General features: G+C 45.4%; 91 protein-coding genes, 1 pseudogene and 1 riboswitch (1 of these 93 running past the window's edge). Of the genes and pseudogenes, 53 read left to right on the top strand and 39 right to left on the bottom strand.

Features of this window, described 5'->3' with window-relative positions:
• Positions 1-339 precede the first annotated feature (339 nt).
• The 7 genes from VHA02S_RS07905 (at position 340) to VHA02S_RS07935 (ending at position 22,554) form a co-directional block, all read left to right on the top strand.
• Positions 340-831 (top strand): DM13 domain-containing protein, encoded by a 492-nt coding sequence (locus VHA02S_RS07905; RefSeq protein WP_005452792.1) that lies wholly within the window; start codon positions 340-342, stop codon positions 829-831.
• A gap of 371 nt (positions 832-1,202) precedes the next feature.
• Positions 1,203-12,284, top strand: a complete 11,082-nt coding sequence (locus VHA02S_RS07910; RefSeq protein WP_038897804.1) for a DUF11 domain-containing protein — start codon at positions 1,203-1,205, stop codon at positions 12,282-12,284.
• A gap of 68 nt (positions 12,285-12,352) precedes the next feature.
• On the top strand, positions 12,353-15,868 hold the full coding sequence (locus tag VHA02S_RS07915) for a hypothetical protein (RefSeq protein WP_038897805.1): 3,516 nt from the start codon (positions 12,353-12,355) through the stop codon (positions 15,866-15,868).
• Positions 15,869-15,877: 9 nt separating this feature from the next.
• Positions 15,878-16,783 (top strand): OmpA family protein, encoded by a 906-nt coding sequence (locus tag VHA02S_RS07920; RefSeq protein ID WP_017818528.1) that lies wholly within the window; start codon positions 15,878-15,880, stop codon positions 16,781-16,783.
• Between the two features lie 102 nt (positions 16,784-16,885).
• Entirely contained in the window at positions 16,886-17,734 is an 849-nt protein-coding gene (locus VHA02S_RS07925) for a mechanosensitive ion channel family protein (RefSeq protein ID WP_005452782.1), read from the top strand.
• 324 nt (positions 17,735-18,058) lie between these two features.
• A complete protein-coding gene (locus tag VHA02S_RS07930) occupies positions 18,059-20,149 on the top strand; it encodes an EAL domain-containing protein (protein ID WP_038897806.1) in 2,091 nt (696 codons plus the stop codon).
• Positions 20,150-20,487: 338 nt separating this feature from the next.
• Positions 20,488-22,554, top strand: coding sequence for an EAL domain-containing protein (locus VHA02S_RS07935; protein WP_038897808.1), 2,067 nt, complete (start codon positions 20,488-20,490; stop codon positions 22,552-22,554).
• Positions 22,555-22,665: 111 nt separating this feature from the next.
• Here VHA02S_RS07935 and azu read toward each other — a convergent pair whose 3' ends face one another.
• Positions 22,666-23,118: an azurin gene (gene azu, locus VHA02S_RS07940; protein ID WP_005452777.1), complete on the bottom strand. Its 453-nt coding sequence runs from the start codon at positions 23,116-23,118 to the stop codon at positions 22,666-22,668.
• A 611-nt stretch (positions 23,119-23,729) separates the two neighbouring features.
• On the opposite strand from azu, the gene VHA02S_RS07945 reads away from it, so the two are divergent.
• The 3 genes from VHA02S_RS07945 to VHA02S_RS07955 all read left to right on the top strand — a co-directional run bounded on the left by VHA02S_RS07945 (position 23,730) and on the right by VHA02S_RS07955 (position 30,223).
• Positions 23,730-27,353 carry an Ig-like domain-containing protein gene (locus tag VHA02S_RS07945; protein WP_038897809.1) on the top strand — a complete coding sequence of 1,208 codons (3,624 nt, stop codon included), beginning with the start codon at positions 23,730-23,732 and terminating at the stop codon, positions 27,351-27,353.
• A 231-nt stretch (positions 27,354-27,584) separates the two neighbouring features.
• A complete protein-coding gene (locus tag VHA02S_RS07950; protein WP_038897810.1) occupies positions 27,585-28,835 on the top strand; it encodes an NAD(P)/FAD-dependent oxidoreductase in 1,251 nt (416 codons plus the stop codon).
• 83 nt (positions 28,836-28,918) lie between these two features.
• Positions 28,919-30,223 carry a dicarboxylate/amino acid:cation symporter gene (locus VHA02S_RS07955; protein WP_038897811.1) on the top strand — a complete coding sequence of 435 codons (1,305 nt, stop codon included), beginning with the start codon at positions 28,919-28,921 and terminating at the stop codon, positions 30,221-30,223.
• Between the two features lie 113 nt (positions 30,224-30,336).
• Here the strand turns inward: VHA02S_RS07955 and VHA02S_RS07960 are convergent, their stop codons facing one another.
• A complete protein-coding gene (locus VHA02S_RS07960) occupies positions 30,337-31,209 on the bottom strand; it encodes a B12-binding domain-containing radical SAM protein (protein ID WP_038897812.1) in 873 nt (290 codons plus the stop codon).
• A 265-nt stretch (positions 31,210-31,474) separates the two neighbouring features.
• Complete coding sequence (locus tag VHA02S_RS07965; RefSeq protein WP_038897813.1) at positions 31,475-32,278, bottom strand: SDR family NAD(P)-dependent oxidoreductase; 804 nt, start codon at positions 32,276-32,278, stop codon at positions 31,475-31,477.
• A 233-nt stretch (positions 32,279-32,511) separates the two neighbouring features.
• On the opposite strand from VHA02S_RS07965, the gene VHA02S_RS07970 reads away from it, so the two are divergent.
• Positions 32,512-32,751, top strand: a complete 240-nt coding sequence (locus VHA02S_RS07970; RefSeq protein WP_005452761.1) for an HP1242/YdcH family protein — start codon at positions 32,512-32,514, stop codon at positions 32,749-32,751.
• 81 nt (positions 32,752-32,832) lie between these two features.
• Here the strand turns inward: VHA02S_RS07970 and VHA02S_RS07975 are convergent, their stop codons facing one another.
• On the bottom strand, positions 32,833-33,486 hold the full coding sequence (locus VHA02S_RS07975) for a cupin domain-containing protein (protein WP_038897814.1): 654 nt from the start codon (positions 33,484-33,486) through the stop codon (positions 32,833-32,835).
• Positions 33,487-33,789: 303 nt separating this feature from the next.
• On the opposite strand from VHA02S_RS07975, the gene VHA02S_RS07980 reads away from it, so the two are divergent.
• The 3 genes from VHA02S_RS07980 to VHA02S_RS07990 are packed head-to-tail and all read left to right on the top strand — an operon-like array spanning position 33,790 to position 36,664.
• Complete coding sequence (locus VHA02S_RS07980) at positions 33,790-34,938, top strand: hypothetical protein (protein WP_017189561.1); 1,149 nt, start codon at positions 33,790-33,792, stop codon at positions 34,936-34,938.
• Positions 34,928-35,854 (top strand): metal ABC transporter solute-binding protein, Zn/Mn family, encoded by a 927-nt coding sequence (locus tag VHA02S_RS07985; RefSeq protein WP_038897815.1) that lies wholly within the window; start codon positions 34,928-34,930, stop codon positions 35,852-35,854. The genes VHA02S_RS07980 and VHA02S_RS07985 overlap by 11 nt, the downstream gene beginning before the upstream one ends.
• A 3-nt stretch (positions 35,855-35,857) precedes the next feature.
• Positions 35,858-36,664 (top strand): metal ABC transporter permease, encoded by an 807-nt coding sequence (locus VHA02S_RS07990; RefSeq protein ID WP_038897816.1) that lies wholly within the window; start codon positions 35,858-35,860, stop codon positions 36,662-36,664.
• 111 nt (positions 36,665-36,775) lie between these two features.
• Here VHA02S_RS07990 and VHA02S_RS07995 read toward each other — a convergent pair whose 3' ends face one another.
• Together VHA02S_RS07995 and VHA02S_RS08000 are read right to left on the bottom strand one after the other, a co-directional pair.
• Positions 36,776-38,122: a DUF1501 domain-containing protein gene (locus VHA02S_RS07995; protein ID WP_038897817.1), complete on the bottom strand. Its 1,347-nt coding sequence runs from the start codon at positions 38,120-38,122 to the stop codon at positions 36,776-36,778.
• Between the two features lie 5 nt (positions 38,123-38,127).
• Entirely contained in the window at positions 38,128-39,612 is a 1,485-nt protein-coding gene (locus VHA02S_RS08000; RefSeq protein ID WP_038897818.1) for a DUF1800 family protein, read from the bottom strand.
• 430 nt (positions 39,613-40,042) lie between these two features.
• On the opposite strand from VHA02S_RS08000, the gene VHA02S_RS08005 reads away from it, so the two are divergent.
• Positions 40,043-40,762 carry a beta-ketoacyl-ACP reductase gene (locus VHA02S_RS08005; protein WP_038897819.1) on the top strand — a complete coding sequence of 240 codons (720 nt, stop codon included), beginning with the start codon at positions 40,043-40,045 and terminating at the stop codon, positions 40,760-40,762.
• A 230-nt stretch (positions 40,763-40,992) separates the two neighbouring features.
• Here VHA02S_RS08005 and VHA02S_RS08010 read toward each other — a convergent pair whose 3' ends face one another.
• Entirely contained in the window at positions 40,993-43,461 is a 2,469-nt protein-coding gene (locus VHA02S_RS08010; RefSeq protein WP_038897820.1) for a P-loop NTPase fold protein, read from the bottom strand.
• Positions 43,462-43,625: 164 nt separating this feature from the next.
• Entirely contained in the window at positions 43,626-44,159 is a 534-nt protein-coding gene (locus tag VHA02S_RS08015) for a dihydrofolate reductase family protein (protein ID WP_038897821.1), read from the bottom strand.
• A 99-nt stretch (positions 44,160-44,258) separates the two neighbouring features.
• On the opposite strand from VHA02S_RS08015, the gene VHA02S_RS08020 reads away from it, so the two are divergent.
• Both VHA02S_RS08020 and yghU read left to right on the top strand, forming a co-directional pair.
• A complete protein-coding gene (locus VHA02S_RS08020; RefSeq protein WP_038897822.1) occupies positions 44,259-44,825 on the top strand; it encodes a TetR/AcrR family transcriptional regulator in 567 nt (188 codons plus the stop codon).
• Between the two features lie 215 nt (positions 44,826-45,040).
• Complete coding sequence (gene yghU, locus VHA02S_RS08025; RefSeq protein WP_038897823.1) at positions 45,041-45,901, top strand: glutathione-dependent disulfide-bond oxidoreductase; 861 nt, start codon at positions 45,041-45,043, stop codon at positions 45,899-45,901.
• Between the two features lie 55 nt (positions 45,902-45,956).
• Here yghU and VHA02S_RS08030 read toward each other — a convergent pair whose 3' ends face one another.
• Positions 45,957-46,856 (bottom strand): LysR family transcriptional regulator, encoded by a 900-nt coding sequence (locus tag VHA02S_RS08030; protein WP_038897824.1) that lies wholly within the window; start codon positions 46,854-46,856, stop codon positions 45,957-45,959.
• A 131-nt stretch (positions 46,857-46,987) separates the two neighbouring features.
• On the opposite strand from VHA02S_RS08030, the gene VHA02S_RS08035 reads away from it, so the two are divergent.
• The gene (locus VHA02S_RS08035) at positions 46,988-47,950 is read left to right on the top strand and encodes an NAD(P)H-dependent oxidoreductase (protein WP_038897825.1); all 963 of its coding nucleotides are present in this window, start codon (positions 46,988-46,990) and stop codon (positions 47,948-47,950) included.
• Between the two features lie 129 nt (positions 47,951-48,079).
• On the opposite strand, the gene VHA02S_RS08040 is transcribed toward VHA02S_RS08035, so the two are convergent.
• A complete protein-coding gene (locus VHA02S_RS08040; RefSeq protein WP_005452704.1) occupies positions 48,080-49,687 on the bottom strand; it encodes a BCCT family transporter in 1,608 nt (535 codons plus the stop codon).
• Positions 49,688-50,144: 457 nt separating this feature from the next.
• Here VHA02S_RS08040 and VHA02S_RS08045 point away from each other — a divergent pair, with 457 nt between their 5' ends.
• The 4 genes from VHA02S_RS08045 (at position 50,145) to VHA02S_RS08060 (ending at position 55,004) form a co-directional block, all read left to right on the top strand.
• Positions 50,145-51,314: a D-alanyl-D-alanine carboxypeptidase family protein gene (locus VHA02S_RS08045; RefSeq protein WP_017818550.1), complete on the top strand. Its 1,170-nt coding sequence runs from the start codon at positions 50,145-50,147 to the stop codon at positions 51,312-51,314.
• Positions 51,315-51,601: 287 nt separating this feature from the next.
• Positions 51,602-53,539, top strand: coding sequence for a tetratricopeptide repeat-containing diguanylate cyclase (locus VHA02S_RS08050; RefSeq protein ID WP_038897827.1), 1,938 nt, complete (start codon positions 51,602-51,604; stop codon positions 53,537-53,539).
• Between the two features lie 154 nt (positions 53,540-53,693).
• A complete protein-coding gene (locus tag VHA02S_RS08055) occupies positions 53,694-54,101 on the top strand; it encodes an SPOR domain-containing protein (RefSeq protein ID WP_005452696.1) in 408 nt (135 codons plus the stop codon).
• A gap of 198 nt (positions 54,102-54,299) precedes the next feature.
• A complete protein-coding gene (locus VHA02S_RS08060) occupies positions 54,300-55,004 on the top strand; it encodes a class I SAM-dependent DNA methyltransferase (RefSeq protein ID WP_005452694.1) in 705 nt (234 codons plus the stop codon).
• 70 nt (positions 55,005-55,074) lie between these two features.
• Here the strand turns inward: VHA02S_RS08060 and VHA02S_RS08065 are convergent, their stop codons facing one another.
• The 3 genes from VHA02S_RS08065 to VHA02S_RS08075 all read right to left on the bottom strand — a co-directional run bounded on the left by VHA02S_RS08065 (position 55,075) and on the right by VHA02S_RS08075 (position 57,172).
• Complete coding sequence (locus VHA02S_RS08065; RefSeq protein ID WP_005452691.1) at positions 55,075-55,548, bottom strand: peroxiredoxin; 474 nt, start codon at positions 55,546-55,548, stop codon at positions 55,075-55,077.
• A gap of 136 nt (positions 55,549-55,684) precedes the next feature.
• Positions 55,685-56,674, bottom strand: a complete 990-nt coding sequence (locus tag VHA02S_RS08070; protein ID WP_038897828.1) for an efflux RND transporter periplasmic adaptor subunit — start codon at positions 56,672-56,674, stop codon at positions 55,685-55,687.
• A 3-nt stretch (positions 56,675-56,677) separates the two neighbouring features.
• Complete coding sequence (locus VHA02S_RS08075) at positions 56,678-57,172, bottom strand: hypothetical protein (protein WP_038897829.1); 495 nt, start codon at positions 57,170-57,172, stop codon at positions 56,678-56,680.
• Positions 57,173-57,340: 168 nt separating this feature from the next.
• On the opposite strand from VHA02S_RS08075, the gene VHA02S_RS08080 reads away from it, so the two are divergent.
• Positions 57,341-58,264, top strand: a complete 924-nt coding sequence (locus VHA02S_RS08080) for a LysR family transcriptional regulator (protein ID WP_038897830.1) — start codon at positions 57,341-57,343, stop codon at positions 58,262-58,264.
• Between the two features lie 154 nt (positions 58,265-58,418).
• Positions 58,419-60,056 (top strand): sensor domain-containing diguanylate cyclase, encoded by a 1,638-nt coding sequence (locus VHA02S_RS08085; RefSeq protein ID WP_038897831.1) that lies wholly within the window; start codon positions 58,419-58,421, stop codon positions 60,054-60,056.
• A gap of 81 nt (positions 60,057-60,137) precedes the next feature.
• Here VHA02S_RS08085 and VHA02S_RS08090 read toward each other — a convergent pair whose 3' ends face one another.
• The 4 genes from VHA02S_RS08090 to cspE all read right to left on the bottom strand — a co-directional run bounded on the left by VHA02S_RS08090 (position 60,138) and on the right by cspE (position 62,676).
• Positions 60,138-61,142: an adenosine deaminase gene (locus tag VHA02S_RS08090; RefSeq protein WP_009697057.1), complete on the bottom strand. Its 1,005-nt coding sequence runs from the start codon at positions 61,140-61,142 to the stop codon at positions 60,138-60,140.
• Between the two features lie 100 nt (positions 61,143-61,242).
• A riboswitch (purine riboswitch) is annotated at positions 61,243-61,342 on the bottom strand.
• 364 nt (positions 61,343-61,706) lie between these two features.
• Positions 61,707-61,847 (bottom strand): hypothetical protein, encoded by a 141-nt coding sequence (locus VHA02S_RS08095; protein WP_005452683.1) that lies wholly within the window; start codon positions 61,845-61,847, stop codon positions 61,707-61,709.
• A gap of 62 nt (positions 61,848-61,909) precedes the next feature.
• Positions 61,910-62,119, bottom strand: a complete 210-nt coding sequence (locus tag VHA02S_RS26320; RefSeq protein WP_005452681.1) for a hypothetical protein — start codon at positions 62,117-62,119, stop codon at positions 61,910-61,912.
• Between the two features lie 344 nt (positions 62,120-62,463).
• Positions 62,464-62,676: a transcription antiterminator/RNA stability regulator CspE gene (gene cspE, locus VHA02S_RS08105; protein WP_005452678.1), complete on the bottom strand. Its 213-nt coding sequence runs from the start codon at positions 62,674-62,676 to the stop codon at positions 62,464-62,466.
• A gap of 323 nt (positions 62,677-62,999) precedes the next feature.
• On the opposite strand from cspE, the gene VHA02S_RS08110 reads away from it, so the two are divergent.
• The gene (locus VHA02S_RS08110; RefSeq protein ID WP_038897832.1) at positions 63,000-63,848 is read left to right on the top strand and encodes a pirin family protein; all 849 of its coding nucleotides are present in this window, start codon (positions 63,000-63,002) and stop codon (positions 63,846-63,848) included.
• A 211-nt stretch (positions 63,849-64,059) separates the two neighbouring features.
• On the opposite strand, the gene VHA02S_RS08115 is transcribed toward VHA02S_RS08110, so the two are convergent.
• Positions 64,060-64,908, bottom strand: a complete 849-nt coding sequence (locus VHA02S_RS08115; RefSeq protein WP_038897833.1) for a patatin-like phospholipase family protein — start codon at positions 64,906-64,908, stop codon at positions 64,060-64,062.
• A gap of 178 nt (positions 64,909-65,086) precedes the next feature.
• Between VHA02S_RS08115 and VHA02S_RS08120 the strand changes: the two genes are divergently transcribed.
• The 7 genes from VHA02S_RS08120 to VHA02S_RS08150 all read left to right on the top strand — a co-directional run bounded on the left by VHA02S_RS08120 (position 65,087) and on the right by VHA02S_RS08150 (position 70,945).
• Complete coding sequence (locus tag VHA02S_RS08120; RefSeq protein WP_005452672.1) at positions 65,087-65,545, top strand: Fur family transcriptional regulator; 459 nt, start codon at positions 65,087-65,089, stop codon at positions 65,543-65,545.
• A 101-nt stretch (positions 65,546-65,646) separates the two neighbouring features.
• The gene (locus VHA02S_RS08125) at positions 65,647-66,981 is read left to right on the top strand and encodes a dihydroorotase (protein ID WP_029788167.1); all 1,335 of its coding nucleotides are present in this window, start codon (positions 65,647-65,649) and stop codon (positions 66,979-66,981) included.
• A 148-nt stretch (positions 66,982-67,129) separates the two neighbouring features.
• Positions 67,130-67,690 carry an LbetaH domain-containing protein gene (locus VHA02S_RS08130; protein WP_005426373.1) on the top strand — a complete coding sequence of 187 codons (561 nt, stop codon included), beginning with the start codon at positions 67,130-67,132 and terminating at the stop codon, positions 67,688-67,690.
• Entirely contained in the window at positions 67,680-68,681 is a 1,002-nt protein-coding gene (locus VHA02S_RS08135; RefSeq protein ID WP_009699525.1) for a CobW family GTP-binding protein, read from the top strand. The genes VHA02S_RS08130 and VHA02S_RS08135 overlap by 11 nt, the downstream gene beginning before the upstream one ends.
• A gap of 146 nt (positions 68,682-68,827) precedes the next feature.
• Complete coding sequence (locus VHA02S_RS08140) at positions 68,828-69,391, top strand: HD domain-containing protein (protein WP_038897835.1); 564 nt, start codon at positions 68,828-68,830, stop codon at positions 69,389-69,391.
• Positions 69,392-69,614: 223 nt separating this feature from the next.
• Entirely contained in the window at positions 69,615-70,529 is a 915-nt protein-coding gene (gene dmeF, locus VHA02S_RS08145; RefSeq protein WP_038897836.1) for a CDF family Co(II)/Ni(II) efflux transporter DmeF, read from the top strand.
• Complete coding sequence (locus VHA02S_RS08150; protein WP_038897837.1) at positions 70,529-70,945, top strand: MarR family winged helix-turn-helix transcriptional regulator; 417 nt, start codon at positions 70,529-70,531, stop codon at positions 70,943-70,945. Before dmeF ends, VHA02S_RS08150 begins: the two co-directional genes overlap by 1 nt.
• A gap of 76 nt (positions 70,946-71,021) precedes the next feature.
• On the opposite strand, the gene VHA02S_RS26325 is transcribed toward VHA02S_RS08150, so the two are convergent.
• From VHA02S_RS26325 to ugpB, 8 genes are all read right to left on the bottom strand, one after another.
• The gene (locus VHA02S_RS26325; RefSeq protein WP_005452653.1) at positions 71,022-71,150 is read right to left on the bottom strand and encodes a hypothetical protein; all 129 of its coding nucleotides are present in this window, start codon (positions 71,148-71,150) and stop codon (positions 71,022-71,024) included.
• On the bottom strand, positions 71,150-71,278 hold the full coding sequence (locus VHA02S_RS26330) for a hypothetical protein (RefSeq protein ID WP_005426337.1): 129 nt from the start codon (positions 71,276-71,278) through the stop codon (positions 71,150-71,152). Before VHA02S_RS26330 ends, VHA02S_RS26325 begins: the two co-directional genes overlap by 1 nt.
• Positions 71,279-71,366: 88 nt before the next feature.
• Positions 71,367-71,702 carry a hypothetical protein gene (locus VHA02S_RS08155; protein WP_005452650.1) on the bottom strand — a complete coding sequence of 112 codons (336 nt, stop codon included), beginning with the start codon at positions 71,700-71,702 and terminating at the stop codon, positions 71,367-71,369.
• 473 nt (positions 71,703-72,175) lie between these two features.
• Positions 72,176-72,985 carry an HAD-IIB family hydrolase gene (locus VHA02S_RS08160; RefSeq protein WP_038897838.1) on the bottom strand — a complete coding sequence of 270 codons (810 nt, stop codon included), beginning with the start codon at positions 72,983-72,985 and terminating at the stop codon, positions 72,176-72,178.
• Positions 72,978-74,135: a sn-glycerol-3-phosphate import ATP-binding protein UgpC gene (locus VHA02S_RS08165; protein ID WP_038897839.1), complete on the bottom strand. Its 1,158-nt coding sequence runs from the start codon at positions 74,133-74,135 to the stop codon at positions 72,978-72,980. Before VHA02S_RS08165 ends, VHA02S_RS08160 begins: the two co-directional genes overlap by 8 nt.
• A complete protein-coding gene (gene ugpE, locus VHA02S_RS08170; protein WP_038897840.1) occupies positions 74,136-74,984 on the bottom strand; it encodes a sn-glycerol-3-phosphate ABC transporter permease UgpE in 849 nt (282 codons plus the stop codon). It abuts the gene before it with no gap.
• A complete protein-coding gene (ugpA, locus tag VHA02S_RS08175; RefSeq protein WP_005452642.1) occupies positions 74,984-75,865 on the bottom strand; it encodes a sn-glycerol-3-phosphate ABC transporter permease UgpA in 882 nt (293 codons plus the stop codon). The genes ugpE and ugpA overlap by 1 nt, the downstream gene beginning before the upstream one ends.
• A gap of 127 nt (positions 75,866-75,992) precedes the next feature.
• Positions 75,993-77,300: a sn-glycerol-3-phosphate ABC transporter substrate-binding protein UgpB gene (ugpB, locus tag VHA02S_RS08180; protein ID WP_038897841.1), complete on the bottom strand. Its 1,308-nt coding sequence runs from the start codon at positions 77,298-77,300 to the stop codon at positions 75,993-75,995.
• A 230-nt stretch (positions 77,301-77,530) separates the two neighbouring features.
• Here ugpB and VHA02S_RS08185 point away from each other — a divergent pair, with 230 nt between their 5' ends.
• The 3 genes from VHA02S_RS08185 to VHA02S_RS08195 all read left to right on the top strand — a co-directional run bounded on the left by VHA02S_RS08185 (position 77,531) and on the right by VHA02S_RS08195 (position 79,366).
• Entirely contained in the window at positions 77,531-78,283 is a 753-nt protein-coding gene (locus tag VHA02S_RS08185; RefSeq protein ID WP_009697071.1) for a glycerophosphoryl diester phosphodiesterase, read from the top strand.
• Positions 78,276-79,028 (top strand): DeoR/GlpR family DNA-binding transcription regulator, encoded by a 753-nt coding sequence (locus tag VHA02S_RS08190; RefSeq protein ID WP_009697072.1) that lies wholly within the window; start codon positions 78,276-78,278, stop codon positions 79,026-79,028. Before VHA02S_RS08185 ends, VHA02S_RS08190 begins: the two co-directional genes overlap by 8 nt.
• Before the next feature lie 119 nt (positions 79,029-79,147).
• On the top strand, positions 79,148-79,366 hold the full coding sequence (locus VHA02S_RS08195) for a hypothetical protein (protein ID WP_038897842.1): 219 nt from the start codon (positions 79,148-79,150) through the stop codon (positions 79,364-79,366).
• A gap of 65 nt (positions 79,367-79,431) precedes the next feature.
• Here VHA02S_RS08195 and VHA02S_RS08200 read toward each other — a convergent pair whose 3' ends face one another.
• Together VHA02S_RS08200 and VHA02S_RS08205 are read right to left on the bottom strand one after the other, a co-directional pair.
• Positions 79,432-79,857: a universal stress protein gene (locus VHA02S_RS08200; protein WP_005439056.1), complete on the bottom strand. Its 426-nt coding sequence runs from the start codon at positions 79,855-79,857 to the stop codon at positions 79,432-79,434.
• A gap of 98 nt (positions 79,858-79,955) precedes the next feature.
• Positions 79,956-80,858, bottom strand: coding sequence for a LysR family transcriptional regulator (locus VHA02S_RS08205; RefSeq protein ID WP_038897844.1), 903 nt, complete (start codon positions 80,856-80,858; stop codon positions 79,956-79,958).
• Between the two features lie 106 nt (positions 80,859-80,964).
• Here VHA02S_RS08205 and VHA02S_RS08210 point away from each other — a divergent pair, with 106 nt between their 5' ends.
• From VHA02S_RS08210 to VHA02S_RS08220, 3 genes are read left to right on the top strand one after another with little or no spacing between them, the layout of a single operon-like run.
• On the top strand, positions 80,965-81,828 hold the full coding sequence (locus VHA02S_RS08210) for an MBL fold metallo-hydrolase (protein ID WP_038897845.1): 864 nt from the start codon (positions 80,965-80,967) through the stop codon (positions 81,826-81,828).
• 13 nt (positions 81,829-81,841) lie between these two features.
• Complete coding sequence (gene grxB / locus VHA02S_RS08215) at positions 81,842-82,549, top strand: glutaredoxin 2 (RefSeq protein WP_050567793.1); 708 nt, start codon at positions 81,842-81,844, stop codon at positions 82,547-82,549.
• 4 nt (positions 82,550-82,553) lie between these two features.
• Positions 82,554-83,750 carry a multidrug effflux MFS transporter gene (locus VHA02S_RS08220; protein ID WP_038897846.1) on the top strand — a complete coding sequence of 399 codons (1,197 nt, stop codon included), beginning with the start codon at positions 82,554-82,556 and terminating at the stop codon, positions 83,748-83,750.
• Between the two features lie 16 nt (positions 83,751-83,766).
• Here VHA02S_RS08220 and VHA02S_RS08225 read toward each other — a convergent pair whose 3' ends face one another.
• Together VHA02S_RS08225 and VHA02S_RS08230 are read right to left on the bottom strand one after the other, a co-directional pair.
• Complete coding sequence (locus VHA02S_RS08225; protein WP_005452623.1) at positions 83,767-84,018, bottom strand: DUF6482 family protein; 252 nt, start codon at positions 84,016-84,018, stop codon at positions 83,767-83,769.
• Between the two features lie 59 nt (positions 84,019-84,077).
• Positions 84,078-84,671, bottom strand: a complete 594-nt coding sequence (locus VHA02S_RS08230; protein WP_038897847.1) for a TetR/AcrR family transcriptional regulator — start codon at positions 84,669-84,671, stop codon at positions 84,078-84,080.
• A 114-nt stretch (positions 84,672-84,785) separates the two neighbouring features.
• On the opposite strand from VHA02S_RS08230, the gene VHA02S_RS08235 reads away from it, so the two are divergent.
• From VHA02S_RS08235 to VHA02S_RS08255, 5 genes are all read left to right on the top strand, one after another.
• Positions 84,786-85,676, top strand: coding sequence for a DMT family transporter (locus tag VHA02S_RS08235; RefSeq protein ID WP_038897861.1), 891 nt, complete (start codon positions 84,786-84,788; stop codon positions 85,674-85,676).
• Positions 85,677-85,684: 8 nt separating this feature from the next.
• Entirely contained in the window at positions 85,685-86,080 is a 396-nt protein-coding gene (gene tsaA / locus VHA02S_RS08240; protein ID WP_038897848.1) for a tRNA (N6-threonylcarbamoyladenosine(37)-N6)-methyltransferase TrmO, read from the top strand.
• 342 nt (positions 86,081-86,422) lie between these two features.
• Entirely contained in the window at positions 86,423-87,994 is a 1,572-nt protein-coding gene (locus VHA02S_RS08245) for an ABC-F family ATP-binding cassette domain-containing protein (protein ID WP_038897849.1), read from the top strand.
• Between the two features lie 175 nt (positions 87,995-88,169).
• Positions 88,170-90,326, top strand: a complete 2,157-nt coding sequence (locus tag VHA02S_RS08250; protein ID WP_038897851.1) for a prolyl oligopeptidase family serine peptidase — start codon at positions 88,170-88,172, stop codon at positions 90,324-90,326.
• A gap of 327 nt (positions 90,327-90,653) precedes the next feature.
• Positions 90,654-91,772, top strand: coding sequence for an OmpP1/FadL family transporter (locus VHA02S_RS08255; RefSeq protein ID WP_038897852.1), 1,119 nt, complete (start codon positions 90,654-90,656; stop codon positions 91,770-91,772).
• A 50-nt stretch (positions 91,773-91,822) separates the two neighbouring features.
• On the opposite strand, the gene speG is transcribed toward VHA02S_RS08255, so the two are convergent.
• On the bottom strand, positions 91,823-92,353 hold the full coding sequence (gene speG / locus VHA02S_RS08260) for a spermidine N1-acetyltransferase (RefSeq protein ID WP_005452602.1): 531 nt from the start codon (positions 92,351-92,353) through the stop codon (positions 91,823-91,825).
• Between the two features lie 271 nt (positions 92,354-92,624).
• Between speG and VHA02S_RS26130 the strand changes: the two genes are divergently transcribed.
• The 4 genes from VHA02S_RS26130 to VHA02S_RS08275 all read left to right on the top strand — a co-directional run bounded on the left by VHA02S_RS26130 (position 92,625) and on the right by VHA02S_RS08275 (position 95,661).
• Positions 92,625-92,777 (top strand): hypothetical protein, encoded by a 153-nt coding sequence (locus VHA02S_RS26130; RefSeq protein ID WP_005452601.1) that lies wholly within the window; start codon positions 92,625-92,627, stop codon positions 92,775-92,777.
• A 345-nt stretch (positions 92,778-93,122) separates the two neighbouring features.
• Complete coding sequence (locus tag VHA02S_RS08265) at positions 93,123-94,529, top strand: cytochrome-c peroxidase (protein ID WP_038897853.1); 1,407 nt, start codon at positions 93,123-93,125, stop codon at positions 94,527-94,529.
• Positions 94,530-94,718: 189 nt separating this feature from the next.
• Positions 94,719-95,234, top strand: coding sequence for a GNAT family N-acetyltransferase (locus tag VHA02S_RS08270; protein WP_038897855.1), 516 nt, complete (start codon positions 94,719-94,721; stop codon positions 95,232-95,234).
• A 28-nt stretch (positions 95,235-95,262) separates the two neighbouring features.
• Complete coding sequence (locus VHA02S_RS08275; protein WP_026000263.1) at positions 95,263-95,661, top strand: NUDIX hydrolase; 399 nt, start codon at positions 95,263-95,265, stop codon at positions 95,659-95,661.
• Positions 95,662-96,133: 472 nt separating this feature from the next.
• Here VHA02S_RS08275 and VHA02S_RS08280 read toward each other — a convergent pair whose 3' ends face one another.
• Positions 96,134-96,787 (bottom strand): DsbA family oxidoreductase, encoded by a 654-nt coding sequence (locus VHA02S_RS08280; RefSeq protein ID WP_038897856.1) that lies wholly within the window; start codon positions 96,785-96,787, stop codon positions 96,134-96,136.
• A gap of 194 nt (positions 96,788-96,981) precedes the next feature.
• Between VHA02S_RS08280 and VHA02S_RS08285 the strand changes: the two genes are divergently transcribed.
• The gene (locus tag VHA02S_RS08285; protein WP_038897857.1) at positions 96,982-98,145 is read left to right on the top strand and encodes a MerR family transcriptional regulator; all 1,164 of its coding nucleotides are present in this window, start codon (positions 96,982-96,984) and stop codon (positions 98,143-98,145) included.
• Positions 98,146-98,152: 7 nt separating this feature from the next.
• Positions 98,153-98,725 (top strand): GNAT family N-acetyltransferase, encoded by a 573-nt coding sequence (locus tag VHA02S_RS08290; RefSeq protein ID WP_050567794.1) that lies wholly within the window; start codon positions 98,153-98,155, stop codon positions 98,723-98,725.
• 58 nt (positions 98,726-98,783) lie between these two features.
• Here VHA02S_RS08290 and blaCARB read toward each other — a convergent pair whose 3' ends face one another.
• Complete coding sequence (gene blaCARB / locus VHA02S_RS08295; RefSeq protein ID WP_005452579.1) at positions 98,784-99,635, bottom strand: CARB/PSE/RTG family carbenicillin-hydrolyzing class A beta-lactamase; 852 nt, start codon at positions 99,633-99,635, stop codon at positions 98,784-98,786.
• 212 nt (positions 99,636-99,847) lie between these two features.
• Between blaCARB and VHA02S_RS08300 the strand changes: the two genes are divergently transcribed.
• Entirely contained in the window at positions 99,848-101,179 is a 1,332-nt protein-coding gene (locus VHA02S_RS08300; protein ID WP_038898775.1) for a ferredoxin reductase family protein, read from the top strand.
• Positions 101,180-101,241: 62 nt separating this feature from the next.
• Here VHA02S_RS08300 and copI read toward each other — a convergent pair whose 3' ends face one another.
• The 5 genes from copI to VHA02S_RS08325 all read right to left on the bottom strand — a co-directional run bounded on the left by copI (position 101,242) and on the right by VHA02S_RS08325 (position 108,850).
• Positions 101,242-101,778, bottom strand: coding sequence for a copper-resistant cuproprotein CopI (gene copI / locus VHA02S_RS08305; protein ID WP_038898774.1), 537 nt, complete (start codon positions 101,776-101,778; stop codon positions 101,242-101,244).
• Positions 101,779-101,854: 76 nt separating this feature from the next.
• Entirely contained in the window at positions 101,855-105,064 is a 3,210-nt protein-coding gene (locus VHA02S_RS08310) for an efflux RND transporter permease subunit (protein ID WP_038898773.1), read from the bottom strand.
• Positions 105,061-106,785, bottom strand: coding sequence for an efflux RND transporter periplasmic adaptor subunit (locus VHA02S_RS08315; RefSeq protein WP_038898772.1), 1,725 nt, complete (start codon positions 106,783-106,785; stop codon positions 105,061-105,063). The genes VHA02S_RS08310 and VHA02S_RS08315 overlap by 4 nt, the downstream gene beginning before the upstream one ends.
• 101 nt (positions 106,786-106,886) lie before the next feature.
• On the bottom strand, positions 106,887-108,299 hold the full coding sequence (locus VHA02S_RS08320; RefSeq protein ID WP_038898771.1) for a TolC family protein: 1,413 nt from the start codon (positions 108,297-108,299) through the stop codon (positions 106,887-106,889).
• Between the two features lie 137 nt (positions 108,300-108,436).
• A complete protein-coding gene (locus VHA02S_RS08325; protein WP_009697106.1) occupies positions 108,437-108,850 on the bottom strand; it encodes a hypothetical protein in 414 nt (137 codons plus the stop codon).
• Between the two features lie 314 nt (positions 108,851-109,164).
• On the opposite strand from VHA02S_RS08325, the gene fdhF reads away from it, so the two are divergent.
• The 3 genes and pseudogenes from fdhF (at position 109,165) to VHA02S_RS08340 (ending at position 115,044) form a co-directional block, all read left to right on the top strand.
• Complete coding sequence (fdhF, locus tag VHA02S_RS08330; RefSeq protein ID WP_038898769.1) at positions 109,165-113,403, top strand: formate dehydrogenase subunit alpha; 4,239 nt, start codon at positions 109,165-109,167, stop codon at positions 113,401-113,403.
• A 92-nt stretch (positions 113,404-113,495) separates the two neighbouring features.
• A pseudogene (locus VHA02S_RS08335) lies at positions 113,496-114,422 on the top strand (endonuclease/exonuclease/phosphatase family protein).
• Between the two features lie 250 nt (positions 114,423-114,672).
• Positions 114,673-115,044, top strand: a complete 372-nt coding sequence (locus VHA02S_RS08340) for a hypothetical protein (protein WP_005452561.1) — start codon at positions 114,673-114,675, stop codon at positions 115,042-115,044.
• Between the two features lie 155 nt (positions 115,045-115,199).
• Here VHA02S_RS08340 and VHA02S_RS08345 read toward each other — a convergent pair whose 3' ends face one another.
• Positions 115,200-115,343, bottom strand: partial view of a MurR/RpiR family transcriptional regulator gene (locus tag VHA02S_RS08345; RefSeq protein ID WP_005425077.1) — the final stretch only. Its footprint extends 720 nt past the window's final position; 144 of the gene's 864 nt are visible here — the last part of the coding sequence; its start codon lies off the right edge, out of view — the gene reads right to left on this strand; the stop codon is at positions 115,200-115,202.

A 115,343-nucleotide genomic window follows, 5' to 3' on the forward strand; every position in this document is an offset into this window, starting at 1 on the left:
CCCCCCTGTTTTTGAGTACATTCATTTTCACCGTTTGAAATAGGCATTTAAAAAACTCTTTGCGCAAAAGATGCCGAATGATAATTCCTCTGCTTCGATACACTCTAAAACCAGTGGCGACGATATCTATTTTTCATGCTTCGGGTTAGGACTCATATATTAAAAAACAGTGACATACTTTTTAAAAAGGCGATGGGTTGGGGAAATTATCACCGAAATTGTGATATTGCCCTTAAAACTATATAGGAAATTTCTGAGTTTGTAGTAATGCTCTGTTTTAAATGGATTTATGAACTAACTTTGATATTGACGTCTTGTTAGTTAAAGCTAGGTATAACGATGAAATGGATTTTATTGCTTGTGAGCCACATCTTGTTTGCAGTGGCGGGTTTTGCTGCGGGTATTTATGCACTGCCTATTCTTATCCAACCTGATTCACCAGATGTTTCGGTTGTGTCTAACTCTTCGGAAGGTGTTCTCTACCGTGGCATGTTCGAGCGAAATCGAACAGATAGTGACTTTCTTCATTGGGGAGAAGGGGATCTATGGGTCACTGAAGATACGATTGCTTTTCAAGGAGAATTGGCTCCCGGACCGGATTATAAGCTGTATCTCTCACCAACGTTTGTTGAAACCGAGGCGGATTTTAATCGCTTGAAGTCACAAATGGTGAAGGTGGGAGAGGTGAAAACATTTGACCGTTTTATGGTCACTCTTCCTCAAGATCTGCCCTTAGATAACTACACGTCAGTCATTGTTTGGTGTGAAACCTTTGGTGAATTTATTACGTCTGCACAGCTCAAATCTGTCGCAAAAATGAATCAGAGCTAATACCCAAACAATTTTAACTCATGTCGAATAATAACTGACAGAAACGTGACAAAAGGAGCGTTTCTGTCGCCAGTATCTCGACGCCTGTATTTTGACGGGGCGCTGTCCTGTCATAAATCAATAAATGATTAATATTTTGTATGAGTCGGAAAAGTATTGTGTCAGTGATTCAACGTTATCTCGCTTTATTCTTTTTGATGTTTTTAGTTTCCGCCCAAGCGATGGCCGCGGGGGAAATTGAAATATCGTTTAGTCCCACATCAGGAACTGCTTATGAAAATGGGGAAGTAATCAGTTATTCCATTGATGTGAAAAATACAACAGCGAATACTATTAGTAATGTTGCTGTAACGAATAAGATATGGGAAGTCATGTCTGGTTCGAATAAAGCATTTAGCCGCTTAACAATCTCTGATTCTCATACATTAGGTTCGAGCCCAGGCACTTACACCGCAAGTAACAGTAACCTCGATGTGAATGGGGCTAGCCTACTCCCTTTTGGACGGGTTACTTACCAAATTGAAGCGACCGTTGCGGATGACGCCGCTGAGGATATTGTCTTAGGCAACACCGAGGTAAAAGGTACCGTTTCCGGCACAGAAACGACGTTTACCAATACATCAACGATTACGTTTACTCCTGCGGATTACGACTACACGTTAGAAGCTTCCGTTCAGCCGGCTCAATACCAAGTGGGGAGTAAGCTAACTTATAAGCTGATTGCGACCAACAGAGGCTCTGTTACCGTTAAAGGCCTAGATATCGAGCAAGCGTTCGAGACGCTGACGGCTCAAAAACAAGATGGCTCAACAGGTGCAGCTTTCAGTGATGTTCATATCAGTGCTAAAGCCTCGTCCGGCAGCAAAACGGGTACTTTTGCTACTTCTGGTGATTTGTCGGTTAAAGACGCTGAGCTCTCTGTTGGTGGTCACGTCACCTACACCATCAAAGCGACCGTTGTTGATGACCTTGTTGGCGACATTGTCACCAAAGCGACATCAACGACTCGTGCTGGCACTGTTAACAGTAGTGAACTTACAACGCCTCCGGCAGATCCAGATATCGCTCTGGCGCATACTTTACAGTCGACATCTCCTTACCTAATTAACGGTGAAGTTGATTTTCAAATCAAGGTCACCAACAACGGCGGAGCGATTGCTCACAATTATCATGTAAAACAGAATATTAAAGATTTGGTTAGCCCAAATGGTCTAGCTAATGATCGTACTTCTTCCTACAACAATACGGATGTGGACGGAAATCCTTTTGATGCTTGGGACATCACGGTATCAAACATTGGTGGAAAGTCAGATTCATCTTATGCGGGCAGTACGCAAACGAACGTTGACTTCAATGATATCGTTTCGATTTATCCAGGAGAGTCGATTACCTACCAAGTTAAAGCAACGTTAACCCCTGTTACCATTGGCGCTCTGCAAGGTTTCACTGCGTCAGTGACGGATCAAGCTGACACCCTAGTTAAGAGTTCAAGTATTTCAGACACGGTAAATGCAGAGAAAGTACTGAGTGTTGCGGATTCCGACATTTCAATTACCAAAACGACCTTGGCGTCAGAGTATGTGCCAGGTGGTGAGATTGAATACGAAATCACGGTTACCAATGGCTCTTCCAAGTATTTTGCCAATAACCTTTTGGTGCAAGATAACCTGACTTGTGTGGTGACTGAACAAGCAGGCGGCGCGGGCGATGGTCAAGCTTTTGAAAAGTGGAAAGTGGATGTTATTTCAGGTGAGGATTCCATTGGTTCGGACCCTGGTTCGTTTAGTTATGGTACTTGGACGTCAAGCCCGCTTTCACTGACACCGGATATCGCGCCGGGCAAAACGATCAAATACAAGCTAACGGCAAAAACGAGTGATACGAGTACCGGTCTTATTTTGGATGACAGTGCAAGCTGTGCCAATGATAACGTGACGGAAGAAGGATCTGGTGTACAAACGCCGGACGATAATTTACGTGCGAGCAAAGATGTCGACAGTCGTTTCTACTCTTCCGGTCAGGCTCTGACTTACACCATCACAGTAACCAATGATGGTGATGGTTTCGCTAACCAAGTTCAGGTTTTGGATGACCTTAAGTCAGTCAAAACTCAAGATATTCATGGTGGTGAGATCGCCGCGTATACGGGCTGGACCATTACCGCACAGGCTTTCAAAGACGACGGAAGTACTGCAACCGCAAGTGACACCGGCATTGCTGGTGAGGTGAAGTTCCCGGATAACCTAAATGTGATTGCGACGCTTCAGCCTCACTCTTACATCGAATACACCATTGTTGCTGAAACCAATCCGCTCGCAAATGGACATATCTCTAACCAAGTGACTGTGGATGGCTCGGTTTATGCCGACCGTGGCTCTGACCCGCGTGACTTTGTGATTCAGTTAAACAAGCGAGTAAAAACAAACACAGATTCAAGCTTCCATGGTGAGCAGACGGCTTACTCAAAATTAGACAACGAAGTGACGTACCAAATCAGTCTAAAGAACGCGAAAGAGAATGGCTACGCGACTGACGTTGAAGTAAAAGATCTATTGTCGACGATTAAAGCTGGCGTGCTTGAACCAGATGGCATGACGAAACCAGTGTTTAAGTCTTGGCAAATTAGTGCAGAGATTATTTCGGATGACCCTCGCTTAGATGGAAACGCTACATATACCGATGTTGGTACGTTCGCTGACAACACGGACTTAAATACCAAAGTGCAGATTCCACCGAACGTGGAAGTGCTATACACCATTGTGGCTCAAATCGATCGTGATACGCCTGATGAAATCCTCTTTACTCGCTTTAACAACACTGCGGATGTCAAAACGCCAGATTCAGGCATTCAATCTTCTGTGGCTGATACGGTTACCGTGTATCCACATGATCCAAAAATCATTGTTGTGAAGACAACTCCAGATGATGATTTTATTCCAGGAAAAGAGGTATCTTTCAAAATAACGGTAAGAAACAGAGGGCTTGGTTATGCAGACGAAGTTCGTGTATTTGATGATATCAAAGCTCTTAATGCCTTCTCTACCTGGAGTTACACCTCTGAAACTGACTCAAACAATTCGCCATATAAAACAGGCAGCTATGCAGGGGATCCAAGTGGTTACCAAACGGATGAAAATCTTGATGCCCGAGTCGATATTGACCCCAATGTAAGTGGAGTTGATGGCTCTGTAACATTCGTTGTAACTGGTGTCGTTAAGAACGACTACAAGGAGAGTGAAATCTCTAACACGGCTGAAACCTACGATCCTTCGACCAATTTGAATCAGTCTTCTTCTGCTGAAATCGGTCATGTATCTGGGGATTCATTAAACGTTTCGATTCTTAAAACAGCCGATAAAGTTCGCTTTATTCCTGGTGAAGACGTGACTTATGAAATCCGTGTCAAAAACAATGGTTCAACTACAGAACATGGACTCAAAGTCTATGACTATCTGAATGATATCAAATCAGTTCTAGCGAACGACAAAGACAATCAGTTCCAAGATTTTCCTGACCAAAACCCGTTTGAATACTGGCAGTTTAAGACTGGTTCAGATTTCGAGCCTGCCACTAACGATGATTTTATCTACCCACCGGGTGGTAAAGGCGCGACAATGAGCCTAGACCCTGGAGAGATTCGAACTTTTCAGATCAAAGCACGCGTCAAAGATAACGTTGTTGGCTCACTGGATGGAACCACTCTCAACAACAAGATTGAAAATGATGCCTACGTGTATCGTTATGTCGGCAACGACGAAGATTCACACGTTTCTCACCACGAAATGGAGCGCGCTTACAATGGCGGTGACGTGGTCAGAAAGCTGCTGGTTAACGGTAAAGAATCAAACTTCTACTCGCCGGGTGATACTTTAACCTATCAAGTGACCGTTTCTTCTCAAACGGGCTATGTGAATGATCATCCAGTTCAAGAAGATATTGATAGTGTTAAGACTCAGCTACTTGATGGTAGCAAAGATACGCCATATGCGTCTGGCTATACCGTTGATGTAAGTAAGCAAGATAGCAAAGGTGGTAAAGGAACCACCGATGGTACTTTGGATGGCACCGTTGCAGATAACCAGAACATCGATACAACGATTGATGTGGCTGGTGGTGATTCGGTGACTTTTGAAGTGGAAGGTGTTGTTCGTGAGGACGCCGTAGGCACGATTACTATCGGTGGTATCACAGTTGTTCCAAATGGCTACCATCTTTCATTTAGTAAAACGGTCGATCAATCCAGTTATGAGCCAGGGAAGCCATTGGTTTACCGATTAACCATTGAAAACGATGGTAAAGGTAACGCCTATAACATCCCAGTGATTGATGAATTGTCGGGTATCACGGTTGATCTCGTCGATGGTAAAAATGAAAAAGCCTTTGATTCTGGTTGGACGGTAGCGCCACGTATTGTGAGTGGCAGTGATAAAGCGATCCTCGATTTAGATAGCAGTATCGCGAATAACAAAGACATCAATACCCATGCCTCCATCCCGACGGGTACAAAGATTGAGTATGTAGTTACTGCAACCGTCAATAAAAATGCGGTGGGTAAGATCCTAAACCTATTGACCGTCGACGGCGATACCGTGAGTGCAGAGACTAAGGCATCTGCCGAGAAATACGATTTCTCTAAACACGTCGTAAAACTCTATGACCAAGATGGCACCACCGAATTGACAGGTGGATACACGCCTGGTGGTTACATCGAATACGAAATCTTATTGAAGAACTTAAACAACGTTCACATCAATCAGATGCCAATCAAAGATGAAATCAGCAAAATTCAAACGGATTACTTTGGCGGTGTGAAAGGCCGTGCGTTTGACTCATGGACGATTACTCCGAGTGTGGACGCGAGTACGATCAGTGATGCGGGTAAAGTCAGTAACAACACGGACATCAATACTAACTTCAACCTCGCGGCAAATGAGTTTGTAACCGGCGGTACGTTTGTTAAGTACACCATTAAGGCGAAGATTAGTGAGCAAGCCGTAGGGCAAATTCTCAACGTAGCCGTCGTTGATAACAGCCATAACTTGCCATCAGAGCCAGTGAACATGCTGCCAGCAAATATCTCTAAAACGCATAAAGCGTATACGGATACAACGTTTGCTACGCATAAAACCACTTACAATCACACAACGAGTAGCGAGAAGATCGTTTACCACTTGCGTATCGAGAACAAGGGTAAAGGTCTGGAGTACAACAAATCTCTCGAAGAGTTTTTCTCGAAAGTCAAAGTTCGTACTGCACAGAATGCGGATGGTGAAGCAGACTCACAGACGCTACCGGCATTCGATCAATATGGTTGGACTGTGAAGGCAACGACTTCTGGAGAAGCAACGACGCTGATCGATGGGTATGTAGGCGGTGCTGATGTCGATATTGATATCGCCAAGCTGTCTATTGCTCCAGGTGGTTGGATTGACTTTGTTATGGAGTCGCAAATTCGTCAAGACGCACTTGATCAAATCGTAGTGAAGCCGAAATACAATGGCTCTAACTTTAGTGCAGCGACGGTTACTCCGGAAGGCAGCAACCTTGCCGTGAGCAAAGAAATTGTGTCTATTGCAGGTAAATCTTACACATCGGGCGATACTTACAAGCCTAACGATGAGGTGATTTACAAGTTTACTGTTACTAATACAGAGCCTGTTTGGCGTGACCAGACGGTAATCCAAGACATCGTGTCTGGCGTTCGTGTTGAAGTCGTAGGTGGAACCACGAAGTCGGCATTCTCAGAGACATCAATCTCTCATATCTTTACCTCTACAGGTACCTCGGGAACGCAGGATACCTACATTGAAACTTATGATGCATCCGATAACTTGGACCTGTTAATTGATATCGCTCCCGAAGAAGTCATAGAGTTTACGGTGAAAGGAAAAGTTCGTCCTGACGCGTTAGGAGACATTGATGGCAACATCGGGCGAGCAGGCAATCAAAGCGATACCACAGATGTGATTCCACCAGTGGCTCCTGTATTGAGCTTTGAAAAGTCGGTACTGAGTACGACGGCTGACAGCAGCACTTGTACCTTCCCATCGACCTCGGGCTCTGGGTGTCATTACAACCCGAATGGTCAAGTGCAATACCAAGTCAGTGTTACTAATACCGGTGAGAGTATTGCTAACGATGCCACAATCGTGGATGAACTGAACACAATTAACACATCCGATGGCAAGCCAGCATTCCAAGATTACAGTGTTGCCATTATCAGTGCTCCAGATGCGGATAGATTCTCTATCACTGGTGATTATCAAGGTACAGTGCCACTTAATGCGGCATTTGATTTGATGCCGGGAGATACCGTGGTATTCGAGGTTGATGGTACGGTAGCTGCAGACGCAACAGGTACTATAACTAACATCGCCAAGGTGAATGGTGATGATAGTAATCCCGTTGTTCTTGACCCAGGTACGTCGAGCCTAATCGCGCAAAAATCTACAGATACACCGACCTACACGCCTGGTTCAGAAGTTCGTTATCAAATGCGTATTCGAAACCAAACATCGAATAACGAGAAGATTGATATTCGAGATGCTATTAGCAGTTATAAGGTAGAAGTGGCTGACGGTTCAGAGCAAGTAGCATTAAAAGATTGGACAGTCAGCGCTCGTGTGATTTCTGATGGCAACCCGTCATATACGGATATTACTAACCTCAATAGCATTGCCGCGAATAGCGACATTGATGTCACAGTACAAATGGGCGGTAAAGCGGCTGACGATACTTACACTGAGATTTTAATTGAGGTTGTAGGGCATGTTCGTGATGACGCAGTTGGTGAGTTTACCAACCAACTACAAGGTAAGTTGAACTCGGGGTCGACCTTTTTCACTTATAACCTAAAAGAGAAGGTGATTGTCCCAGAACCGGGCAGCTTGACAGTAACGAAAGTCACGTCGACTAAGCCAGCTATCTACCACCCTGGTGACACCATTGGTTATGACATCGAAGTCAAAAATACCGGTGATGGTTACGCAACGGATGTCCTGATCGCTGATCTTTGGAAAAATATTCGTGCCGATAAAGCTGGCTCTACATTACCAGTGCGCGCGTTTGATGCTTGGTCTGCTACCTCAATCAATGTTGTGGGCACTAACCCAAATCTGACGCAACAGATTGCTGGCTCGGAGATTACAGGCGATAAAGGCGAAGGCTATCAAGTTCGTTACAACATTCACCCTGACCATACGGTTCAATTGCATGTTGAAGGTGTCGTAAAAGCGGACCTTGTTGGTGACATCACTAACCTGGTGGAAGTGAGTGATTCAAGCGGCTCTCAAACAGCCGAAGCAACTTATGTTGCTGCGACGGCAGATCTTTCTGTCGATAAAACGGTTGATAAGAACCAGTATGAATCTGGCGATACACTGACTTATACAATCAAAATTGAAAACACGACCGCGAACTGGGCGAATGACGTTCAAGTTAAAGACCTTGTAAACGACATCACCTCTACCAACATTACTGGTGCAACGGTGAAAGCGTTTGAGTCTGGCACTATCTTCTTTAATGCAGCTTCGCAAACTGGTGATACAAAGTTCCCATCAGCGACAGGGGAGTTCTTGGACGGTAGTTTGGATATTGGTCCAAATGACGTTGTGACTCTGACCTTAGAAGGGGAGCTAGATCCGGAAGTTGTCGGGGATGTCACTAACAAGGTCGAAGTGACTTATAACGGCACGACCAAGACTGCTGACGCGACCAGTACAGCAAAAATCCCAGATTTAACCTTCACAAAAGAACCGATGGTTGAGTTCTATAGTCCGAACCAAGCAGCTGGCTACATCTTGAAGATCGTTAACCAAGATAATAGCTACGCCAATGACATCAACCTGAAAGATGAGATTGGCGCATTGACAGTAACGACGGTAGATGGCTCGACCAATCAAGCCTTCTTGCAATGGGCAGTGCAATACGTCTCGGGCAGTTCATTAACAACGGTGGATGCAAACTCTCTAGTCGTGGACAAGGACATTGACTACAACATCGACCTTGCGCCAAATGACACCATCACACTGTACGTGATTGGTCTCGTCAATGCTGAGGCTACAGGAGATATCGTTAACCAAGCGACCTTGAACCATAACAGCAAAGACTTTACTGCGACTGCGACGCTGAAACCTCGCCCGGGTGACATCGTTCTGGAGAAAACCACTGATGAGCGTTACTACCAGCCGGGTGAGTTCTCTACTTTCCGCGTCAAAGTGACCAACAACGGTTCAGGCTTTGCGTCAGATGTCAAAGTGGAAGACTTCATTTCTGCTCTGGAAGTGGAGACATCGGGCGGCGCTATGGCACCAGCATTCAAAGACTGGACAATCGTGACTACGAAGGGCGACCCTCGCACCAATATCGAGAAGGTCCCAGGACCAAATGATGATATCTCTACCAATATTGATATTGCGCCAGGTGATACGGTGGAGTTTGCCATTACGGGTACGGTCAATGTCAGTGCGGTCGCAAACGTTGTAAACACTGCCACAGCAGAGTTTGGCGGTGCAACGATTGATGCTACGGCAACTTTGGAAACCTTACCTGAGGAAGTATGGATAGAGAAAACGGTGGAATCACCTATCTACATTCCGGGTGAGGACGCGGTATTCCACGTTCGCGTATACAACGGTACCGATGGCTTTGATAACGACATCAAACTCGATGACATTCTGTCGGGTATCAGAACGACTAACGTGAATGGTGTCAGTGATCGCGCGTTTATCAGTTGGACAATTAAAACCACTAGCAAAGACACTCGTACGACGATTACGCCAATGCCGGTAGATGATCGAGACATTCGTTCGGTTATTGATATCGCGCCACATGACATCGTTGAATTCACGATTACCGCGAAAACGAATCCGTTGGCAGCAAGTGACATTACCAACATTGCCACTGCGGATTTGAATGGCACCACGCAGCAATCGAGCGCGACGATTCAACCGCAGTCTCAGGGTATTTCTATCGAGAAGACCACCGACAGTGAGTACTACATTCCGGGTAAAGAAGCGACTTTCCGTGTCAAAGTGAAGAACGAAGGTACAGTGCCAGCAACAGACGTTGAGGTGAAAGATGCCATCAGCGATCTTGACGTAGTGCGCCTTGATGGCACCACCGTTAAAGCCTTCGACTCTTGGCGTATTGATGTGAATAAGAGCAATCCAGAAACAGACATCACTAACATTCCGGGAGTGAACGCAGACATTGACTCAATGCTAACGATTGCTGCGAATGATGAAGTTGAGTTTGTGGTCACAGGGCTTGTTAATCAATATGCGACGGGTGAGATTGAAAACACCGCAAGTGCCACATTCCGCGGTGATACTCAAGAAGCGAGTGCAACGCTGCTATCGATGCCAGAATCCGTCAAGCTTGAGAAAACCGTTGACGAGGAATATTACCGTCCGGGCGAAAATGCAACTTATCATGTCGTGCTGAGTAACGAATCTGGCTCATTCACCGAAGAGATTGTACTTAAAGACCTGCTCTCTGAATTGAAGGTGAATACGATTCATGACACCGAAGCCGTTGCATTCACCAGTTGGAGAATGACAAGTTCATACAGTGATGATCGAACCATCGTGTTGCCAAAAATCCAAGGTGATAACGTGGATATCAATAGTCGTGTAGTGCTTGCTCCAAACGACAAACTGGAAATCGAAATCACAGGTGTTGTGAACGTGGATGCCATGGGGGAAATTACCAACCATGCGTATGCGTACGATAAAACAGAGAGTGATGTGCTTGCTGACGATTTCGTTACGATTAAGCCGCAGCCGATCATCCTAGCCGTCACCAAGGTTGCGGATAAAACCGAATACACCAATGATGACGATGAAATCACCTTTACCATGACGGCAACCAACCGTGGTTCTGCTGATGCTGACAACGTTAACTTGTTGGATGAAATCGATAAGTTGATTGGCAGCAATGGAAATGCGTTATTTACCTCGTGGACGGCGACCATCACCGAGCTTATATCTGGTGCTGTGGTATCGGTTGACTCAGATAATAACGTTGACTCAAACCACACCATGAAAGCCTACCAAGGTAACGAGTATCAAATTGTGGTGGCAGGCGAGATCAATCAGGGTATTGATGACAACTTCACCAACGTTTTCACTGCGACCGCGCCGACGGGCGAAGTTGCGACCGCCAATGTCACTATCAAAGTGAAGAAACAAGCTTACAACGAAGGCATGCTGACCGTAACTAAGGTTGCGAGTAAGTCAGAAGCGAGTGTAGGTGAAGTGGTGGAGTACGAAGTAACCATCACTAACGAAGATAAAGAAAACCCATTCACGGGTGTGCGTTTGGTGGACCGTTACCCAGGTGGCTTTGCTTATATCCCAGATTCTACTGAGATGGTGAATAGCGGTCCTGATGGTGTATTTGACACTTCAGATGATATTCAAATTTCAGTGGACCCGACCAAAACCAATCAGCTGATCTTTGACGTTGGTGACATGAATATTTACGGCAAAGGCGATTCTAAAACGGCTGATTCTGTTCGTATTCGTTACCTAATGCGGGTCAGTGTCGGTGCCACCTTTGGTGTCTATACCAACACTGCATGGGCAGAAGCGCCACCAGCAGAGAGCTTCTCTGCTCAGAGTGCGACCACAAGCTATGTGGTGAAATCTAATCTAGCTAGTGCAACGGTGGAAGTGATGCCAGATAAGGTATTCGACACCGCTTCGATCATCGGCAAGGTGTTTGAGGATCACAATGGTGACGGCTTCCAAGCAGATGCGACAGCGGATGATATTTATATCGATGTCGATTTAACCGCAGGTGACTACATTCCCGGTTCAACCTTCATTACGCAAGATGGTGTTGAAACGCAGCTTAAAGACGTTCAAGTCACGCAACAAGGTCAAGGTGTGCTGATGTCGAGCATCGACAAAGGCTACGAAGTGGATGAGTTATACGGCTTGTCACGCAATCGAACGCTTGAGCACAGCAACAAAGTGGCATTCCAATTCAAGACTCGAACTCGCCAAGGCTTCCCATTCAAGGTGACCACGGATAACGGCACGTATATCGAGTTCGACAAGCAAGGTAATGCGATTACCAAGCACAAAGGAGACAAGAAAAAAGGTCTGTCAGCAGAGAACATTGATGTAGTGAGAAACCTCTACCGAGATGGTGATGCGTATTTATGGGAAATCATCGTAGAGAACAAAGGGCTATACGAAGATGGCATTCCAGGCGTTCGATTACTGACCGTCGAAGGCATCATTATCGAGACAGACCAATATGGTCGATACCACGTTCCAGATCAGTGGGTGTTGAATAAGAAAGGTAAGCAGTTCTTGGTCAAAGTTGACACAGACTCGCTACCAACAGGCATGAAGGTGATCAGTGAGAACCCGAAAGTACGCCGAATTACACCAAACAAGCTGACGAAATTTAACTTCAGTATTCAAAGCAGTGGGGATGATTAACCGTTCGAAGAACAGACGCTGGCTGGGTGCGTCCCAGCCGACAATTCAAACGGTTAAGCAGGATTATTATGATTAGATTGAGACCATCAAAACTGACAATGTGCATCGCGGCTGGTTTGCCGATACTTTCCTACGCGAAAGACACCAGCCAATTGGAAAAACTTGACAGTGACTCTCTGGGTATTGAAGTTAAAGCTCACGAACAAACAGATAACTCGCGCATCTACTTAGATCAAGGTGCGATTTGGGTAAGCCGCGACATTATGCGTTTTGACCCAGTGCTCGACCTGAGCATCAGCAGTGATGTGGAAGTGAAAGATGGCAAGCCATTACAAGAGATGAGCTTCGTTATTACGACCAACTTTAGCTACTACGTCGATCATTACCAACTTGAGGTGTTTCGGGGTGGAGACCGCGGTTTAGTGAACCCATTAGCCGTGGTAGAAGGACAGCAATTTGCTAATGACTTCAACATTGTTTGGGACGGCGCTACCACGCAAGACTACCAATTTGAATCGAACACACAGCTGTTGTTCCGCCTAAAAGCCTTCGATAAAGACGGCAATATGGACGTGACTACAGTTGGTGTGATTGACCTTGTTGAGCCTGATTCTGAAGTTGATATTGACAAGAATGATGGCGAAGAGGATCAAAGCCGCAAACTTGGTAAAGCCCAATTAATGCGTCACAACATTCCAACTTCTGCGGGTCTGGCAAGATTCATGGGTACAGGGTTAAAAGGTGTCGACAAAGTTGTGATTGGCGAAGACGAGTTCGATGTGGAAGAAGGTGAGCTATACGCAGAGCAATACCTACCAGCAGACGCTTATTTATTCCCAACTCGCGTGGTGTTCGACAATGGCGAAGAGCGCCGTTATCAGCTTTATGTGCGTATTCCAGATGAGTATTGGGTACAAGCGGGTCTTGCTGACTTCTACATTGGTAAAAACAAGGTCACCGGTAACTCAGCGGCATTGGCCGTCGACGACCAATACCAAGATGACATCTACAACCAAGGACGCTTAGCGTACTTTGGACAGGGTAAGTTTGGTGACAAACTCAGAATTACTACTCACTTTGATACCAAAGAGAGTGACGTTCGAGACATGTTTAAGCACCCGTTTGCCTCTGATTCATCCAGTGTATTCGACATTCTAGAAGACGACGATGAGATGTATTACGGCAACTACGGTGACAGTTCGAACATCTACAAAGTGGTCAACACCAAAGGTAAGGTTTATCTCAACGTCGAATACGATAAATCCAATGTGTTGTGGGGTAACTACAACACAGGAATTACGGGTACAGACAACAACGATTACAACCGTAGCTTATATGGTTTCAAAGGTGATTACCGTACTCGCTCAACCACCAAGTTTGGTGAAGATCGCCTGAACATCGTTGGTTTTGCGGCTGAATCGGACTCACTCTTTGCTCACGATGAATTCTTAGGCACTGGTGGTTCGTTGTACTTCTTGCGTCATGGTGAAGTGGTTCCGGGCAGCGACAAGGTGATGGTTAAAGTTGTTGACCCTGACAGCAGCATTACGGTTCAGGAAATGCCACTGCAATCGGGACGAGACTATGAAATCGACCCGTATCAAGGTCGCATCATTCTAACCAGACCACTAAACAACATCATTTCTGACAACTTTGGTTCGGTTATCAACGACCAGCCTTCTTCTGGCTACGACAACTATCTTGCGGTGGATTATGAGTACGTGCCTCAAGGCACTGATGCGATAGATTCTATGACTGCTGGTGGTCGCGTGAAAGGTTGGGTGAACGATTACATCGGCATCGGGGCAAACTACCAAACCGAAGAAAAAGACAATCAAGACTACGAAGCATACGGCACAGACTTAACCTTGCGTGCTTCAGAAGGCACCTATTTAAAAGCCGAATTCGGGCACAGTAAAGGTCGACAAACTGATTCTAACTACGTCTCTTTAGACGGAGGTTTAACTTTCACCCCAATTGGCAATAACGCAGAAGATCGCGAAGGTGATATCTACCAAGTGAAAGGGGTGATGAACCTATACGATCTCGCTCCGAACGTCTTTTCTGCAGTGGGTAACGACGTCAAAGCTTGGTATAAATCCAAAGATGCAGGCTACAGTTTTGCCAGTCAAGATGACGACTTAGAGCAAGAGTCATACGGTACCGAAATTCGTTTCCAAGCCACTGACCGAGTTGTAGTAAAGACGCGCTTTACCTCGGTTGAAGAACGTGAATCAGACGGTGATTTACGCACCGATACCCAACAAGCGGAATTGGAAACTCAAGTTAAGGTCACCAAACACATCAAGATCTCGGCGGCGGGTAAACAAGTTGAAGAGCTAAACAACCAAGATGAAAAAGGCAAAGGCACCTTAGCGGGTCTGCGTGCTGACTACATCTGGGATAGCGATAACAACGTTTATATCAAAGGTCAGAAAACCGTAGGTCAAACGGATGAATACGACGAGAACGACAGCGTCACTCTGGGTGGTGAAACCCGGATTCTAGAAGACTTTGTGGTAGGTGCTGAATACACCACTGGCGATCGTGGCGATGCCGCAGAAGCGAGTGTGACGTATGACGTAACCGAAGATTACAGTACGTATTTAACCTATGTAGATGACACATACGAAGGCAAAAACAATGTGATTGTTGGTCAGCGTGCAGACCTAACTTCTACGGTTGATTTCTACCAAGAAAACCAATTTGTTGATGAAAACAACGGCAAAGGTCGTATTGACTCGTTTGGCTTTGGTTACGACATGAACGATGACATCGACATGGGCATCGGCTACCAAAAAGGCGAAATCGAAGACGAACAGAAGATCACTACTGAACGCCAAGCGGTGAGTGTTAGCACTTCGATTGATGTCGATGACGTGCTGTTCAAGAACAAAGTGGAGTACCGTGTCGACAAGACCGATGATTCTGCAGACCCAGATAAGAAACGTATCGACCAATGGGTGACGACTAACCGTTACACGCATCACCTGACGGAAGAGTACACCTTATTTGGCAAGTTCAACTACTCGCTCTCTGAGAGTAAGTCGAGCGATAAAGTATTGGCTCGCTTTATTGAGTCGACGGCAGGACTGGCGTATCGCCCAATCTACAACGACCGTTTGAACTTGTTATCTCGCTACACCTATTTGGTGGATTTCGACCAGCTCAACCGCGATGTAGATTACAAAGATGAAGAGAGCCATATCATCGAAATTGAAGGTATCTATTCGTTGGATGCAAACTGGGATTTAGGCGCGAAATACGCATTCAAGGACAAACATGAAATCTTCACTCGTCAGTCAGGCGAAGACATTCCTGTCGATAGCAAAATTTCATTGTACGGCTTGAGTGCATCTTATCGTGTCATGAAAGATTGGGATGTTACCGGCGAGTACCATTGGAAGACGGACAGCACCTACGATGAGCTAGAGCAGGGCGCATTGGTTTCCGTTAACAAACATTTGAGTGATAACTTCAAAGTCGGCGTGGGTTACAACTTCTCGGGCTTTGATGGCAACCTAGCGAATGATGACGATTACGACGCATCAGGCGTGTTCATTAACCTAGTTGGTAAGTTATAAGAGGGCGATATGAAAACGACGATTCGTTTGTTAAGTGGCATGATCGCAGGGGCAATATTGGCAGGTTGTTCGGCGGATGCGTATGTAAGCCAAGAGAACCGAGAAAAGTTTGCGGACGTGAATGTCTCCAAATTTCTGATCAGTGAATGTTTGGCGCCGCAGCGCGAAATTCATATCGCGGTTGCCGAACATTTCGATTTCGATAAGTCCACCATTCGTGAAGCCGATGCGGCAAGTCTAGATGCGTTCATCCATGATATTCAAGGCTTGAGTGGGCGCATCACGATTGTTGGTCATACCGACTTTAAAGGCTCTGATGAGTACAATGAGAAGCTGTCTATGCGCCGTGCTGAATCGGTAGAAGCGTATCTTCAGCAACAACTCAACCCAGAGCAATACGATTGGGAAGTGAAGCACTTTGGTGAGTCGCAGCCGCTAGCGTTGGGTAAATCGGATCAAGCTCGCGCCGAAAACCGTCGTGCTTACGTTATGTTTGAAGAGGCGAAGAAATACGAAGAGATGCCTTTCTGTGAGCCGCCAAAACCAGAACGCAAGATCTACATGGCGATGACACCACACTTTGATTTCGATAAGTCGGAATTAAAACCGGAAGACCTTTCACAATTAGATGACTTCATCGCCAAACTGCAAGGTTTAGAAGGTAGCATTATGGTGGCTGGTCATACCGACCAAGTGGGCTCGCTCTCTTATAATGAACAACTGGCGGAGCGAAGAGCGCAAACCGTAGTGGCGTATCTCAAGACGAAACTCGATCCATCGCAGTTTGTGTGGGAGGTAAAAGCCTTTGGTGAGCTTCAACCTGTGATCAACGAAGAATCTCCAGAAGCCAATGCTTTAAACCGCCGTGCGTTTATCGTATTTAAAGAGAGCGAACTGGGGCAACCGACGGAATAATTTGGTAAGGTTGTCCTCTCGCAAGCTAGCTACCTACCTGTTTTCATAGCGGTAGTTAGCATACAAAGGTCAACCTATCCAAACCAAACAGGGAGTCGGGTAATGGAGAAAGTGCAGTTAGTCGTCGATTTTCTTCTCACTCACAAAATTTTATTTTCCGCATTAATCCTGCTGTTCATCATTGTTCTGCGTCGTTTGATTCTGTCTCGAATTCGTGGCGACGATGCTTTCATTACGGAAGAACAACGCAGTTGGATGTCGAGAACCAAAAACGGTACGTTCGCTCTTACGCTGATCCTGTTGTTCATCTTATGGCAATCAGAAATCAGCGAGTTCGCCCTAAGCGTTACCGCGATTGCAGTAGCGATTGTTGTCGCATCTAAAGAGATTATTCTTTGTTTTACTGGTTCGATTCAACGAGCCAGTTCTCGTTCATTTCGCATTGGTGACTGGATTGAAGTCGGTAAGCTATGTGGCGAAGTGATTGAGCACAACATGATGGCGACAGTGATTCAAGAAATCGACCTGCATCATGGGCAATACCACTTCACAGGAAAAACCGCGACGTTGCCTAACAGCATGTTTTTCACCTACCCAGTGAAGAACCTCAACTTTATGAAGCGTTACGTTTACCATGACTTTTCTGTTGTGGTGAAAGACTTCGTCAACCTATACCCAATTTTGCCATTACTGACCGATAAGATTGACGAACATTGCAGTTACTTTGCTGATGTCGCGCATCGCTACAACGCGATGATTGAAAAACACGCCGGTGTCGATCTTCCGGGTGCAGAGCCGCATATCCATATCTCAAGCAACATCAATGGTGAGCAAATCGTGCATATCATGATTTTCTGTCCAACGGACAAAGCCAACCACTTAGAACACCTGATTCGCAAAGACTTTATGGAGCTGTATGAGCAACGATTCCCGATGAATCCGGAACACTGAGTTCTCGCTCAATAATCATCACCTCAATGTTAACCCTCACCAATCAAAGGTGAGGGTTATTTTTATTGCTCATTTGTCGTTACGACAAAATATCTTAATGGATCGAGGCGCATATAATCGTTAAATTACGCCCGCAATCTGTCCTCAGACAACTTCCGCTTGTTGCTAAAAATACACAATAAAAACATCAATTAAGACTACTCAGATAGTCCGTACCGTAATGGTTGGCTCCCCACGGGCTCTACGACTTAACGGTAAAGGTTGCACGCATGGCTGTTTATTAAACCGCTGAATCTCTTCATAACATTACTATTAAGATGCTTCATGCAAACTGGCTTTAAAATCAAATTTTCGCCTTCTCAACGTCTATTCGCATTGATGGGGCAGTGGCAGTCAGCGTCGAAATCCTATTTAACGGATTTGGCGTCAATCGCATTGCTGCTGTTACCTTTGATTCTGTCTAATGCGTTGGCAGTTTTTTTTGGACACGTATTCCGTTTTACTGGCTTAGCGGATTTTTCCCAACTGCTGTTTCATGTATCAGATATCCTGATCAACTTATATCCAAGTGCATTCTGCGTGGTGGCGGGTTACTACCTTTCCCATAAAACCAACGTTTCGAGCGCCGTGTTCATCATCTATTCGTTGATCATGTTCTACTTGATCTCAATAGAGAATGGCAGTCTTTCACAGACTTACATGTTACCGAACAACCCATTGTTGGCGTTATTGAGCGCGACAATGACGTACGTTTACTGCAGCATTTTCAAGATACGTCTGTTAGAACCCCAAGCCCTCGACTTTTCATCACGGCTGCTTAAACACGTGGTGCACTTTTTCTTATTTGTGCTCATCGCGTTGGTGATGTCCCATTTCACGGCGATCTTTATGGCGTTGTCAGGTGGCATGGTTCGTGAGCTCGGCGTAGACCCGCTGACATTCAAAGGTGGTTTGATCTATCAAACTGTGCTGGGTTTACTTGGCTCGATTGGCATCAATGGACACAACCTGTTGTTTGCGATTAAGCAGCAGATCTTTGCCGCAACCGAAGCCAATGTAATGGCGTGGCAGGCCGGAGAGGCGTCACTGAATGTGATTAGCCAAGGCTTTTACGACGCATTTATGTCGATGGGCGGATCTGGCAACTCGATCAGTTTGCTTTTCTGTGTGCTGATGTTTGCTAAAGAGCGCAATCATTTGATGCTTGCTCTGGCAGCGATGCCTCTGGTGATCTTTAACATCAACGAGGTTTTGTTGTTTGGTTTGCCAATCATCTTCAACCCGATTTTGATCATTCCTTTTGTGCTCGTGCCGTTAGTGAGCTTTGTCATCACCTTTTTGTGCATTTCATCGGGGTTGGTACCGCCGGTAGAGAATATTGTGAACTGGATGACACCACCCTTGTTCAGTGGCTATATGGCGATGGGGAATCAAATAGAAGGTTCGATTCTTCAAGCCTTCATCATTGTATTGGGCATCTTCATCTATCGACCGTTCTATTTGGCGTACGCAGGAAAATACTCAGCACAGTTTCGTGCGAATACGGCTTATACCGGTATCGAAAGCTCGATATTTAAATCACTGCTAAGTAACGTAAAGGCGTCGAACAACTCCAGTATCAGTAAATCGACGGCGCAGAAACGCTTAACCACGATTTTGCGTGAAGGTGAGTTAGTGATGTTCTATCAAAAGCTCCAATCGACCAAAAACGTCAGTGAGTTTTCTTATGAAGCGCTACTTCGTTACATCGATAAAGATGGCATGTTATGCCCGCCGACGTTTGTGAGTGATTTTCAGATGCTCAACTCGATGCCATTGCTGGATAAGTTGGTGATAGAGAAAGTCTTGGCAGACATGCAGAAAATGCACTTATCGAAAGATCGTCGTATTGCCATCAACATCGCGGTGGCGACGATAGAACAAGAAGAGTTTGTGCCGCATTTGCTTTCGCGTTTAGCCCATTACGGTATTTCTCCTGAGTGGTTGGAAATTGAAATCACAGAAGAAGCGATTCTCAGCAATAAGGTTTTTTTGATCAAAACAATGGAAGCGCTTCAGGCACAGGGTATTCGTATTGCAATGGATGATTTTGGTACAGGCTATGCGTCGTTTCCACACCTGCTGAAATACCCATTCGACAAGATCAAACTAGACCGTTCACTTTTGTTGGATGCAAACAATCAAAAGGGCAAAGATCTCTACAAGTTGGTTGCGAAACTGGGTCATATCACCCATTGTGAAGTCGTGGCAGAAGGGGTGGAGACGCAAGCAGAATATGACTTTGTTAAACGCTGCGGCGTGGACAAAGTGCAAGGTTATTTCTTTGCTCGTCCATCGCCTTTATTAGACATTCTTGGTGAACAGCAAGAAAAACCATTTCTATCGTCACAATTACAAAGTCGAGTGGAAATATAGACTTGCTGGCGCTAATGTGCGCCTCCTTGCTTAAATAGCAGGCGAATTAACGAACGACGTTGACCTTAGAAGCAACGCGTTTCTATCAAACGAGAGAGTACCGAGGGGCTTAAAAGGTGCTCTTTCTGTTTGGTCGATTACAACAAGTTGGCTGTGGCTACCCTTGTTGAGTGACTATTCGCAACGTTGAACGATCAACGCTTTGTTACTCGAATGATACCGTCCTCGACGTGTTTGTCGAAACTCTCCCTCATTGCGAAACAAATTAAATGGATTTAATTGCGGCGAATTTCTTGAGCGGCTCTTTGAGTCGTACTTTGATGGATTAACTGAGCCAAATGAACAATCGATACATTAATCGGCTTTTTACTGTAATTTCTTCCAACTTATACATTAATGGTTTGTGTAACGTCTTAGTGATGTTGCTGCCTGTTTCATTGATTTCTGCATTCAGTACATTGTTAAGCAATCTACTGATGATCGCAGGCTATGAACAACTTGGTATGACTGTTGGGGCAGCAAGCGCCATTATTTGGAAGCTATTTCCCATTTTGCTTCTAGTGTACTTCTCGCAGTTCCTTTCCTCTTTGCTAAAAGTCTCGCGAGTAAACGTGATAACGCCTTCGTTGATGATTTACTTTATCGTCTGTAACGAATGGGGCTTATTGCAAGATGGTACTGTTGTTCCGAGTAACTACCCATTAGCGATTCTGGTTCCGACAATCGTCGCTTGGTCTGTACGCTTCATGCAAAACCGCAGATGGTTTATGCGTTCTGATTTACCAAATGTGGTGGATCAATCATACAACCTCATCATGGCGACCGTAGTCTTGGTGGTTGGTTACACTGTGTTGGGCTATGCACTTGGACAGGCATTCTGTGCCGCTGATATTGCAGATCTGTTATTGCCGAAACTAGACCCAAACTCGTTGCTTGATGGGATCATTTATGAGTTTGTGCGTAACCTATTTTGGTCGATTGGCATCAATGGTCACATCATTTTTGCCCCTTACAAGTCAGAGCTTTATGAGGTAACTCGTGTCGCGATAGAAAACCACGAAGCGCTGGGCACACCACTGCCAATTTTAACCACAAACTTCTTTGATTTTTATGCAGGAATGGGTGGTGCAGGGAACACCATTTCGTTGGTGCTGTGTATGCTGTTTCTGACTAAAAATCGCAGTTATAAAGCCTTGGCGGCAACAGCACTGGTGTTGAGCTTGTTTAATATTAACGAGCCCATTATTTATGGCTTACCCATCATGTTCAATCCAGTCATGATTGTGCCATTTTTAATCGCACCTGTTGTGGGGTTAGTCATCGCGTATATTGCAACAGCAATGGGGTTGGTGGCACCGATTACCGAGATCGTTAGCTGGATGACTCCGCCGCTAGCCAGTGGTTACATCGGGACTGGTTACACATGGACTGGCGTGGTATTACAACTGATCATCATCTTAGTCGGTGTGTTGATTTACTATCCGTTCTTCAAGCAAATGGACAAGATTGGGAATGCGAATACGTTGTTTGCAAAGTCAGTCTCTGATGATTTCTTCAATTACGAGGGATTAGACAATGGCAAAGTCGCTGGGGCATTTTTCCCTGAAATTACCAATAAGTTCGCGGCACAAAAACGTATCAGTGATCTGAAAAAGCATGGCGAGTTCGTGTTGTTCTACCAACCGCAGGTTAATGCTCGCACAGGGGAGATTCGGTCGCTTGAAGTACTGATTCGTCACCGCTCAGAAACGGGCGAGATCACGCCTCCAACGTTTCTTGAGGACTTTGCCAAAGTCGGCTTAATGAGTGAGTTGGATTTATGGGTGGTTGAGACCACACTGCGTGAAGTGGCGCCTTTGGCGAATCGACCAAATTTTAAGGTCTCGATTAACTTATCTCCAGAAACTTGCTTGGTACCAGACTTCACCGAAAAAGTATTGACGATGATTAACGAAAGCGCGTTGTCTTGCTCGCAAGTTGAGTTTGAAATTACTGAAGATATGTTGATTCAAGATGAGCATCGTACACACCGTGTGTTGAGCACACTGCGAGAAGCGGGGGTGAGGATTGCCTTGGACGATTTTGGTTCAGGTTATTCGTCAATTGGTTACTTGTCGAAATACGATTTTGATAAAGTGAAAATAGATCGTTCGTTGGTGCTTAATCTCAACAACAAAAATGGTCGTGAGCTGTTTAGGTTAACGGCGAAACTCGTAAAAATTACTGGTGCTGTTACGGTGGCAGAAGGCATAGAGACAGAAAGCGAACTGGAGTTTATGGCAGAGCTCGGTATCGATCTGATCCAAGGCTTCTATTTCTATCAACCAATGCCCTTCGACGATGTTGTAAAGCTTGAATACAGTCAGCGAGAAGAGAGTCTGGATTACGATCACTTTGCATTTTAAGGCCGAGGTGAGCAGATACAAAAAAGGGAAGCGCTCAGCTTCCCTTTTCTTTTAGGTTCAATTTATGTCGCTCTAAGAATCTCAAACTAGAATACTTAGATGAAGGCGTGATTATTTGAACTCGAATTTACCCTGCATGATTGCCCAGTGACCTGGGAAAGAACAGAAGAACGAGTAATCGCCTCCCGGAGTCATCTTCTCAGTGCTGAACGTGATAGAAGTGCTTTCACCACCGCCAACCACTTTAGTGAAGGCATAAACACGGTCATCGTTTGGTTTCACGTAGTTGTTTTCTAGACCAGCAGACATGCCTTCTGTACCCACTGCTTGAAGGTTTGCCGTATCAGTAATCACCACGTTATGACCCATTGATTGCGCAGGCATTTTACCAGTGTGGTTCAGCGTCAGTTTCACTTCTTTACACGTCGCTGGCACGCTCAGTGTTTTGGTCGAAAACTGCATCATATCGTTAGCATCGATAGACACTTCACACTCTGCGCTTGCTTGCGCGCCAAAGCTTAATCCAACTAGTGCAAAGGTTGCTGCTACTAAACGTAAAGACATATAACACTCTCCATATTTTATTTTTGGGCTGACTTGGATTCAAACCGATCCAATGCATCTCATTATCATCGAATATTCCAATTGAAACCGTGCTTCAATCCGGATATTGACGTTTTGTTGCAAAGTTATACTTATCGTTTTCACTGGATGATCATTCATACGCCTTATTTTGAACGCTTCATTTAAGAAGTGTGAAGACGATCTTTATAACCACCTCAGATGCCTATTTGTGTCTTCAGAATGCCCTGATTTTGGCGTTTTTTTCGCTAACATGTAACTAAGTGTTTCAAGTGTTTTTATTCTGTAACTTATTGATTTTAAGATGCATAAAAGCAAAGTGAAGACAAATTCTTATCTCGATTGTCACCAGAAAATAGATTTGTTTTATCCAGTGCACACTTTCTGAATTTTGAACTAGAGTCCCAGTTTTTTGTTTGCTTACCGATTGCGTACGAAATGTCGTCAAATTGACGCGAAAAGACGCTTTGTTTTTGGCACTTTTACACCTGTAAGTTGGGTTACATTTAGTTACATCTGTCCGCTGCGACGCGAAAAAAGTCCCCCTCTATAATGCCTTTCCTTTTTATTGTTGTTTGTATAAGTCCTTAATTATGAGAAAGAATACGCTAGCGATCATGCCAAGTGTTTTAGCACTGGCGATCGGTATGGGGTTGCCTGCTGCACACGCAGGAGTGATCACAGACGCAACTATCGTCGGCTCAGAAAGCCAGTGGTGGAACACTTACAAAGTGATCCTAACGAACGACGGTTCAAAGCCAGTTGAACTTCGTGATGCGAAAGTGACGTTTGATTCAAACCTATCAATGTCGACTCCCTCTTGGTCTGCGACTGGCATCAGCTACCCGGGCATGAAGTTCACCAGCGACGCACAAGGCAACGTCTTCAAGAACACGCTCGCGTTGGCTTTTGATAGTGGTAGCTGGGTGAAATCACAACTTCCGGCAGGTGAGCGTATTGAGCTAACTCTGGGTGTGAGTGGTGTATTGGATCTGACTCTTCTTCAAAATACCATTCGTCTGATCGCTGATGACGAAGGTGAAGTAGGTGAACCAGAAATTTCTCTTCAATTAGCTTCGCCAGTGAACGGTGCTGAGTTTGAAGAAGGTCAAGCGGTTGCCATGCTAGCGAACGTTACGGCAACCAACACCAGCGTTAAAGCTGTGACTTTCTTTGTCGACAACAAACAAGTTGCTCGTGTAACGCAAGCCCCATTCCAAGCAACTTGGACTTCTGTTGGCGCAGGCACTCACACGATCAAAGCTGTAGTAGAAGACACCTCTGGTTTAACCCAACAACAAGCGGTAAGCATTTCGGTAAAAGAGAAGCCAGTTGAGCCACCAGTGGTACCTGAAGTGCATGAGCTAACATTCGTCGCGCCTACACAGGGTCAAGCATTGATGGTGGGTCAGGCAACGACGATTAAAGCCCGTGTTGATGGTGAATTGATCTCTAAACTGGAGTTTTGGGCGAATGACCGCAAGTTAGGTCAACGTAACATCACAGCAGGTCAAACGACGTATTCTCAATCTTGGACGCCAAATGAAGTGGGTAATGCGACACTTAAAGTGGTGGTTCTCGATCAGAACAACCAAATGGTCGAGCAACGCAGCATCGCAGTTGCAGTTGAAGCAGCCCCAAGCTTTGTTAAGCCAGAAGTGAGCTTCTCTTCGCCTTCGAACGGTTCTAAGTTTGAAAAAGGTGAAGCGGTATCCATTTCTGTTCGTGCAACGGATGCTGATGACGATTTGTCTCGCGTTATCGTGAAAGCAAACAACAAGCAAATCTGTGATTTCAACGCATCAACTACAAACCAGTTCTCTTGTAACTGGACGGCGTTAGAAGTCGGTGCAGTTAAGCTAGAAGCGATCGCAACAGATGCTGAGAATCTAACGGCGACAGCACGTGTAAACATCACAGTTGAAAAAGTAGAAACACCGACGCCTCCGCCAACAGGTGGACTGTGTGCTGATTTTAATGTGTACCCAGACTGGACTCGTGGTGATCACGCAACAGGCGGCGACATTATGGTTCATAAGAACATTGCTTACTCAGCGGTGTACTGGACTCAATCTGTTCCTGGCAGCGATAGCTCATGGTCATTACATCTAAACTGTGATGGTACTGAGCCGGGTACAGCGCCAGCGCTATCATTACGTAACCCAATGGACCCAGTGCGTCTAGAAGTGGCAGGTTGGCCAAACACATTCGTAGTGGCGAGCCCATCCACTCAAGCACCAAGCACACTGACTATTGCAGCAAGCAGCAGTGATGCGCTCACAAACCTAGAGCAACTGACACGTTCGTTTGTGTCGGCTATCGAACAAGCAGAGAACGCGGGTACTGCATCTGTCGTGATTCGATCGGATGTTCTGGATCTCGCTACGCAAGACAAAGGTGCATCTTTTGGTCCCGTTGCGGTTAAACAAGCACTGACGAATGCCATTGATATTACGGGTAGCCGTATTGATATCGATGCGATCAACGCACTGAGCGATGACGTGAAAGGCTGGGCGCATGCTTACAACTTGATCTTCACCACTCTTGCGCCACAAGCGACATTTGGTTGGTCACTAAGCATTGGTGAGTTTGCTTACGATACCCACTCTGGTCGTCAGTCTGTATGGGATGAAGCGTCCGTTTTCACTGCCGATCTACTTGATAGTTTCGAGCTTTACAAAGCAGATGCTGCGAACAAAGCTGACTTTGTGGTGTTTACTAAATCGAATGCAACCACGGCACTAACCAGCGAGCAGTGGCATCACGCACTTGAATACGTAAAACAGGTAACAGATTACGTTGATGCGCCTGCAATGTTAGCGAACATGCCAACAGAGCAAACCGCAAATTACTTCATGGGCAATACTCAAACCGATCAGCAAATCCGTAAAGCCGCGTACAGCAACGTATTTGCATTGATGTTTGATCAAGACTCTCAAGCCCTAACCAGCAAAATTGAGCTTTACCAAACGGCGAAAGTGCCACTGTATTACGTAGGTGAAGAGTTAGAGAAAGGTTCATTGACTCGCATTGAAGCGCTAAACCAAGAGTTAGCAAATGCTGAAAGCGTGATGGATAACGAAGCCTTCCTATACGAAACGCCACAGTCTCAGTGGGTTCCGTCAACGGTTTACAAGTGGAACGACTTCCTAGATGGCTTGAACGCAATGCACAACATTGGTGTGGCGGGCAACAAGTTCTGGTTGATGAACGATGAAGTTGATGATGCAACCAACATCAAATACGCGAAAGTCGCGATTGCTGCGTTCCTTGCACAAAGTATGCAAGAGACCATTCGCTACAACGCGTGTGATGAAAACAACTGGTCTGAAGTGAAATACGGCGCGCCTGCGGATTACCCAATGACAGCAAGTTGTGGTCAACTGGGTCAGAAATACGCAGATTACGGTGTAAATCCAGTTTCAGGTTTAGATCATGCGTACTCTTGTCCTCGTGATGACAAGATGGAAGTCAGTGCGTTGACTCATGCGAAATGGTATGGTGCTCCAGCTCCAGTCTTTGCAGCACCTGATGCAGTACTTGAAGAGCGCGGTCTATTGGTGAACGGTGCAGCAGGTCGTTGGACAAACAACGGTCACTGTAACGATGTTCCAGAAAGCGTAGATACGTCTAAGCAAGTGTGGGAACGCGACGAGTGTAAGACGTACGTTGGTCAGAAAGCAGGTAAGTTCATTTGGGACGGCAGCAGCCAAGAAAGCGTTGAAGGCTGTGGCTGGTGGGGTCGTGGTGTAATCCAAACCACAGGTCGTCAGAACTTTGGTACGCTTAACCACTACCTAGGTCGTTCGCACGTTGATCCATCAACCATTGGTAAGACAATTGATGGCGTAACGGTAGAAGCGCCACCGGCGAACCCACTTTATGCTGAGCTAGACTTCTGTTCTAACCCAGGTTTGATTTGTAGCTCGGAAGAGAACAAAGAGATCAAGTGGATCGCAGGTCTGTTCTACTGGGTAACGTCAGTTCAGGCATACAACGATGAAGGCGGTCAGTACGCGGGTTGGAACTATCACAACGAACTGAAGAAGTATGTAGATAGTGGTTTGCAAGGCTCTCAATTTATCGATGACGTTTCAGGCATCGTTAACCGTGGTTGTCCGGACCTGACGTGTTCGACAGGTGATGTTCACAATGTGAAAGAGCGCCGCGAGAACTTCAAACTGGTACTACAAAAGCTAGGTCTTGATCCTCGCTAATTAAGACAAAGCAACATCAATGAAGAAAAGCCATCACCGAAAAGTGGTGGCTTTTTTGTTTTTAGCATTTGGCTCAGATGCTTAATTTTTATTATTACTAATTCGTAATAGTCATTTTCTTTTTCCGCTTATTATCATTTATTTTCAACCCAATATAATGCCCGCCATTCCAAACGTATTTGCTGCGTTTTTGATTTTTATCTTTCGATGGATGGTTTCCGGGAGGGGAGTATGTCGAATTTTGTTGTTGTCGGTGGTGGTGCTGCGGGTCTAGAAATGGTCACGCGTTTAGCGAGCAGTTTTGCAGGCAAATCTGACCATACCGTTACTTTGGTTGAGCCATCTTCTCATCACTTATGGAAACCAAGACTGCATGAGATTGCGGCGGGCACGTTTGATAACGAGCTCGATTCGGTTGCGTTTCGTCTTCATGCTGCTTGCCACGGTTACCAATATGTTCAAGCGCGCATGTCAGGCTTAGACCGTGCGAACAAAACCATCACTGTGAGTACTGAGTTTTCACCAGAGCAAACCGGGCTATCGCAGCAGTTAACACTGGATTACGATTACCTCGTGATTGCCGTTGGTGCGATCAGTAACGATTTCAAAATTCCGGGCGTGAGCGATCATTGCTTATTCTTGGATTCCGCTTCTCAAGCAGAAAAAGCGTGGGAACAGATGAAGCAAATGCTAGCAAATGGTGGTTCACATCGTGTTTCTATCGTGGGTGCCGGCGCAACTGGTGTTGAGTTAGCGGCTGAATGGGCGAAAGTCAGCAAGCAATTAAACCGCTACCAAAATGATACTCAACTTTCCATTACGCTCATCGAAGCGGCGGATCGTGTGCTACCTGCAAGTGCTGAGTGCATGTCTGCCAAGGTACTGAAGAAACTACAAAAGCAAGGCGTTAATGTTCGCTTAAACACCAAAGTTCAACGTGCAGAAGTAGACCGTATCGTGACGGAAAATGAAGTCATTCTTGCCGATCTGCAAATTTGGGCGGCAGGGATTCGATGTCCGGATTGGATAGCGAATCTCGATGGTCTAGAAAGTAACCGCATTAACCAACTTAAAGTGCAGCCAACACTGCAAACTACTCTCGATGATAGCGTGTTTGTTATTGGTGATAGTGCTGAATGCCCACAAGAAGATGGAAGCATTGTGCCGCCACGAGCGCAAGCTGCCAATCAAGCTGCCACACATTTGGCGAAGCAATTTAAACGCTTAGTAAAAGGCAAAGAGTTAAAGCCGTTTGTGTTCAAAGACGGTGGGATGGTCGTCGCGCTTGGGCATGACTACGCGGTTGGCGCATTGATGAATGACAAAGTCGTATTGCGTGGACGCTACGTTCGCCGCTTGTACGACACGATCTTTAGGCTGCATCAGCGCGTTATTTTCGGTTGGTTCCGCGTGTCGGCTTTGGTAGTGCTTAAACGCGTAAAAGGTTTATTGAACCCATATTACAAAGGCTCTTGGTCTTAATCCAAGCCGTGACTCTTCGATTCCATTTTTTCATTTTTATCGAGCGCCCAAATCATCAGGATTTGTGGCGCTAGGTGTTTTTTATGCGTCATTTGCAACTCTCTTTGCCCGTTCAACTTCTTGTTTCTGCCCTACTTGCGTGGAGTGGGGCTCAAGCCATCCTTCTTCTTATGGACCATGGGCTGGTCGAAAAATCGCTTTTACTGTCGGGTGATTACTACCAAATTTTAATGTTGGGCAAAGCGGTCTATCTCGGCTTACTGAAAATGGTAGTGGGTTTGATGGTGCTGTTTTCTCTTGTCGAAGGCATCACCAATATTGGTTCAACCGTTCGTCTTAAAGCTCTGGGTGGGCGAACACTGCTTTTCTACAGTTTCACCACCTTAATTGCCATTAGTTTAGGGCTTGGTGCGTCGTTAGTATTGCCTGCATGGGAACCACTTAATCAAAGCGTTTCTGTGGGTAGTAATGTTCATTTGATTGACGAGCAAGGTGCTGGTGGTGCCGCCATACTCACCAACCTTGTCAAGATGGCGATGGTGAATCCATTTGCTGCACTGGCGAATGGTAACTTGCTGGCGATTGTGGTTTTCTCCTTTATGGCAGGCGTTGCGATTTTGCTTTCTGTTCCATCGGGTCATCCGTTGCTAGCGGTGATTTCGGGGCTGAACAAAAGTGTCAACACCATGATTCGAGGCATCGTTAAGCTGTCTCCGATTGCTATTTTTGCGATCGTGTTTGATATTACGCTGACCTCAAGTGGGAATCTGATTCAGCAACTCGCGTTGTTTGCGTTACTGGTGTTTGTGCTCACGATGGTGCACGGGCTAGTGGTATTACCGACGATTGCTAAGGTAATGACCGGGATTTCTCCAGTTGCACTGTTTAAAGCGATTTCAGCCCCATTAGCCATGGCGTTCGCAACGTCATCAAGTGCGGCGGCGCTGCCTTTGGCAAAACAAAGTGCGGAAGATAATTTAGATGTCGCACCCGAAGTCAGCAGTATGGTGCTGCCGCTCGGCTCTGTAATGAATATGGACGGCACCGCGTTATTTGAGGGTGTCGCTGCAATTTTCCTAGCACAGTTGTTCGGGGTGGATTTGAGTACCACAGGGTTGGTGATGATCTTTATCATGGCCATGGTCTCTTCCGTTGGTGCGCCAGGCATGCCTTCGGGCTCCATGTCGGGTATGCAGTTAGTACTACTAGCTGCGGGCATTCCATTGGAAGCGATAGCCATTTTATTAGTGATAGAAAGACCGTTGGATACGTTCCGCACCGCCGTCAATGTGGAAGGGGATTTGATTGCGACGCTTGTCATCGACCGTTGGCAAAAGAAACAAGCTGGTGATGTTTTTGACCAACATACAGCGGCGTCGGTGAGTTAACCCTGACGCCAAGTCGGTTCTTCTTTAATATCGAGCTTGAAAAAAGGAGTGACATTGTGCGTCACTCCTTAGTTCCTATTAGGGATTTGGTGTTTTATCTGAACCCGTCATCATTACCACGAAAAGGTTTGGATGACGTTGTCTTTTGCCATTGGGTTAGACGCAATCGCGTGATTGATGTTTCTTAGAAAATCGTCGCGAGAATCCAAGAGCCAGCCTTTTTGAGGAACGATGTTGTTGCCATGGTCGCCCCAGTAAAAAGTATCAATGTTCAGGTTTTCAAGTAGGTATTTTTCCTCTTCCAACACCTGCAGTTGTGTCGGCATAATGAACTCACCATTCTTCACTTCCTGCTCCATCACCGTTCCCGGTTGAATCGCAAGTGCCATTGGGGCAATTTGCTCAGGATTCATTTGGTTCAAAATATCGGTTGTGGCGATGATGTGCTCTTTTGAACGCTCACGCCCACCAAGTCCAAAGATGAAAGAGAGCAATACTTCGATGCCAGCTTCTTTCGCCATTGCCATGCCTTCAATGGCTTGTTTTGGTGACATGCGCTTTTTGATGCGCTCTAGAACAATTCGATCACCCGATTCAAGACCGGAATACGCCATATCAAGTCCAGCATCTTTGAGCTCTTTTAGCTCTGCAATGGTTTTACGGCGGAAATCGTTCATGCCACTGTAAAGTGAAGTCTTTTTGCACTCAGGGAACGTGGAGCGCAGTTTGTCGAAGATCTTGAGCAAGTAATCCGTGCGTGCTGCCATAACGTTACCGTCGATTAGAAAGATCGACTCTACGTGTGGGTAGATAAGGCGCGCTTCCTCAATATCTTTAAACACATCCTCAATGGGACGCACTTTAAAGCGCTTATCATCAAACATGCTACAGAACGTGCACGTATTGATGCTACAGCCCAGCGTAGTTTGGATAAGAATGCTGCGGTATTCCGGCCATGGTCGGTAAACTTTGCCCTCATAGTTCATAAATGGATCTCCAGTTAAAGGCGGGATGATTCAGTGCCATCGCTCGCTAAAGACAGAGGGGATAAGCGCAATATAACGTCGCCTTATTCCCGATTACCGAAGATTAACAATATTAGTAATTGTTGATAATTGGTGTTTTCATCGAATAAGTTTTTAGATTTTGTTGATAATTAAGGGCGGGGGATTTTGTTGGAATGCAGATAAAAAAACACCCAGCCGAAGCTAGGTGCTTGAACAAAAATAGCAATATTTATTTTGGCTTGAGTTAGACAAGCTTCGCAATCACAGTTTCAATGGCATCAACCACTTGCTGTGACTTTGGTTCGTTTAAGGCGTCACGATGAGGTGCCGCAAAAGCTTCAATGTCGTTATCGAAGTAAGCGCCATGTGCTTGTGCAAACTCATCCGATAGTGCGGCACGAATTAAAATGTCAGCACCCAAGCGAATATCGCCGCCAGCAATGCCGTAAGCGTCTTTTACCATCTTGCTACCAAGTAGAGACTTTGGGTTGACTGATACAACCATAGGACCGACGTTTTTCAACTGTAATCCCATCACGCGTGACCACATGGTAAGTGCCAGTTTGCTTTGTGCATAAGCTTCACCGTCTGACAACGGTTTGTCACCCATTAATGCATCAATGCTAACAGGAGCTTGCGCAGCAGAAGACAAGTTCACCACACGCCCTGTATTGCCAAGCAACGGAAGTAACTCTTTTGTCAGTAGGTAAGGCGCAATGGTGTTGACTGCAAAACGCACATCTAGGTTATCTTGAGTTCTTGCGTTTGGTGTTGCGTATACGCCAGCGTTATTGATGATGACGTCCAGCTTGCCAAAGCGCTCTGCTATTTCTGCAACCATCTGTTTCACGGCGCGTGGAGAAGACAAATCCGCAACAATACTTTCGACTTTACCTGCGTTTATCTCAATCAAGCTCTGTTCTACGTTTTGGACTTTTTCTTGGTTACGACCGTGCACGATCACATGATGCCCGTCAGCCACTAACATTTTCGCTGTTTCTAAACCAATGCCGTCTGTAGAGCCTGTGATCAGGATGATTTTTTGCATAGCTGAGATTCCTTATGAATTCGATATGAAACAATCATAGTGGCATCTTCCGCATTAGACTATTGAGGGCGTTGGGGAAACACTTTATAGGAAAAATTGAAAATCAATCTATTGGTGTTTTTGTGGGCGAATCGACGAATTCACCCTCTTTGAAATGCTATGGTTATTTTAAGCGTTGCTTAAGATTTGAGCAGCTTGTTTAACTTAAAATATACTCAGCCAAAGAGGTCTCTATGTTAGGTGAAAATCACTCATTAACTCATGAATTCCCAGAACATTTGGATACCATCACTCAACTGACAGCTAACGACTCCGCGTTTGCTGAAAACGCTAAAAACTACAACACGCTCGACAAAGAAATCCGTGAACTCGAATTGCGAGGAAACCCAATCGACGACCATGAAATGAACACTTTAAAACACAACCGTGCAGAACTAAAAGACTGGCTTTACTCAAAAATAATGAGCGCATAATCCTTCAAGTGCTTCATCAATGGCGGCTCGAATCTTCGAGCCGTTTTCGTATCTGCAAGATGGGTTGTTAGCTTAAGCACGCTATTTAACGGGTAGATGCCCAGTCTTCACCCAGATCACCGTTTCTTGTTCCACAAAAGGAAAGTGCTCACTCATGTGCGGACTGCGCAACCATGTGTGAGTTGGATACTCACCAAATTCGTCTCTAAACTCGCCCGACAATACAAAGATCTCTTCGCCACCAAAGTGACGGTGTAGCTGGAATCTTTCGCCTTTTGGCCACTTTACCAGCGCCACATGTTCGTGTTTGAAATCGTGCAATGGCATCACCTGCAATCCGCCAATACCCGGTAGCCAATCTGCTTGATGAGTATGAATTCGTACCGTTTCAAGATCGCTTGGATCAAACTGGTTGAGTTTTACCAAGATTACGCAGCCTTCACGACTAAAAGGCGCGTGCTGGCTGCCCGGAGGGTTGCGTATATAAGTTCCGGCAGGGTAGTCGCCATGTTCATCGGAAAACACCCCCTCAAGCACTAGGATTTCTTCCCCATACGGATGAGGGTGGGTAGCAAACGCTGAGTTTGGCTCGTACTTCACTATGCTGGTGGTATGTCCTGACTCTTTAGCTTCACGCTCTAACGGTTTACGCCACACGCCAACAGCAGGGCTAGCGATCCATTCCTGTTCTGCGGTTTTAATCACCAAGCGTTGTGAAAAATCCATGTTTAACATAGTTGCTTCCAGTATTTGTTTATATCCAGTACGTATATCCAAGCATCTTGGCGTCATCTGGGTAATAAAGCGATTCTAGTCGCTTTCGCGTGTTTGCCAACCAGGAGTTTTCACAAGGTTAGGTATGGATTTTTCGAGTGATACGGAGGCCTTGCCGGTTAACCTTATGATTATTATTGATAATTTACACATAAGTTAATTTTACAAATTGTTACATGCTTCGTTTTTTTTACTCTTTGTTATGTTATAACATCCGCGAAATGTTAAATGGTGTTATAACATAACAAAATAAGGAAAAACGTAGTGAATAAGAAATTGGTCTCTTTAGCGGTTGGTAGCTTGTTTGTTTCCCCAGTTTTTGCCGATGCGCTTTCGAACCCTCAGATTGGCGTAGTGCTAGACGGTTACTATCAAGATGGCCAACGTCATAACTCAGAGCGTGAAGAAGGTTTTGGTCTTGGTCACACTGAGTTGAACATGTCTGCAAACATTGATGACAAATTCCACGGTGCGCTAACAGCAGTATTAGAAAGCCATGGCAATGAAACAGAATTGATGCTTGAAGAAGCTTTTGTCGAGACACTGGCACTTCCATACGGTCTCAATGTTCGTGCTGGTCGATTCCTGTCTGATTTTGGTTACCTGAACAATCAACACATGCACACCGACAGTTTTGTGGAGCGTCCGATTGCTTACCGCACATTCCTAGGTTCGCACTACTACGATGATGGTGTACGCGCAAACATTGTGTTGCCAACGGATCTGTACGTGAAATTTGGCGTTGAAGCATTAAGTGGTAGCAAGATGTCTTCTGTTGAAGAAGGCTCCAAAGTAGGCGTTTACACCTCTACGCTGAAACTAGGTAATGATTTCTCTGAGTCGTCTAGCTGGCAGTTTGGTTTAAGCTACCTGCGTAACGAAAACGGGAAAGTGAAAGAGTTCGAAGATCACGACCACGGTCATGGTCACGAAGAGGAGCATGGTCACGACCATAATCATAGTGCAGCAGTTACTGGTGCAAACCTTTACGGTGCAGATTTCGTATGGAAATGGGCTCCAGATGGTAATTACAAATACAGCAACTTGACACTATCAGCGGAATACATGTTGTTGGACGGCGTGGTAGACAGCAAGTTTAAAGATGATGCGGAGTCGCCAGATAACCTAAGCGCATACTACGTATCAGGTGTTTACCGATTTAACCCAAGCTGGTCAGCAGGTCTACGTTACGGTGAAGCAGAAAGCTACGATGGTCATGCTCACGGCGACCATATGCACTTCACTGCACTGAATGATAAAGAGATGGATGCGATGATCGCGTGGGATTCTTCTCACTTTGGTACTATCCGTGCGCAATACACTCGTATCGATAACCAAGACAGCGAAACAGATAACGTATTTACTCTGCAATACGTTATGACATTTGGAGCGCACGGTGCACATGCGTTCTAAGCTGACACTGACTCAATGCAGTTTAGCGATGATGGCGGCGGGGGCTGCCATCATCTCTTCGCCTGCTTTGGCTCTCAACATCTTCGTTTGTGAGCCAGAATGGAAAGCCTTGCTCGAAAGCCACGCACCAGAAGCTACCATCTATTCTGCGACCACAGCAAAGCAAGATCCGCATTACGTCCAAGCTCGCCCTTCTCTAATTGCTAAGATGCGCCAAGCTGATATGGCAATGTGTTCCGGCGCCGAGTTGGAAGTAGGGTGGCTACCCATGTTGCAAGTACGCAGTAGCAATGCTGCGGTACAAAACGGCGCACCGAGTATGATTTACGCAACGGATTTCGTTCGAATGTTAGATACTCATGACCACGTCGACCGTAGCATGGGGGACATTCACGCCCATGGCAATCCGCACGTGCAGTTTGCAGCCAACGATATGATTCCACTCTCGCATGCGATCACCGAGCGTTTGAAAACCATCGATCCAGATAATGCGCAAACGTACCAGTTTAATGGCATGAAGTTTCGTGCGCATTGGCGTAAAAAACTCAATGAATGGAATGAAAAAGCCACGCCATTAAAAGGGAAGCAAGTGGTGGGATATCATGCGACTTATCGTTATTTGTACGATTGGCTTGGCATGGAGCAAATTGCTGACTTAGAACCAAAACCGGGTATCTCGCCAACCACATCTCACCTGCAATCACTCACCAAGTTAGATGCCAATAGTTTTGATGCGATTGTTTACTCATCTCACCAAGACCAGCGTCCAGCAAATTGGCTACAGCAGCATACAAACAAACCTGTGATTCAACTGCCACTGACGGTTTCTAAAGGTGAAAGCTTGGATGAAATGTACGATCAAGTTATCGACGATTTATTGGACGTGCTCGTGCAACCCATTCCGGTGAAGATCTAAACCATGGCTGAGTATGCATGGTTATTGCCAGCGGTGTTGTGCGGCTTAATTGCTCTGGTTGGCAATGTGGTTCTTGGTCAACAAGTTCTCAATCGACAGATCATCTTTATTGATTTGGCGGTGGCACAAGTTGCCGCTTTGGGAGCTGCGCTCAGCCATTATTGGTTGAACCAATGCGCACTGTTTTCAGGCTCCTTCTTTGGTGAGATGGTCGGTCCTTGGGTGATGTCGTTATTGCTTTGTGGTCTGATCGCTGTAATGGAGAAGCGATACCAACAGCATTTAGAGCCGATGATCGGCAGCCTGTTTGTAGTATCCGCATCGCTGGCGATTTTGCTCGTGAGCAAAGACCCACATGGCGGTGACTTCATTCAAGGCATCCTTAATGGTCAGTTGTTGTGGGCAACGTGGGCGGACGTTTGGCCTTTGGCTTTGATAACCGCGGCGATGCTGCTGTTGGTATGGTTCAAGCCTGAGTTTATGCAGGGCAGTGGCTTCTATCTTATCTTTGCTATCTTGATGCCGATTACGGTCAAGCTCACGGGGATTTACTTAGAATTTGCGTTGTTGGTGATTCCGGCTTTGTGCGCCGCAGCATTGAAAGGGATTCGGTTCTTTATTGCGAGTATCAGCATTGGTATTGTCGGAATACTATCGGGCATTGCTGTTTCGGCTCGTTACGATTTACCAAGCGGGGCGAGTATTGTCATCACCTTGTTTATCGCAGGTATGTTGTTCAATCTTTTGCTGCAACCTTGGTTGCTCAAATCGCAATCTGCTTGCAAAGGTCAAGAGCATATCGCGCAATGATAAAAAGGCTCCGCATTCACGGAGCCTTTTGTTTAGCACTGCTTTTTCTTATTAGTAACGCCTGATCAGTCTTCGTTTATAGACCAATTAGCCACTCTATCTGTTTCTATTTTAGCAAGATTTGAAAATAGGGAGAATTTGAGGCTGAATCGAATCTGTCAAAGTGTTATCCAACGCAGGGAATAATTGATTGATTCCGGTTTCCGATAAGCCCAACCACGCCATCAAACTTGCATGCAATTGATCTGAAGAAATGGTGGGAATAACACGCCCACGAGAAAGCAAATACGGACTATGTTCAGATAAATCCGGGTACTCACCCACAATTGCTTTTCCTGCTACACCACCGCCCATGACTAAGGCGTGACTTGCCCAGCCGTGATCCGTGCCATCGGTGCCGTTTGGAATCAGAGTTCGACCAAACTCAGAGTGAGTAAATGTCGTCACTTGCTCAAACAACCCATTGTTTTGTAATGCTAATTGGAACGCTGCCATTGCTTCTGCCAACTCTTGCAACAAACCAGTTTGACGATTGATTTGTGCTGAGTGAGTATCAAATCCTCCCAACTTACAACTGAAGTACTGAGCAGGATGTTGGAATTGATCTTTATGCAGAATCAGCTTGAACACCGCTTTCAATTGCTTACCGATTCGTGTTTCAGGGAAAACATCGGTGATCTCAGAATTCAGAATCGAACTAAACTGCTCATACATTCTGGTGGAATCTACCGCGACTCCTGCGTAATGCGATTGAAAAATATTGCTGTAACTGCCGGTACTCTGCAGTTGATCGAACAAGTCGCGTGAACGTTGATCATTAAAAATATCGCTTGGAGGTTGAGATCCCACCGAGTTGGATTGTGCTTCAATACAATTTGTCCACACCTGCGTACCGCCAATATCAAACATTGGCGATAGTTCGTTTAGATTGCGCAGCATGGTACCTAGCTCGGTGGATGTCTTTGCACCAAAGCCTTCTTTCGATAGAGACTTGGTCGCATGAGACTGAACCATGGTGGATTGATGCGAGTGGCTGAACAGATGCGCTGGTCGCGTGCTTTCGCCATATATCACGTTGTTTACGCGTTGAGTCAGTGGTCCTAGGTTAATCACAGGTACAAGGTTCGCGCTGTCCCAGTAAGGTTTGAGCGCCGCCATGGCAGGGTTGAGCGCCAGCTTTGCGGTGTCGTTCACGGCATCTAGGTAAATACACGTAGTTTCATCCAAAGCCAAATTGCCACGTAGGGCGCGATATTGAGCGTTGGCATTGGCTGCCGTTGGAATAAGCATGTTGTAGCCATCATTACCGCCTGCAAGGTCAATGCCGACAACGGCGCGATATCCGTTTTGGCATTGATTAAACGAGTCAGCAAAGGCAGGAAATGCCGCTAGGTTCAGCGCAGAAATACCCACACCAGCGGAACTTGCTTGTAAAAATCGACGTCGAGTTAAGTTCATGATGTTTACCCCTGTGTGATGAATTCTGGTGAAAGCAGTGCGTTCATGACGAGATTCTTAATCTCTTTGCGCCATTCCGGTTTGCGTCCCGGACACTGAGCGAGGTAATCGAGATAGCATTGGCGCGCTTGCTCACTCATTTGAAAAGCGAACAAATGCTCGTTGAGGTAATCAACAACCCCTTCATCATCAAACGCAAGGTAACGGGTGAACAAGGTTTCATCCATGTACCAATCTTTGTTTTCCTGTTCGAAGCGAGCAATCAACTCACGGAACTGAATCCCGTATTGGTAAATGTCATGCCATTGATACACATTAAACTCGGGTGCCACCAAACCATTAAAATCAGGATGATTTGGCGCGTCATCAGGTTGATAGTAATAAAACACAGATGGGGCAGATAAAGGCAGCGTTCGACTATACCAATTGAATTGTTTTGGCCACATCATCACACCGTCACGACGCTTCACTTGCAGAGCGCGCATCGCATGAGTAAAGACAGATAGCGGGTCACGCAATTTGCCCACTGAGTTACCAGAACGCAGGGCGTCTTTGTCAGTTAAAATCGCAACTACTAGAGTTTGCATGTCGCCATCAGAGCGTTTAAATGCCCGGCGGACACGGCGAATGTAGCCCGCTCTCGGGTTACTGGTCACAAGCTTATTGATGAAGAACTTGGTTACAAAAGTGTAGAGTGTGTTCTGCTTCATCAAATGCTCAATCACTGCTTCCAGCTCATCCTCTGCACCCACACCGGCGGGGAAGGTTTTACCAAGAATACGTTTTTCGCCCATGTCATGCTCGCCGCGTGGCAACATCGGTTGGCTGTATTTGTCATTACCGCGGATATCAATGAACTTCCAGCCGGTAAACACGCGGGCCAGTTGTTCAATATCTTCTTGGGTGTAAGATGCCATTTCGTTACCTTCGGCATCCAAACGGACTTCACCGTTATTGCGCAGCTTGACAGGACCAAGAGTGAATAACTGCAACAGCTCTCGCGCGTAGTTTTCATCTGGTGCAGTGAGCTCATTAGAAACGTTGTTTACGAAAGTTAGGTATTCGCCCATGATTGGCGATTTCGATACAAAGCGAATGACATCACGGAAGTTCGAAAAAGCGTTATCGAGCAGCCCATCGAAGTAATTACACATGTAGCGACGCTTAGACGCGGCACTAAATGCTGGATCTTTTACGCTCACGACAAACAGTTGAGAAAGGGTATAACCGATGCGTTGACGCAGAATATCGTTGCCTTCCACCGTCATGCGCGTCCAACTGCTGGCGTAATACAAGCCCTGTCCTAAGTCGGGAACATTCAACTCATCTTGTTCAAAGTGAGTAAGCCAAGATGAAGAAGGGATAAGTGTTTGTTGAGCGACCCAGTTTTCAATGCTTCCTGATTGAACGAGGTCATTAATGTCACGTTGGGATGGCCCAAATGTGCACTGTTGCAGCGTTCTTGCTGCATCTATGTAAGCCTGATTCATTTTATCTCCCGTAGGTATTGTTATCTTTGTCAGGTGAGGCGTCTTTCTCGCATCCATGTTTAAAAGCACGCTGTATCTTTAAAATCGTAATCCAGATTTTTGATAACAAGAATGTAATACCCACAGGTTTATTGTGACTTTGCTGCATAATCTAAGAATTAAATGGGTGAGCTTTAAGTGAAAGGCTGCTTATTCAACAAAAAGCGCATTTGTTACGCAGCAACATCGATAGAACAGTGACGGAAACGCATTATTTGGCAAACTATAATCAAGATGTCTTGATTAGTTCACATCCGACTCCCAGACTGTTTCTATAGTTTATGAAAGACCCTGCGTACGAGAAGCGCAGCTGTAACGCGACTAAGCATAAAAACAACAAACGCTAGGGATAACAGCGAATTTGTAATCTCAACATTTAAGGAAGACCAAGATGAAACCGGAAAAAGTAGCAGTAGTCACTGGTGCGGCTCGTGGTATTGGCCAAGCTATTTGTGAGCAATTACTGGAGGATGGATTCCACGTAGTCGGGCTGGATATATCGCCTGTGGAATGGAGCCAGTCAGCGCAGTTAAGCAGTTATCAAGTCAATTTGTGCGATGCCGCAACCGTTAGCGAAGTGGTAGATAGTATCGTAAAACAGCATGGCAGAATTGATGCGCTGGTTAATAACGCCGGCATTACTCGTGATGCATTGCTGCCAGACATGCTAGAGCAAGATTGGGACAGCGTTATCGACGTGAACTTAAAAGCCGTATTCTTACTAACTCAACGTGTTGCCCCTGTTATGCTAGAGCAGGGGGAGGGCTGTATTGTAAGCATTTCTTCTATCGTGGGAACGGATGGCAATATCGGTCAGAGCAACTATGGCGCAAGTAAAGGCGGCGTTATTTCAATGAGCAAAGGCTGGGCGAAAGAGCTATCGAGAAAGGGGGCACAGATCCGCGTCAATTGTGTCGCGCCAGGTTTTATCGCCACCGACATGACCAAAAACCTACCAGAAAAAGTCATTGAAATGATGGAAGGCAAAACCCCATTAGGTCGAATGGGGTCAGTACAAGACATCGCTAATGGTGTGTCCTTCCTCACCTCCGACAAGAGCGCTTACATTACAGGACAAGTGCTCAAGATTGACGGTGGTTTAGTGCTTTAACCAACGAACTAAACCTCAAATAACAAACGCCCTTCATCTGAGTGAAGGGCGTTTTTGCTTGGAGAAGGTACTTGAGTTGTTGGTTCTTTTTTGCCCTTTGTGTATTAGACCTTGTATTCATTCACGCTCTGTTCAGGCGTGGTGCTCTATGAGGAGTTATTCATTTTCTAATACTGTTAGCTGATGACACCGTAATGAATTTGGTGTCACAGTATTATATAGAAATGAAATTATGTACGGACATGAACACTGTCTTTTTCGATTTGCTGACATGCAAATTCAACAAATGAGAAAGTGTGTTCTCCTTGTGCCAAAAAATGCTCGAAGTTGTAGTAGTCAGTCGTAAGGTTTGATAAACGCCAACAATCCAATAAATATTGTTTGATAGCTTTTACTCGATTATTTCTATCTACGATATGGATAGATTCAACATCAGGTAAAATACTATCATATACTTTGTTTTCAAATATTGGCGTGTCGTGTGAGATGGCATCTAGATACACAAATGTAGGTGCCCATTTATAGACATGATATATTCCGGCGGATGTACATCTTAATAATGTTGGTTCATAGTCTTGAATTGATGTGTCTTCTTCTTGGTATGTAAATCTTTTGTTTGTTTCAATAAGTTTTTTGTTAATCATTTTTTCAATGGCTAAATTAATCTGTGATTGATTGAAACCTTGATTCTGAAGCTCTAGAAATACCGATTTAAACGTTGCAAAACCATCTTTGTCTTTTCTCGCTCCTTCGTGTAGATATGCGACAATTAAAGAGCAAATAAAGTGCTCTCGCATATCATTACTCTTAACATCATATATGTTCATTGAAATCGAGCTTTCATCTGAGTAATGATATAATTCACCCAAGAGGATCGATTTCGAAAATTCGTGAAGCTTAATATAATAAGGGTCTTCCTTAGTTTCGGTCTCGGCAATGATCTTCTCGACCTCGACATTTGGACTACCGATGAAGCCTTTAACAATGTCAATAGCTAAGCGTACATTGCCTCCAGTGATGTTTGTTATTAGCTCTGACAGTTCTTTATTTGTGTCTAAAGAGTGCACAAGTGACGTCAAGAATGTTACAAGATTTTCACTTCGAATTAAGAAATTCATGTATTGCTCATTGGAAATCTTACCTTCGGCTACTTGAGTTGCGTACACTAGACGCTTACGTATCACTTGTTCAATTCGAGGAGGTCTAATTGTGAAGATTTTATTTGGATAAGCACTTAATGCTCCGGACTTTTTTGATTCAAAAAAAGTTTTTGGACGCACAGATACAAAAACGATAGCATTCCATTTTTTCGCTAATTCTTGAGATATTAAGAAAGCATCTTGCTGCGTTTTGAAGTCACGTTGGTCTGCGTTGTCAATAACTATAATTATTTGTCGCCTTAATTTTTTGGATGCATAATCTATTGTTTTTCTCAAGTGTTCACTTTCATTTTCAATTTTCTTTAGAAGCATTTCTAGCTTTTTTTCTTCATATTTACTAGGGTTGCTTTCCTTTAAAGAGCCATAAATAGAAGATGAGAATTTTTGTATTTCTTTTGAGTAAACACCATTGATGTAGTCACTAGAATTAATGTCAATTTCGTAATTGTCGTATAGCTGCTCTTTTACTTCTTCTATAACAAAGTCATGAAGGTTGCTTGTTAGCGTTGCAGAAGAACCCAAGTCAATATTTATAAAGATTGAACGACTGAACTCATCATATGCAGTGTTATATCTTAAGTTTTTTATAAACGATGTTTTACCTACACCTACATCCCCAAGCAAAACAATTGGTCTCTTATTTAAAGATTCCGCTATAACATCATGATCGAATGTATTCTTTCCTTTACTTCTAACATCAGATGTTATGATTTGTGATTCATCGCTATCAAAGATGGATGCGTACCTAGCATTCATAATGTTCTTACTAAGCAATGAATCTTTTGATAAAGCACCGCTTTCACAATAACAGTTACTAATGAATTCTTGTTCTAGTTCGTCATTTTCAAATATGTCCTGGATTAATAACTCAGACAATGTTCTTAGAGAGTTATGAAGATCACTTTGTTTTCTGTGCCTTGGGAAAACCGATAAGCTCTGAGATAGCTTCCTAGGTATCTTAACATCACCATTCTTTAGGACACGTTGTAAGTAATAGTCACGGATCCCATCGGGAGACAAAGACTGCCAAGCAAGTTCAAAGTTTTTTCTCAGATGATTAAGTGATGAAAATACGAGACATTTACCATCAAACGGCGAAATACCATCATCTCGAGTAGCTACAAATGCAATGTATTGATTACCATTAGAGACAACAGCAGGCTTAACACCTCTATCTGCACAGTATTTTTGAACTTGTTCTACAGCAGACTTAGCTGATGGGGATGTTTTTAACAGAGATGCTAAGCATTGGATGACTTTTTGATCTGGATTGACGGGAAGTTCAAAAAATACGTCGGTCTTCTTCGCTTCAAGAATTAGCGCTCTTGGATTGCCAAGTTCATAATCTGTATAGTCACCTTTCTCATATCTTTCTAACCCAAACTGCTTATCATCCCAACCTAAACATCTAAGAATATTGTCGATAATATGGAACCGGGTACTTGCCTCATTCATGGATGAACCTGTACCTGATTCTTCAATGAATTCATCCAAAAGTTTAAGCCCTTCAGCTAAAGTTTCTGCTGTCTCTTTGCTCATATAAAACTCTGAATTTATAAATTATATTAAAAACAAAAGAGCAATTTAGTGCATATCTGCTTGCTGAGTATAGGGTTTAAGTTCGAATTTGTGAAAAACTACAAAAAACGTCCTTCATATCTCCATGAAGGGCGTTTTTCTTTTGTTTAAATTACCTAGGTAGATTACCTTTCACGCACGTAAGTGGTTTGTACTAAGGTATCCAAAACAACTTCGCTCTTGGTCACTTTAAAATTGAGAGGCTGTTGCAAATCACCAAACAAAGGTGCACCGCCGCCAAGTAGAATAGGGAAGCGCGTGATCACCATTTCATCGATAAGATCTTCTTTTAAAAAGCTCTGAATCGTCACACCGCCGTCGATGTATAGCTCGTTAAAGCCTTTTGCATTCAGGTCAGTAAGCACATCTTTTAGCTCGCCTTTTACTAAAAAGACTTTGTCTTCGTAGCCCTGTGGGACTTCTGTCATGGTATTGCTGAGTACGAACACGGGTTTACTGTACGGCCAATCACAATCAAAACTCAGCACAACATCTAAGGTATTACGCCCCATGACTAAGCCGTCAATACGTTCCATTAATGGGAAGAAGCCAGTATCAATATTGTCGGGATTTGGTACGGATTGTAGCCAGTCGAGTTTGCCTTGTTTATCTGCGATGTAACCGTCCAGACTGGTTGCAATAAATACGATATTTGCCATGAGTACCTCATCAAAGTAGTGATGCTTGAGCCAAGCTAAAGTATGGGTTAAAATTAATTCTACAATGTAGAATAATGCTGAGTTTATCGAGAAGATCAAATGTCTGTCAACGAAAAGAAACGTGGAAGACCGACCGCAAAGCAGTCACAACTGAGTGCAGAAAGCATTTTGGAGTCGGCTAAGTTATTGATGAAAAAGGAAGGAAAGGTACCAAGTATTCGCCTGCTAGCGACCCAATTGAATGTGGATCCTATGGCGATCTATTACTACTTCAAAAACAAAAATGCTTTGCTTGAAGCGTTAACAACATCGTTGGTGGAAGACATTTATCAACCGCAAGCAAATGAAGATTGGCAAAGCGAACTCAAACACCTGTGCGTTAGTTATATTGATCTGTTGCGTGAGTATAACGGGCTGTTGCAAACCATGTTGAGCATGACATCCCACGGACCGGCTCAAGTGTTTACTGAGCGCTATCAATTGATTGTTCAACCATTGGGTTTATCCCAGCAAGTAGAGAAAGACAGTTTGGATCTGCTGGCGGATTACTTACACGGTTTTGCGCTGTCGATTAGCTGTTGCCATGATGCGAGCTTGATTAAGACTGATATGTTGGATGGACCGTTAAGTCTGATCTGCTCATCATTGTTGGTATCTCGAACCTAGCTCACATTAACGCGCTGTTTGGGTATATACCCTGAAAGAAATTCCCATAACCAAAGGTTCTAACTAAAAGAGATTACAGGACTTTTATTTGGTTAATTAGACCTAATATCTTGGTTATGCCCGAAGCGAAAGGCGAAGGGATACTTTCAATAATGCTTGCTGGCGTGCTAGAGCCGTCAGTTTGAAGATGCATTCAAACACAATAAGGGATAACAATGGCTAACGAATACATTCCACCAAAAGTTTGGACAAACGATAATGAAAATGGCGGTCAGTGGGCGAGCATTAACCGTCCGGATTCTGGCGCGCGTCATGAGCAAGAGCTTCCAGTTGGTGAGCACCCATTTCAGCTTTACTCAATGGGTACGCCAAATGGTCAGAAAGTGACGATCATGTTTGAGGAGCTTTTGGCAGCAGGTGTAACAGCAGCTGAATACGACGCATACCTGATCAAGATCGGCGACGGTGACCAATTTGGTTCAGGCTTTGTGTCAGTAAACCCGAACTCGAAGATTCCGGCTTTGGTTGACCGTTCAGGTGCTGAACCGGTGAATGTTTTTGAGTCTGGCAACATCTTGTTTTACCTAGCAGAGAAGTTTGGTCACTTCCTACCAACAGAAGGCGCGAAGCGCGCTGAGGTAATGAACTGGTTGTTCTGGTTGCAAGGTTCTGCGCCATACCTAGGCGGGGGTTTTGGTCATTTCTACGCGTATGCACCAGAGAAGTTCGAGTACCCAATTAACCGCTTCACTATGGAAGCTAAGCGTCAGCTAGACGTGCTGGATAAGCGCCTTGCGAACAACGAATTCCTAGGTGGTGACGAGTACAGTATTGCCGATATCGCAACATGGCCATGGTACGGCAACCTTGTTCTGGGTCGTGCGTATGATGCGGCAGAGTTCCTAGATGTGGAGAGCTACAAGAATGTTGTGCGTTGGGCGAAAGCGATTGATGAACGCGAAGCAGTACAACGTGGTCGTATTGTTAACCGTTCATGGGGTGAAGAGTGGGAACAGGTACCTGAGCGTCACAGCGCTGCAGACATTGATTCCGCACTAGCGAAAAAGTCTGCGTAATCGCTTCATCGTACTAAACGAAAAAGGAATGCTTGTGCATTCCTTTTTTTGATCCCTAGTGGTGTGTTTTCTCGATTAAGAAGTCGATAAGCACACGAACCCGCTTAGCTTTTTGGGTGTTCTTGTGAAAGTAAACATATAAGCCAGAATAGGGCTGCCAATATTCTTCAAGCACAGGCACCAACTCTCCAGTGCGAAAGCCCTCTTGTACGATAGGCGTCACAATACGACCAATGCCTAACCCGTTGATGGCAGCGTCAACCATGAGATCGGTGTCGTTGACGATCAGCGCGCTTGGCATGTCGATGGTGATGGCTTCCCCTTTGTTGTTCAACTTCAGCGGTGCGATTTGATTAGAAGAGATAAAGCGGTATTGAATCAACTTATGCTTTTTTAAGTCTTCTGGCGTATTGGGTAAGCCGAACTGCGCGACATAGCTTGGTGATGCAAATAACGCTTCTTTCACTGGGTGAGTGAGCTGACGTGCAATCATTCCTTCTTCCACTTTATCGCCAAAGCGGATACCCATATCGAACCCTTCACGAATGATATCGACAGTTTTATCGGAAACAGAAATTTCCAACTGGATATCGGGATAACGTTGGCAAAACTCAATGTAGATAGGTTTGAGCAAAGATTGATAAACAAAGCGTGGCACCGTGATACGAACTTTGCCCGATGGCACTCGGCTCAAATCACTTACACTCTCGACTGCGAGGTTAAGATCAGACATGGTAGTCAGTGTTCGATCGTATAAGCGTTGCCCTGCTTCTGTCAGCTCAATGCGACGAGTGGTGCGGGTAAATAATGGCAAGCCGAGTTGTTCTTCCAGCATTTTTAATGCCTGACTCACCGATGGTGGTGCGATTTCTAACTTACGTGCTGCGGCGGTGATGCTGCCTTCTTGTGCAATAGTATGGAACATCATTAATTGATTGTAGGTGGTGCCGTTCATGTTTCATCCTAGTGTTGCGTTTATTGTTAGTTTCTACCTAATAATAATTTAAGTAAAGAGCATCTAAAACTAAAGGTTACTCCAGCGTATTCTCTCTCCATCGGTTAACGCTTCGAAACAGAGGAATCACGATGAGCAAAGTACTGGTAATTTCAGGTCACCCAAACCTAGATGAGTCATACACCAACACAGTTATCCTAGACGAGCTAAAAGCAGGGCTTAGTGATATTGAAGTTCGTCGTTTAGACACTCTGTATCCGAACTACCAAATTGATGTTGAGGCAGAGCAAACTGCGCTTATGAGTGCTGATGTGGTTGTGTTGCAATTCCCATTTTACTGGTACTCAGCACCGGCGTTGTTGAAAAAGTGGGTAGATGATGTATTCAGTTTTAACTTCGCTTACGGTCCTGAAGGCGACAAGCTAAAAGGCAAAGACTTCATTCTGTCATTTACGATTGGTGGACCTGCAGAGTCTTACGATCCACTTGGTTACAACCACTTTACTATCGAGCAGTTTGTTTACCCATTCCAACAAACGGCTTATTTGGCGGGTATGAACTATCGTAAGCCAGTTTATACCCATCGTATGGTGTACATTCCAAATGTGTATAACAAGTTGGAAGAAGTGCAAGCACGTGCAAAAGATCATGCGAGCCGCTTAGCTGCACAGATTGAAGAAATCACCGCTTCACCAGAGAGCCGTATGCAGACATTTGTTGCTGAGTGGTTCACCAAATTTGATGTTTTAGAAGAAGGGACGGAGTTCTTCACAGACAAGCTAGCGCAAGACGTGAAATGGTCGATGCCAGAAGGTGAATTTTTAGGTCATGATGGCTTTCGTGATTGGTATGCGATTGCCCGTTCGACTTTTAAACCAAACTGTGACCACGACGTTCAGCAGATCGAAGTGAAACCTAATGGTGATCGTTTTCAAGTGGAACTGCGTATTCGATTAACAGCAGACAGTTATGATGATTCGATGATGAAAGGTGAAGCAGTCAACTTAAACGTTAATGAGACATGGCAAGTGTCGATTGATGAGAGTGGACGAGTCATCATTCATGAATACAGCGTTGTTCCAGTGGTGAGTTAACGGCCCTTAGCTAGCAATTCATTGCTTTCGCCCTAAGCCCAGATGCTTAGGGCTTTTTTTATTTGTTTAATATCTAAAAAACGAGCGCCATATTGACGCTCGTTTTCTCTAGATTATGTGCAGCTTAAATTAAGCAACAGATTGTTCCCGCGCGGTGTTCTGATAGGCAGGTAATTCCGATCTCAAGCCTTTGATCAAGCTGACACACATCAGCAATAGAACAAAAGTGAAAGGTAAACCTGTTGCCACCACCCCGGATTGAAGCGCTTGCAAGGCCTCTTTACCACCAATCCACAGCATTACCGCAGCGATAGAGCCTTCGATACATGCCCAGAAAATGCGTTGTGGTACCGGCGCATCAATTTTACCACCAGCAGTGATGCTATCGATAACCAGTGAACCAGAATCTGAAGAAGTGATAAAGAACACTAAAATCAGAACAATAGATAATACCGAGATGACCGAGCTAAACGGCATTGCATCGTAAACGTGGAAAAGGGTTAGTGAGATATCTGTAAGACCATTCGCACCCAGCTCGCCGACTTTGTTGACCACTTGATCAAGTGCGATACCGCCGAATACTGCCATCCAAATCAGTGTTACTGTGGTTGGAATAACGATAACAGCGAATAGGAATTCACGAACCGTACGACCTTTCGAAACTCGAGCGATAAACATACCGACGAATGGTGACCAAGATACCCACCACGCCCAGTAGAAGACCGTCCAACCATGCATCCATTCGGTATCATCTCGACCGTGAGGGTTACTCAGTGCGAAGATGTCTTTTGCGTATGCGACTGTGGTATCCCAGATCGACGTTGTTGCTACATCAAAGCTGATGAATAGCACAAAAGCCAGTAGAGCGAATGCCACCGCCATGTTGATGTTACTCAGTAGCTTAACGCCACCGTCGATGCCTCGAACAACAGAAAGTACGGCAATAAAGGTTACGAATGCGATAACGATCATTTGCATGCCAATGCCGCCATCCAGACCAAATACATGGTTGATGCCGCTCGTTGCTTGCTGTGCACCCAGACCAAGCGAAGTCGCAAGACCAAACAGGGTTGAAAGTACCGCAAGAATATCAATGACGTGACCTAACCAGCCCCAAGCTCTATCACCAAATAGCGGGTAGAACGCAGAGCGTAATGAAAGTGGTAAGCCTTTGTTGAAGGCGAAGAAAGCTAGCGAAAGTGCCACGATGGCGTAAATTGCCCAACCGTGAATACCCCAGTGGAACATGGTTGCACCCATAGCCAGGGATTTCGCTTCCTCTGTGTAAGGCTCAACATTCAGGGGCGTGCCATACCAGTCAGTGAAATAAGCCGTTGGCTCAGAGACACTCCAAAACAAAAGACCGATACCCATACCTGCGGCAAAGAGCATTGATAACCAAGAAACGGTTGAGTGTTCTGCTTGTGCATCTTTACCACCAATGCGGATTTTACCTAGTGGTGACAGTAAGACTGCGATAGCAAATACGATGAAGAAGTTTGTTGACCACATGAAGAACACATCGAAGTCAGAAATGATGCTGTTCTTTACGCCATTTAAGGCATCACGGGCTGTTGAAGGATCAACGATTAATAGAGAAGCAAGACAGAGAAGAACAAGACCAGCACTAATCCCAAATACTGGATTGTGGATATCAAATCCCCATTTTTGAACGTTATCTTGACCAACCTGATAGTCGGTAGTGTCGATACTATATTTTTTTAGTGCATTATCCATAAATACAACATGTACGCTTTATTAAATGTGCCCTTCTTGAGCAAGAAAAACACTAAAACCGCCCTCCAATTGTTTTGAGTTCAAATTAAAAAGTGCGACGCAATCATAATGTTTTGTGTAAAACAATGCAAATTGATGGTTTATTTAAAGGCGTTAACTACGTTTTAATGTGATTTTTGGTTGAAAATGCAATGAGGTGTAATGTTTTGATGTGTAAATATTTGCTTTTTGTTGTAGAGGAAGGTTTGTTCAAAAGGGAGGGGCAAAGCACGTGAGTGGTAACAAATTCGCGTGATTCTCGATAGACACGTTTGGCTAACTTATAAGCACAAACTCCAACCGACTTCGCATTCTTTTCGACAAATATCGAGTAAACGTAACCAATCGTAACAGAGCTGCTGTAACTGAACAGCGTTTCCATATACTCGACTTAATTTGTAAGCCACAGAATGCTGCTATGAGAAAAAACACTTTAATCAATGCTACGTTAGCGACCACCTTGACCGCTGTTTCTGCGTTTAGTTTTGCTGCTCCTACCGTTGTTCCTAATGCCCCAGAGTTAAGCTCTCGAGGCTATGTTTTAATGGATTACCACACTGGCACTGTGCTGGTGGAACGTGATGCCGACAAACGCCTAAACCCGGCGAGTTTGACTAAGCTGATGACCGCTTATGTCGCGGGGCAAGAGGTGAAGTCAGGCAACATTAGCCTAGACGATGAAGTGGTGATCAGCCGCAATGCGTGGGCGAAGAACTTCCCTGATTCTTCAAAAATGTTTATCGAAGTTGGTACCTCGGTTTCGCTTTCCGATCTTTACCGCGGTTTGATTGTGCAATCAGGTAACGACGCCAGTGTCGCGATTGCTGAGCACGTCGCCGGAAGTGAAGCAGGCTTTGTTGGTTTGATGAATAGCTGGGCGAACCAGCTTGGTTTATCGAACTCTGCCTTTACCAACCCACATGGTCTAGACAGTGACGGTTTGTACTCGACCCCGCGTGACATCGCAACGCTAGGTCGTGCCATCATCCGTGATCTTCCTGATATCTACCCGCTGTACAGTGAAACGTCGTTTACCTACAACGGCATTACTCAATACAACCGTAATGGTTTGCTGCGTGACCGTAGTATGAGCGTTGACGGTATGAAGACGGGTTACACCAGCGGTGCCGGTTACAGCCTTGCAACGTCTGCTACCAATGGCGACATGCGCTTAGTCGCGGTTGTTATGGGAGCAAAAAGCCCAAGTGTACGTGAATCAGAGAGCAAACAGCTTCTGAGTTACGGTTTCCGTTTCTTCGATACTGTTGTGCCAACGCAAGCTGGTAAAGAAGTCGCAACAGCACGTGTTTGGATGGGTAACCAAGACGAACTTAAAGTTGGCGTTGAACGCGATATTTACCTAACGCTACCGAAAGGTGACGTGAACAAGTTGGAAGCAGAAGTGGAATACAACGGCGACCTAATGGCTCCGATTCAACAAGATCAAATTGTTGGCAAAGTCCTATATAAAGTGGATGGTGATGTAGTGAAAGAAGCGGATCTCGTCGCACTTGAGCCAGTAGAAGAAGGCGGTATCTTTAAGCGCCTAGTGGATTGGTTCAAGCGTTTGGTTGCAAGCTGGTTCTAACCTTCTTTTTTCTCTGATTTTATTTGAAGCCGCATCTTAGTTTTAAGTTGCGGCTTTTTGTTTATTTAAAGCTCAGTTTTTTCTCCCAATGGTTTCCCACAACGCCAATACAAGGATGACAGGAAATCTTGCCATTAGAGCAACATTTATATGACCGTGACATTTATATAAAAATCGATTCTTATGCGCACTTGGGAATGTATCGGATTGATGTTATTGTTCGCTTATAAATCAGATGCTTCTAAAAAGAAAATTCTTAATACAATCGAGATGGAACGTAATACTTCGTGAGAAAAAGCTATGTTGTCACTTTGCTAGCGGCACTGCTTTGGGTAGTGGTCGCTTTTGCTTTACACGATTACTGGCGTAAGGATTCGCCAAGTGAAAATATTCAACAAATCATCAGCCAAGATCCTCAGGTTTTGCTTGCTAAATCAGCTCAAGGTGAGGCATTGCTGGATGTCAGTGCATTGGCGTACAGTGATCCGGAACGCGCACAACAAGCACTGGCTGCAATCGGCAACACCTTTTCGACTGAGCTTGAAAAATCCTACGCCTTGTATCAGCAATATCGTGTTGCTCGTGCGAACGATGAGCCACAACTGGCGGCAGAGTATCGTGGGCAGCTCCAGACCATCGCTCGTGAAACTGAACAACCTTGGCTTGATGCAGTACTTTTGGCAGACAGTGCCATGCAGCACACCTTGCACGGGCGTAATGATGTTGGTTTGACTGAAATAAAACTTGCCATTGATATCGCCAAAAAAGAACAAATTAACTCTCTATTGCCACGGTTCTACAATATCGCGGGGGCGCTAAATAATGCGACCAATCAATTAGTCGATGCCCAGCGCTATTTCCTTGATGCAATAGATATCGCCAATAAAGTGGGGCAAGAGGCCTACAAAGGGACAATCTATAACAACCTAGGGCTGCTTTATCTGCATATTGAAAGCTGGGATAGGGCGTTAGAGTTCATCCAAAAAGCGCAGCAGATTTATCTAAAGCGTCACGCTCAAGGGCATAAAGCGCGAGGGCTACAGATTCTGTATCTCAACGAAGCGCATGTTTATAACCGACAGGGTAACGTTGAGCTCGCTCGTGCTGCTTATGAGAAATCTCAAGAGTTCTACAAGGCAACCTCAACGAACCTTCGCCATCATCTAATTCAGCTGAAAGGCAAAGCTGACATGCTGTTGCTGGAAAAGCAGTTTACTAAGGCGCTTGAAACTACACAGCAGTGCGTTATGTTGCCTTCTGCTGCTGACTTTCCAATTGAATATGGACAGTGTTATTTGATTATGTCGAAGTCTCAATTGGCGCTCGGAGACTTAGATAAGGCGATGCAAAGTGCGGCATTGAGTGCGGCTGCGTTTCGTTCGATAGAGCATCAACGTTGGCTGATTCGAGTTGAAGAACAGAAGGCAAAGATATTCGAACAACTTGGCGAGTATGAGAACGCTTTGAATTCCTTTAAGCATTTTTCTGCTAACAGTAAGAAGCAGTTACTCGGCAAAGTGTATGATTTAGAACAGGCGTTTGCGACAGAGCACATCCAGCGTGAAAGAGACGTATTGGAAGTAGAAAAACGTTTGGCGGAATCGGAGCTGGATCAAGAGAAGCTGCGCTTTCAGATTGCGATTATCTGGATAGCGGTTTGTGCTGTCGTACTGGCGCTTACGGTGTCTAAAGTCTTAGCGACGCAGCGAAAAAACCAAGAGCTTCATCAGCTTTCTTTGCTTGACCCACTGACTCAATTGCATAACCGACGCTTTTACTATGATCAGATTGATCACCCTGCACAGTTAGATGCAAAAACAGAGTATCGCGTTGTGTTGTTTGATATTGATAACTTCAAAGACGTTAACGATATTCACGGACATGAGGCAGGCGACCGCGTTTTGGAAGGTTTTGCAGAACGATTGAGGCTTCATGTTCATGCCCAAGAGTTGTTGATTCGTTGGGGCGGTGAAGAGTTCTTGATGCTATTAAGAGCAACCGATGACCTAGCGAAACGTCTTGAAGAAATTCGTCAGCACATTGATGACGCGTTGTTCGAAACCGAAGAGGGAAGTTTGCACATCACTACCTCAGTTGGGGTAAGTCATGGTGGGCAGATTGATACCTTCACGTACAACGACGAATATTTCCGCCGCGCAGATAAAAGCCTCTATGAAGCGAAGCAAAACGGTAAGAATCAGGTGGTATTTCCTGACGGACGATAAAGAAGATTGGCAACATTGCTTGTAAACGAATCGGCAGATTGAAGCGTTCAATCTGCCGTTTTTGTTTTGTGCTTCATTTTTCTGTCGTTGCGGTCGCCTACTCAGCGTAGAGCACTCTTAAAGAGAACCATTCAGAACAAAAACGGAGTTACGCGTGCGCAAGATTCTATCTTTGACCTTGGCTATGTCACTTACTGGCTGTGTTATGCCTCAGCATCAACCTGTAGAAACGGGGCAATGTGTGGGGGTAATGTCATCACAAGATGCTTACGGCTACCTCAACCCAAACCATTACACCATGCAAGTGTTGGCATTGAAGAAAGAAAAAGATGTCAAAGAGTACATTCGTTACATTGACCCGAAACATCCGGTATGGGTGAACTGGAAAAACAGCCGCGGCACTCGTTGGTACACAGTGACGGTGGGTGACTTCAAGACCAAGCAAGATGCCTACAGTGCACTCTCTTCTTTACCAAGTCGAGTTAAGCAATCTTCTCCTTTCGTCATGACGTTTGCTGAAATGCAACGCAAGCAAGAAACCAGTGTAGTACGTATGCGCTAGTGCTGTTCTTGTCATTCCAATAAACACTTTGTTGTTACACATCGAGCCTTTGCAATCGGTTGGAAAGGCTCAATTGAACCATCAGTCACCGATCTTCTCCAATGTACACGCAAGATCACGCTTCTAACGCGCTTTTGACTTTACTTGTTATCGGGTATTTTTTAGTCTTCGCATCCCACTTTTTCTGTTGGAGTCACCATGAAGCAAGAAATGTACACCACCTACGCAAAGCAATACGATGTGGCAGCACAAGATAACCTGTACAACGCGCACTTTGAGCGTCCAAATACCTTTGAACTTATCGGTGATGTTACAGGTAAAAGGGTGCTGGATTTAGGCTGCGGTTCGGGTATTTACGCACAGCTTCTATTGGCGCGAGGCGCAAGCTCTGTGACTTGTATTGATGCTGCGCAAGAGATGATTGATATCGTTAAGGGTAAGTTGGGTGATTCAGTTACAGCTTATGCGCAAAACTTGGCGTTAGGCTTACCAGAAGAGCGAGATGCGCAATATGATCTTGTTATTTGTCCGCTCATGGTTCATTACATCGAAGATCTTCGCCCTTTGTTTAATGATATCCAACGTGTGTTAACAGCAGGTGGTCAGTTCGTATTTTCGACTCATCATCCATTTGCGGATTTTGAGTGTTCTGCTTCAGGCAATTATTACGACAAAGAGCTTGTAGAAGATATGTGGAACACCGTTGGTGAGCCAGTTCCTGTGGCATTCTATCGTCGCTCTTTGCAAGACATTACCGATGCGATCAGTGGGGCTGGCATGGCGATGTTGGCGATCTCAGAAGGTAAGGTGAATGAGAAGATTCGTGAAATCTCAGAAGAACATTACCAACGCTTGGCGACATTCCCGAACTTCATCTTCATTAAATGTGTGGCGCTGAGCTAGTAAAATCAGTGAGTTCAGATAGAAAAAACGGAAGCGCAGAGGCTTCCGTTTTGTGATCTTAGCGCTGAGCTTAAAGTGCTGCGAGAATAGTTTCCGCTTTGCTTGCTTCAAATGTTTTTGGCTCTTCAACGTTTAATGCGGTGACCACACCATTGTCGATGATCATCGCGTAACGCTGTGAACGAACGCCACCAAAACCGCCGGTGTCCATTTCTAGGCCCAGTGTTTTGGTAAAGCTTGCGTCGCCATCGCCTAGCATTAATAACTCAGACGCGTTTTGCGCTTCACCCCAAGCTTGCATCACGAATGCATCGTTAACAGAAACACAAGCAATCAGGTCCACACCTTTCGCTTTAAGTTGGTCAGCCAATACGACATAACCTGGCAAGTGCGCTTCTGAACACGTTGGCGTAAATGCTCCAGGAACCGCAAACAGAACCACTTTCTTATCCGCAAACAGTTCTGTCACTTGGTGGTTAACCATACCATCGGCAGTCAGTTCGCTTAGCGTTGCCGCTGGCAGTGCTTGACCTTGTTGAATCATGATTTTCTTCCTTTTGGGTAGCTTTATTTAGCCCACTCAGTCTAGCGCTAAAACCACGGGCTAACCACGGAAGAAATGTAAGGTCTTAATTGGCATCATAAAAACAAACCGCCTCAGTGGACGGTTTGTTTATTTTTTACATTGCGTTTAGATAAGACTTGTAAGAATGAAGTCGGACGGTTGCTGCGCCGATAACGTCAATGAAACCGAACAAACTGTGTGGCTTATTCGCTGCAATCCATGCTGAACCAGTGGCTCCGATCGGGATGGTTTTGCCTTCCGGTTCGAAGATCTCCAGAATCACAGTACGACCATGGCTACTGGTATTTGCGCCGACATGCTGACGGACGCTTTGTGGTCCTTGCAATGGTGAGACAGAGGATTCCCCAGTGCCTGCCGTAATGCTGTGTACGCGAGCGCGGAATACTTCGCCTGGGTAAGCATCGACGTAAAATTCGGCAAACTGTCCTTTTTCAACATAGCGGTAGGTTTGGTCTGGAATACGCATTTCTAAGAACTTACGTGACGTATCGTAGATGTGCATATTGCCGACACGGCTCCCATCCGCGACATTCACTACCGCAACTTGCCCATCATAAGGCGCTCGAACTGTCTTACGCTCTTGCTCAAATTGGGTCTTTTGTAGGTCGGCATGCAGGGATTTTAACGAGGCTTCTGCAACGCGCAGTTGAGACTCGTAGTATTCGATGTCTCGACCTTTAAAGATCTCTGGTGATGTTTTGCCGCGAATGATGTCGCGCTTCAACTGCGCCACATTTTCTTCTTGCTGAACAATCCCTGCTTTAATTTTTTCTACGTCTGCCAAAGAGGTGGTATCGACAAGGGTATAAATCACATCGCCTTTCTTCACTTCTTGGTTGTGGTCGACATAGATGTGGTCAATCTGTTCTCTAAATAGGGGAGAAAGAACCGAATGAGGTGCTTTTACGGTGGATGAGTAGGTCAAATCAACCGGAGCCCAAAGGCGTGAGAGTATCCCTAATACTACCAGAATAAATGCACCACCAGAGACAATCCAAAATGCGCTTTTGAACGTCCATTTTATCGCGCCTGTCGAAACCAAAATCCACATGATCAGAATGTACGGAATCATTACCTCTTTCATGGATTATTCCCCTGCTGTTTTGGTCGTTGTTTGTGGCTGTGAAGCCAATCGACTATTGCGAATGATGTTGCTCAGTGAGCTGCCGATGTGTTCCCAGTTGGCGAACGCAATGATTAACGCCAGCACCCACCACGCTTTATGGATGAACAAACCGCATAGAGAAAGCGCAAATACCAATTGGATATGAGAACTTTTCTTCTTTTGAGCTCGATGTACCGCAACTTCGTGGATCTGCCATAGCAAATAGATGACAAAAAGAGCAAGCGCTATGGTGACGGAAAATAGATAACCGCTGAAGTACTCGGAGTTGAAGATCACCATCATGGTGTCGTTAGGGGTATTGGTAAACAAGCTCATATCAATATCTTTCGAATTGATCGTACCCATAGGCGCAAGCAAGTAAGCTCCACCGAGCATTAGAGCCATGAAAAGTGAGAACTTTAATAGCACCATAAAAATCGCAAAAATGACACGACCTATGGCTTTTATGACGTTCATAGTTATACCTTTTGTCAATGTGTGAGGGTAAAACGTTGAGCGCGTGATTATTGTTTTGTCTTTTGTAATCACATGCGCGGAATTGTATGAAAAAACGCCATAAGTTGAGTGATATATGATATAAGTTAAGCTTATGTCAGCATGAAAATATTAGAGAACACATAATCTATGAAGCACTCAGATTACAGTCTTATCCCGACCTTTGTGGCTATTGTGGAAGAGAAGAGTTACACCAAAGCGGCGCAACGTCTGGGTGTGAGTCAATCTGCGGTCAGCCAAGCGGTAGTCAGGCTTCGTGAGGTGTTTAAGGATGCGTTATTCATTCGTGAAAGCCACGGCGTTGCACCAACGGCGTTTGCAGTTGATATCTACCCGACATTAGCGAGTGCAGTAGAGAGCATCGCATATATGCTGCCAGAACATACTCGGTTTGATCCTGCTGAGTGCGATAAGCGTTTTGTGATCTCTTCCCTTAGTGTGTTCGGTTTTACTCTTCTTCCTGAACTTTCCGCTTTGATCAGTGAGAGAGCGCCAAAAGCCAGCACACGCATTGAACCGTTATACACCATGGATTTGACGAACCTACTGAGAACCCAGCAGTGTGACTTGGTGATAGAGGCTCACACTAATCTGCATCCACATTTACGTTCTAAAGTATTGATGTCTGATAAGTTGACCGTGGTGTGTCGCAAAGATCATCCTCGCTTAACGGGCAACAGGATCGGTGTCAAAGAGTACCTCAATGAAAAGCACGTCACTTTGTCTCAGTTCAATCAACAAAATGGTTACCTAATTGGTCGAGGAATCAAGGATGAAAAACTCTTAGGCCAACGTGATGTGGCATGGCAGGCGAGTAGCATTATTGAAGTATTGCCGGTTGTGCAGCGTTGTGATTATCTCGCTCTGATGCCACAAACCTTGCTGAAGCAGTATTGCGACCTCTATCAGCTCAAAGAGCTAAAAGCAGACTTCATGAAAGATCCAATTGATGTCGCCATGTACTGGCATTCTTCTCGCACAAATGATCCTAGTCATCAGTGGTTGAGAGAGCAGTGTTTATTAGCCGCTGAGAAATTTACCGAAAATCATTAGATTAAAGTGAATATTTTCACTATACCGTATGGATGGTTCTTTAATGAGACACTAGACTGTAAATATATTCCTCAATATCACTGGGGCTTTTGTGCAGGGAAGTCGGTTTTTTTTCACGAGCATTCGAACTAAGTTCATTGTCATCTATACCTTGATGACGATTTGCTTTGTTTTGATTTTGTTTGGTGCCCTTTATTTTAAAGAGCAGCAACGTGTGTTTAGTGTTGCCTTAAAAAACTCGATTCAAGTTTCAAACCTCCATTCTGATGTGATTAGCCAAGAGCTACAAAGAAACATCGCCTCACTTCAAACCATCAGTGGGCATCAAAGGGTTCAGCATGGTGATGTTCCATTCATTATTGAAGAACTGAAATGGCTGCAAAGCATGTCGAAACATGCGGTGGTCAATACTTTGTTCGTCGACAATGAATGGAACTTGGTCGATTACCAAGGTCGTAGAACCAAAGTGACGCTGGCAGACATAACTGAGGATGTTAACTGGCAACAGGCAAAATACCATGTCACTAAGCCGCACATTGGTTTGGTGACAGGAGAGCCGTTGATTGCATTGGGTGTCCCTGTTTTTAATTCACAAAATGAGTGGAGTGGTATTGTTGGAGTATCCATCTCTATTGACTATTTGAGTAAGAGACTGTCCAAAGTCAAACTTGGAAACAGTAGTTATGCATGGATTGCCGACAATTACGGAAATGTGGTCTCCCACCCAAATAACACGCTTATTTTAGCGGCAAATATCTTTGATTCTGACAGTATCGGTTTTGAAGGCTTTGGGAATATTGCCTTGCAAACACGACAGCACGATATCGGCTACGGACATTATTATGATGAGAATGTGGGTGAATCCAAGATCGTTACCTTTTCTGCCATTGATAGTCTGCCGGGTTGGACGTTGTTTGTCACAACGGAAGAGTCAGACATATTCCTTGATATCAAAGCACTAGTAGAAGACGTCACCATTACCTTATCGGTGGTGATCATCGTTTTTCTACCGATTATCATCTATCTGACCAACTCTGTGACGTTACCGATTGTGGAGTTAACGCAGGACGTTAAAAATTCGGTCAGCAGTCACTACACCGAATTTGCTGGGCAAAACTCTTTGGATGAAATTGGGCAATTGTCTAACGCATTTAAAAACACCATAGAAGAGATTCAACAGCATAATCGAAACTTGGAAGATGTGGTGGCGAGCAGAACTAACGAGCTGAACGATGCCAATCACGACCTCGCGATGTCTGTGAAATTACTCAACGAAAATAATCAGAAGTTAACTTGGTTAGCCATGTATGACCCATTGACGAACTTATTCAATCGACGAGCTTTAATTAACCAAGTACATCAAGAATTGACCAATAAGACGATACCTTTTCACTCTACTTCTCTGATTCTTATTGATCTTGACTATTTTAAAGTGGTGAATGACACCTTTGGGCACGATGTGGGTGACCAAGTGCTAATGCATATAGCCGATTTCCTGAGTAACAATTTGAGAAAACAAGATCTTATTGCAAGATGGGGCGGGGAAGAGTTTGTCATTCTACTGAGAGATACATCGATTGAGCAAGGCGAGCAAATCGCTCTCAACTTACAAGAGAAAATGAAACAGGAGAACTTTTCGCCCGTGACGTGCATGACATTTAGCGCGGGTGTTGCAACGTTAGAAGTTGGGCAAAACTTCGATGAACTGGTTGCCTGCGCTGATAAGGCGCTTTATCTCGCCAAGAATTCAGGAAGAAATTGTGTCAAAACCAGTTTAAGCGTAGCGTCGTGACAAAGAGCTAGGGTTTGTTGTTCTTTCTCGGCGAAAATCTGTTAGAAAAGTCAGCAAACCCTAGTCACCTAGCACTAATATTTAGTGGCTTGCCAAGTAGTTCGCGACTTGAGTACGGTATTTCGCTTTAAGCGCTTCATCAATGAAACTGGCGTTGATTGCATTAACCGTAAACTGAGCCAGTTCTGATTTCGTCATTGGATGAGCATCGCTGACCGCTTTAAAGTTATCCGTCATGTAGCCGCCAAAGTACGCCGGGTCATCCGAGTTAATCGTCACCGCGACCCCCTTACGCAGCAAATCGACTATGTTGTGCTGCTCCATTTGGTCAAACACACACAGCTTAATATTCGACAATGGACAAACCGTTAGTGGCATTTTACTTTCGATAAGCGCATCTACCAATGAAGCATCTTCAACACAGCGAACGCCATGGTCCACACGACTAACGCTAAGCATCTCAACAGAGTCAATGATGTTTTGCGCCGGACCCTCTTCACCCGCGTGCGCTACCGTCAATAGGCCTGCTGCTTTTGCTTGTTGGAAAGCGCGTTTGAATTTCTCTGGCGGGTGACCGAGTTCTGAAGAGTCCAAACCTACACCGATGATTTTGTCTTGATGTTTGATGATTGATTGCAGCGTTTCAATGGCGCTTTCTTCCGATAGGTGACGCAAGAAGCATGCGATAATTTGAGACGTAATACCTAGCTGCTCGTTACCATCTTGCATTGCTCGGTGAATACCGTTGATGACCGTTTCAAACTCAATGCCACGGTCGGTGTGGGTTTGCGGGTCAAAGAAGATCTCAGTATGGATGACGTTGTCGGCTTTGCAGCGCTCTAAGTATGCCCAAGTCAAATCATAGAAATCTTGTTCTGTACGCAGCGCGTTAGCACCTTGATAGTAGATATCTAGGAAAGACTGTAAATCTTCGAATTCGTACGCTTTGCGCAGTGCCTGTGGCGATTCGTATGGAATGTCTATGTTGTTACGTTGTGCCAGTTCAAACAACAGTTCTGGCTCTAGCGAACCTTCGATATGTAAGTGTAACTCTACCTTTGGAAGACCTTGAATAAATGCGTTCATAATAAACTCCCACTTTTTCTTATGGTTGTTGTGGATGCAATTACTCTAAGGATAGGTATAGATTGAGAAAAATCGAACGCCATTACAAAGAGTAAGATCCACAGTGATCTCGACTCTTCGTAATCAGCACTTTGCGGGAGCTGGTAGAGACCCCCAAACCATATCATTGGGGTTATACGAAGCAAACGGTTGCGATTATACGCAAAAATTGAAGCTTGGCTAGAGTCGTTGATGAAATTGTTATTTGTGGAGAACGGAGAACGGAGAACGGAGAACGGAGAACGGAGAACGGAGAACGGAAAGGCAAAAAAGTGTTGGTTTAGTTGAGCGATGGAGATCTGTATCGAGGCTGTGATTCATCGCATGATGGCTTCGTTGTCAGCACACACCTTGCTGAGCGTCGAATATTCAGTGGCTAATACTGAACCACACCATGCGAGAAACATTGGGAGTCATATCGAATTTAATGTGCGTTGCTCATTGTGAATTGAGAAGAGGGGTGGCGATACCTTGCACGTCGATATTTTAGATTGAGAAGAGTAGAGAAAAGGAAATGGAATGTATTTATAGTTCGAACATTTTATCAAATTCTCTTTGCTCCATGATGTCCTCAATTCGGCGGCGCGTTTGTTGTTTAATCGCTGCGGCGTTTTGTTCGGACTCTTTCTTTTCTTGCTCAATTTGCTTCTTGCTTTTCTTTGCCATGATTTTTCCTTTGGAAATTCTTCCTAAATATCCGCATTATTCATTAATGCACGAAAATTGATTTATTTAATAATAAAACTTCCTAGCTTTGAACCTGAGTCACACAGAATGTCTCCGGAGTAGGTTTTCTCACAGTATTTAAAATCAATGAGATAACAAGCAGATTGGAGTTTTGGTAATATATGGCGCCTTAAAATATCACTATTGAGTTGATGAATTTTGGCGTTCCAAGAGATGTCGGGTTGTTTTAAACGGAATTCAATCTCTATCATTTATTCTCCTGTTTTTTGGTGATCTTTTCTTTATTCAATAATTGGTACCAGTGTCTTTGACGACCTGTTCTTCTAGACATAATTTTTCCTAATTTTAAGTAAGTGAAATACCAACGATGGCTATCGGGTTCGATAGATCTAGTGTTCCAACGATGGATATCGTATCCGCCGCGTCTACAAACCAAGTCATTCTCGCTGAACTTAGCATCTCGAGGTTACTTGGGTATATTTTAGGCAGCAGAAAACCAAGCAAAATTTAATTGCTAAATATTAAGTTTGAGGAATTTTTTGAAGGGGGAGAGAGTTTGGTGCAGCGAGGAAATGCTGCACCAAGAAAAGCTATCTTATAGAGGAGTAACTTCAGTCGCTTGAGGACCTTTTTTACCTTCTTCTACATTGAAGCTTACTTTCTGACCTTCAGTCAAAGTTTTGAAACCGTCAGCAACGATTGCGTTGAAGTGTACGAATACATCTTGACCGCCGTTGTCTTGAGTTAGGAAACCAAAGCCTTTAGTTTCGTTAAACCATTTTACTGAACCAGTTACTTTACCAGACATAAAAACCTCTGAAATTAAACAATAATATACGAATTGTGATGGATCTTTTTTAAGCTATTGAATGTGCAATCAAGAGGAAGTTTTACGCAGGAGTCTGAATCAAGGATTCAGGGTGTTACTGAGAGGGAACTTAAACTAAATGTAGCATTAACAGCTCTTTTCTAGAGCCAGACGCCACTATACAGGGTGTTTAAAAAATAGCTACATTTATTTTTCAAATTCTTTTCGTTCGAAAAAACTGATGGAGTAGAACAATTTCATCCCCTCATGATTTGGCATCCCCCTTCCTACAATGAGTCCATACCAATAAGGGAGGCAATATTATGAGCACAGTGAGAGAGATTCGTCAGATCATTCCATCGCATGCAACCGCAGATGGTGATGGGGTTAAAATTCGTCGCGTAGCCGGATTCAATAACACGAGCTTTTCACCATTCTTGATGGTCGATGAGCTTAAATCAGACCAACGTGCAGATTATGTGGGTGGTTTCCCTCCACATCCACATCGGGGCATTGAAACACTAACTTATATGCTCACCGGTCATTTCCAACATCGTGACCATATGGAAAACATTGGTGAGCTTCGTTCTGGCGGTGCGCAATGGATGGCTGCTGGTCGTGGTGTGATTCACAGTGAAATGCCAATCATGAAAGACGGCGAGCTGCACGGTTTCCAAATTTGGATTAACCAACCTGCACGAGACAAGATGTCTCCGGCGCAATATCACGACTTCCAACCGGAAACTATTACCGAGCATCGCGCAGAGTCCCATGGTTTGGTTCGTGTTATTTCTGGCGAGTTAAGCATCGGCGATGAGGTTGTCAAAGGACCGCTAAGTAAAACGGGTGTACCGGTGACGGTTGCTGATTGGCGATCGCATCCAGGTGCGACAATGACATTAATGACACCGAAACATCACAATATGATGACCTATGCTTATAAAGGAAGTATTAAAGTGGGCGAGCGCGTGGTCATGCAAGGTGAGATGGCACTGCTTTCGCAAGGTGAGTGGGTAGAGCTGCAAGCCAATGACGCTAGCGGAGTACTGCTCTTTATTGGCGAGCCAATTAATGAACCTGTTGTGCATTATGGTCCATTTGTGATGAACAGCATCGACGAGATTGAACAAGCGATTCAAGACTACAATTCTGGTGTATTTGAAACTTATTAAGGCACCCAATACCGTTGCTCGGCACCAAGTCTTGACGCCAACTCTTGGAATTACAGTTCGAGAGAAAAACACTAAGTGATTTGGAGTCCGTTTATTGGGCTCATACGCAAGCAAAGACGATATCCACTGCCATCGAATTTGCATCAGCCACACCAATTGGGTGTGGCTTTTTTTGTCTTTCACGAGGGCAGTGAGCTTTTTTGTGCTCTGTTTAGCTTTGCTCCCAGCGTTCAATGGCTTGTGGACCACATTCCACACCCAGCTCATAAGCTTGACGTAAAGGTTCTGGCGAGCGGCTTAAACGCTTTAACTTAAAGCCTTCTGGTGGACAGATTTGGATGATCTCAACGCCAACTGGCGGGTTCTCTATCAGTTCCAGACTCCGGTTGTAACGAATATGGCGCGTGAGCATTGGCTCGATTAACGCTGGATGATCTTTCAGTAAACGTGAAGTTAGCTTTTCAAACTTAGGCTTGGATTTGCGATAGCTGGCAGGGCGGCTTCGTAGCACCATGATTTTGGTTGCACCGCGTTTGATGGCTTCGGCAATAGGGATTGCATCCGCTACACCACCATCCACATACCTTACGCCATCTAATGGCACACCATTGCGGTACATGATTGGTAAGGCGCTGCTGGCTTTCATGGTTTCCGCCAACATTTCTACGGAAGGTGTTAGGTATTCTGGTTGTCCGTTGTCTTGTCGTGTGACACCTAAAAAGAATGGTCGAGGATCGGCAGAGAGTACGGCTCGATCAATGCCCAACTCTTTAAGCGTGACGTCCCACATCCAATCTAAATCCATCATATCGCCACCGCGTACGAGTTGAGTGGGGGAGATAAATTCTTTTCGTAGACTGTAGTCGAGATAGATTTTGAGGTTTCTGCCCGGCATTTTAGCAAGGTAAGCCGCTAAGTTACTTGCGCCCGCCGAGACACCCCAAAAGCTGTCAAAAGGGGAGAAATCTTGTGCCATAAAGTGATCGAGTATGCCGCAGGAGAATACCCCACGCATCGCGCCGCCTTCTACAATCAACGCTCGAGAACCAACATGTTCCATCCTAGCCATCCGTTTCGATTATTCTGATTTGGATACGAACTAATTAGAGTAACGGATCTAATGCGTATACCCAAGTCGCGTTCACTTTGACCTTACCTTGATGAATCTGCTTTTTATGTTATAACATAACAATAATCAAAATTATTATAAGGTAGCGTGTGTCTTGTGTGAGGTGAAAATGAGCGATATTGACGCCATTATTAAGCATGTAGAGGTGAGCTTTAAAGCTCAAGGAAAGCAATTAACTTCCAAGAGAAAACTGGTGTTGAAAGCGTTGGTCCATGCCGATAGAGCCTTGTCAGCTTATGAGTTGGTGGATTATTGCAAAGCCCATTTTGAACAAAATATTCAGGCAATGTCGGTGTATCGAATCTTGGATTTTCTTGAAGGTGAGCACTTGGCTCACAAGCTTAAAGTTTCTAATAAATACATCGTCTGCTCCCATATCCTCTGCGAGCACGAACATGGCGTTCCTCAATTTCTCATCTGCTCCAAATGCAACAAAATTAGCGAGCAAGCCATCGACCCAAGCTTGATTCACGGTCTGCAATCCCATGCAAAAGAAGAAGGCTTCACCGTTGTCAGCCCTCAACTAGAGATCAATTGTGTTTGTGATGACTGTGCGAAATCCCAGTAAGTGTCTTTGAGTGTCCACTTATTGTCGTCTTCATCACTGCCACTTTACGACGTTTATCCTTTCCCATTATTAGCATCATCAGCAAGGAGTTCTGAACCGCTATGCCTGCAACACTGATTAAAAACGCCCTTGTCGTCAACGAAGGAACCATTACCGAGACCGATTTACGAATTGTCGATCAGCGAATTGAAGCTATCTCGACCGATATCGCCTCAAAACCGGAAGACACGGTGATTGATGCTAAAGGGTGTTATCTAATCCCCGGTATGATAGACGACCAAGTACACTTTCGTGAGCCGGGTTTAACGCACAAAGGTTCGATTGCAACAGAATCCCGTGCAGCGGTTGCAGGTGGTATCACAAGCTATATGGAAATGCCGAACGTAAACCCTGCCACGACGACCATCGAAGCGTTAGAAAGCAAATTCTCCATTGCCGAGCAGAGCTCCCTCGCGAACTACTCTTTCTATCTTGGTGCGACCGAAGACAACCTTGAGCAAATCAAACAGCTTGATCCAAAGAGACATTGTGGCGTGAAGGTTTTTATGGGGGCTTCGACGGGGGATTTGTTGGTGGAAGCACCTCAAGCCTTGGAGGAAATTTTCCGTGATTCACCGGTGCTCATCGTAACGCACTGTGAAAGTGGACCTGTGATTGCGCAAAACAAACAGCGACTACTCAAAGAGAAGTCGGAATTCACCATTGAAGATCATCCGATACTGCGTGATGACGAAGCGTGCTATGCGTCCTCTTCTTATGCGGTAGAACTGGCTAAGAAGTACAACAGTCAGTTGCATGTTCTGCACATTACAACGGCAAAAGAGTTAGCACTGTTTGATGCAGGTCCAATCGAGAACAAAAACATTACCGCTGAAGCTTGCGTTCATCACTTGTGGTTTAGCAATGAAGATTACGCAGAGCGTGGTAACCAAATCAAATGTAACCCAGCGGTGAAATACCCAAGTGACCGTGAGGCTATTCTAAAAGCACTTAATACAGGTCAAATTGACATTATCGCGACAGACCACGCCCCCCACACGAGGGAAGAAAAACAGGTGCCTTACGAACAAGCGCCAGCGGGGTTACCTTTGGTACAGCACGCACTATTGTCTTTATTTGATCAAGTCGCTCGCGGACATATGACGATGGAGCAAGTGGTTCAAAAGACGGCACATAACCCAGCCATCCGCTACGGTATTGAGCAACGTGGCTTTATCCGTGAAGGGTATTTCGCTGATTTGGTGCTGGTGGATACAAAAATGCCGACCTTAGTCACCAATGACAATAGCTTGTACCACTGTGGTTGGTCGCCTTTTGCTGGCCATCAGTTCTCCTCACAAATCAAGAAAACTTGGGTCAACGGTGGGTTGGTGTATGTCGACCAACAAGTCAATGAGCAGGCAGCACATGCTATGCGATTGGTATTTGATCGCTAAGACTCACGTTTTTCAAAAACTTAGATTATTTGAAAGCTCAGTTTATTTTCGAAAGCTTACATTTATCCGCTTTCATCGGGCTTTATTTGTAGAAGTATAGTTGTCGTAACTTGAGTGTCTTTTCGGCATCAAATAAAGAGAATTCAATATGTTAAGAAGAAATCCCACAGGTCACATGCCCGAAGTGTCGGAAACAGCCTTCATCGATCCGACTGCAATCATCTGTGGCAAAGTGATCATTGAAGATAACGTTTTTATTGGTCCTTACGCGGTGATTCGTGCTGATGAGGTGAACGAGCAAGGCGATATGGAAGCCATTGTCATCAAGCGCGATACCAACATTCAAGATGGCGTGGTCATTCACTCAAAGGCAGGCGCTGCCGTGACCATTGGTGAGCGCTCTTCCATTGCACACCGATCAATTATTCATGGTCCGTGTGAAGTTAGCGATGATGTGTTCATTGGTTTTAACTCGGTGGTGTTTAATGCTGTGATTGGGAAGGGTTGTGTTATTCGCCATAACTGTGTGGTAGATGGTCTAGACTTGCCAGAGAATTTCCATGTTCCGCCAATGACGAATATTGGTGCTGACTTTGATTTGAATAGCATCTCGAAAGTGCCACCTGAGTACTCGGCGTTTTCAGAGTCTGTGGTTTCAGCAAACCACGAACTGGTGCAAGGTTACAGGAGAATTGCCAATGAGCTCTGAGAGCCAACCCATACTTGGTGTTCCTACCAACATCATTACGGGGTTTCTTGGTGTAGGAAAGACCTCCGCGATTTTGAATTTAATGGCGAATAAGCCAGAGAACGAGCGCTGGGCGGTATTAGTGAATGAGTTTGGTGAAATCGGCGTTGATGGTAGCTTGGTTCAGGGGCAACAAAGCGAAGAGCAACAAGTGTTTATTCGCGAAGTACCCGGCGGCTGCATGTGCTGCGCGGCGGGGTTGCCAATGCAAATCGCCTTAAACCAACTGCTTAATGAAGCAAAGCCAGACCGTCTGCTGATTGAGCCTACTGGGCTTGGCCACCCGAAAGAAGTGCTGCAAGTGTTGTCGACAGATCATTATCGCCAAGTGCTTTCGCTACAAAAGAACATCACTTTGGTCGACGCGCGTAAGCTTGCGGATGAGCGCTATACACAGCATGACACGTTCAACCAACAAATTGCGATTGCCGATACAGTGGTGGGTAACAAGCTCGATTTGTATCAAGAGGGAGATACCCAGAAGCTAGAAGCTTACGTGGCGCAAGTTGGGCGCCCAAATACCAAAGTGGTTTTTGCTCAGCATGGTGTGATTCCGTTTGCCGAATTTGAAGGTGAGACCACCATTCATGAACATCCACCGCATCACCACCATCATGCGAGTGACAAGCCTTTGGCTTCAGACATGCCAATGCCTGAGAGTGGTATGCTCAAAGCGACCAATTCAGGCGAAGGTTTCCAGAGTGTCGGTTGGCGCTTTTCACCTGAGAAAGTGTTCGATCGCCGCAAGCTGATTCCTCTGTTGGTTGAGCTGGAAGTGGAGCGCATGAAAGCGGTGTTTATTACTGGTGATGGTATTTATGGCTACAACCTAACGCCAGATGGGCTACAGGAAGTGGAGTTGGATGACTGTGCTGAAAGCCGAATTGAACTGATTGCAGACAGCATTGATGAGCACTTTGAAGCCAAACTGCTTTCTTGCGAATTGGCGTGATCTATAGGCTCAGGCATTCTCAATATGAGTGTCTGAGTCTTCTTCTATGTTTCTAATCACTTCCTGTTTTCTCCCTGTCGTTTGTGCTTTTCCGATTCAGCCCGATCCGTTACTCTTCTTGAAAACATTGAGACATGAGCACTGATATGATCGACAAGCTACCTGGCATTCTTACTTTTTTGCGCGAGGCTGAGCAGCTCAAAAGCACCTTACGCACCGCATGGACGTCTTCTGGTCGCCATGAAAGTACTGCTGAGCACACGTGGCGATTATGCTTACTTGCCATGCTGGTAGCAGAACATTATCCACATTTGGATAGCTTGAAAGTGCTAAAACTCTGTGTTGTTCATGACTTGGCAGAAGCGGTCAGCGGTGACATTTCGGCGTTGGAGCAACACTATGGGCTGGATAAAAGCGCACTAGAACTGGCGGATTTGAAGCAACTCATCGCTCCGTTAGACGCTTCTCTGCAAAAGGATCTGCTGGAGCTATGGTTGGAATACGACAGTGCTACTACCGCAGAAGCTCGACTCACCAAAGCGTTGGATAAATTGGAAACCATTCTGCAGCACACTCAAGGCGATAACCCTACCGATTTCAATTACGCCTTTAATCTGGAATACGGCAAAAAGCACACGGACTTTGATGATCTGACCAAAGCGCTTCGAGCGATCATCGATGAAGATACCCGTCGATTAGCTGAGCGCTAGTTCTCTCGCTCAACTTAAAAACATCACTTTCTGCAAAATCACTTAGGCTTCTCTGGTGAACCTAAGTGCTTTAGCTCGTTTGTGTTTTTTATACTGAGTAAGACTCTTTTTAAAACTTCCCTTTGATCAAATTCCCTTCCTAGGTTGACATTGTTTGATGGTCAAACTAAATTAAAATCAAATAATTTGATAATCAAACTAAAATTGGAAGGTAAGTGTCGCAATGGCTGTATCGCAACATTCACATGATTTCGTTTCTCACAACCAAAAGGGTGAAAAACGCACGCTCTACGTATTGATCCTAACCGTGACCACCATGGTGGTGGAGATTGCTGCCGGGACCATGTTTGGTTCAATGGCATTGCTCGCAGATGGTTGGCATATGGGTACACACGCAGCGGCATTTTGTATCACCTTGTTTGCTTACCGCTACGCGAAACAAAATGCCCATAATGACCGCTTCTCATTTGGTACGGGTAAGGTGAGTGTGCTCGGCGGTTTTACCAGTGCCATTGCGTTGGGGATTGTGGCATTGATGATGATGGTCGAGTCGATTCATCGTCTCTTCAACCCAGAAAGCATTCAGTTTAACGAAGCTATTATGGTGGCGGTGATTGGTTTAGTGGTGAACCTTGCGAGCATGCTGCTTCTGCAAGATCACCATCATCATGGGCATGACCATCATGATCACCATTCTCACGATCATGAGCACGAACATCATCACGACCACAACCTAACTGCTGCGTACTTCCACGTGTTAGCGGATACGCTGACCTCTCTACTTGCGATTGTCGCGTTGATTGTCGGTAAGTTTTACGGCTGGGTTTGGTTAGATGCCATGATGGGGATTGTTGGTGCCGTTGTGATTGGTAAGTGGACCTTGGGTTTAATGAAACAAACCGCACCAGTCTTGTTGGATGAGAGCATCAACAAGTCATACCGAGATGAGATTACTGAAACACTTACTCCTTATGCCGAGATTGTTGATTTACACATCTGGAAGGTGAGTGGTCATCATTATTCTGCAGCTATCGCGCTTAAAAATCATAGCAACAAAACGCTGGATGAATTTAAGCAATTATTGAGTAAATTTGATAAGATTCACCACCTAACTTTGGAAGTTCAAATGACTGAGTGATGCGCGAATTAGAAAAGCTGAATCAAACGCTTACCGAGTTCTATGACAAAATGTCTTCTTGGGAGCAATCTGTAGTAAAAGGCACGGGTTACTCACTGGCTCAAATCCACACGATTGAAGTACTGGGTGGGCATAGTGCGTTGCGTATGAAAGAACTGGCGGAAAAGCTTGGGATTACGACAGGCACGTTAACGGTTCAAATTGAGAAACTGGTGAAAGCGGAGCTTATTGAGCGCTGTCCGCATCCAGAAGATCGTCGCGCTATCGTAGTAAAGCTTACGCCAGCGGGTGAAGAGATTCACCGTCATCACAATCAGCTGCATTTAGATTTGGTTCAAGACTTAACGCGCAATATCGAGCCTGAGCATCAAGCGATCTTGTTTGCTTGCTTACAGAAGATGAATAAAGAGTTCTGATTGCGCTTTTCGTTTCTCAACTCAAATGTTGAGTCTCAAACAGCAAAAAAGTAGAGCACCGAAATGCTCTACTTTTTTATAAGCTTGATAGAATTTGTTCGATTGGCAGTTGTGTGAACGCATACGTAATGCCAACACAGAATGCAGCACCGGTAACGCCAATACCGACAGTCGTTGCGAGTAGCAGAAGGGTAATCTTAGGCATCAGAGATTAAACTCCTTCTTAAAGGTTGGGTAAATGACACCATTCGCTTCTTGATAGGATTTAAAGCCATAACCAAACGCAAATGCTGCCACCACAATGGCAAATGCCGCAATGTTTCTTCCTTTCATCCTTAAACTCTCAACTGTTTGTATTGAACAAAGGTAATAAACACCCTGCCAATAGTTTATCTATTGCTTATTTAATTCGGTTATTCAATTACTGGGTAAAACACACGAACAGTACCCATGCTGTTGTTAGCACAAGTAACGGTGTGAACACTTTCTGAATTGAAGCGCCATCGGTTAGGTCATAAATCACGATCGATTCTTTATAGAATGCGCGTTTGAATGAACCAAAGCTGATTTCATTTTTAACGTCAGATTGCTCATAGTGATGACGAGCAGAGTCTGCCATTTGAGACTCTAGATCTTGCATCTCGTATTCTTTGTTAAAAAATGCATCCCACGCCGAAATACGTGCAATAGTTTTTGGCGAACGATTGCCCTTCAGTTTTTCTAGACGCTTAGCGTATGCAGCTTGATATTTATCCACGATGATTTCCTACATGAATAGACTGTAATGCAGAACACAGCTTTAAATGCTGCGCAGTGGTTGTAAAAATTTGAAAATGGGAATCAAAAGGGAATTTTTACATCAGTAGGAAAGTTGTCAGATGAAGAAGTACGGCATTTGATTGTTAAAGAGCGTAAGGAATGTCATCCCTTGTGCTGCGGATAATATGGGCTGCTTTTGAATGCGACAAACAAAAATAATTAGTTAGGACAACAATCAATTTTTGTTGCGGATTGCTTCGTTCTGAGCATGGTAAGTAGTACGAAATGAAAAAACGCCATATATAGCAAGGGATTGAGAGCAAATTAGTAACGAGAGTTTTTTGAGCGTTTTTGGTAGATAACAAAACGATAATTGCGAATGATAAATAGAGATTTTATGTATCAGAGACAAAAATAATGTCCATTCACCGACTTAAGAAAAGCGGAAGGGCGAATGGACATGCTGTTGAATTACAGGCTTTTTGCTTGAACGATCAAGCTTGCCAATTGAGCAAACCCGTAGCCGCCGTTCTCTTGTGTGACATAGTTAGGTTGATGGTTCAGCTTCGCCAATAAAGGGCGAATGTTGTTCACGCCAAAGGTCATTGGCAACCACTCAAACATGCCTTCATCATTGAGTGAATCTCCCACATACGTGATGCGCTCTAAGCTCGGTAATTCGCCGTTATTGAACTGCCTAATGTACGCTTCACCACTTGTACGCTTGCTGTGACTACCGACCCAAGCATTGATGTGAATCGAACTCAATGTTGCATTGACGGGATTAGACCCCACATTCAAATTCATAATGTGGTTAAGAATTTCCATTGTCGTGGAAGGGGAAACAGGTGTTCTATCTTGCGCTATGTTCACCGCAACGTCACAGTAGCGAAAACTCTGATCTTGGCTGAACTCGACATTGGGATAGCCTGCCAAAATGCCGGAAATACTTTCTTGTAATGCGCGTTGTTCTTTGCGCATTGCTTCGGCTCGGCGAGCAAAGGTGGTGTGGAATCCTGCCGCGTCTTTTCTCATCCAAAACGCGCCATTTTCACCAATCACACCATGCAGTGACCACATCTTTGCCATTTGGTCACACCAACCGGCACATGCGCCTGTTACTGCCACCACTTTTACGCCCACACGCTCTAGCTCGGCTAACGCAATGAGTGTTTCAGGTGGCAGCTTGCCTTGCCAAGTCAACGTGTCATCCACGTCGGTTAGCAGCCATTCGATCTGTTTCAGGCTCTTTAACTTGAGCTCTGATAACGGGTTAGGCATTCACCACTCCTTGCTTGTTTACTCTAGGGTTGATTGCTTGTGTTTCGTCACTGATGCCTTGTAGTGATACCGCGGAAGCCAGTGTACTCTCGATACGCTTTTCTGTGTTGGCATCAAATAGATGAACATGTTTTGGCTTTATGTCTAGACCAAGCTTGTCGCCAATTTGAATTGGCGTATGTCCCTCTACACGAACAACAAGCTTTTGTGAGTCACCACCTTCTGTGTGGCAGTAAAGCAACAGATCGGCACCGAGCGATTCAATCAATTCGACTTCTACTTGCAACCATGGGTTATCTTGGCTGATTTGTAAATGCTCTGGACGAAGTCCTAGCTTTATTTCGCCAAGAGCCAAGTTTGTTGTGGAGACAGGGAGCAGCGCGTCACCGATAGTGATGCCGTCAACGCTAACATTGCCATCTAAGATGTTCATGGATGGTGAACCAATAAAGGTCGCGACGAACAAAGATGCAGGGTTGTCGTATATCTCTAGCGGTGTGCCAACTTGTTCGACATTACCTTTGTTCAAAACAACAAGTTTGTCCGCCAGCGTCATTGCTTCAACTTGGTCGTGGGTAACGTAAACCGATGTCGTCCCGAGGCGACGCTGAAGCTTCTTGATTTCTAAACGCATTTGAACGCGCAGTTTGGCGTCTAGATTGGACAGTGGCTCGTCGAACAGAAACACCTTTGGTTCACGTACAATTGCGCGCCCCATCGCCACACGTTGACGTTGTCCTCCAGAAAGCTGCCCTGGTTTGCGGTCGAGTAGGTGATCCAACTCCAGCATCTTTGCCGCTTCGTGAACCAATCGTTCGATTTCCGCTTTCGGTGTTCTGCGGTTGCGCAGACCGTAAGCCATGTTGTTGTACACCGTCATGTGTGGGTACAAGGCGTAGTTCTGGAATACCATGGCAATGTCTCGCTCGCCAGGTTCGAGATCGTTGACGGTTGTGGTGTCGATCTTAAGCTCTCCTGAGCTGATTTCCTCTAGCCCTGCAACCATACGAAGTAAGGTGGATTTACCGCAGCCACTTGGGCCAACCAACACGACCATTTCGCCGTCGCAGATATTGAGATTAAGTTTTTGGATCGCCTGATAGCCGTTCGGATAACATTTAGCGATATTAGAAAGAGTTAATGTGGACATTTATTTCTCCGAATCTACCAGACCTTTAACAAAGGCTTTTTGCATTGCAATTACCACAATCACGGGTGGCAACATGGCGATAATGGTGGTGGCCATAATTTTGTTCCATTCGATCACGCCATCAACCACTCCAAGCATCTGCTTAATGCCCATCACGATGGTGTAGTACTGCACGTCTGTGGTGATCAAAAGCGGCCACAAATATTGGTTCCAGCCGTAAATGAAGGTGATGACGAACAGTGCGGCGATGTTGGTGCGAGATAGAGGCAACAAGATATCGAAGAAGAACTTGATTGGTCCTGCGCCATCAATTCGCGCTGCTTCCACCAACTCATTTGGTACCGTTAAGAAGAACTGACGGAACAAGAAAGTAGCCGTTGCACTGGCGATCAATGGAATGGTTAAGCCGTAAAATGAGTTCAGCATGTTGAGGTTCGTAATCACCTCAAATGTCGGCATGATGCGCACTTCTACTGGTAACATAAGTGTGAAGAAGATCATCCAGAACGCCAGCATTCGTCCCGGAAAACGGAAGAACACCACTGCATACGCTGACAGGATGGAAATGCTTAACTTTCCGATGGTAATGCACATCGCCATGATGAATGAGTTCAGCAACATGCTACCAATCGGCAATGTATTGTTGTTGTATTGGGTGTCGTTACTCAACAAGTCAGTGAAAACGCTAAAGCCCAAATCGCCAAACCACAACGGTGTACCAGTAGCGAACGCGCTGTTCTCATGTGTAGTTGCTACGATCGCAATCCAAACGGGAAGCGCAATCGAAATAATGCCAAGAATTAAAATGACATGACAAAACAGATTAAAAAACGGTCTTCTTTCTACCATTAGTACGCCACCTTCTTCTCAACATACTTAAATTGAATCACGGTTAGGGAAGCCACCAAGATCATCAGGATGACGGATTGCGCTGCTGATGAGCCTAAGTCCAGACCAATAAAACCATCGTTATAGACTTTATAAACCAAGGTGGAAGTGCTGTTACTCGGACCGCCTTGTGTCATCGCATGGATGATGGCGAAGGTATCGAAGAACGCGTAAACGAAGTTCACGACCAACAAAAAGAAACTGGTTGGTGAAATCAGCGGGAAGCTAATGGTGATAAAGCGTTTGATTGGACCACTGCCGTCAATGGCCGCGGCTTCGTGCAGAGACTTGGGTACTGATTGAAGCGCCGCAAGGAAGAACAGAAAGTTGTAGCTGATTTGCTTCCATGTCGAGGTGATGATCACCATCCACATAGCATGGGTGCCATTGAGCGTTGGATTCCAGTCTACGCCAAACAGATTCAACAGTTCGGTCATCACACCGATGGTTGGATCGAATAGAAATAGCCATAGTGAACCTGCGACAACCGGAGCCACCGCATAAGGCCAAATCAAGAAAGTGCGATACATGGTCGCGCCACGGATGATTTGCTCGGCAAAAGCGGAAAGGATCAGCGCACTGACCAGAGCAAGCACCGCAACGCTGATGCTAAATTGCAGCGTGGTCATTAACGAATCTAGGTAAAGTGGATCATGGAAGAGCGTTTCAAAGTTCTCTAAACCCACAAACTCACGGCTCATACCGAAAGCATCTTCAAGTTGTGAAGATTGGAAAATGGCTTGTCCTGCCGGCCAGATGAAGAACACCAAGGTGATCACCAACTGAGGCGCAATCAGCGCAACCGGAAGCCATTTGTGTTTAAAAACAACAGGTGAGGACATACAAATACCAAAATAAAACAGGCAAGGTGTGTAAACGAATTCCCCACCCATGATGGGCGGGGAGAGTGCATCTCTGAGTACCTACTGGAATAAGACTCGGTGCATCATTGTTCGTTATTAAGGTTCGTTATTTCTGTGTGCGCTCAAAGCGACGTAGCTGCTCGTCAACACGACGAACCGCATTATTTAGCGCAGCTTGTGCTGTTGCTTTTCCTGCCCAAACCGCTTCCAGCTCTTCGTTGATGATGTCGCGAGTTTGCAGGAAGTTACCAAAGCGAATGCCTTTCGAGTTTTCCGTTGGCTTTGTCGATGTCATTTGCAGAACGGCTGTGTCGGTGCCTGGGTTCTTAGTGTAGAAGCCTTGCTCTTTCGTTAGCTCATAAGCCGCTTTAGTGATTGGTAAGTAACCAGTGAATTGGTGCCAATCTGCTTGAACTTCAGGGCTTGAAAGGTAAGAGAAAAACTTCGCCACGCCTTTGTATTCTTCGCTTGAGTGACCACGAAGCACCCAAAGAGAGGCCCCTCCGATAATGGTGTTTTGTGGCTTAGATACTAGCTCTGAATCGTATGGCAATTGTGCTACGCCGATATCAATGCCTTTCATGTTCTCTTTGATGCCTGCCAGACCTGCGGAAGAGCCCATGGTCATTGCACACTCTTGGGTGTAAAACAGTGGCATGCCATCAGACTGACGACCACCGTACTTAAAGATGCCTTCTTTCGACCATTTACCCATCTGTTCGATATGATGTACGAACGCTGAGTCATTGAACTTGAATTTTGTGTCTAAGCCAGCAAAGCCGTTGTTGTTATTGGCAACAGGAACGTTGTTACGCGCACCAAAGTTTTCGATTTGAGTCCATGATTGCCAGGTTGTGCTGAAACCACATTTCGCACCAGACGCCAGTAGTTTACGAGACACTTCTTCCATCTCTTTCCACGTCTTAGGTGGATTTGCTACGCCTGCCTTCTTAAACATGTCTTTGTTGTAATAAAGCACAGGAGTGGAGCTGTTGAATGGCAGTGAAAGCATGTTGCCTTCATTGGTGGTGTAGTAACCCGTTACTGCCGCAAGATAATCATCTGGATTAAACGACTCTTTGGTGTCTTTCATCAATTGATAAACGGGATAAATCGCTTTATCTGCACCCATCATTGTCGCCGTGCCCACTTCGAACACTTGCACGATAGCTGGTTGCTCTTTCGCTCTGAATGCGGCGATTGCACTGGTCATGGTTTCTGCGTAGCTGCCTTTGTAAACTGGCTTGATCTCGTATTCTGATTGGCTTGCGTTAAAGTCTGCGGCAATTTCGTTGACCTTTTTACCTAGTGCGCCACCCATTGCGTGCCACCACTCAACCTCTGTCTTTGCTTGTGCTTGCGTGCTGATGAATGCCGCTGCAATTGCAAGTCCGGCGAGGTGTTTAATAGCCATAATGATTCCTTTTCATAGATGATTTGAACAGGTTGTTCCCTTGCAGGTTTTCATTTTGATAATGAATCCGCTTCAAAAAATTCAAATGAACATTAAATGAGCCAAATGACGTTCTAGTTACAGAAAAATGAACTTATTTGAGCATTATTTTCGTCACGATTTTGTAATTAAACCGTCATTGAGGGCTGAGATAGTTCATTTGAAAACAAATGAAAAAGACGGAATAAAAAATGACAATAACGGCACACCGTGGCTTATCCAGTTTGGCTCCAGAAAACACCTTATCGGCAATGCAACGCGCTATTGAGTTTGGCTGTGAATGGATTGAAATTGACGTTCAACTCTGCGCAGACAACATCCCTGTGGTTATCCATGACAAAACCGTAAACCGCTGCACAAATGGTCGCGGTAAAGTGAAAGAGCTGACTTGGCACGAGCTAAGGTTACTTGATGCTGGCTTATGGTTCGGTGATGACTTCGCTGGCGAGCATATCCCGAGCTTAGAAGAGACGCTTGAACTCACCGCAAAGGCTGGCGTGAAGCTCAATATTGAATTGAAGATCTACTCAGGCGATGAAATTGATTTGTTGTGTGAAAAGGTGGCACAGGTAATTGAGCGCTTGGATGTGGATACGGACATGATTCTGTTTTCTAGCTTTAATACGGAAGCTTTGGTGACGATGAGAAACTATCTGCCAGAAGTGAGAAGAGGACAGTTGTGGCAAGAGATTCCTGATGATTTTGCTATCGTGTTACAACACATTGATGCTTACAGCGTGCATTGTGATTACCGTTTCCTGACCGAATCGCAGGCTAAGCAAATCAAGCAGTTTGGCTACCAACTATTTTGTTATACACCGAACTTCCCTCAATTAGTTGAAGCGCATTGGCTGTGGGGTGTGGACATGATGATCACAGACACACCACAGAGTTATAAAGTTGAAGCGACTGCAGTCAGACGAGAAGCAGCATTGAATGAATAACCTCAACGTCCGTCAGCAAAGCATCATTGAACTGGTTCATCAGCAAGAATATTGTGCGATAGAAGAACTTGCTCAGCGCTTCGAAGTCACGACGCAAACCATTCGACGTGACATTAATCAGCTTTGCCAATTAGGGCTGACCCGACGCCATCATGGTGGTGTCGGATTGCCTGCTACCTTGAGTAATCGCAGCTATGCTTCTCGCCAAGTTACCAATCAACAAGAAAAGCAGATCATTGCAGATGAAGTGGTCAAAGCCATCCCGAACGGCGCGACTTTGTTTTTGGGTATCGGTACTACCATCGCATTGATTGCAGAGCGTTTGGTCCATCACAGTGAGCTTCGTGTGGTGACGAATAACTTCGAAGCGGCGCACATTCTTTCTCATTTTGAGAACATTGAAACTTGGATTCCGGGTGGGCGTATTCGTACCAATGACCGCGATGTAGTAGATGGTGCGGCGGAGCACTTTTTCGCTCAGTTTTCCGCAGATATTGGCATTATCGGTTGCGCAGGTGTAACCGAAATCGCCGAACTTCATTCCGCGCAGATCAATCTTGGTAGCACTAAAGGTGATACTCATGCTTTTGCGATGGAACATGAGTTGCGAGAAGCCAAAGTGAGCCAAGCGATTTTAGCCAATTCAGAACAAAAGTGGCTGGTGGCAAACAGCAGTAAGTGGCAACGAAGGGCCAATACCAAGGTGGCACCACTCAGTTATTTTGATCGCGTTTTCAGTAACTAAGCTTTTACTTTCCTTGTTTGTCTAGCCCTTAGGAAAATCCGTTACCTATTCAAGTTGGCATGGTGCTTTCTCATCGCGATTCGCTATGCTTAGATAATTGAAATTAAAGAGGTCATGTCATGTTTGAATCGGATAAAACCAAAGTGAAAAACTTGCTTATTGCAACGCGTTTTGGTGTCTCGGCCTCTGAAATGCCGACCATTATTGGTGTGAAGAAAGATAAAGCGCTTAAACTGATTAACGAGCTCAAACAAGAAGGGAAAGACATTCACTCGTTAGGGGAAGGGAATAACCCACAAGAGTTGGTGCTGTATTCGATTGGTGAAATAGAGCCTTAATTGAGCCAACAAGAAAGACAAAAAAGCCGCCCATCGTTGGCGGCTTTTGGGATGGTTCATTCACGCTATTCGTGAATTGGTACAACTAGAATATCAACCGGAGACTTGTTGATCAGATGTCTTGAGTAAGAAATGATCTTGCTCCAGAAGTCTTGATGGTGACCACAAATCAGCAGATCAACTTCTTGTTCTTTGATAGTCACTTCCAGTTTGTCCGCTAAATCACCAGTGCCTACGAAGAAGTGCTTCAATGGTTGCTCCATGTAATCGCTAAAGGACTTCAAGCACTCCATCGAATGTTCATTCAACGGTCTTTGGTCTGGGTTTGCTTTAATATCGACAAGCTCACGATAAATTTCGCCATGAGTACCATCGATATGAATAAAAGAAATCTCGGCACCGAGATAACTCGCCATAGATACCGCTCGGTCAATCAACACAGTACTCTCATCAGACAGTTCCAGTGCGACTAGGATATGTTTGTATTTCATAACCACGCCCTCTTGTGGAATACACTACCAATAGCATAGTACGCCTTTAACAAAAAATGTGTTGATAAGATCCCGAAATCGCTCAAAGTTTTGGCAAATTATGCTTGTTGCAAATGTTTTGGAAACCATGCTTTTAAGTGATTTAAGAACAAAGATAAACGGTAGGGCACATGTTTACGTGTAGGATACATTCCGTAAATATTGACCAGCGGGAATTCAGCAACGCCTTTGATTTCAACAAGAGTATTTTGTTTTAGTTCTTTGTGCACAAACAAACTCGGCATCATAGAGATTCCCATGCCATCTACCATGGCGGCGATTAGAGTATGTGTATCGGAGATGACAGCCGTCCATGGTTGGCGATAGGTGATGCTCTTACCTTCTACCTGCAGCACCCAGTTATCACCATAACGCGAGCGTCCCATATGTAAGCAATCATGCTGCTCTAACTCTTTGTAGTGATTTGGCTGCCCGTGTTCAAGGATATAGCTTGGTGCTGCGTACAGTCCAAAACTGGAACTGCCTAGTTTTGTTGCAATATAGGAAGAGTCCTGTAAGTCATATGAGAGACGGATAGTTAGGTCAATCTCTTCTTCAATCAGGTTTACGTGGCTATTGGACAACACCAAATCAAAGCGGATGTGCTGATAGGTTTGGCGAAACGCCTTAATCGCTTTCATCAGAAAAGGTCCCATTGCATCTGGGGCTGAAAGTCTGATTAATCCGGTTGGATTCAGTTGGTGGGCGCTAGTTAAAGAGTCTTCTAACTGCTCTATGTTTTCAAGAATCGCACGTGACCCCTCGTAATAGGCTCTGCCTCCTGGGGTCAGTTGCATGCTCCGAGTTGTGCGATTAAGAAGTACAAACCCTAACTCGCTTTCCATGGCTGCAATATGTCGCCCGACAATCGCGGGTGTAACACCTAATGCTTTTGCTGCTTTTGCGAAACTGCCTTTCTCTACCACGGTGCAGAGCAGTTGCATGTTTTTGTATTTGTCCATTCGATACTTTTTGTATGTTATGAAGTTACTTTTTACTCAATTGTTTCATTAAAGTATACAAATTATCTTTAGCAACACCAAAGACAAGTAAGACAAAAGGTGTCCTATGAAGATGATTTACCAAGCTATGATTAGCGGGCTTTTGATGAGCTCAACGGTAGCGGCTGAAGCGGTGCAATTTGACCCAACCAAACCAGTGATGATTGAGTTGAAAGATGGTGTTTATCAATACTCGCAGTATTTCTATAACAGCTTAGTCGTTATAACGCCTGAAGGGGTGATTGTGACGGACCCGTCCGGTGAAGCGCGATCCAAGCAAATGATGCAAGAAATTAGCAAGCTAACCAAGCAGCCAGTCAAAAAAGTGATTTATTCTCACGACCATTTTGACCACTCTCGCGGGGGGCAGATCTTTAAAGAACAGGGAGCAGAGTTCATCTCTCAAGAAAAGTGTGTTGAGCTTTTAAGTCGAGACTTAGAGAACCGCGTTGTTCAACCAGATCAAACATATGATGACACCATGAGCGTGAGTTTAGGTGGCAAACAAGTCGATTTGCATTACTACGGTCCTAATGATGGGGATTGCATGAGCATCATTCATATGCCGAAAGACAAAGTCCTACTCGCCGTTGATTGGCATTTGCCGGGTATGGTTAATGAACCACACCGTTTGAATACGCATAACTACGTCAGCATTTTGAATACCTTTGAACGTGCGCGGAATGAATTAGCATTTGACACTGTCATTAGTGGTCACATGCCTGTCTCATCAGCCGAAGCATTTGAAGAAGATTATCAATTTAACAAAGCGTTGTTTGATGCCGTTTGGAGTGGTTTGCAAGCTGGTAAGACTCCAGAAGAACTCAAGCATTCAGTGAAGCTACCAGAGTTCGAACATTGGGTAGGCTATGAACAAAACCTTCCTGCTCATGTAGAGCGTATGGCTTATTCCATCTGGCATGGTAACTAGGAGGGACAGGAAAATGATGACATTACATACGTTTGATAGCTGTCCTTACTGTACGCGAGTTAAAGCATTAATTGGGTTGAAGAATCTGGATGTTAAGGTCAAAACATTCCCATTGGGAGAGCTCGAACCATCGGTCGCTGCGAAACTAGAAAAGTTTACCGTTCCTATTTTGCAGCTCACTTCTGCTGCGGAAAAGCAAACAGAGCTTATGACGGAGAGTCTCGATATTTTTGCTTTTTTGGACCAACTTCCTAGTTCCCTTAACGTCGAGCCTTATTTTAGTCGCTATACACTATCGACCATCGTTCAGGATATGTTGGATGATTTGAAGCCATATACTGCCAAGCTGTGTTATCCGCGCATGCCATTGCTTGGGCTCCCTGAACTCAGCACGGAGTCGGCAATGGCATTATTTGTTCACTCTAGAGAAGAGTATTTAGGTGCTTCTTTAGCTGAGTTGCTGAGCAAGACCGAAGATTACTTACCTCAACTGGAGGGCGCACTGCTCAAGATGGTGCCTGAGGTTGATATGATGTCTGTTGTAAACACAACACGAGATCTGACGATTGATGACATCGCGCTGTTTTCGGAGCTGAGAAACCTAACCATGATCGGTGAGCTTTCGATACCTCAGATAATGCGCGATTATTTAGAGATCATTTCACAGCGAACTCAAGTGGCACTCTTTGCTCCAGTTTATGCTGATCGCACGGTGAGGTAGGGGCATGGAGAAGGCAGGTAATAGGCTTTTGCCACTGATTGTTGTTTTCGCTTTAGTACCACTTGGACCTCTTGCTATTGACGTGTATTTGCCGTCTATTCCTCAGATGATGGATGTGTTTGGTGCTAGCGATGGTGATATGCGCCAAACCATCTCTATCTATATTCTTGCTCTGGGGGTGAGCCAGTTATTAGCTGGGCCAATCTCAGACCGATTTGGTCGTCGGTTTTCGGCTGTGCTTGGTACGTTGGTTTACGCGATGGGCAGTATTCTTGCGTCATTGTCACCGAATATGGAAGTACTATATATCGCGAGAGGAATGCAGGGCATTGGGGCTTCCTTTACCATGATCACCGCTATGGCGTGGGTACGAGACAATTACCAAGGAAATGATGCAGGAAGGCTGTTGAGTTACATCGGCGGTGTTACTAGTGCGATTCCAACCATCGCGCCATTGATTGGTAGTGGTTTAGCCATGGCTTGGGGATGGGCTGGTGGCTTCTATATGATGGCAGGGTTAGCACTGTTACTTATGGTGTTAGCGACCGTCGGATTTGACAGCCCAAAGCCAGTTAAGGTGTCGGTTGATATCGAGAACACGGTGGCATTGCGTTGCAATATCAAAGACATTCTAACTAATAAGAACTTCCAGGTGTTTGCATTGGCTAACCTGTTGAGTTTTGGCGGGCTTTTAACTTATGTCTCTGTCGCTCCAGTAGTGGCAATGCAGCAAGGAGGTTTAAGCCAAGTCGAGTTCTCTATGATGTTTGGCTTGATTGGCGGTTCTCAAATTCTATTTAGTGTGATTGCACCTAAAGTGATGAACAAATTGGGACGTATTGATACGGTATTAACCGGCACGATCATGGTTGCAATGGCAGGAATAGGCTTGGTATTAATGCCCGAAGGTGAAGTTGGTGGATTTTTCCTGATGGCAGGAATGGCGAGCGGCGGATTTAGCTTGTTGGCTGGCGCAGCGACTTCGATGGCGTTGGAACCATTTCAGTATTGTGCTGGTTTAGCTTCTTCCATTGATGGCTTTTTGAGAATGATGGGAGGTGCAGTCCTCGTCGCTATAGCGAGCGCGTTGAATGTGGATGGCACAACTGCGCTGGCAATAGTGTATATGATGTCACTGTTGGCAACCATGGTCTTGATGGTGAGGAAGCGCCAAATCGCTGTAGGTAAAGCTCAGGTCTGATAGCTAAGAGCTGGTGTTAATACCAGCTCAATTCAATCTCTAATGGCATGTCACAGCGTATTCTTTCTCCACACATCTCATCGGATGCGTTGAGGTGGACCAGTTTTGCTGAGGAGTATCCTTCTCCTCGAAAGTGGTCTCTTGCCTCACAGAGGCTGGCGAACGTGAGTGGGCTCTTGTGCTCGTTCAAGATCAACGATCTTGTTTGGTTTTCTACGTTGTAAGCGAGGTAGATACCACCCTCAACCGATTCAATCAAAAGATTCATAGCCGTTTCCCATTGGTGTTTTCACTCTTTGGCTATTACGGTGAGTAATGGATTTTAGTTCACTTCTGATGCTCGATCGCTGCCAACAAAAACTCAGTCACTTCTTGCACGTGCTCCTTAATCTCAGCTTGCGTTGGCTTTTCCATTCCCATTAGAACGCTAGAGCGGATCGACAGTAGCATACCTGTCCAGAGGCGAATTTGTGTTCCTGGTTCCTTAATATCGAAACGATCTTGGAAGAACTGAGTGAGCTTGGCATCGGTATCGTCCGGACCGACTTCGCGGAAGATCGTCGTGATCTCAGGCGCTTTGGCGCTTTCTGCAATCAACAAGCGGAAGGTCGCCAAGTGCTCATCAGAAAGGTGGAAAGAAACAAAGTGTTCACCAAATGAGTTCAGCGCTCCTCGCAGATCATCCTTTTGTAGGTGAGTAACGAAACCGCCATCCATGTTTTCACCTATCTGGCGCAATGTTGCTTCAAATAGCGCTGCTTTAGATGGGAAGTAACGATACACGGTTTGCTTTGTCATACCTGCATGGGCAGAGATTTTATCCATGTTCGCTAATACATATCCCTCGGACAAAAAGTTCTCTTTCGCGGCTTCCAAAATAGCTCGGCGTTTCTTCTCTCGGTTTTGCTCGATCTTGCTCATGCTCAGATTCTCTTGATTTGATAATCATACTATACGGTATGATTTTTGTTGACACAACTCCGAAATTAGAAAATCATACTTATGAGTATGATTTATTTTTTGAGGACAAAGATGATGACGACGGTATTAATGAATAACCTAACCGCCAAAGGCGCACGCTTTGCCGGGGTGATGATCACCTTGGTTGGTGCACTGTTGATGAGCCTAGACCCAATTTTTATTCGCTTTTCAGGCGTGAGTGGTGTGGATACCGCATTTCTATTTGGCTTGTTTACCGCCATTTCGATGCCAATATTTATCCAGCTTCGCGATGAGCGCGGTCTGGTTCGAGCGGTGAAAGAGAGCGGCTGGCATGTCTTGTTGTCCGGCTTATTGATGCTCGGCAGTGCCGCTGGGTTGGTGATGAGCATTAAGCTCACTGCGGTTGCGAATACCTTTGTGATTCTGAGTGCAGCACCGGCTCTGGCTGCATTGTTCAGCTGGTGGTTTTTGAGTGAAGTGACCCAGCGTTCGACGTGGATTGCGATTGTTGCTGTGATGATGGGTATTGCGATTGTGGTCTCTGGTTCTTTTAAATCGGGTAACTGGATTGGCGATGGCTTAGCCGTGTTTGCCGTGGTGTGTTTGTCGCTCAACCAGGTGCAACTTCGTAAGCATCAGCACGTGAGCCGCATGGCGAGTGTTGGTTTTGGTGGGCTGTTCTTAGCGATGGCAATGCTGTTTTGGGCAACACCTTCAACATACAGCGCGAACACTTGGCTGATTATGGGCTTGATGGGGCTGTTTACTGCGCCGTTTGGGCGTGTGCTTTCACAAGTCGCTACCCGTTACATCACGGCACCTGAAGTTGGCATGATTCTGATGATTGAAACTGTGCTCGCGCCACTTTGGGCATTACTCTTCTTTGATGAAATTCCTGCAAAGGCAAGCATTCTTGGTGGTTCAATCATCTTGGTCACTATTTCCATTTACGCTTTTTCAGCAATGAAGTCAGAACAAAAATAGAGGTTGATATGAACACAATTCAAACCCCACAGCTTGAGTTTATTGGGCAAATTCGTACGCCATATATTGAGGTTTCTCAGTGCCCAAATAACATTCAGCCACAAGATGGACCTGTGTGTGAAATTCAACTTAAACCTCAGTATTACCAAGGGCTTGTAGGACTTGAGGTTGGGCAGAAAATACTGGTTCTGTATTGGCTTTCTAGTGCGAACCGCCAACCTGAAATGATGCAAGGAAAGAAGGGCACCTTTGCGTTACGTTCTCCGCACAGACCAAACCCTCTTGGTGCGGCGGTATTACCGATTGAGTCTATCGACGAGGGAGTAATCAAAGTGCGTGGGTTGGACTGCTTAGATGGCACGCCTTTGGTTGATATCAAACCGGCGATTTATTTTGAAGCATAGTCCTAGGTATGTGGCTCTGTAAGTCAGGGCATCAAAACGAACTCTCGGTCTGAAAGCGGCTTGTGACAGAAGTCGCTTGCTTTTTATACAAGAAAACCTTTAGACTTTGCCCATCACTTCTTTAGGAGATTACGCCAACATGAACAACTAAACCTGTCATCCAACTCTCATTTTATTTTTTGGATTTACAGGGTTAGTAGGCGTAGCTCACTTTCCGATATTTCTTTGCAGTTACCATTTTTCTGTTTGAAGCGCTTCTATGGGCGCGTGTATTTGCATCGATCTCATCTTTAGGTTTATCTCAAGCTACGGCTGTTGTCCCTGTCATACAGGAGGTAAATTATGCCAGTCTTACAGGCTTACAATATCAGTCATCAATTTGGTAATGGCGAAACGCTGTTTCAGCAAATCTCATGTTCTATGACCAAACGTCGTGTTGGGTTAGTCGGACGCAACGGTGTCGGAAAATCGGTGTTTGCATCGATACTCAGCGGTGAGCAAACCTCAACCAGCGGTACAGTAACCTTACCAAGGTCCTTTGCGGTGTATCGCCAGCAACCATCTCACTTGTTGGGGGGAGAGCTGTCGATTGCCCAGTTTTTAGCAAAGGACAAAGTGCTAAGCGCGCTCAAGCAGATCGAAATGGGCGATTGCTCTGAGGATCTGTTTGAGGTGGTGGGTGAACAATGGGGTTTGCCTATCCAACTTACTAAGCAGTTAGAAACCATGGGCTTGCCGCCACAGCCAGACTTCCCTTGCTCGCAATTAAGTGGCGGACAGTTAGCGCGTTTGCAGCTGTGGCAGTTGTTCGACAGCGAAGTGGAATTGCTGATCCTTGATGAACCGTCGAACCATCTTGATACACATGCCAAGCAGTGGTTGATTCATTCGATGCGCAATTTCTCAGGAGCGATTTTGCTCATCAGTCATGACAGAGAGTTACTGCGCGAAATGGAGGAAATCTGGGAGCTATCCGGTTTAGGCTTGCAAGTGTTTGGCGGTAATTACGACGTGTATGCCGAGCAAAAGCGCACTGAACTACAAGCGGTGGAACGCCAATTAGCTGCTGTCGATAAACAAAAAAAGCAATTAGAAGAACAAGCTCAGCGCAATCGGGAGAAAGCAGAGCAACGAGCGGCTCAAGGTAATAAGCTAAGAAAGGATGGCAGCCAGCCGAAGATCTTACTGGATGGTATGAAAGACAAAGCCACAGCCCGAGCAGCTAGTCGTAATAAAAACGAGCAACTTCGTCAAGCGCATCTGCAAGAGAAAGAGCAAAGTTTGCGAGTGCGTAAAGAGCAAATCAAAGGGCAAAAACTGTATTTGGCAGACAGTCAAAACCGTTCACGAAAAGTTGTGTCGCTTTTAGAAGGCATGTTGCCATTTGGTTCGGCTCAACCCATCACTGCGCAAGTTCATGCGGATGATAAATTGCATTTGTTGGGCAAAAACGGATGCGGTAAATCGACCTTATTGAAAACCCTCTTGGGGGAGTTCTCACTGCAAAGTGGTGAGCTAAAAATCAATACGCCGCTTTATTATCTCGATCAGCACTTTGGTGCGATACAGCCTGAACTCTCCATGTTGGAAAACCTAATGCAACATTGTGAGGGGATGAAAGAAAGCGATGCCAGAACATTACTAGCAGGCATTGGCTTTCGCCGAGACAGTGTGTTTCGTTTGGGCAGCGTATTGAGTGGCGGCGAGAAAATGAAGCTCGCGATGTTGATTGTCAGTCATCAACCAACGCAGCCTTTGTTGCTCTTGGATGAGCCAGATAATCACCTCGATTTGGATTCGAAAATCATGCTCGCTCAGGCATTAAGCGTTTACCGAGGTGGCTTTATTCTTATCAGTCACGACCAAGATTTCGTCGCGGAGTCGGGTGTGTCTCGAAGCATTGAACTGAGCTAACAAGCTCTTGTCTATAACTCCACATTGAGGGGAATCACCGAAGCTAAGCGGCTAGTTTGGCTTTGGTGACTTTAAAACCTTTACCAGCAATTTTCTCAAAGCCATTAGAATCCTTACTTCGATATGGGTAAGATGCTTGATGCATTACACAAAACAAAAACAGAAAAGGAAGTCTATGAAAAAGAAAACTTTAGCACTGGTGACCGCGTTCGCGATGACTAGCATATTGCCGAGTGCTTATGCCGAAGACTCAACAAAGGAGTTGGTTGAACACGTACACAAAATGGCGGTGAAGTACCCAACGACAAAGAAAGTCGATGTGGTGGATGAGTATTTTGGTACCAAAGTCAGTGACCCATACCGCTGGTTAGAAGACGACCGCAGTAAAGAAACCGCAGATTGGGTGAAAGCGCAGAACCAAGTCACGTTCGATTACTTGGCGCAAATTCCTTATCGTCACCAGATCGAAGAACGCTTAACTCAGTTGATGGATTACGAGAAGTTAGGGCGACCATTCAAAGAAGGTAAATACATCTATTTCTACAAGAACGACGGTTTGCAAAATCAAGATGTGCTTTATCGCCAACTTGACGGTGGCAAGCCTGAAGTCTTCCTCGACCCGAATACCTTTAGCGAAGATGGCACGACCTCGCTGGCGAATGTGAGCTTCACCAAAGATGGTTCTTTAGTCGCTTACAGCATTTCAGAAGGCGGTAGCGACTGGCGCAAAGTGATTGTGCTTGATGCCGAAACCAAAAAGCCTGTCGGTGAGACGCTAGTGGATATTAAGTTCAGCGGCGTAAACTGGCTGGGGAACAAAGGTTTCTACTACTCAAGTTACGACAAGCCAGAAGGCAGCGAGCTTTCGGCAAAAACCGACCAACACAAGCTTTACTATCACGAGCTAGGCACTAAGCAGAGTGAGGATAAGCTTATCTTCGGCGGTACAGAGGAAGAGAAGCACCGATACGTTCGTGGTTACACTTCGGACGACCAACGTTACCTGTTTATTTCGGCAAGTACTTCAACGTCTGGCAATAAGCTGTTCTTCAAAGATTTGACCAAGCCAGACAGTCCGCTGCAAACCATTTTGGATGACACCAATTCTGATACTTGGGTGATTGATAGCAAAGGCACCAAGCTGTATTTGGTCACCAACTTAGATGCACCAAACAAACGCGTGGTGACGGTGGATGCGGGCAACCCTGAGCCGAAGAATTGGAAAGATTTAATCCCTGAAACTGACAACGTGCTTAGCCCATCAACCGCGGGCGGTTATCTATTCGCAAGCTACATTGTTGATGCGCTTTCGATGGTCAAACAATACGACATGGACGGCAAGTTCATTCGTGAAATCAAGCTACCAGACATCGGCAGTGCTTACGGCTTTTGGGGTAAGAAAGAAGACGCTGAAGTCTACTACTCTTTCACCAATTACAAGACACCAAGCACGACCTATCGTTTAGACATCAAAGACGGTGACAGCGAGGTTTACCACAAATCGAACGCGCCATTCGATCCGGCACAATTTGAATCTCGTCAGGTGTTCTACAAATCGAAAGACGGTACTAAGATTCCAATGATCATCACCTACAAGAAAGGCACTCCGATGGACGGCAGTGCGCCAACGATCTTGTATGGTTATGGTGGTTTCAATATCAGCCTAACACCTTACTTCAGCCCAAGCCGAGCTGCATGGTTGGAAATGGGCGGTATCTACGCTGTCGCGAACATTCGTGGCGGTGGCGAGTACGGCAAAGAGTGGCACAATGCCGGCACCAAGTTAGAGAAGCAAAACTCGTTTGATGACTTTATTGCCGGAGCGGAGTTCCTTATTGACCAAGACTACACCTCGTCAGAAAAGCTCGCGATTAACGGTGGCTCGAACGGCGGCTTGCTTGTTGGTGCGGTGATGACGCAGCGCCCAGAGCTGTTCAAAGTGGCACTGCCAGCAGTGGGTGTATTGGATATGCTTCGCTACCACACCTTTACAGCAGGAGCTGGCTGGGCTTATGACTACGGTACAGCAGAACAAAGTAAAGAGATGTTCAATTACCTCAAAGGGTACTCGCCAGTACACAACGTCAAAGCCGGCGTTAAGTACCCTGCAACCATGGTAACAACGGGTGACCACGATGACCGTGTGGTCCCTGCGCACTCGTACAAATTTGCGGCTGAGCTACAGTCGAAACAAGCGGGTACAAACCCAACTTTGATTCGAATCGAAACCAATGCAGGTCACGGTGCAGGCACACCGACTAGTAAGGTTATCGAGAAAACCGCCGATGTTTACAGCTTTACTTTGTTCAATATGGGCGTTGAAAAGCTATAAGCGAGAGGGCGAAATAAACAAAGGGCTTAAGCTCATTCACATTGGAATTAAAACGCAGTCTTCGGGCTGCGTTTTTTTGTTTCTCTCAGCCAAAATAAAAATAAGGTTATAACGCATATAACCATAGGTGATAGAACTTCCTATTATGCTTCCACTTAGTTTTATACAACGTTGAATAGTCCGTCCTTACTTATCCAAAGTTTGTTTACTTACCTGTTCTTTGAAGGGGATTGGATGACGTATGTACACCCAAGTAACCTCATCCTTCGGGAGCGCACTACCTTGAAGTCACTTGGGTATCGTTAGCTTAAGTGGAATAAATATAATATGAAAAATCTTACCAAATTCGTTGCTGTGGGGTCCCTCCTTTCATGTGCAGCAGCTCAGGCTGGAGGCTTGTACTTGTACGAGACTTCTACCACAGATATTGGTTTAGCCTCTGCTGGTATGGCAGCGCGAGCGCATGATGCCTCAGTAATGGCGGCTAACCCCGCAGGTTTATCCAATGTAGCGGGTCAATCTTTCTCTGGTCATCTGATTAGCTTGTATGGCGATGCAACGCTAGATACCATCGATGGTGGAGATGCCGGTAATATCATAGGTTACGTGCCTCTTGGCTCAGCCTTCTATAGCCAACAGGTAAACGACAAGTGGACTTTAGGCATTGGTATGTATGGGAATTATGGTCTGGGATTGGAATATGACCAGCTTTTTAACCGTATCGATATTCCTAATGCCATCACTCAAGCCGTAACGGTTCAGCCTTCTGCTTCTTACCGTATCAACGAACAGTGGTCTGTGGGTGCTGCGCTTGGCATTCACTACGGGATTCTTGATATGGATGTAAAAGTGGACGGAACTTCGCTAGCCGGTGGTATTGAAGATACCGATGTCCAAGTGAATGGTCGTATTGGCGCGCTTTATGAGCTGAACTCGGGCACACGTTTAGGTTTATCTTATTCTAGTGAAGCAGAATTCGACTTCGCAGATAAAGACCTGACAACCAGCGCAGTGTTACCTCAACAGGTAGTATTTAGTGCTTATCATGAGCTAAACGACAAACTTGCCCTTATGGGTAACTTGAACTGGCAAGATTGGAGCGCGTACGACACCTTGATGGGAGTGGAAACACAAGATACTTATCAAGTCGCGATTGGATCCCAATACAAGATCAACAGTAAGGTGACATGGAATGCGGGTTTTGCGTTTGATACGAGTATGTACGCAGATCAGTCAAACGGTGACCTTACGATTCCTGCTGGTAAATCTTATCGTTTAGGTACTGGTTTTGATTACAAGATTGATGAAGCAAGCTCGGTATCTGTAGCATTTGAAGCAATGCTAATTGATTCATCTGAAATCAAATTGGCGGGCATTCCCGTTGCGAACTTTGATGACCCAGCGTTGTATTTCCTAAGTGTCGGTTACAACTGGAAAAACCAATAAATCAGTTTAAAACAACGGTAAGCAGGTGTTCGCTTACCGTTGTTTTATTGTTATTGATTGTTCTCGAGTTTTTCGCGGTATTGTTCTTGTAGAATGTACATGCGTTTTACGTCACGGTAGCTGCCGTTGATAAAGAACTCTTGCACCAAATGCCCCTCTTCAATAAAGCCGCACTTTTGATATAGGTGAACGGCTTTTTCGTTGTCTAAAGCAACCAAAAGATAGATTTTGTGCAGGTTAAGAATCGAGAACGAATAATCCAAAGCTCGATTGATGACCTCTTCCGCGTAGCCACGTCCTTGATGGTCTGGTGCGATGATGATTTGAAATTCTGCACTACGGTGAATGTAATTAATCTCTATTAACTCTACCAGACCAATTAATACACCATGTTCATCTTCTACGACAAAGCGGCGCTCAGCATCATCGTGAATGTGCTTGCGGTAAAGTTCCTCTAATTCATCATGGGATTCGTACGGCTCTTCAAACCAATACGTCATAATATTGCGGTTGTTGTTGAGGTCGTGAATAAAGCGCAGGTCTGAACGTTCTAAAGCACGAATAGTGAGACCATTTTTCATCGTTTATCTCCAGAGAGCAAAAGCATAATCAAAGGTAATTATGATTCCTCCATCTTAGCTCATTAGGGGGAAATCTCCCCTTTACTTCTCTGAGTTTAAGACGGTAAAAGCGATCTTCGTCATACCCTTACAATCCCTTTAAATATAAGGGCTTTGGTAATAATAAAAGTTAATCATAACGACAAAAAACCTGATTAGTTTAAGGGTGCGATTTCAGATTAAATACCGCCAACGACTTAAGGTCATAATCTACATACACAAGGTATTAAATATGTTTTCAATCGGTGACGTAGTAGTAGCTACTAAAGGTATCGAGCTAGGCGAAATGGTTGTTACAGGTCTAAGCAGCGGCGGTTTTTACGCGCACGTTAAAGCTGGCGAAAAAACGCTAACTTACCCAGCTAAAGATCTTAAGAAAGCATAATTTAATTTGCTGACTTGCGAAAAAGGTAGCTCAAGAGCTGCCTTTTTTTGTGCCTACAATTCCTTCCTAAATTCCTACTTTATTTCCCTCTAATTTATTTTTATTCAATTTTGATTCATTGTGGTTATATACCATTTTTGACTCATATCAATAAAAGCTTTGGTTTTAAGTTGTTGTTTTTATGTTGTATTTTTTACTTATCTCCACAAGTGTCTGTTTTTATAAACTTTAGATGTTAAATTAGTTTCTCATCTAAATATTCGATTAATATCAATTCCTTTTTCCCATTTTTAAATATTTGGGCATTTCAATAACTTTCGCCTTAACTGATTTAGGGGAACAGTTATGAATAAAAAGAAAATAGCACTAGGGATCGTGGGAGTTGGTTTGGTGGCTTACTTCGGTACCGTTTACATGGTGAACCAAGACGATAAAAAGGTAGCTCAACAGAATCTGACGCAATTTAGCTCGTTAGATCAATCTACGTTGGATTACCAAGCAATGAAAGTACTGGCAGACAAAGGCTGCGGTTACTGCCATACACCAAATAGCGAAATGCCTTTCTACTCAGAAATGCCAGTCGCGAAACAGATAATGGAAGCGGACGTCAAAGTCGCGATGCGCCACTTTGATATGACCAATTTGTTTGATGACGTGAAGCAAAGTAACCCGGTGTCTGAGGTTGCGCTTGCTCGACTTGAGAAAGTGCTTTACGACGATTCCATGCCGCCAGCGATTTACCTGACCATGCACTGGTCAGCAAGCATGTCAAAAGATGAAAAGCACACGCTGTTAAAGTGGATTCGCGAAAAACGATCAGAGCGTCATGCGCAATCGCCTGTATCTGAAGAGCGTAAAGGCAAAGTCCTACAGCCAATTTACACCACGTTTGAAACTGATGCAGATAAAGCTGAGTTGGGTAAGGTGCTTTATCATGACACGCGATTGTCAGGAGACAATAGTGTCTCATGTGCATCATGCCATAGCCTTGATACAGGCGGCGTGGACCGACTAGTAACCTCTGTTGGCATTCATGGTCAAGTCGGTGGTATTAACGCGCCAACTGTTTTCAATGCCGTGTACAACAAACTGCAATTCTGGGATGGTCGTGCTGCAGATCTGCAAGATCAGGCTGGTGGTCCTCCATTTAACCCAATTGAAATGGGCTCTGTGGATTGGGATGAAATTGTCGACAAGTTAAGCCAAGACCCAGAAATGGTCGCGATGTTCAAAAAGGTTTATTCAGGTGACATCAATGGCAACAACATTACGGACGCGATCGCCGAGTTTGAGAAAACGCTTACCACACCAAACAGCCGTTTCGACCAGTATTTGATGGGTAATACGGATGCACTGGACTCACATGAGAAATATGGTTTGATGTTGTTCAAGAAATACGACTGCCAAACCTGTCACGCAGGTGAAGCCATGGGTGGTGAAACGTTTGAAACCATGGGTATGAAAGCCGATTACTTCGCAGACCGTGGCACAGCAATGACCGATGCAGATCTTGGTCGCTACAACTTCACTGGCAATAAAGAAGATAAGCATAAGTTCAAAGTGCCAACGTTACGCAACATTGAACTGACGCCGCCATACTTCCATGATGGTCATGCGGATACGTTAAACAAAGCCATCTACGACATGGGTAAGTATCAAGTCGGTGTGGAGATGTCAGAACAAGAAGTTGACGCTATCAAAGCCTTCCTCAAAACCTTGACGGGTGACTATGAAGGTCGCCCATTGAGTTAAGCTTAAGTAATATGCCAAAGCGAATCTTTGATAAAAGATAGCTCCCACACTTAAGACCACCTTGAACTGAGGTGGTCTTTTTTTATGTTCTGAACTCAACCAAATCAGCACTTTAGTGATTGGTTTGTTGACCCTTCTAGATGATAATGACGCCTTAATTTCATCCATATAAAAAGAACGAAAAATATTATGAAAGTGATAGTTAAGAACGCACAAAAACAACACGCTCAAGGCATTACCGAAGTGTTGAACCCAATTATCGAAGAGGGCTTATATACGATTCTTGATACCACCTTTACGACAGAAGAGGAAGAAAGCTTTATTGAGAGCTTTCCTGAAATGGGCGTATTTAATGTGGCATTGAACCCAATCGATGAGAGTGAAGAAGAGGGCACTGTGCTGGGTTTCCAAAACGTAGAGCCTTTCGCGAGTTATACCAAGGCGTTTGCGCACGTTGGTATTATCGGTACCTTCGTTGATGCAAAGTATCGTCGCCAGGGTGTGGCTTCGACTCTGTTTACCGCTACCTTTGCTGATGCGAAATCGAAAGGTTATGAAAAGCTGTTTGCGTATGTGAGAGAAGACAACCCTAACGCACTTGCCACGTATCTAAAACATGGTTTTGAAGTAGTTGGTACGGCAAAGAAGCACGCCAAGATTAACGGTCAGTATATCAATGAAGTTCTGATTGAGAAGTTTCTCTAACGCTTAGAAGGAAAGCAAGATGCACAATATGCATAAGTCAGCAGGTATCATCATTAAAAACGGCGCACTTCTGGTGTTACGTTCAAAAGGCAAAGACACCTTCTACGCGCCAGGTGGCAAACTTGATAGTGGCGAAACTTCAGAGCAAGCATTATGTCGCGAGCTACATGAAGAAGTGGGGATTAAGGTAACGGAAGAGAACTTGGTATTGTTTGGGCGATTTGAAGCACCAGCGCACGATAAAGACGGCATTACTTTGGTCATGGATGTGTTCTTCGTTAGCGATTACTCGGGCGAGGTGGTTGCCAGTAACGAAATCGAAGAGTGCCAATGGGTAGATTCTTCGAGCGTCGATGACGTCGCGATAAGTACGATTTTTCGCAATAACGTATTCCCTCAGTTGGTGGAACAAGGACTGGTTAAATAGCGCATCCTTGAGTCACTGATAGAAAGTAACACGCCCGTAATGTGAGAGCATTACGGGCGTTGTCTTTCGAGCTTTGTTCTAATCGTTATTCAGATAATCGATTTGAATCAGCCATTGTTTGGCAGAGCTGTCAAACTTGCCTCCAAGTAAAGATTCCAATAATGATTTTGCTTGTCGGTACTGATGCAATTCAAAATGAGCAATTGCTTTAAGCAGTTGCCACCTCTGGTTCTTTGGTTGCTGCTTAATTTGTTGCTTTATGGGCTACAGTGCCAGTCGAGCAACTTAATGATTTTTACCAAGCAAATTCGCTGAAGGTTGAGTTGAAAGGCGATGCACCAAAAGTTGAAAAGGTAGACGTGTCTTTGCGAGGTTTTAAAACCATGTATCAGACCTTGATACCAAGCTGTAAGTAAATACATAGATAGGCGTATCGAAGTGAACGATATGCCTATCTCGCGAGTCTTCAACCTTACTGTCCTAACTTCTCCGCATACTCTGTTAGGATTTGTTTATACACTTCCACTGGTTGTGCGCCTGTCACAGCACTTTCCATATTGAACACCACTGTTGGTACTGAACTCACGCCAAGTTGATGCCATTGGCTTTCTTGATACTCGATAGAGTCAGCATTACTTGCATCGTCTAGGGTGGCGATGCCCATATTTGCATCTAAGCCAATGTCAGTCAGAATCGCTGCCAGTGTGCTTCGGTCAGAGACATCTTTGCGTTGACCAAAGAACGCAGTAAACAGGGCTAACTTCAATTCAGTTTGCTTACCAAATTGCTCCGCCCATTGCAGCAGTACGTGTGCATCTCGCGTATTGACCATCTTCATGTCATCAAAGTAGTCAAAGTCGAATCCCACTTCTTTACCCAGATTAGTCAGGTTATCGCGTGCACGAACGCTGTCTTCCGGCGTTGTTCCGTATTTATTCGCTAGGTGTTGGCGTAGGTTTTCTCCTTCTGCTGGCATGTTTGGGGTCAATTCGAACGGTTGCCATTCCAACTCAATTTTGTCTTCCAATCCTAGCTCTTGAATTGCTTGTTCTAAGCGTTTGTAGCCGATGATGCACCAAGGGCAAACCACATCCGACACTACGTCGATTTTGATTACTGATTCCATAAAACAGACCTTACTTTTTCGAGTTATAAAATGGATATGGAGACCAAGAGTGTGAATTCAACCAGTTACCTTTTAGTAACCTGATGCTTTTCTCATCGCATTTTATCTTTCAGCGTATCTTTTTCTACAATTCATGTTGACCTGTCTATAACTCTACAGTTTAAGATGCTTTCATCAGCGCTGAGGAAAATTACATGTATCGGATATCGGAACTGGCAGAGATGCTGGGTTTGTCTCGCACCACATTGCTCTATTACGAGAAGATTGAGCTCATCAAAGGGCAACGGTTAAGCAACGGCTACCGCGCGTATAGCGATGCGGATCTACAACGCTTGCGTTTGATCCAGCAATTGCAAAGCGGCGGACTGACGCTCAAGGAGTGTAAAGCCTGTCTGGAAGCTAAAGTAGATCGCCAATTGATGCTAGAAAGGCTCAGGCTCCTCGATGAAGAGATTGAGCAAAAGCAGAAATCACGTCAGCTTTTGGCGGCGCTGCTGGGCGAAACACCGTTAACCGATTGGCATGAATCGTTGGATGAAGTTGCACCGGATGCACACTTGAAATGGCTTATGACGCAAGGCTTTAGCGAGAAAGAAGCCCTTCACTTACGTTGGTTATCAAAAGATATGAACACTCATGAAGATTACATGGCGGACTTCTTCCGCGTATATGAAGCCTTGGAATTTTGGGGGCCGGGAGCAGAGCAAGACACCTTGAAGGCATTGAGTATGCTACCTACGCAACCTGATGAAATTCTGGAAATCGGCTGTGGACAAGGTATCGCGACTCGCACGCTGGCTCAACACGCACATGTTACTGCTGTTGATAATGACGAACCATCGTTGCAGCGCCTGAAAGGCAAAGCTCAAACTCTCGGTTTAAGGGACAAGATCACAACAGTGTGTGCCAGCATGACAGAGCTCCCGTTTGCAGAAGGCTCGGCCGATGTCATTTGGGCAGAAGGCAGTGCATACATCATGGGCGTGGAGAACGCATTCAAAGCATGGAGTCCATTGCTTAAAGAAGGTGGTATCTTAGTGCTGAGCGATTTGGTTTGGAACACCGATACACCAAGTGAAGATACGGTGGCGTTCTGGAAGAAAGAGTACCCAGATGTGGGCAGTGTCGAGAAGCGAATTGAGCAAGCAAATGCAGCGGGATACCATGCGCTAGAGACGTTCCCAATTAGCCAACAGGCATGGGATAACTACTACGTTCCTTTAGATGAGCGTGTGCAAAGTTTGAAAGCTGAGATGCCGGAATCACAAGCATTAAAAGACATACAAGTTGAATTAGATATCGTTAAACGCCGTGGTAACGAAGTGGCGTATCAGATGTATATCTTACAAAAAGATTGATAGAAAAATGAACGAAACAACAAATCAAAACACACAAAGAACAAACTACACACTTTCTCCTTATGAGAGAGTAATGAGCAGCGAGATGATCGCTTTATTTACTCAAACCTTTTCTGATTCCGAAGGCGAAGTAGAAGGCAAAACCATCGGCTCGCTCGTCGGTGACTTACTGACAACAACCCCAGAACAGGAGCTAAAAGGCTTTGTGGCTAAACAAGGTGAACGTTTAATTGCAGGTGTGTTGTTTACGCCACTACGCTTTGAGAGTGGTGAAGTAGGTTATCTATTATCACCAATGGCAACTCTGACAGAATGCCAAGGAAAAGGCGTAGGACAAGCCTTGATCAACTTTGGTCTGGAACACTTAAAACAGCAAGGCATTGAGTTGGTATTTACCTACGGCGATCCTAACTTCTATTCGCGCGTTGGGTTCCAACAAGTCTCCGAGGAGCAGTTCAAAGCGCCACATGCCTTGAACTTTCCACATGGTTGGTTGGCACAATCATTTACAGGTGAGTTGACGCCAACTCAAGGCACATCTTCTTGCGTGCAAGGTTTGGATAGTCCTACGTATTGGTAGGATTGTGCACTAGAAAAAACGGAGCCTGAGAGCTCCGTTGTTAATCATAAAGTTAGTGTTAAATATTTTTGTATTCGTCCAACACCAGTTGGCTAATCTGAGCAATCACTTGGTCACGAGCTTGCAGTGACAGATCTGTGCCGGTGATATAGATACTGATGTAAACAGGCTTGTGATTTTCTTTCCAGATCATCGCGGTGATACCACGTGAGCCAAAACCGCCTGCGCCAGAACGATCTGCAATTGACCAGCCTTTAGGCAACACAGAACGCATTAGAGAGTCAGATACCTTGTTGTCTTGCATCCAGATCTTTAATTGAATGCGAGATTCATACGATAGCGCGTCGCCTTCTAGTAGGGTGTGCAGGGTGTTTACCATGGCGTTAGGTGTTGTCGTGTCTTGCTTGTCGCCCGGTTTCGCTTCATTCAATCTCGGCTCAAAACGATCAAGTCGGGTTGCTTTGTCTCCAATGGTACGCAAGAACATTGTCACACCACGAGGTCCACCCACACTGCGCAAAACAATGTTGGCAGCGGTGTTGTCACTCATCAGCATCGCGGCTTCACAAGCATGCTCAATGCGAGTCGTTTGACCAGCCATGCGGTCCATCACCGGAGACCACACTACCATGTTGCGTTCTTCTACTTTAGCGGTCGCGTTCTTATCGAGCTTTTCATTATCCATGTCATTGAGCATGGTCGCACATGCGAGTGTTTTGAAGGTGCTCATCATGGGAAAGCGCTCATCGCCACGATAATCCCAATGTTCATCGGTTTGTGTATCCCAAACCGAAACACCGATGCGACCTGAGATATGTTCTTCTATTGCAGCGAGGTCTTCATTGATTTTGGCGGCGTAAGTTGCACTTGAACAGGCTAACAATCCGAGCAGCAGAAATAGCTTTTTCATCGTTGATTTTCTTAGTGTTATTAATACCAGTTCTTACTCTGGTGACATTACCCGGAACTATAACGAGTGAATACTCTAATAACTGTTAGATTCATGTCTTTTTTCTGTAGGAATCTTTGCATATGCCAAGCTTTACCCGTTTTTACGCTTATTGACGTTGTTTTACATGTGAAGGACTAAAGTAAAGTTGTCGATTAACCGAGTAACCAATCATGAAAACAATCCGCAATATCATCTGGGCAATGATCGCCGTGATGTCCGTTTTATGGTTTGCGATGGAGCCGCAGCTTTTCTCTTCCAGCAATGTCTTTGAATGGCGATCTGCCATGATCCAATATTCAGGCATTTTGTCTTTGATGTTGATGTCGGTCACCATGGTGTTGGCAATGCGTCTGCCTGTGGTTGAAAACTGGCTACATGGCATGGACAAAGCGTATCGAGTGCATAAATGGTTAGGTATTAGCGGTGTTGCATTGGGTATTGTGCACTGGCTGTGGTATCAAGTGCCGAAATGGTTGGTTATGTCGGGAGTATTGGCGAGACCAGTAAAACACTCGGGAGTAGGACCTGCTGGTAATTTGTCTGGCATTGAAGCTTGGGTTAGTGGTTTACGTGAATTTGGGCAGAGCCTTGGTGAGTGGGGCTTCTACTTACTGTTGGTGTTGTTGGTGGTTTCTTTGTGGAGTGCGATAAAATACAAACCGTTCAAACTCTCTCACCGTTTGATGTCGGCTGCTTATCTATTGATTGCTATCCATTCCGTGCTGTTGTTAAAACGCGCGTACTGGGGTGAGCCTGTTTACTACGTTACGGTCGCCTTTGCAGTCGTTGGTTCGATCGCCGCACTTTACAGTTTGTTTGGCTTGGTTGGACGTCGGAATAAACACTCCGCTATGGTGACTTCTACACGTTACTTCCCACAAGCAGAGGTGATGGAGTTAGTTTTAAAACCAGAAGCGTCTTGGCAAGGGCACAATGTGGGGCAATTTGCCTACTTACGCTTTGGTGACGAAGATGCGCATCCATTTACCATTGTATCCGGTAGTGAAAGTAACGAACTGCGTTTCTTAATCAAGGAGCTGGGCGACTTTACCACTGGGCTTTATGAACGAGTGCGAAATGGGGACGCAGTCACGATAGAAGGTCCTTACGGTCGTTTAGCATTTGATTTAGATAAACCGCAAATTTGGGTCGCTGGCGGCGTAGGTATTGCTTCTTTCTTTGCTGCTTTGGAAGCATTAAAAACGAAAGCGAGTAACAATAACGTGCACTTGTTTTATTGTACACGTGGTGTGGATAGCCATTTAGTTGATGAGCTATGGCACCTTGCTCACCAAGCCAACGTCAACTTGCATGTGATAGACACACTGAAAGCACCACGTTTAAATGCTGAGCGTATCATCGTGCAATGTGGTCATTTAAATCAGTATGAAATGTACTTCTGTGGACCTGAAGCGTTCTCAAAAACATTGAAAAAAGAGCTCGAGGCGTGTCAATTTAATATTGAAAGAAGCTATCACGAAGAGCTGTTTGTAATGAGATAAAAATCGTTATTGAATGAGAAAGGAGCTGAATGAACAGCTCCTTTTGTATATTTGATTTGATACTACAGCTCGATATTTTTAACCATGCCAGCTTCCGCATGACCCGGAATGTTGCACGCGAACTCAACGTTGTTGTCACCGTGGAAATGCCACAATAACTGCTTCGCTTTGCCCGGTTCTACCGTCACAGAATTGCCTGAGTCGTGCATGTGCCCACCAGTCATTGTCTTCATCATTTCACGATGCTCTAGCTGCTCTTTGGCAGAACCGATAGTGAACTCGTGGTCGATTTTACCCGTGTTCATGACTACAAACTGCACCACATCGTTTGGCTCAATCTTAACGTCCTTCTTGAACTTGATTGTCATGTCATCACCTAAGATAACGTGTACCACTTTGTCTGGCTTTGCCCCTTTTGCAGGCATACCAACTGCCGACATGCCCGGCATATCCATCATGTTTGAATGGTCCATTTTACTGTGGTCCATCTTCATGCTGCCGTGGTCCATATTTTCATGCTTCATATTGCCATGATCCATTTGGGCAAAGGCAGCCGTTGTAGTTAGGGTTAGAGCAAGAGTGATTAGTGTCTTTTTCATTTTTATATCCTTGTTTTAATTCATTAATAACTTGGTTACTTCCCCTCAAACGGATTGTTTGAGGGGAAGGTAGGGATTACGCCTTGTTGCCAGTGTGAGCTTTGTTGTCGGTGTTTTCGATTTGATTACCAGCTTGCGTACTTGCTTGACTAGGAGTTGAGTTACTTGGGCGCAACTCGCGTTGTTTCCACAGCTTGAAGATGGCTGGAAGTACCAAGAGCGTCAGTAGCAGTGCCGATGCCATACCACCAATCATTGGTGCGGCGATACGTTGCATCACTTCTGACCCTGTACCTTCGCCGTACATGATCGGAATCAGACCAATAATGACCGTTAGTACCGTCATCATTACTGGGCGAACACGTAAGCCTGCACCTTCGCGAATGGCATCGGTTAGGTCTTTCGCCTCAAGCTTTTGTTGGCTCTCTTCCGCATCGAGTTTTTTGTAGTGCCACGCTTGGTTGAGGTAGACGAGCATGATGACCCCAATCTCAACTGCGACACCTGCTAGGGCAATAAAGCCGACCCCGACGGCAATCGAGAAGTTGTAGTTGAGGATATGCATGAGCCACAAACCACCGACCATAGCGAGCGGTAGGGTAAGCATGATGATCATCACTTCGCCTACACGACGGAAGCTGAAGTAAAGCAGCAGCATAATGATGGCGATGGTGATTGGTACCACGACACTCAAGCGATCTTTCGCACGCTCCATGTATTCGTATTGACCAGACCAAGCCAGCGAGTAACCTGCAGGAAGCTCCAGTTGATCTGCCACGACCTGTTGCGCTTCCACGACGTAAGAACCAAGGTCACGACCATCGATGTCGACAAACACCCAGCCGTTTGGACGTGCGTTTTCCGTCTTGATCATTGGAGGACCGTCTTCGTAACGAATGTCTGCTACGTCAGCCAGTGCAATACGAGCGCCATTTGGTGTCACTAACGGTAAGTTTTGCAGTTTTATCACTGAGTCACGGTAGTCTTGTGGGTAACGAACGTTGATTGGGTAACGCTCCAAGCCTTCGATGGTTTCACCCACATTCATGCCGCCCACCGCGGTCGAGATCACCTGCTGAACATCTTTGATGCTTAAACCGTAACGCGCTGCCGCACGACGTTTAATGTCGATCGTGACATAGCGACCTCCTGCTACACGTTCTGCATAAACCGATGCTGTGCCTTGTACACCATTAAGAATTGGCTCCAACTGAGAACCGATCTTCTCGATCACTTTCAGATCGGGTCCGGCGATCTTGATACCGATAGGGGTTTTGATGCCCGTTGCCAGCATGTCGATACGCGTTTTGATCGGCATAACCCAAGCGTTAGTAAGACCAGGGAACTGAACCAGACTATCGAACTCTTTGCGTAGCGACTCGGTTGTTACGCCTTCACGCCATTGATCGCGTGGCTTCAACTGAATCACGGTTTCGATCATGGTGAGTGGCGCTGGATCGGTTGCAGTCTCAGCACGACCAATCTTGCCCCATACGGTTTTCACTTCTGGAACGGTTTTGATCAGCTTGTTGGTTTGTTGTAGAAGCTCGCGCGCTTTACCAATCGAGATACCTGGGTAGGTCGTTGGCATGTACATCAAGTCGCCTTCATCCAGCGGTGGGATGAACTCGCTACCCAGTTTACTGGTTGGGTAGTAAGCCGACGCCATTAGACCTAATGCAATAACAATCATGGTCTTAGGGTATTTTAAGCTGGTATTCAACAGCGGGCGGTACAACGCGACCAAGCTGCGGTTAACCGGGTTTTTGTGTTCCGGTAACACCTTACCGCGAATGAAGTAGCCCATAAGAACAGGGACGAGTGTGATTGCCAAACCTGCTGCCGCTGCCATGGCGTAAGTCTTAGTGAACGCAAGCGGCGAGAACATCTTGCCTTCCTGACCTTCTAAGGCGAACACCGGTACGAAGCTAAGTGTAATGATCAGCAACGAGAAGAACAGCGGTGCGCCGACCTCCTCTGCGGCTTTGCCAATTACTTGCCAGCGGTTCTTGTCGGTCAGTGGCGTTCGTTCAATGTGCTTATGAACGTTTTCAATCATCACGATTGCGCCATCCACCATGGCACCAATGGCTATCGCAATACCACCCAAGGACATGATGTTGGCGTTGATGCCTTGCCAATGCATCACGATAAACGCACTAAGAATACCGACAGGTAGACTCAGAGCGATAACTAATGAAGAACGAATGTGGAATAGGAACAACGCACACACAATCGCAACGACGATGAACTCTTCTGCAAGCTTCTTCCATAGGTTTTCTACCGCTGAATCGATAAGGGTAGAGCGGTCGTAGGTTGCCACAATTTCTACGCCTTCTGGTAGGCTGCGTTGTAGGTCTGCAAGTTTGTCTTTGACTTTCGCAATCACTTCACTGGCGTTTTCACCAAAGCGCATCACGATAACCCCACCCACAGCTTCACCTTCGCCATTTAACTCAGAGATACCACGGCGCATTTGTGGACCAAGATTAATGTCTGCGATGTCTCCTAATAGTAACGGCGTGCCTTTCTCGGTGACTTTTAGAGGCAGTGATTTGATGTCTTCAATGCTGGTTAAGTAACCCGTGGTACGAACCATGTGTTCGGCTTCCGCAACTTCGATAACGGACGCGCCGGTTTCTTGGTTGCCGTTTTGGATTGCCATGTTCACTTGTTGCAAAGTGAGGTTGTAAGCACGCAGCTTGGCAGGATCAATCTGTACTTGGTATTGCTTCACCATACCGCCCACGGTAGCGACTTCAGAAACGCCATCAACGGTTTGCAACTCGTACTTCAAGAACCAGTCTTGCAGGCTGCGAAGATCAGCCAAATCATGCTTGCCGGTTTTGTCTTGTAATACGTAGCTGTAAACCCAGCCTACGCCTGTCGCATCAGGACCTAAGGTTGGTTTTGCGTTCGGTGGGAGCTTTGGTGCTACTTGGCTTAAGTACTCCAACACGCGAGAACGTGCCCAGTACATGTCGGTATCATCGTTGAAAATGATATAAACGTAAGAGTCACCAAAGAAGGAGTAGCCACGAACCGTCTCAGCACCCGGCACGGCAAGCATGGCGGTTGTGAGTGGGTAAGTGACTTGATCCTCGACGACTTGAGGAGCCTGACCCGGATAGCTTGTCTTGATGATCACTTGCACATCAGAAAGATCCGGAATGGCATCAACAGGCGTATTCTTTACACTGTAAAGTCCGCCTAATACAAGAGCTAAGGTCGCGATCAACACTAAGAAACGGTTGCTCAATGACCAACGAATAATTGCACTGATCATAGTGATTCCTCAACCGCCTCTGTTGTTGGCGTTAGCTGTTTAAGAATGTAATCAGAACCTTGTTTTTCAACTAGAAACCGAACTTTTTCTCCTTCTTCAAAACCTGATAAATCCACCTCTTCACCGACAGAGAAGTTCATTTCGCCCGCATCCCAATTCCATTCTGCTACTGGTAGGTGGTTTAAGGTAATCATGCCAAAATCAGCCATCAGCATCGTGATGTCACCAGTTAGCCAAACTTCAGCTGCAATGACGCTGTTGTCTGCCTTATAGTCAACGATTTGGTACTGACCAGATTCTGTTTTCTGCATTTCAAATTCGATAGCCTGACCTTTTTTCAAGTCACCCATCTCGACGCCATCAGCAAAAGTAAAGTTCATCACCATGCCTGGCCAATCCCATTCTGGTACCGGCTGGTGGTTAATGGTCAGCATGCGGTGATCTCTCATTACATCTGTGATTTCGCCTTTTGCCCATGCCGTTTCTGCCGCTGCTTCTATGCCGTTGATGCGAGACAGATCTGCTGACTGGCTTGATTCAGAGTCAAGCATGAAGTGAGATGACGTTACGATCTTGTCGTCTTGTTTAAGTCCTTGTAATACTTCGATTTGTTCGCCAGCTTCACGACCGACTTCAATTCGAGCAGAACGGTATTTGCCATTACCTTCAGCCAGAACAACGCGAGTCATACCGCCGGAGCGAATAACGGATGACTTAGGAATGGTTAATACCGCATCGTCAGTGACAGGCTGCAACGCGATATTGGCAAACATGTTAGGCTTTAGAGCACCATTTGGGTTAGGGAACTTGAGACGTACGCGTAACGTACGTGTTTTAGGGTCGAGGATTGGGTACACGTAATCCACGACACCTTGCCATTCAGTACCCGGAATGGCGTCAAGGGTCATCGTGGCTTGAGAGCCGGCTTTCATCCAATGTGCTTGACGCTCAAAGACTTCCGCATCAACCCAAACATTGTCCAAAGGACCAGCACTGATCACCGCTTGAGCCGGAGACAAATAGCCACCTTCTCGCACGTTTAAGCTCGCGATAACACCATCAGCAGGTGCTTTAATTTCAATGGTTTGGGATGCTTTACCACGACGGGTAATGGATTTGATTTGTGCACGGTCAACACCAAGCGTTACTAAGCGCTCGGTCGCCCCTTTCACTAGTCCTTTACGACCAGTACGGTTAGCATTCAGCAGTTCTTCCTGTGCCTTAACCAGTTCCGGAGAGTAGAGAGTGAAAAGCACATCGCCTTTTTTCACCTTCTCACCCACGGCATTGATGTAGAGTTTTTCTACCCAACCCGCAACACGAACGTTGGTTTGCCATAACAGACTTTCATCGAAGGCGATATAACCAACCGTTTCGATGCGTGGTGATAACTGTTGTAGTGCCACATTTGCGGTTTTGACCCCGAGGTTATTTTCTACTGAAGGATCGATAGTCACCGTACCGGGCGCCTCTTGTTCACCGGAGAGGTCTTCTGCGTAAACCGGAATCAAATCCATGCCCATTGGAGATTTACCCGGTTTATCACGTTTGTAGTTGGGATCCATTGGAGCAACCCAATAGAGTGGATCATTAGAACTTGCTGCGGAAGTTCCACCCATCGCACTCATGTCGTGAGCTGAGCCCGCAAGAAAATGATTAGCACCAAACCCTAAAGCACCACCAACAATCAGCGCGATGGTTGCAACTTGTAATGTTTTCATTCTTATACCTTATTTTCCCGTTTGCGCATGACGCTACAGCGTTGTTGACTGCTCTATATCGGTCACATACCTGTAGCCCCAACGTTTTTGGGAATCACAAATTAATATGTCGAGATAGAGCGAGCTTCTGGAGAAGCCACTTGATAATCGAAACCACCGAGTAGGGTGGCTAAATTGCTGTTTGCGATGTTGAGATCGGTTAGCAGACGTTGTTGCTCTAATTGCAGAGCCAATTCGTCTGTCGTGGCTGAAATCACATCGTTAAACTGCGCTGTGTTGTTTTGGTAGCCCCGCTCAACGGCTTGAATGCGCGCTTTCGCTTGGGGCAATAAGGTGGATTGGTAACGTTCTAAACGTTGGGTTAAGTTGCCGCGATCAACCAGCAAAGTGTTCACCTTGGCATTCATCTGCGTTAATAAGGTGTCTTTTTGTGATTGTGCTGCACCAACTTGGTATTGTGCGGCAGCGAGATTGCGATCTTGGCGATCACCCGTGAACAGTGGAATGTCCATGGTTAGATAAGCGCTGACCAAGTCTGATGCTGGCTCACCCTTCATGTTATTGGCTTGACGATAAGCGTACATAACCTCCACACCAAACTGCGGGTTATAAGCTTGTTCAGCAATCTCTACCTGAGTTTTATTGGCAGAAATACTCACATCGGCCATTTTAACCATTGGGTGCTGACTAAGTTGTTGGTAGTGCTTGGTGGAATCTTTGCTGGAAGCAAGTTTGCTATTCAGTGTATCCCAGTTGAGTTGATTGGTAGCGTACAGAGCCTGTTCCGTCGCTAACCAGTCCGAGCCTAGCCATTCCGAAAGCTGAGAAACAAGACGTCGCTGCATTTGCGCATTGGCTTGCAGTTTTTCATCCAGCTTACTCACTTGTAATTGAGCGTTGAGTAGGTCTTGCGCTTCACTCTTACCAATCGAATAGTTGGTTTGAATAAAGCTTTCCATCTCCTTCATCAACTTGCGGTTCTCAAGCAAGATTTGCTCAGCTTTTTGCTGATATCCAAGCTCTAACCATAGTTGAGTCATGCTGTTGGCAACCTCAAGTTCGCGAGCATGAACTTGAAGCCCAAGCCCATCGGCTTGTTGATTGGCTTTCTTCTGTTGCAGATCGAGCGTGGAGCCACGTTCGAATTGCTGCATTAAACCAATAGAGATGTTGGTCATTGGGTCGTCATCGAACTTAAAGCTGTCGACAGGTAAACCACCAAAACCCACTTTGAGTTTTGGATCCATCAAGGTAGAACTTGCAACACCCGTTTCACGCATCGCAGCGGATTGCGCTGAATATTGTTGGCGGTTGCCATCATTGCTCAGGGCAACATTGATCAGTTGCGCGAGTTTTTTTGATGATGTGCGCATCTCTGGCGCAGTAAGGTTTGCTGCTTTGGTTTCTTTGCTCGGCACTTTTGTATTTGGCATCGCCGCATTCACCAAAGTTGGAGCAGAAACCAAAGCCAAGGCACACATAGGTGCAGCAAGGCGGTATGGTCTAAAATCCATAATCTAAATCCAGTGTTTGCCGAAACGACGAAGAAGGGTTTGGCTTAAAGCAGAAACAGTAATCCAGATTTATCTGCGTCGTATTGGCACATTAAAACCACCTGCGATAGCTACGCAGGGTCGAATGCAATACAGATTTAAATTATTGGAGGTCGGTACAGGTCACGGCTGACGTGTACAACAGGGGAGGTGACTTCAGGAGTAATTGCCGCGCGATAAACGATCGGCAATGCGCGATTGACAGGGACAGGTAGGGGGAGGAAAACCAGAGAACAAGCCGCCGTGCAGCAGGTGTGAACCATGCCGGAGCCTCCACCGCAGTTCATTCGGCTTTCTCTCACTTCACCGTCTTCGGTGATGGATACGTCCATCATTCCGGGCATGCCACAATGTTCACTGTCGTCCATCATCATAGATTGTCCATGATTCATCACGCCATTTGACATCATTTGGATGTTCATCAAAGGGGCACTATTCGCCACGCTTGATACTAATAGCATCAGCGTTGTGAAGAGAGTTAACCAAGTTGTATGCAGCGATTTTAGGCGCATACCTTTTCCCGTGTATTTGATGAAATGATGAAAACCACTCGATTCTAAAGGTTAACCTTAGGGTAAGGTCAATGTTTTATTACTCTTCTTATCAAAATAGTTCAGCCAACCATTTTTCGCATTATCTGACGAGTAAAACGTTTGTTGAACACTGATTCCTAGGACTTCGCGCAAGAAGCTCATTCTTTTTATGACACGTAAAAAATGTGGTTTATAAGTTTTACATCACACTAACTTGTCTTACAAATGATTATCCTTATAGAATGCATGGTTTTACTTGTGCAGATTTGGATTTGCTTTGCTGCGGGGGTTGCATGATAGAAATTGTCATCGATGGAAAATATAGAATTGTAGAAGAGGGTTTAACCCTTTTAGAAGCAGCAAAAGTGTGTGGGGTCGAGATCCCATCGCTGTGCGGAATGAACAAAAGTAATGAAAAAGTGCCGTGCGACTTGTGTGTGGTTGAAGTCGAAAGTGGCGGCACTAAACGCGCGTGTGAACTCGAAGTTTACCGTGGTCTCAATGTGGTTACGCAATCAGAGCAGTTAAGCGAGCACCGCAGAAAAGCACTTAACCGCATCATGACGGACCATTACGCCGATTGTGAAGCGCCATGTAAAACCGCGTGTCCAGCGGGTGTAGACATCCAATCCTACCTTTATCACATCGCACAGAACGATCATCAAAAAGCGATTGAAGTGATTAAGCGTACGCTTCCTATGCCGTTATCGATTGGTCGTGTGTGTCCGGCATTCTGTGAGAGCGAATGTCGCCGCTCGTTAGTCGATGAGCCTATTGCAATTCGTCAGCTTAAACGTCATGCCGCGGATGCGGATTTGTCTGCGCATGAAGCCTATGTACCAGAAAAGAAATCAAGCAAAGGTTTGAACATTGCCGTCGTCGGCAGTGGTCCTGGTGGTCTAACGGCTGGCTACTACTTATCGAATGAAGGCTACGACGTCACTGTCTTTGAATCCATGCCAAAAGCGGGCGGTTGGTTGCGTTATGGTATTCCTGAATATCGCCTACCAAAAGACATTCTCGATAAAGAAATCGAACTGATGTGCCGCAATGGCATGCAGGTTCGCACCAACCAAAAACTGGGTGTGGATTTCACGCTTTCTCAATTGAGCGAAGAATACGATGCAGTGTGTTTGGCTGTCGGTGCGTCTCAAGCGGTTGAAATGCATTACACAGGCAGCGACCTTGAAGGTTGTTACCTGGGCGTTGATTACCTGAAAGATTACGTTACTGAGCAAAACTACGTCACGGGTCAGAAAGTCGCGGTGATTGGTGGTGGTAATACGGCAATTGACTGTGCTCGTACTGCGCGTCGTGCTGGTGCAGACACCACGTTGATTTATCGTCGTACACGTGATGAAATGCCGGCGGAAGACTACGAGATTGTCGAAGCGGAACACGAAGGGGTGAAATTCCACTTCTTGACCAACCCTGCAGAAAACCTTGCCGATGAAACCGGACGCGTGAGTGCGATTCGTCTAGAGCGCATGGCGTTGGGTGATCCGGATGCATCTGGTCGTCGAAGCCCTAAACCAACCGGCGAGTTCTTTACCGAAGAGTTCGACACCGTGATTGCGGCAGTATCGCAAAAGCCAGATCTGAGCTTCCTCGAAGGCGAAGATTTGTCGATTCCACTTACGCGTTGGAACACCTCCGATGCAGATGAAAAGACCATGCACACAGGCACGGGTAACATCTTCAGTATTGGTGATTTCCGCCGTGGTCCAGCAACGGCAGTTGAAGCCGTGGGTGATGGTCGCGTTGCGGCAAAAGCCATTGATCTGTTTTTGAATGGCGATATGGCAGACATGCCAAAGGCGGCGTTCAACTCACGAAAAGAGAAGAAACTTTCTCAAGTCGATCCGCTTCACTTCGAGAACATCCAAAAAGTCGCTCGTTCTATCATGCCTGAACTGACTCCAGCACAACGCGAGCAAAGCTTCGCTGAAGTGGAGTTAGGCTTTGATAACGAAGAAGCGATGAAGGAAGCTGCGCGCTGTCTAGAATGTGGTTGTCAGGCAAATACCGATTGTGCGCTGCGTGATTACTCCACCGAATATGAAGCTGAGCAAAGCTTTGACTTCTCCTTGCAGATTAAATCACATCAAGATTGGTTGGATCTTCGTGCGAAAGACTTGCGTCATAAGTACGAAGTTGACCGCAGTTCTGAGTTTATTGAGTTTGATGCTAACCGCTGTATTAGCTGCGGTCAGTGCATCCAAGCGTGTCGCGACAAAGCCGTGCACGGTGTACTGAACTTTGTGTGCGACAAACAAGGTCGCCCTGCGTTACGTCCAGACGATCGTCCACACTTTGGAAGTAACAAGAATGGTTTAACTCTGATGGGCGATTCGAACTGCGTGCAATGTGGCGCGTGTGTTCAAGTGTGTCCAACGGGGGCGATGGTCGATAGTCGTGACCGTTCGCAAGGTCGTACTGAAGATCTGAAAGCGGTCGACACCATTTGTACATACTGTGGTGTGGGTTGTAAGTTGACTATGTTCGTGGACGAAGCAACCAATACGATTCGTTACGTGAAAGGCGGTGACTCGCCGGTGAACCAAGGCATGCTGTGTGTGAAAGGGCGCTTTGGTTTTGACTTCATTGGCAGTGAAGAGCGTCTTACCACGCCATTGATTCGTAAAGACGGTTGGTTGCAGCCTGCAAGTTGGGAAGAGGCGATTCAGCTGGTTGCGAGCAAGTTCTCTGGCATCAAGCAAGATTTTGGCAGCAACGCATTGGCGGGTTTCTCTTCAGCGAAAACCACCAACGAAGACAACTACGCGTTCCAAAAATTTGTCCGCCGTGAATTGGGCACCAATAACGTCGACCACTGTGCGCGTTTGTGTCACGCATCGAGTGTAACCGGTCTTGAGGCATCACTCGGTAGTGGTGCAATGACCAACGACATTCCGAGCATTAAGCACTCTGATGTGATCTTTATTATTGGTTCGGATACCACATCGGCGCACCCGATTATCGCTTCACATATCAAACAAGCAATTCGTCATCACGGCGCTCGTTTGATTGTAGCTGACCCGAAACGTGTCGATATGGCAGAGCATGCTGAGTTGTACATGGCGCACCGTCCGGGTACTGATGTGATGCTCCTGAACGGCGTCATGCAACAGATCATCAAGAACGGTTGGTACGATCAAGAGTACATCGAAGAACGTGTCGACGGCTTTGATACCTTACTGCAAGAGGTGATGTCGCCAGCTTACAACCTCGATAAAGTGGAGTTGGTTACAGGTGTTAAAGCCGAAGACATTCAAGCAATGGCGCGTATGATTGGCACGGCAGATCGTACCGCTGTGTACTACTCGATGGGTATTACTCAGCACACGACAGGTCATGACAACGTGCGTTCTATCGCTAACCTGCAATTACTGTGTGGCAACATCGGTATTGAAGGTGGTGGTATCAATCCGCTACGTGGTCAATCAAACGTGCAAGGCGCGTGTGATATGGGCGCTTTGCCAAACAGTTTCCCGGGTTACCAAAAGGTATACAACCCAATTGTGCGTCAGAAGTTTGCGATTGAATGGAACGCGCAAAATCTGCCTTCTGAGCAAGGTCTAACCCTGACAGAAATCATTGATGCGGCTTGCCATCGTGACGTTCGTGGTATGTACATCATGGGTGAGAACCCAGTATTGAGTGACCCGAACCAAGCGCATGTGATTGAAGGCTTAGAAGCACTCGATTTCTTGGTGGTTCAAGACATCTTCCTAACGGAAACCGCTCAATACGCGGATGTGGTTCTGCCTTCTTGCTCGTTTGCAGAGAAAGCGGGGCACTTCACCAATACGGAACGTCGTGTTCAGCGTGTGAATCCGGTTGTAACGGCACCGGGTGAAGCGAAAGAAGATTGGTGGATTATTCAAGAAATCGCCAATGCAATGGGCAGTGATTGGGACTACCACTGCGTGTCTGATATCACTAACGAGATTGCACGAGTGACGCCTCAATACGCAGGTCTTCGTTGGGAGGCGATAACGCCAAACGGAGTGCAGTGGCCGAGCAACAAGAACAACCCAGCAGGTACTCGCATCATGCACCAAACCCAGTTTACTCGTGGTAAAGGTCAAATGGTGGGCGTACCGTTCCGTTATGCGGCTGAGCTGCCAGATGAGGAGTATCCGCTTGTGTTAACGACTGGTCGTGTGCTTGAGCAGTTCCACACCGGCACTATGACGCGCAAAACCAAAGGGTTGGATAATCTTGCTGGTCCACGTGCGATGGTGAGTGTGGAAGACGCAGAAGCGCTAGGCATCAGTAATGGTCAGCGTTTGAAGGTGTCTACACGTCGCGGCAGCATTGAGATTGATGCCTTTGTGACTAAGCGCATTCAAAAAGGTGTGGTGTTCATTCCATTCCACTTTGTTGAATCCCCGGTGAACCGCCTAACGACAACAGCGACTGATCCGCATGCGAAGATCCCTGAATTTAAGGTTGCCGCGGTTAAGGTGGAAGTAAGCGAAAAGGTTCTACATACAGAGCCTGCAACGGAAGCAGTTCATACTATTTAAGCTGATACGCTACGTATTGGTCAGCGACGCACTGGCGAGTTAGCAAACTACATATAAGCTTATGATATGTAATCGCTAAACGAGCAGTGCGTGTGCTGAGAGTCATTAAATGGATCATGTTGTTTCTACCTGCATCAATTTGGCTGGTGGCAAGGCAATATCATGATATCTGGTGGGCGGAGAATCTGACCTCGATTCCCGCCCTCATTTTATTCGTCTATTTCAGTCTCGCTCTCGCGCTTTTAGTCTTTCGTCGCTGGGCGAAGGCGCTCACCTCAATCGTGATCAGCGGTGCTTTTGTTCCATTTCTCTTACCTGCACACATCAACCGCAGCGAAGCCTGTGAGCACCCACTGACAATCATCCAGTTCAATCTGTTCTACGAAAACCCAGACATCAATCAGTTTATTAACTACTTGCTAAAACATCCCGTGGATTTGGTGGTGATGCAAGAGCTCTCGCCACAAGTAGGGAATAAGTTGCACCTTCTCGATGACATTTATCCTTTTTATTACGGAGGGCAGCGTGGCGTTGGTTACCCTTCTAACCAGATGATTCTAAGTCGTTATCCTTTGGAGTCAGTCTCGATTTATCACACCCCTGATGGGCAAGAAGTCATTCGCGCTGTATGGCAAGTAGATGAGCCTATTACCTTGATGACAGCACATCCTCCTTCGCCAAGAACTGAGCTGTTGTGGCAACGCAGAAATGCACTGATTCGAACCATAGAAACTCTTACTGATTTGTACCCAACACCGGAAATGATTGTGATTGGGGACTTTAACCTATCTGCAGTAAGTCCTAGGTTTAATGAGTTGTTTTCACGTTTTCATTCCCAACCTGTCGCCAGTTGACCTGCGTCACTCAAAGGCATATCTGTCCCTTCGATGGCAATGATAGGCATCGATCACCTTTGGCTTAAATCAGAAAAGGCTGACAGAAAAATTTGCTCACGTTTATCGTCGAGCCAGCCAAAGGGGTCAGATCATAGGTTAGTTACGACTCTAATAGGACAATGAACTGGTACTTTTTAATGGCAAGATGATCAAAGAACCAAAGTTTCTAATTATTTAGAATGAGGTTAGATTGTGCTACGGCTTGTCATGGAATTGACGGATTCTGGCCGTCGCTTGTTATTTGTGTGAATTCTTTAACCTAAACTTCATCCGCTTTCTATACTGAAAGTATACCCAAGCCGTTCTTATGCAATCAGTACGCAAAAGTGAAGCGGGTATAACAAGAAATTCATAACGATAAGAGGCAACTTGCATGACAAGAACTACCTCAGCAGTGTTAATACTTATTTTAATGAGCGCTTACTTTGCCTATAACCGCTTTTACGTTTATCCGCAAAAGTTAGAAACGCAGGCGGAATCGATGCTGATCCAAATGGCGAACCGAGAAGAGTGGCTGGATGTACATGAGATGATGGCGCGTGTAGAAGAGCACAAAGCTCATCTAGAACTCAATGCCGACATTACCTCGACCAACGGTAAGCGGGCTTACAGTGAAGGTTATATCACTTACAGCGACCGCAGCCGAAATGTCTGCAAGCAAGTAGTCTTCAATTTTAAAATCAACTCACTAAGAAGCTACATAATCTCTGATTTGCATGATTGCTCTTGGGGCGAATACTACTGAATGCTGCATCTTGAAGTCACTTGTATATAGCATGGTGAGTCGTTGATATCTTTCAATCGTCCCTTTACCAAGTAGCGAATAAACAAAAGCCCGATGTTGAATATCGGGCTTTGTCGTTTTCGGATTCGACTGTCATCGATATGAGTTACCTCGGTTTAATCACCAAGAGGCTGTCTTTCCAAACCGCCACGATAAGAGTCGAGGGCAACTTTGAGTCGGCGAAGTTTATCGCGCGAGCGTCGCTTATGATTAACGGCTAATGCCATCGAAAGTACATCAACCAACGCCAGCATCGCGTA

Origin of the sequence: Vibrio harveyi NBRC 15634 = ATCC 14126 = KCTC 12724 (assembly GCF_001591145.1) — a bacterium.
GTDB classification, from domain to species: Bacteria; Pseudomonadota; Gammaproteobacteria; order Enterobacterales; family Vibrionaceae; genus Vibrio; species Vibrio harveyi.

Excerpts from the sequence above, each read along its gene's own strand:
- VHA02S_RS07905 (WP_005452792.1), top strand. The coding sequence starts at position 340 with ATGAAATGGATTTTATTGCTTGTGAGCCACATCTTGTTTGCAGTGGCG.
- VHA02S_RS07910 (WP_038897804.1), top strand. The coding sequence starts at position 1,203 with ATGTCTGGTTCGAATAAAGCATTTAGCCGCTTAACAATCTCTGATTCT.
- VHA02S_RS07915 (WP_038897805.1), top strand. The coding sequence starts at position 12,353 with ATGATTAGATTGAGACCATCAAAACTGACAATGTGCATCGCGGCTGGT.
- VHA02S_RS07920 (WP_017818528.1), top strand. The coding sequence starts at position 15,878 with ATGAAAACGACGATTCGTTTGTTAAGTGGCATGATCGCAGGGGCAATA.
- VHA02S_RS07925 (WP_005452782.1), top strand. The coding sequence starts at position 16,886 with ATGGAGAAAGTGCAGTTAGTCGTCGATTTTCTTCTCACTCACAAAATT.
- VHA02S_RS07930 (WP_038897806.1), top strand. The coding sequence starts at position 18,059 with ATGCAAACTGGCTTTAAAATCAAATTTTCGCCTTCTCAACGTCTATTC.
- VHA02S_RS07935 (WP_038897808.1), top strand. The coding sequence starts at position 20,488 with ATGAACAATCGATACATTAATCGGCTTTTTACTGTAATTTCTTCCAAC.
- azu (WP_005452777.1), bottom strand. The coding sequence starts at position 23,118 with ATGTCTTTACGTTTAGTAGCAGCAACCTTTGCACTAGTTGGATTAAGC.
- VHA02S_RS07945 (WP_038897809.1), top strand. The coding sequence starts at position 23,730 with ATGAGAAAGAATACGCTAGCGATCATGCCAAGTGTTTTAGCACTGGCG.
- VHA02S_RS07950 (WP_038897810.1), top strand. The coding sequence starts at position 27,585 with ATGTCGAATTTTGTTGTTGTCGGTGGTGGTGCTGCGGGTCTAGAAATG.
- VHA02S_RS07955 (WP_038897811.1), top strand. The coding sequence starts at position 28,919 with ATGCGTCATTTGCAACTCTCTTTGCCCGTTCAACTTCTTGTTTCTGCC.
- VHA02S_RS07960 (WP_038897812.1), bottom strand. The coding sequence starts at position 31,209 with ATGAACTATGAGGGCAAAGTTTACCGACCATGGCCGGAATACCGCAGC.
- VHA02S_RS07965 (WP_038897813.1), bottom strand. The coding sequence starts at position 32,278 with ATGCAAAAAATCATCCTGATCACAGGCTCTACAGACGGCATTGGTTTA.
- VHA02S_RS07970 (WP_005452761.1), top strand. The coding sequence starts at position 32,512 with ATGTTAGGTGAAAATCACTCATTAACTCATGAATTCCCAGAACATTTG.
- VHA02S_RS07975 (WP_038897814.1), bottom strand. The coding sequence starts at position 33,486 with ATGTTAAACATGGATTTTTCACAACGCTTGGTGATTAAAACCGCAGAA.
- VHA02S_RS07985 (WP_038897815.1), top strand. The coding sequence starts at position 34,928 with ATGCGTTCTAAGCTGACACTGACTCAATGCAGTTTAGCGATGATGGCG.
- VHA02S_RS07990 (WP_038897816.1), top strand. The coding sequence starts at position 35,858 with ATGGCTGAGTATGCATGGTTATTGCCAGCGGTGTTGTGCGGCTTAATT.
- VHA02S_RS07995 (WP_038897817.1), bottom strand. The coding sequence starts at position 38,122 with ATGAACTTAACTCGACGTCGATTTTTACAAGCAAGTTCCGCTGGTGTG.
- VHA02S_RS08000 (WP_038897818.1), bottom strand. The coding sequence starts at position 39,612 with ATGAATCAGGCTTACATAGATGCAGCAAGAACGCTGCAACAGTGCACA.
- VHA02S_RS08005 (WP_038897819.1), top strand. The coding sequence starts at position 40,043 with ATGAAACCGGAAAAAGTAGCAGTAGTCACTGGTGCGGCTCGTGGTATT.
- VHA02S_RS08010 (WP_038897820.1), bottom strand. The coding sequence starts at position 43,461 with ATGAGCAAAGAGACAGCAGAAACTTTAGCTGAAGGGCTTAAACTTTTG.
- VHA02S_RS08015 (WP_038897821.1), bottom strand. The coding sequence starts at position 44,159 with ATGGCAAATATCGTATTTATTGCAACCAGTCTGGACGGTTACATCGCA.
- VHA02S_RS08020 (WP_038897822.1), top strand. The coding sequence starts at position 44,259 with ATGTCTGTCAACGAAAAGAAACGTGGAAGACCGACCGCAAAGCAGTCA.
- yghU (WP_038897823.1), top strand. The coding sequence starts at position 45,041 with ATGGCTAACGAATACATTCCACCAAAAGTTTGGACAAACGATAATGAA.
- VHA02S_RS08030 (WP_038897824.1), bottom strand. The coding sequence starts at position 46,856 with ATGAACGGCACCACCTACAATCAATTAATGATGTTCCATACTATTGCA.
- VHA02S_RS08035 (WP_038897825.1), top strand. The coding sequence starts at position 46,988 with ATGAGCAAAGTACTGGTAATTTCAGGTCACCCAAACCTAGATGAGTCA.
- VHA02S_RS08040 (WP_005452704.1), bottom strand. The coding sequence starts at position 49,687 with ATGGATAATGCACTAAAAAAATATAGTATCGACACTACCGACTATCAG.
- VHA02S_RS08045 (WP_017818550.1), top strand. The coding sequence starts at position 50,145 with ATGAGAAAAAACACTTTAATCAATGCTACGTTAGCGACCACCTTGACC.
- VHA02S_RS08060 (WP_005452694.1), top strand. The coding sequence starts at position 54,300 with ATGAAGCAAGAAATGTACACCACCTACGCAAAGCAATACGATGTGGCA.
- VHA02S_RS08065 (WP_005452691.1), bottom strand. The coding sequence starts at position 55,548 with ATGATTCAACAAGGTCAAGCACTGCCAGCGGCAACGCTAAGCGAACTG.
- VHA02S_RS08070 (WP_038897828.1), bottom strand. The coding sequence starts at position 56,674 with ATGAAAGAGGTAATGATTCCGTACATTCTGATCATGTGGATTTTGGTT.
- VHA02S_RS08075 (WP_038897829.1), bottom strand. The coding sequence starts at position 57,172 with ATGAACGTCATAAAAGCCATAGGTCGTGTCATTTTTGCGATTTTTATG.
- VHA02S_RS08080 (WP_038897830.1), top strand. The coding sequence starts at position 57,341 with ATGAAGCACTCAGATTACAGTCTTATCCCGACCTTTGTGGCTATTGTG.
- VHA02S_RS08085 (WP_038897831.1), top strand. The coding sequence starts at position 58,419 with ATGACGATTTGCTTTGTTTTGATTTTGTTTGGTGCCCTTTATTTTAAA.
- VHA02S_RS08090 (WP_009697057.1), bottom strand. The coding sequence starts at position 61,142 with ATGAACGCATTTATTCAAGGTCTTCCAAAGGTAGAGTTACACTTACAT.
- VHA02S_RS08095 (WP_005452683.1), bottom strand. The coding sequence starts at position 61,847 with ATGGCAAAGAAAAGCAAGAAGCAAATTGAGCAAGAAAAGAAAGAGTCC.
- VHA02S_RS26320 (WP_005452681.1), bottom strand. The coding sequence starts at position 62,119 with ATGATAGAGATTGAATTCCGTTTAAAACAACCCGACATCTCTTGGAAC.
- cspE (WP_005452678.1), bottom strand. The coding sequence starts at position 62,676 with ATGTCTGGTAAAGTAACTGGTTCAGTAAAATGGTTTAACGAAACTAAA.
- VHA02S_RS08110 (WP_038897832.1), top strand. The coding sequence starts at position 63,000 with ATGAGCACAGTGAGAGAGATTCGTCAGATCATTCCATCGCATGCAACC.
- VHA02S_RS08115 (WP_038897833.1), bottom strand. The coding sequence starts at position 64,908 with ATGGAACATGTTGGTTCTCGAGCGTTGATTGTAGAAGGCGGCGCGATG.
- VHA02S_RS08120 (WP_005452672.1), top strand. The coding sequence starts at position 65,087 with ATGAGCGATATTGACGCCATTATTAAGCATGTAGAGGTGAGCTTTAAA.
- VHA02S_RS08125 (WP_029788167.1), top strand. The coding sequence starts at position 65,647 with ATGCCTGCAACACTGATTAAAAACGCCCTTGTCGTCAACGAAGGAACC.
- VHA02S_RS08130 (WP_005426373.1), top strand. The coding sequence starts at position 67,130 with ATGTTAAGAAGAAATCCCACAGGTCACATGCCCGAAGTGTCGGAAACA.
- VHA02S_RS08135 (WP_009699525.1), top strand. The coding sequence starts at position 67,680 with ATGAGCTCTGAGAGCCAACCCATACTTGGTGTTCCTACCAACATCATT.
- VHA02S_RS08140 (WP_038897835.1), top strand. The coding sequence starts at position 68,828 with ATGATCGACAAGCTACCTGGCATTCTTACTTTTTTGCGCGAGGCTGAG.
- dmeF (WP_038897836.1), top strand. The coding sequence starts at position 69,615 with ATGGCTGTATCGCAACATTCACATGATTTCGTTTCTCACAACCAAAAG.
- VHA02S_RS08150 (WP_038897837.1), top strand. The coding sequence starts at position 70,529 with ATGCGCGAATTAGAAAAGCTGAATCAAACGCTTACCGAGTTCTATGAC.
- VHA02S_RS26325 (WP_005452653.1), bottom strand. The coding sequence starts at position 71,150 with ATGCCTAAGATTACCCTTCTGCTACTCGCAACGACTGTCGGTATTGGC.
- VHA02S_RS26330 (WP_005426337.1), bottom strand. The coding sequence starts at position 71,278 with ATGAAAGGAAGAAACATTGCGGCATTTGCCATTGTGGTGGCAGCATTT.
- VHA02S_RS08160 (WP_038897838.1), bottom strand. The coding sequence starts at position 72,985 with ATGCCTAACCCGTTATCAGAGCTCAAGTTAAAGAGCCTGAAACAGATC.
- VHA02S_RS08165 (WP_038897839.1), bottom strand. The coding sequence starts at position 74,135 with ATGTCCACATTAACTCTTTCTAATATCGCTAAATGTTATCCGAACGGC.
- ugpE (WP_038897840.1), bottom strand. The coding sequence starts at position 74,984 with ATGGTAGAAAGAAGACCGTTTTTTAATCTGTTTTGTCATGTCATTTTA.
- ugpA (WP_005452642.1), bottom strand. The coding sequence starts at position 75,865 with ATGTCCTCACCTGTTGTTTTTAAACACAAATGGCTTCCGGTTGCGCTG.
- ugpB (WP_038897841.1), bottom strand. The coding sequence starts at position 77,300 with ATGGCTATTAAACACCTCGCCGGACTTGCAATTGCAGCGGCATTCATC.
- VHA02S_RS08185 (WP_009697071.1), top strand. The coding sequence starts at position 77,531 with ATGACAATAACGGCACACCGTGGCTTATCCAGTTTGGCTCCAGAAAAC.
- VHA02S_RS08190 (WP_009697072.1), top strand. The coding sequence starts at position 78,276 with ATGAATAACCTCAACGTCCGTCAGCAAAGCATCATTGAACTGGTTCAT.
- VHA02S_RS08195 (WP_038897842.1), top strand. The coding sequence starts at position 79,148 with ATGTTTGAATCGGATAAAACCAAAGTGAAAAACTTGCTTATTGCAACG.
- VHA02S_RS08200 (WP_005439056.1), bottom strand. The coding sequence starts at position 79,857 with ATGAAATACAAACATATCCTAGTCGCACTGGAACTGTCTGATGAGAGT.
- VHA02S_RS08205 (WP_038897844.1), bottom strand. The coding sequence starts at position 80,858 with ATGGACAAATACAAAAACATGCAACTGCTCTGCACCGTGGTAGAGAAA.
- VHA02S_RS08210 (WP_038897845.1), top strand. The coding sequence starts at position 80,965 with ATGAAGATGATTTACCAAGCTATGATTAGCGGGCTTTTGATGAGCTCA.
- grxB (WP_050567793.1), top strand. The coding sequence starts at position 81,842 with ATGATGACATTACATACGTTTGATAGCTGTCCTTACTGTACGCGAGTT.
- VHA02S_RS08220 (WP_038897846.1), top strand. The coding sequence starts at position 82,554 with ATGGAGAAGGCAGGTAATAGGCTTTTGCCACTGATTGTTGTTTTCGCT.
- VHA02S_RS08225 (WP_005452623.1), bottom strand. The coding sequence starts at position 84,018 with ATGAATCTTTTGATTGAATCGGTTGAGGGTGGTATCTACCTCGCTTAC.
- VHA02S_RS08230 (WP_038897847.1), bottom strand. The coding sequence starts at position 84,671 with ATGAGCAAGATCGAGCAAAACCGAGAGAAGAAACGCCGAGCTATTTTG.
- VHA02S_RS08235 (WP_038897861.1), top strand. The coding sequence starts at position 84,786 with ATGACGACGGTATTAATGAATAACCTAACCGCCAAAGGCGCACGCTTT.
- tsaA (WP_038897848.1), top strand. The coding sequence starts at position 85,685 with ATGAACACAATTCAAACCCCACAGCTTGAGTTTATTGGGCAAATTCGT.
- VHA02S_RS08245 (WP_038897849.1), top strand. The coding sequence starts at position 86,423 with ATGCCAGTCTTACAGGCTTACAATATCAGTCATCAATTTGGTAATGGC.
- VHA02S_RS08250 (WP_038897851.1), top strand. The coding sequence starts at position 88,170 with ATGAAAAAGAAAACTTTAGCACTGGTGACCGCGTTCGCGATGACTAGC.
- VHA02S_RS08255 (WP_038897852.1), top strand. The coding sequence starts at position 90,654 with ATGAAAAATCTTACCAAATTCGTTGCTGTGGGGTCCCTCCTTTCATGT.
- speG (WP_005452602.1), bottom strand. The coding sequence starts at position 92,353 with ATGAAAAATGGTCTCACTATTCGTGCTTTAGAACGTTCAGACCTGCGC.
- VHA02S_RS26130 (WP_005452601.1), top strand. The coding sequence starts at position 92,625 with ATGTTTTCAATCGGTGACGTAGTAGTAGCTACTAAAGGTATCGAGCTA.
- VHA02S_RS08265 (WP_038897853.1), top strand. The coding sequence starts at position 93,123 with ATGAATAAAAAGAAAATAGCACTAGGGATCGTGGGAGTTGGTTTGGTG.
- VHA02S_RS08270 (WP_038897855.1), top strand. The coding sequence starts at position 94,719 with ATGAAAGTGATAGTTAAGAACGCACAAAAACAACACGCTCAAGGCATT.
- VHA02S_RS08275 (WP_026000263.1), top strand. The coding sequence starts at position 95,263 with ATGCATAAGTCAGCAGGTATCATCATTAAAAACGGCGCACTTCTGGTG.
- VHA02S_RS08280 (WP_038897856.1), bottom strand. The coding sequence starts at position 96,787 with ATGGAATCAGTAATCAAAATCGACGTAGTGTCGGATGTGGTTTGCCCT.
- VHA02S_RS08285 (WP_038897857.1), top strand. The coding sequence starts at position 96,982 with ATGTATCGGATATCGGAACTGGCAGAGATGCTGGGTTTGTCTCGCACC.
- VHA02S_RS08290 (WP_050567794.1), top strand. The coding sequence starts at position 98,153 with ATGAACGAAACAACAAATCAAAACACACAAAGAACAAACTACACACTT.
- blaCARB (WP_005452579.1), bottom strand. The coding sequence starts at position 99,635 with ATGAAAAAGCTATTTCTGCTGCTCGGATTGTTAGCCTGTTCAAGTGCA.
- VHA02S_RS08300 (WP_038898775.1), top strand. The coding sequence starts at position 99,848 with ATGAAAACAATCCGCAATATCATCTGGGCAATGATCGCCGTGATGTCC.
- copI (WP_038898774.1), bottom strand. The coding sequence starts at position 101,778 with ATGAAAAAGACACTAATCACTCTTGCTCTAACCCTAACTACAACGGCT.
- VHA02S_RS08310 (WP_038898773.1), bottom strand. The coding sequence starts at position 105,064 with ATGATCAGTGCAATTATTCGTTGGTCATTGAGCAACCGTTTCTTAGTG.
- VHA02S_RS08315 (WP_038898772.1), bottom strand. The coding sequence starts at position 106,785 with ATGAAAACATTACAAGTTGCAACCATCGCGCTGATTGTTGGTGGTGCT.
- VHA02S_RS08320 (WP_038898771.1), bottom strand. The coding sequence starts at position 108,299 with ATGGATTTTAGACCATACCGCCTTGCTGCACCTATGTGTGCCTTGGCT.
- VHA02S_RS08325 (WP_009697106.1), bottom strand. The coding sequence starts at position 108,850 with ATGCGCCTAAAATCGCTGCATACAACTTGGTTAACTCTCTTCACAACG.
- fdhF (WP_038898769.1), top strand. The coding sequence starts at position 109,165 with ATGATAGAAATTGTCATCGATGGAAAATATAGAATTGTAGAAGAGGGT.
- VHA02S_RS08340 (WP_005452561.1), top strand. The coding sequence starts at position 114,673 with ATGACAAGAACTACCTCAGCAGTGTTAATACTTATTTTAATGAGCGCT.